This is a genomic window from Rhodococcus wratislaviensis, assembly GCF_900455735.1.
GTDB classification, from domain to species: domain Bacteria; phylum Actinomycetota; class Actinomycetes; order Mycobacteriales; family Mycobacteriaceae; genus Rhodococcus_F; species Rhodococcus_F wratislaviensis.
Genome location: NZ_UAUI01000002.1, coordinates 114413 through 210027, shown reverse-complemented (window position 1 = coordinate 210027; position 95615 = coordinate 114413). Strand labels below are relative to the sequence as shown.

The 95615-nt window shown below is 67.1% G+C and carries 83 protein-coding genes and 1 pseudogene; 38 read left to right on the top strand and 46 right to left on the bottom strand.

The window, feature by feature from the left end; all coding sequences use genetic code 11:
• The 4 genes from DTA22_RS07300 to DTA22_RS07285 form a co-directional block, all read right to left on the bottom strand.
• Positions 1 to 796: glycosyltransferase family A protein (locus DTA22_RS07300; protein ID WP_146777760.1), on the bottom strand; the 796-nt coding region annotated here is incomplete at its 3' end.
• On the bottom strand, positions 796 to 1764 hold the full coding sequence (locus DTA22_RS07295; RefSeq protein WP_112299020.1) for a glycosyltransferase family 2 protein: 969 nt from the start codon (positions 1762 to 1764) through the stop codon (positions 796 to 798). The genes DTA22_RS07300 and DTA22_RS07295, both read right to left, overlap by 1 nt.
• A 25-nt stretch (positions 1765 to 1789) precedes the next feature.
• Positions 1790 to 2644, bottom strand: a complete 855-nt coding sequence (locus tag DTA22_RS07290; RefSeq protein ID WP_112299033.1) for a glycosyltransferase family 2 protein — start codon at positions 2642 to 2644, stop codon at positions 1790 to 1792.
• A 146-nt stretch (positions 2645 to 2790) separates the two neighbouring features.
• The gene (locus tag DTA22_RS07285; RefSeq protein ID WP_112299019.1) at positions 2791 to 3747 is read right to left on the bottom strand and encodes a glycosyltransferase family 2 protein; all 957 of its coding nucleotides are present in this window, start codon (positions 3745 to 3747) and stop codon (positions 2791 to 2793) included.
• A 363-nt stretch (positions 3748 to 4110) separates the two neighbouring features.
• Between DTA22_RS07285 and DTA22_RS07280 the strand changes: the two genes are divergently transcribed.
• Positions 4111 to 4599 carry an FBP domain-containing protein gene (locus DTA22_RS07280; protein WP_037233112.1) on the top strand — a complete coding sequence of 163 codons (489 nt, stop codon included), beginning with the start codon at positions 4111 to 4113 and terminating at the stop codon, positions 4597 to 4599.
• Between the two features lie 204 nt (positions 4600 to 4803).
• Here DTA22_RS07280 and DTA22_RS07275 read toward each other — a convergent pair whose 3' ends face one another.
• Positions 4804 to 5922 carry an AbrB family transcriptional regulator gene (locus tag DTA22_RS07275; protein ID WP_112299018.1) on the bottom strand — a complete coding sequence of 373 codons (1119 nt, stop codon included), beginning with the start codon at positions 5920 to 5922 and terminating at the stop codon, positions 4804 to 4806.
• A 93-nt stretch (positions 5923 to 6015) separates the two neighbouring features.
• Between DTA22_RS07275 and DTA22_RS07270 the strand changes: the two genes are divergently transcribed.
• Positions 6016 to 6714 (top strand): GntR family transcriptional regulator, encoded by a 699-nt coding sequence (locus DTA22_RS07270; RefSeq protein WP_112299017.1) that lies wholly within the window; start codon positions 6016 to 6018, stop codon positions 6712 to 6714.
• A gap of 9 nt (positions 6715 to 6723) precedes the next feature.
• Here DTA22_RS07270 and DTA22_RS07265 read toward each other — a convergent pair whose 3' ends face one another.
• The 6 genes from DTA22_RS07265 to DTA22_RS07240 all read right to left on the bottom strand — a co-directional run bounded on the left by DTA22_RS07265 (position 6724) and on the right by DTA22_RS07240 (position 14523).
• On the bottom strand, positions 6724 to 8103 hold the full coding sequence (locus DTA22_RS07265; protein ID WP_037233120.1) for a tripartite tricarboxylate transporter permease: 1380 nt from the start codon (positions 8101 to 8103) through the stop codon (positions 6724 to 6726).
• On the bottom strand, positions 8100 to 8576 hold the full coding sequence (locus DTA22_RS07260) for a hypothetical protein (protein ID WP_112299016.1): 477 nt from the start codon (positions 8574 to 8576) through the stop codon (positions 8100 to 8102). Before DTA22_RS07260 ends, DTA22_RS07265 begins: the two co-directional genes overlap by 4 nt.
• Positions 8577 to 8608: 32 nt before the next feature.
• A complete protein-coding gene (locus DTA22_RS07255) occupies positions 8609 to 9577 on the bottom strand; it encodes a hydroxymethylglutaryl-CoA lyase (protein ID WP_174233765.1) in 969 nt (322 codons plus the stop codon).
• 1 nt (position 9578) lies between these two features.
• Positions 9579 to 10853 (bottom strand): hydroxymethylglutaryl-CoA reductase, degradative, encoded by a 1275-nt coding sequence (locus tag DTA22_RS07250; protein WP_112299015.1) that lies wholly within the window; start codon positions 10851 to 10853, stop codon positions 9579 to 9581.
• Positions 10854 to 11002: 149 nt separating this feature from the next.
• Entirely contained in the window at positions 11003 to 12907 is a 1905-nt protein-coding gene (locus tag DTA22_RS07245; RefSeq protein WP_112299014.1) for a helix-turn-helix domain-containing protein, read from the bottom strand.
• A 119-nt stretch (positions 12908 to 13026) separates the two neighbouring features.
• Positions 13027 to 14523 (bottom strand): aldehyde dehydrogenase family protein, encoded by a 1497-nt coding sequence (locus DTA22_RS07240; protein ID WP_112299031.1) that lies wholly within the window; start codon positions 14521 to 14523, stop codon positions 13027 to 13029.
• Positions 14524 to 14825: 302 nt separating this feature from the next.
• On the opposite strand from DTA22_RS07240, the gene DTA22_RS07235 reads away from it, so the two are divergent.
• Entirely contained in the window at positions 14826 to 15869 is a 1044-nt protein-coding gene (locus DTA22_RS07235; RefSeq protein ID WP_112299013.1) for an AraC-like ligand-binding domain-containing protein, read from the top strand.
• Here DTA22_RS07235 and DTA22_RS07230 read toward each other — a convergent pair.
• Both DTA22_RS07230 and DTA22_RS07225 read right to left on the bottom strand, forming a co-directional pair.
• Complete coding sequence (locus DTA22_RS07230) at positions 15827 to 17080, bottom strand: acyl-CoA dehydrogenase family protein (RefSeq protein WP_112299012.1); 1254 nt, start codon at positions 17078 to 17080, stop codon at positions 15827 to 15829. The two genes, DTA22_RS07235 and DTA22_RS07230, sit on opposite strands and share 43 nt — an antisense overlap.
• Before the next feature lie 149 nt (positions 17081 to 17229).
• Positions 17230 to 18156: a LysR family transcriptional regulator gene (locus tag DTA22_RS07225; protein ID WP_112299011.1), complete on the bottom strand. Its 927-nt coding sequence runs from the start codon at positions 18154 to 18156 to the stop codon at positions 17230 to 17232.
• Positions 18157 to 18267: 111 nt separating this feature from the next.
• Between DTA22_RS07225 and DTA22_RS07220 the strand changes: the two genes are divergently transcribed.
• The 3 genes from DTA22_RS07220 to DTA22_RS07210 all read left to right on the top strand — a co-directional run bounded on the left by DTA22_RS07220 (position 18268) and on the right by DTA22_RS07210 (position 21946).
• Positions 18268 to 19377 carry a PrpF domain-containing protein gene (locus DTA22_RS07220; RefSeq protein WP_112299010.1) on the top strand — a complete coding sequence of 370 codons (1110 nt, stop codon included), beginning with the start codon at positions 18268 to 18270 and terminating at the stop codon, positions 19375 to 19377.
• 39 nt (positions 19378 to 19416) lie between these two features.
• The gene (locus DTA22_RS07215) at positions 19417 to 20802 is read left to right on the top strand and encodes an SLC13 family permease (protein WP_112299009.1); all 1386 of its coding nucleotides are present in this window, start codon (positions 19417 to 19419) and stop codon (positions 20800 to 20802) included.
• Positions 20803 to 20878: 76 nt separating this feature from the next.
• Positions 20879 to 21946: a LacI family DNA-binding transcriptional regulator gene (locus DTA22_RS07210; protein ID WP_081792397.1), complete on the top strand. Its 1068-nt coding sequence runs from the start codon at positions 20879 to 20881 to the stop codon at positions 21944 to 21946.
• Positions 21947 to 21959: 13 nt separating this feature from the next.
• Here the strand turns inward: DTA22_RS07210 and DTA22_RS07205 are convergent, their stop codons facing one another.
• Complete coding sequence (locus DTA22_RS07205; protein WP_112299008.1) at positions 21960 to 23144, bottom strand: FAD-dependent monooxygenase; 1185 nt, start codon at positions 23142 to 23144, stop codon at positions 21960 to 21962.
• Between the two features lie 272 nt (positions 23145 to 23416).
• On the opposite strand from DTA22_RS07205, the gene DTA22_RS07200 reads away from it, so the two are divergent.
• Together DTA22_RS07200 and DTA22_RS07195 are read left to right on the top strand one after the other, a co-directional pair.
• A complete protein-coding gene (locus DTA22_RS07200) occupies positions 23417 to 24595 on the top strand; it encodes a Gfo/Idh/MocA family protein (RefSeq protein ID WP_011597451.1) in 1179 nt (392 codons plus the stop codon).
• Positions 24596 to 24660: 65 nt separating this feature from the next.
• Positions 24661 to 25662 (top strand): sugar phosphate isomerase/epimerase family protein, encoded by a 1002-nt coding sequence (locus DTA22_RS07195; RefSeq protein ID WP_112299007.1) that lies wholly within the window; start codon positions 24661 to 24663, stop codon positions 25660 to 25662.
• Here DTA22_RS07195 and DTA22_RS07190 read toward each other — a convergent pair.
• Positions 25659 to 26537 (bottom strand): LysR family transcriptional regulator, encoded by an 879-nt coding sequence (locus tag DTA22_RS07190; protein ID WP_037233150.1) that lies wholly within the window; start codon positions 26535 to 26537, stop codon positions 25659 to 25661. The genes DTA22_RS07195 and DTA22_RS07190 overlap by 4 nt on opposite strands.
• Positions 26538 to 26620: 83 nt before the next feature.
• On the opposite strand from DTA22_RS07190, the gene DTA22_RS07185 reads away from it, so the two are divergent.
• Genes DTA22_RS07185 through DTA22_RS07155 form a run of 7 tightly spaced genes read left to right on the top strand, consistent with a single transcriptional unit; the run spans position 26621 to position 33042 of the window.
• The gene (locus tag DTA22_RS07185) at positions 26621 to 27556 is read left to right on the top strand and encodes an EamA family transporter (protein WP_112299006.1); all 936 of its coding nucleotides are present in this window, start codon (positions 26621 to 26623) and stop codon (positions 27554 to 27556) included.
• Positions 27553 to 28137, top strand: a complete 585-nt coding sequence (locus DTA22_RS07180; RefSeq protein WP_112299005.1) for a biotin transporter BioY — start codon at positions 27553 to 27555, stop codon at positions 28135 to 28137. Before DTA22_RS07185 ends, DTA22_RS07180 begins: the two co-directional genes overlap by 4 nt.
• Positions 28134 to 29255, top strand: a complete 1122-nt coding sequence (locus tag DTA22_RS07175; protein WP_112299004.1) for a class I adenylate-forming enzyme family protein — start codon at positions 28134 to 28136, stop codon at positions 29253 to 29255. Before DTA22_RS07180 ends, DTA22_RS07175 begins: the two co-directional genes overlap by 4 nt.
• Complete coding sequence (locus DTA22_RS07170; protein WP_112299003.1) at positions 29252 to 30379, top strand: thiolase family protein; 1128 nt, start codon at positions 29252 to 29254, stop codon at positions 30377 to 30379. The genes DTA22_RS07175 and DTA22_RS07170 overlap by 4 nt, the downstream gene beginning before the upstream one ends.
• Positions 30376 to 31056 (top strand): energy-coupling factor ABC transporter ATP-binding protein, encoded by a 681-nt coding sequence (locus DTA22_RS07165; protein WP_037233164.1) that lies wholly within the window; start codon positions 30376 to 30378, stop codon positions 31054 to 31056. Before DTA22_RS07170 ends, DTA22_RS07165 begins: the two co-directional genes overlap by 4 nt.
• On the top strand, positions 31053 to 31655 hold the full coding sequence (locus DTA22_RS07160; RefSeq protein ID WP_037233166.1) for an energy-coupling factor transporter transmembrane component T family protein: 603 nt from the start codon (positions 31053 to 31055) through the stop codon (positions 31653 to 31655). The genes DTA22_RS07165 and DTA22_RS07160 overlap by 4 nt, the downstream gene beginning before the upstream one ends.
• Complete coding sequence (locus DTA22_RS07155) at positions 31648 to 33042, top strand: AMP-binding protein (RefSeq protein WP_112299002.1); 1395 nt, start codon at positions 31648 to 31650, stop codon at positions 33040 to 33042. Before DTA22_RS07160 ends, DTA22_RS07155 begins: the two co-directional genes overlap by 8 nt.
• Positions 33043 to 33046: 4 nt before the next feature.
• Here DTA22_RS07155 and DTA22_RS07150 read toward each other — a convergent pair whose 3' ends face one another.
• The 3 genes from DTA22_RS07150 to DTA22_RS07140 all read right to left on the bottom strand — a co-directional run bounded on the left by DTA22_RS07150 (position 33047) and on the right by DTA22_RS07140 (position 36113).
• Entirely contained in the window at positions 33047 to 33367 is a 321-nt protein-coding gene (locus DTA22_RS07150) for an AtuA-related protein (protein WP_112299001.1), read from the bottom strand.
• Positions 33364 to 34737 carry an acyclic terpene utilization AtuA family protein gene (locus DTA22_RS07145; RefSeq protein WP_112299000.1) on the bottom strand — a complete coding sequence of 458 codons (1374 nt, stop codon included), beginning with the start codon at positions 34735 to 34737 and terminating at the stop codon, positions 33364 to 33366. The genes DTA22_RS07150 and DTA22_RS07145 overlap by 4 nt, the downstream gene beginning before the upstream one ends.
• 65 nt (positions 34738 to 34802) lie before the next feature.
• Entirely contained in the window at positions 34803 to 36113 is a 1311-nt protein-coding gene (locus DTA22_RS07140) for a CitMHS family transporter (RefSeq protein WP_037233173.1), read from the bottom strand.
• Between the two features lie 123 nt (positions 36114 to 36236).
• Between DTA22_RS07140 and DTA22_RS07135 the strand changes: the two genes are divergently transcribed.
• The 3 genes from DTA22_RS07135 (at position 36237) to DTA22_RS07125 (ending at position 37994) form a co-directional block, all read left to right on the top strand.
• Positions 36237 to 37157, top strand: a complete 921-nt coding sequence (locus DTA22_RS07135) for a LysR family transcriptional regulator (protein ID WP_112298999.1) — start codon at positions 36237 to 36239, stop codon at positions 37155 to 37157.
• Between the two features lie 9 nt (positions 37158 to 37166).
• On the top strand, positions 37167 to 37532 hold the full coding sequence (locus DTA22_RS07130) for a VOC family protein (RefSeq protein WP_037233176.1): 366 nt from the start codon (positions 37167 to 37169) through the stop codon (positions 37530 to 37532).
• 81 nt (positions 37533 to 37613) lie between these two features.
• Positions 37614 to 37994 (top strand): VOC family protein, encoded by a 381-nt coding sequence (locus DTA22_RS07125; RefSeq protein ID WP_112298998.1) that lies wholly within the window; start codon positions 37614 to 37616, stop codon positions 37992 to 37994.
• A 45-nt stretch (positions 37995 to 38039) separates the two neighbouring features.
• On the opposite strand, the gene DTA22_RS07120 is transcribed toward DTA22_RS07125, so the two are convergent.
• Complete coding sequence (locus tag DTA22_RS07120; RefSeq protein WP_112299030.1) at positions 38040 to 39065, bottom strand: LacI family DNA-binding transcriptional regulator; 1026 nt, start codon at positions 39063 to 39065, stop codon at positions 38040 to 38042.
• A gap of 143 nt (positions 39066 to 39208) precedes the next feature.
• Between DTA22_RS07120 and DTA22_RS07115 the strand changes: the two genes are divergently transcribed.
• Complete coding sequence (locus tag DTA22_RS07115; protein WP_112298997.1) at positions 39209 to 40264, top strand: Gfo/Idh/MocA family oxidoreductase; 1056 nt, start codon at positions 39209 to 39211, stop codon at positions 40262 to 40264.
• A 5-nt stretch (positions 40265 to 40269) separates the two neighbouring features.
• On the top strand, positions 40270 to 41052 hold the full coding sequence (locus DTA22_RS07110) for a TIM barrel protein (RefSeq protein WP_112298996.1): 783 nt from the start codon (positions 40270 to 40272) through the stop codon (positions 41050 to 41052).
• Positions 41053 to 41063: 11 nt separating this feature from the next.
• Here the strand turns inward: DTA22_RS07110 and DTA22_RS07105 are convergent, their stop codons facing one another.
• Complete coding sequence (locus DTA22_RS07105; protein WP_037233188.1) at positions 41064 to 41492, bottom strand: hypothetical protein; 429 nt, start codon at positions 41490 to 41492, stop codon at positions 41064 to 41066.
• A gap of 16 nt (positions 41493 to 41508) precedes the next feature.
• On the opposite strand from DTA22_RS07105, the gene DTA22_RS07100 reads away from it, so the two are divergent.
• From DTA22_RS07100 to katG, 6 genes are all read left to right on the top strand, one after another.
• Positions 41509 to 42849: a sensor histidine kinase gene (locus tag DTA22_RS07100; protein WP_112298995.1), complete on the top strand. Its 1341-nt coding sequence runs from the start codon at positions 41509 to 41511 to the stop codon at positions 42847 to 42849.
• 17 nt (positions 42850 to 42866) lie between these two features.
• Positions 42867 to 43535: a response regulator transcription factor gene (locus DTA22_RS07095; RefSeq protein WP_037233289.1), complete on the top strand. Its 669-nt coding sequence runs from the start codon at positions 42867 to 42869 to the stop codon at positions 43533 to 43535.
• A 56-nt stretch (positions 43536 to 43591) separates the two neighbouring features.
• Positions 43592 to 43747 carry a hypothetical protein gene (locus DTA22_RS36220; RefSeq protein ID WP_167344037.1) on the top strand — a complete coding sequence of 52 codons (156 nt, stop codon included), beginning with the start codon at positions 43592 to 43594 and terminating at the stop codon, positions 43745 to 43747.
• Between the two features lie 94 nt (positions 43748 to 43841).
• A complete protein-coding gene (locus tag DTA22_RS07090) occupies positions 43842 to 44453 on the top strand; it encodes a hypothetical protein (RefSeq protein ID WP_112298994.1) in 612 nt (203 codons plus the stop codon).
• 115 nt (positions 44454 to 44568) lie between these two features.
• A complete protein-coding gene (locus DTA22_RS07085; RefSeq protein ID WP_005243590.1) occupies positions 44569 to 45012 on the top strand; it encodes a Fur family transcriptional regulator in 444 nt (147 codons plus the stop codon).
• Between the two features lie 36 nt (positions 45013 to 45048).
• Entirely contained in the window at positions 45049 to 47277 is a 2229-nt protein-coding gene (gene katG / locus DTA22_RS07080; RefSeq protein WP_112298993.1) for a catalase/peroxidase HPI, read from the top strand.
• 78 nt (positions 47278 to 47355) lie between these two features.
• Here the strand turns inward: katG and DTA22_RS07075 are convergent, their stop codons facing one another.
• Positions 47356 to 47589, bottom strand: a complete 234-nt coding sequence (locus DTA22_RS07075; RefSeq protein WP_037233198.1) for a hypothetical protein — start codon at positions 47587 to 47589, stop codon at positions 47356 to 47358.
• Between the two features lie 94 nt (positions 47590 to 47683).
• On the bottom strand, positions 47684 to 48463 hold the full coding sequence (locus tag DTA22_RS07070) for an acetoin reductase (RefSeq protein WP_037233201.1): 780 nt from the start codon (positions 48461 to 48463) through the stop codon (positions 47684 to 47686).
• Between the two features lie 183 nt (positions 48464 to 48646).
• Between DTA22_RS07070 and DTA22_RS07065 the strand changes: the two genes are divergently transcribed.
• Positions 48647 to 49876 carry a GAF domain-containing protein gene (locus DTA22_RS07065; protein WP_409372689.1) on the top strand — a complete coding sequence of 410 codons (1230 nt, stop codon included), beginning with the start codon at positions 48647 to 48649 and terminating at the stop codon, positions 49874 to 49876.
• Between the two features lie 27 nt (positions 49877 to 49903).
• Here the strand turns inward: DTA22_RS07065 and lipA are convergent, their stop codons facing one another.
• The 6 genes from lipA to DTA22_RS07035 form a co-directional block, all read right to left on the bottom strand.
• Positions 49904 to 50920, bottom strand: a complete 1017-nt coding sequence (lipA, locus tag DTA22_RS07060) for a lipoyl synthase (protein WP_174233764.1) — start codon at positions 50918 to 50920, stop codon at positions 49904 to 49906.
• Positions 50921 to 50988: 68 nt separating this feature from the next.
• Positions 50989 to 52398 (bottom strand): dihydrolipoyl dehydrogenase, encoded by a 1410-nt coding sequence (lpdA, locus tag DTA22_RS07055; RefSeq protein ID WP_112298991.1) that lies wholly within the window; start codon positions 52396 to 52398, stop codon positions 50989 to 50991.
• A gap of 8 nt (positions 52399 to 52406) precedes the next feature.
• Positions 52407 to 53942, bottom strand: coding sequence for a 2-oxo acid dehydrogenase subunit E2 (locus tag DTA22_RS07050; RefSeq protein ID WP_112298990.1), 1536 nt, complete (start codon positions 53940 to 53942; stop codon positions 52407 to 52409).
• Between the two features lie 2 nt (positions 53943 to 53944).
• Positions 53945 to 54976, bottom strand: coding sequence for an alpha-ketoacid dehydrogenase subunit beta (locus DTA22_RS07045; RefSeq protein WP_037233212.1), 1032 nt, complete (start codon positions 54974 to 54976; stop codon positions 53945 to 53947).
• Positions 54977 to 54990: 14 nt separating this feature from the next.
• On the bottom strand, positions 54991 to 55956 hold the full coding sequence (locus DTA22_RS07040) for a thiamine pyrophosphate-dependent dehydrogenase E1 component subunit alpha (RefSeq protein WP_112298989.1): 966 nt from the start codon (positions 55954 to 55956) through the stop codon (positions 54991 to 54993).
• A gap of 288 nt (positions 55957 to 56244) precedes the next feature.
• Positions 56245 to 57873: an AMP-binding protein gene (locus tag DTA22_RS07035; protein ID WP_112298988.1), complete on the bottom strand. Its 1629-nt coding sequence runs from the start codon at positions 57871 to 57873 to the stop codon at positions 56245 to 56247.
• Between the two features lie 291 nt (positions 57874 to 58164).
• On the opposite strand from DTA22_RS07035, the gene DTA22_RS07030 reads away from it, so the two are divergent.
• Positions 58165 to 58845, top strand: a complete 681-nt coding sequence (locus DTA22_RS07030; RefSeq protein WP_112298987.1) for a PaaI family thioesterase — start codon at positions 58165 to 58167, stop codon at positions 58843 to 58845.
• Positions 58846 to 59087: 242 nt separating this feature from the next.
• Complete coding sequence (locus DTA22_RS07025) at positions 59088 to 60413, top strand: MFS transporter (RefSeq protein WP_409372688.1); 1326 nt, start codon at positions 59088 to 59090, stop codon at positions 60411 to 60413.
• A gap of 331 nt (positions 60414 to 60744) precedes the next feature.
• Here the strand turns inward: DTA22_RS07025 and gvpJ are convergent, their stop codons facing one another.
• The 6 genes from gvpJ to DTA22_RS06995 all read right to left on the bottom strand — a co-directional run bounded on the left by gvpJ (position 60745) and on the right by DTA22_RS06995 (position 66972).
• Positions 60745 to 61110, bottom strand: a complete 366-nt coding sequence (gene gvpJ / locus DTA22_RS07020) for a gas vesicle protein GvpJ (protein WP_112298985.1) — start codon at positions 61108 to 61110, stop codon at positions 60745 to 60747.
• A complete protein-coding gene (locus DTA22_RS07015; protein ID WP_245973347.1) occupies positions 61107 to 61874 on the bottom strand; it encodes a hypothetical protein in 768 nt (255 codons plus the stop codon). The genes gvpJ and DTA22_RS07015 overlap by 4 nt, the downstream gene beginning before the upstream one ends.
• Positions 61875 to 62282: 408 nt before the next feature.
• Positions 62283 to 62543, bottom strand: a complete 261-nt coding sequence (locus tag DTA22_RS07010) for a hypothetical protein (RefSeq protein WP_037233228.1) — start codon at positions 62541 to 62543, stop codon at positions 62283 to 62285.
• Positions 62544 to 63731: 1188 nt separating this feature from the next.
• Positions 63732 to 64625 carry a dihydrodipicolinate synthase family protein gene (locus tag DTA22_RS07005; RefSeq protein ID WP_112298984.1) on the bottom strand — a complete coding sequence of 298 codons (894 nt, stop codon included), beginning with the start codon at positions 64623 to 64625 and terminating at the stop codon, positions 63732 to 63734.
• An 89-nt stretch (positions 64626 to 64714) separates the two neighbouring features.
• Positions 64715 to 65728, bottom strand: a complete 1014-nt coding sequence (locus DTA22_RS07000) for an MBL fold metallo-hydrolase (protein ID WP_245973345.1) — start codon at positions 65726 to 65728, stop codon at positions 64715 to 64717.
• Between the two features lie 518 nt (positions 65729 to 66246).
• Positions 66247 to 66972 carry a type 1 glutamine amidotransferase domain-containing protein gene (locus DTA22_RS06995; RefSeq protein WP_112298982.1) on the bottom strand — a complete coding sequence of 242 codons (726 nt, stop codon included), beginning with the start codon at positions 66970 to 66972 and terminating at the stop codon, positions 66247 to 66249.
• A gap of 300 nt (positions 66973 to 67272) precedes the next feature.
• On the opposite strand from DTA22_RS06995, the gene DTA22_RS06990 reads away from it, so the two are divergent.
• The 4 genes from DTA22_RS06990 to DTA22_RS06975 all read left to right on the top strand — a co-directional run bounded on the left by DTA22_RS06990 (position 67273) and on the right by DTA22_RS06975 (position 72121).
• Positions 67273 to 68187 (top strand): acetoacetate decarboxylase family protein, encoded by a 915-nt coding sequence (locus DTA22_RS06990; RefSeq protein ID WP_174233763.1) that lies wholly within the window; start codon positions 67273 to 67275, stop codon positions 68185 to 68187.
• Positions 68188 to 68237: 50 nt separating this feature from the next.
• A complete protein-coding gene (locus DTA22_RS06985) occupies positions 68238 to 69836 on the top strand; it encodes a succinic semialdehyde dehydrogenase (RefSeq protein ID WP_112298980.1) in 1599 nt (532 codons plus the stop codon).
• 148 nt (positions 69837 to 69984) lie between these two features.
• Positions 69985 to 70956: an NAD(P)H-quinone oxidoreductase gene (locus DTA22_RS06980; protein ID WP_181910959.1), complete on the top strand. Its 972-nt coding sequence runs from the start codon at positions 69985 to 69987 to the stop codon at positions 70954 to 70956.
• A 211-nt stretch (positions 70957 to 71167) separates the two neighbouring features.
• Positions 71168 to 72121: an alpha/beta hydrolase gene (locus DTA22_RS06975; RefSeq protein WP_112298978.1), complete on the top strand. Its 954-nt coding sequence runs from the start codon at positions 71168 to 71170 to the stop codon at positions 72119 to 72121.
• A gap of 195 nt (positions 72122 to 72316) precedes the next feature.
• Here the strand turns inward: DTA22_RS06975 and DTA22_RS06970 are convergent, their stop codons facing one another.
• The 4 genes from DTA22_RS06970 to DTA22_RS06955 all read right to left on the bottom strand — a co-directional run bounded on the left by DTA22_RS06970 (position 72317) and on the right by DTA22_RS06955 (position 76585).
• Entirely contained in the window at positions 72317 to 72673 is a 357-nt protein-coding gene (locus tag DTA22_RS06970) for a saccharopine dehydrogenase family protein (protein WP_112298977.1), read from the bottom strand.
• A 70-nt stretch (positions 72674 to 72743) separates the two neighbouring features.
• Complete coding sequence (locus DTA22_RS06965) at positions 72744 to 73607, bottom strand: alpha/beta fold hydrolase (RefSeq protein WP_112298976.1); 864 nt, start codon at positions 73605 to 73607, stop codon at positions 72744 to 72746.
• Positions 73604 to 75139, bottom strand: coding sequence for a flavin-containing monooxygenase (locus DTA22_RS06960; RefSeq protein ID WP_112298975.1), 1536 nt, complete (start codon positions 75137 to 75139; stop codon positions 73604 to 73606). Before DTA22_RS06960 ends, DTA22_RS06965 begins: the two co-directional genes overlap by 4 nt.
• Positions 75140 to 75292: 153 nt before the next feature.
• Entirely contained in the window at positions 75293 to 76585 is a 1293-nt protein-coding gene (locus DTA22_RS06955; RefSeq protein WP_112298974.1) for an NADH:flavin oxidoreductase/NADH oxidase family protein, read from the bottom strand.
• Positions 76586 to 76691: 106 nt separating this feature from the next.
• Here DTA22_RS06955 and DTA22_RS06950 point away from each other — a divergent pair, with 106 nt between their 5' ends.
• Positions 76692 to 77300, top strand: coding sequence for a TetR/AcrR family transcriptional regulator (locus DTA22_RS06950; RefSeq protein ID WP_112298973.1), 609 nt, complete (start codon positions 76692 to 76694; stop codon positions 77298 to 77300).
• Between the two features lie 661 nt (positions 77301 to 77961).
• Here DTA22_RS06950 and DTA22_RS06945 read toward each other — a convergent pair.
• The 5 genes from DTA22_RS06945 to DTA22_RS06930 form a co-directional block, all read right to left on the bottom strand.
• Complete coding sequence (locus DTA22_RS06945) at positions 77962 to 79167, bottom strand: PrsW family intramembrane metalloprotease (protein ID WP_160118500.1); 1206 nt, start codon at positions 79165 to 79167, stop codon at positions 77962 to 77964.
• The gene (locus DTA22_RS36025) at positions 79164 to 79796 is read right to left on the bottom strand and encodes a hypothetical protein (protein WP_160118499.1); all 633 of its coding nucleotides are present in this window, start codon (positions 79794 to 79796) and stop codon (positions 79164 to 79166) included. The genes DTA22_RS06945 and DTA22_RS36025 overlap by 4 nt, the downstream gene beginning before the upstream one ends.
• Before the next feature lie 612 nt (positions 79797 to 80408).
• Positions 80409 to 81770, bottom strand: a complete 1362-nt coding sequence (locus DTA22_RS06940) for an SLC13 family permease (protein WP_112298971.1) — start codon at positions 81768 to 81770, stop codon at positions 80409 to 80411.
• A 318-nt stretch (positions 81771 to 82088) separates the two neighbouring features.
• The gene (locus tag DTA22_RS06935; protein WP_160118498.1) at positions 82089 to 82886 is read right to left on the bottom strand and encodes a class I SAM-dependent methyltransferase; all 798 of its coding nucleotides are present in this window, start codon (positions 82884 to 82886) and stop codon (positions 82089 to 82091) included.
• Positions 82887 to 82967: 81 nt separating this feature from the next.
• On the bottom strand, positions 82968 to 83663 hold the full coding sequence (locus DTA22_RS06930) for a FadR/GntR family transcriptional regulator (RefSeq protein ID WP_037233263.1): 696 nt from the start codon (positions 83661 to 83663) through the stop codon (positions 82968 to 82970).
• 197 nt (positions 83664 to 83860) lie between these two features.
• Between DTA22_RS06930 and DTA22_RS06925 the strand changes: the two genes are divergently transcribed.
• The 3 genes and pseudogenes from DTA22_RS06925 to DTA22_RS06915 all read left to right on the top strand — a co-directional run bounded on the left by DTA22_RS06925 (position 83861) and on the right by DTA22_RS06915 (position 88183).
• Complete coding sequence (locus DTA22_RS06925; RefSeq protein ID WP_112298969.1) at positions 83861 to 85072, top strand: CaiB/BaiF CoA transferase family protein; 1212 nt, start codon at positions 83861 to 83863, stop codon at positions 85070 to 85072.
• Positions 85069 to 86574 (top strand): carboxyl transferase domain-containing protein, encoded by a 1506-nt coding sequence (locus DTA22_RS06920; protein WP_112299027.1) that lies wholly within the window; start codon positions 85069 to 85071, stop codon positions 86572 to 86574. Before DTA22_RS06925 ends, DTA22_RS06920 begins: the two co-directional genes overlap by 4 nt.
• Before the next feature lie 447 nt (positions 86575 to 87021).
• Positions 87022 to 88183, top strand: a pseudogene (locus DTA22_RS06915) (citrate synthase 2).
• Positions 88184 to 88960: 777 nt separating this feature from the next.
• Here the strand turns inward: DTA22_RS06915 and DTA22_RS06905 are convergent.
• From DTA22_RS06905 to DTA22_RS06895, 3 genes are all read right to left on the bottom strand, one after another.
• The gene (locus DTA22_RS06905) at positions 88961 to 90808 is read right to left on the bottom strand and encodes a long-chain-fatty-acid--CoA ligase (protein WP_112298968.1); all 1848 of its coding nucleotides are present in this window, start codon (positions 90806 to 90808) and stop codon (positions 88961 to 88963) included.
• A 94-nt stretch (positions 90809 to 90902) separates the two neighbouring features.
• The gene (locus DTA22_RS06900) at positions 90903 to 92417 is read right to left on the bottom strand and encodes an aldehyde dehydrogenase family protein (RefSeq protein ID WP_112298967.1); all 1515 of its coding nucleotides are present in this window, start codon (positions 92415 to 92417) and stop codon (positions 90903 to 90905) included.
• Positions 92414 to 94045, bottom strand: a complete 1632-nt coding sequence (locus DTA22_RS06895; RefSeq protein WP_112298966.1) for a GMC family oxidoreductase — start codon at positions 94043 to 94045, stop codon at positions 92414 to 92416. The genes DTA22_RS06900 and DTA22_RS06895 overlap by 4 nt, the downstream gene beginning before the upstream one ends.
• Positions 94046 to 94171: 126 nt before the next feature.
• Here DTA22_RS06895 and DTA22_RS06890 point away from each other — a divergent pair, with 126 nt between their 5' ends.
• Positions 94172 to 95449: a PucR family transcriptional regulator gene (locus tag DTA22_RS06890; protein WP_160118497.1), complete on the top strand. Its 1278-nt coding sequence runs from the start codon at positions 94172 to 94174 to the stop codon at positions 95447 to 95449.
• Positions 95450 to 95615: the final 166 nt, after the last annotated feature.

Below are 95615 nucleotides of genomic sequence, written 5' to 3'. Positions count from 1 at the left end.
AGTCGAAGACGCGGGCATCGGTGGAGTCCGACCAGCCGACCCGCCGATCGAAGTAGGCCTGCGCCGGTGTCCGGATCTCACCGGCAGGCACCATCCCGGATACGCACGACACCGACGGGCCCCGGCCGAAACCGTCGACCAGCGCCGAGAGCCAGTGCCGATCGACGACCACGTCGTCGTCGGTGTACGCGACGATGTCGCCGGTGGCCGCCGACAGTCCGGTGTTGCGTGCCCGGGACAGCCCCGGGAGAGGCTCACGGATCAGGCGCACCCTCGGATCCGCGAGACCGAGGACGTACTGCCGGGTGGCGTCGGTTCTGGGGGCGTTGTCGACGACGAGTACGTCGAACGACGGATAGTCCACCGCGAGGACGGATCGGAGGGCCGCTCGCAGCATCGACACCCGGTCGCGGGTGCATACGACGACCGTCACCGGCACGGCATTGCCCTCGGCCACGCGAGCCGGACCGGCCCGCACAGGGCGGTCCGGCTCGGTGACCCGCAGTCCCGCGACTCGGCGCCTGAGCTCGCCGAAATTCACGGAACTCTCCGACACCTCGATCTCGACGAACCCGAGCGGGCGTCCGTCGGCGCGGACGAGCAGTCGCGCCCGGCCGTAGCCCTCCGCGCCCGCCAACCGGCAGCGGACCGGAATTCCCGCCGCACGCCCGGCCCGGTCGGCGTCCTCGATCGCGCCGACCCACACTTCGCCTATCCAAACCGCACCGTCCCAGTCCGGCCGCTCGGGACTGTCCAGGGCGGGGCGGAGAGTGAGAGCGGGTGCGGCGGGATCCATCAGGACCTCCCGGTGTGCAGCCGGATGGCGGCCCTGCCCTGAAGGTATCCGGCGGTCGTGACCGCCAGGCCCAACAGCACGACCGCTGCCCGCGCGAGTCCGTCTCGCCGCATCGAGAGGCCTTCACGCAGCACCGCTCGCGGTAGGACATGCAGGGTGTAGGTGCGTTCGCTGCTCAGCGCATCAGATGCGGTGGTCAGTTCCGCGACGACAGCCTTCGACAGTCCTTCGTGATGGCATCTCCGCACGAAATACCGCAGGGTGGCCCGGTCCGCCGACACATGGTGCTGTACCCGCATGTCCGGATCGAACAGGATCTGGTTGGAAGTCCGGTTCGCCCGGATGCGGATACAGAGTTCGGTCTCCTCACCGCCGACGGGAACGGAGCCGACGCGGCCCACTTCGGATCTGAATCCGCCGACGGCGTACAGAACCGAGCGGCGCATCGACATGTTGCAGCCGATGGGGTTGCGGACGGGCGCGACCCGCGTCGGCTGGCCGACGTAGCTGCAGCCGACCACCCAGTCGAACTCCTCCGGCAGCCACGGGGGACGAACCCCGGACCAGCTCGGGACCGCATACCCGCCCACGCCGGCAATTCCGCGATTCCGGTAATGATGCATGAGGGCCTGCGTCCACCCCGGCTCGGCGCGGGCATCGTCGTCGACGAACGCGACCACGTCGCCGTGGGCGGCTCGGACACCGGTGTTGCGTGCCCCGGACAGTCCCCGGGTATCCGCGTTCGCCAGGACCGTCACCCGCTCGTCCTCACGGAATCGGTTGCACGCACGCACATACAGCTCGTCGCAATGATCGATCACCAGGATGAGTTCGGGATCGGGCCCGTCCTGCGACAGCACCGACTCCACCGACCGGCACAGGTCGAACCAACGCCGAGTGGTGTAGGCGCAGATGACGACCGAGAGGGATTCGGCTGGGCCCGTATCGAATTCGTCGGTCGCGTCCAAGACTGAATGCCCGGTGGCCGGGACCTCATCGGGCAACGTAATCACCGCGATCGCGGGACCGCCACGAGTAGACGGATCGGCGGGTGAGCGAAGTGGGCCGCTCGACCGACTTCGCAGTCATCTTCGTGCCGTTGCGGTGTTCCATCCGGACGGTCCGCAGCACCCGGAAACCGTCGCGCACCACGTTGAGATTGCTCTTGCCACTGATCCGCCGCCGCTCGAAGCTCGGTATCTCGACGATGCCGAGGCCGGATGTCGCCATCCGGACGTTGATCAGCGTCTCGATCTCGAAGCCGTCACCCCAGTGGGCGTCGGGGCGGTCCGTCGCGGGCAGTGACATCACACTGACGTGCCGCCGCCAGAACGCGTTGTAGCCGTAGCAGAGGTCGGTGAACGCGACAGCGAATTCCATGTTGACGAAGGAATTCAGCATCCGATTGCCCAGACGGCGGGTGAACGTGATGTCGGCGCTTCCACCGCCGGCGATGAACCGGCTTCCCTTCGCGAAGTCTGCGCCGCGGACCAGCGCGTCGACGAACGCCGGGATCTCGGCGGGGTCGGTGGATCCGTCGGCGTCGATCATCACCACGATGTCGGACGTGGCGTGTAGGAAACCGCAGGCCAGCGCATTGCCCTTACCCTTACGGGTCTGCGTCAGGATCTTCGCGCCGGGCCACAACCGTCGCGCGACGGCGACGGTGTCGTCGACGGAATTGCCGTCGACGAACACGAGCTCGTCGATGCCGGTCGGCATCCGGGCCGCGACGAACGGTAGATTTTTCGCTTCGTTCAGTGCCGGCATCACCACCGACACGGTCGGTCTCGGCGTGGTTTTCCTCGGATTGTCGTTGGGGTGTATCTCGGTCACGTGTGCATCCATCGCCTTCACGTCCGTTGCGTCATAGGGGCTGTCGAGTGCCCGCGTCCTGCTGATGTCTGGGTTCACTCCGGACGAGTGCGGGGGTCCGGAGGCTGTTCGTTGCGGTGATCTGTTCGTTGCGGCGATCTGTTCGTGTCCAGACGGATTCACCCCGGCCGTTCCCGGCCCTTCTCCGATCCGAGTGCACGCCGGCGTCTCGATGCACGGAGCGCGCTGAGTGCGAACAGCAGACTTCGCCGCATCTGCATGTCGTACGAATTGATCCGGCCGAGTACTCGGTCGGACAGGGGGATCTGCCATTCGGGATCGTGGATCAATCGACTCGTGAACTCGAGCTGCTGGGCGAGTTGCGAACGTGCCGAGGTCAATGCGGTATTCGAATCGCTGCCGATCCGGAACGATGCCAGCGTGCGCGGCACACCGACGAAGTCGCCTTTTCGAACGAGTCGCGACCACAGGTCGAGCTCCATCGGAAAGAGAAGCTCGCCCCGGAACCCGCCGCACCGATCGAAATCGACCCGGCGGAACATCCCGGCCACCGGGGGCCCGATGGGGTTGCTTCCACTCCGGACGATTCGCCGGACCACAGTTTGTCCCGAATTGCGCCCGACGATTCCCCCGAGCCCCCGTGCCGGCCGGAGCAGCGTGCCCTCGTCGTCGATGAAATCGGTCCGCACGGATACGAGCGCCACGCCGTCGTCCGCCGCGAGCACAGCGGCTTGTGTTGCGACGCAATCGGGCTCGATGGTGTCGTCGGCGCAGATCAGTTTGACGAATCGTCCTCGGCTCTCGCGTATCGCGAGATTGAAATTGTCCACCATCGGCACCGTCGCCTCGTTCCGGATGATCCGGACACGGTCGTCGTGGAGGTTCTCCAGGATGTCGGGGGTGCCGTCCGAACTGTGGTTGTCGACGATCACGATTTCCAGGTCGGTGAAGGTCTGCGCCAGAACGCTGTCGAGCGTTGTCTGCAGATGACGCTCCGCCTGATAGGCAGGAATGCACAGAGAGACGGTCGGTGGTCGCTCCCGGTCCCGGCCCGGTACAGACCCTGTTTCGGCCTCGCGCCTCGACGTGTGCGCGGCGTCCGAATTCGTCACCATGCTGTTCTCCCACCCCGGCCCCGCACCCGCCGATTCGCACGGACCACGGCGTCACTCAGGTTGCGCTCTCGTCCCGGCCGCACGTCCATGCGCTGCCGTGAAGAGTGCCGTGGTTACAGCGTTCTCGGCTTGGGTTCCGATCAGACCAGTGTTCCACATTCAATGTCAGAAACATACCTTTCCCCCGTTATTGGAAGAATTACTCGACTATGTGTGGGTTTTTCTGAATATGGTTCTCGTTGCCTGCGCGGGCGGGCCAGTCCTTCGAAACGTGGACCGTCGAAAATCCGTTGCTCGACCTCGCTGCTGTCCGTATTGTCACGTGGCTTTGTCAACCCGTCGACAGAAGGAGTTCATCTCGTCATGGAACCCGTCACCGAACGTGACATCAGGTCGTCGTTCATCAACTGCTCCAAAGGCGACGCCAAGCGCCTACCCGTCCCTCGTGACCTGGACGATCGGCCCTGGGACGACCTCGACTTCCTCGGCTGGAGCGACCCGTCGTTTCCCGGCCGCTGTTATGTCGTCGTACCGCGGGACGGCGGTCTCGTCGGCGTCGCGTTGCGCTACGAAACGGGCGGTTACCGCCGGGCGCAAATGTGCACGGTCTGCATGACGACGCACGCCAATGGCGGCGTCTCGCTGATGACCGCGCGCAAATCGGGTGAATCCGGACGCCGGGGCAACTCGATCGGCACGTACATGTGCGCCGATCTCGCCTGCTCGCTCTACGCGCGCCGGAAGAAATCGCCCGCACTCGGCAGGCAGTACCGCGAGGATCTCGAGCCCGAGGAGAGAATCGAGCGGGTCCGCGACAATCTCAACGCCTTTGTCGCGAGAGTCTACGGCTGACCCACCCCACACAGACCCACCCTGCAGCCCGGTAGCTGCTCACAAGAATCGGAGGTAGATGCCATGCGCCGACATTCGAGGACCCCAATTCCCGACGCACCCCGAGTTCGGAAACACTGCAACGAAACTCGGGGTGGACGGGACTCCTCTCCGGTCGAGACGGCCCGGACGCGACCGGACCGTGCCGTCCGGAGAGGATTTCGGCTACGCTCGGCGGCGCCGAGAACTGAAGTGGGCAAACGCCTTCGCCATGAGCGGGGTGGTGACGAGCATGATGACCAGGCGCAGTACCTGAGCGGCCGCGACGAACGTGACGTTCGAGGCGGTGGATGCCGATACGGCCAGCACCGCAGCCAGACCCCCGGGCGTGGTGGCGAGATAGGCCTCGAGCAGGCTTGCACCGGTGAGGTGGGAGAGTAGGACGCCCAGGCCGGCGCAGGCCGCCCCGACCAGCAGGGTGAGCAGCGCGGCGTACGGCAGGATTCGTCCGATCGCCCGCAGGCTCGCCCGATCGAACGCAAGCCCGGCCTGCCAGCCGATGAGGATCAACGCGGCGGTCATCAGCATCGGCGGGACCGTGACCGCGTCGCTCCAGCCCCCGAGTTCGAACCCGGCACTCACGGCCAGCGGACCCAGCGTCGCGGGTGCGGGCAGTCGAACGAGTGACGCGACGGCGGTTCCGCCCACGATGAACAGTGCCAGGACCGGCAGGCTTACATACCATTCGGACCCGCCGCCATCGGTGGTCGTCACGGTCTCCGCACCGGTATCGGCGCGGAAGCCGAACGTGACGATCATCGGCATCGACACGACGACGAGCGCCACCCTCAGGTACTGCACCACGGCGACGACGCGGTCGTCGCCGCCGAGTTCGCGGGCCATCGCGACGAGTCCGGTGGCGCCGCCCGCGGTCATGGCGAGGGATCCCGTCACCGCGTCCACGTCACGATGCAGCGCGAGGAGTGCTCCGGCCGCCACGCTGAGCATTAGGGCCGCGGCCGCGATCGAGACCACCGGCACCCACATCGAGCCCAGGGCGGCGATCGTGTCCCGGTGCACCATCAGTCCGACTGCGCTCGCCAGCACACCCTGCGCAAGCTTTCCCAGCGGCCGGGGCACTCGGGACGGGCCTCGTCCGGTGACGGCCAGGGTCGCCGCGACGATCAGGGCCGAGAAGAGACCCGCCGCCGTCAGTCCGACGCTCTCACCGAGGGCCCAGCCGCCGACCGAAAGTGCGATCAGTGCAGCCCAACGGAGTCCGCGACTGCGCAGGTCGGACGCGCGCGTCGGCACGGATCGTTCGGTGGTGTGCACGTCGTTCACGTGTTGACGCCTACTCCGGGATGCTGTCCCTGTTCTATGGTGCGCATTAGTGTATACCGTAGCTCATACCACTGTGAACGTTAGGATGTATGCATGGCGGGCGAGAGCAAGAGCGAACAGGTATATGAGCAGCTCAAGCAGGACATTTTGACCGGGACCCTGTCCCCGGGTCAGTCGCTGAGCGCCATCGACGTGGGCACGCGGTTCTCGGCGTCGCGCACCCCGGTTCGCCAGGCCTTCCTTCGCCTCGAGGGGGAGGGGCTGGTCTCCCTCATCGACCGGCAGGGCGCGCGGGTCGCTCCCATCTCGATCAAGAGCGTTCGGGACCTGTTCGAGCTACGCATCCTGCTCGAGGCGGCCGCGGCGCGGATGGTCGCCGAGGCCGTCACCCGGGACACCGCGGCCCGGCAGCAATTCGACGAGGTAGCGGCGGCACTCGAGGCGATCTCCGAGGAGACCCCGTCCGAATCCCGGCGGGATCGCTTCTACGCACTCACGGAGACCTTCGACCAGGCCGTGATCGCGCACACCCGGAATTCGCAACTCGCCCGATCGATCGCCGAACTCCGGCCGCACACCGAGAGGCTCCGCAACATAGCCCACTCCCACCCGGACCGCCTGGACGTGTCGCTGGCGGAGCACCTGTCGATGTGCCGTGCGATCCTCGCCGGCGACGGACCGGCGGCTGCCGCGGCCTGTACCGAGCATCTGAACCAGACGCAGAAGACCATCCTCGACGCGGTCGTCAATCCGCAGGGATCGGCCGTCGCCATCGACCTGGTCACCGCGTAGTCGGCGCGGTCAGAGTGCGAGGATGGCGGGGACGCTGAGGACTGCCACGTAATACCCCATGAACAGGACGCCGGCGTGGATCTTGAACGCCCGCGACAGCAGACCGCCGACGAGTCCGACGGTGAGGGTGACGGCGAGGCCGAGGATGCCGCCCTCCCAGACGCTGATGACGACGACCAGGCCGGTGAACGTGGCGATGATCGCCTCGTGGCTGACGTACCGGACGACGAGCGTGGCCGCGCGGTGGGCGAAGTTCATCGCGAACGGGTACGCGATGATCGCGGCGATCACCACTGCGCCGAGACCGTAGAGCAGGAACTCCCAGTTCGTCAGTGCCGTGGACAGGTTGCGGATCTGCCCGGTGCCGTCGTCGGTGGTGAAGACCGGTGGCGCGTTGAACAGGGGTGCGGCCGGGCCTGCGGCGACCGGGCTCAGCGGCAGACCGAACGCGATGAGTGGAATGAGCGCCTCGGCGATGTAGGTGGATTCGGTGGTTCCGTTGCGGGCGGCGATCACCGACGTCAGCCGGTGGTAGCCCTGCTTGACCCGTGAGCCGACGACCTCACCCATGAGCACGGTCATCGCGACCGGGCTGAAGACGAACGTGGCGCTCGAGACGGTCGCGGTCGCCGCGACCTGTGCGGTCTGTTTGCTGTCGAGCATCCGGAACGGGTTCGGGAAGTACCCCTTCCACCCCTTGATCTCCGGGGCGAGCCACACCGTCGCCGGTTCGGTGCGGGCCATGTCCTTGCGTCCCGACGCACCCAGCACGAGGAACAGGTCCGCGATGAGGGGGCCGACCGCGATGCCGAGGAAGTAGCTGATGTTCAGGGAGATGTCGTAGCTCTGCGTCAGTGACTTGAGGGCGAGGATGAGCACGACGAACGGCACGAGCGCGGCCACGCCGGACCACTTGCCCGGCGACGTGTAGGCGATCGCGACGGCGGCGACGAGGAACAACCACGGTGCCACCGACTGGACCGTGTCCGCGACCGGTGCGAGCAGGGTGGCGAACAGCACCGCCACCGGGACGGCGATGAACGCGGAGATGATCGCACCCGAGATCGCCTTGCGCAGGGCGATGTGCGGCACACCGAGGCTGCGCAGCAACCGCGCCTCACGCATCAGCGGAACGGCCATCGTGTCGCCGGGGATGCCGAGCAACGTGGTGGGCACCGCGTGGGTCATGTGCTTGGCGACGGCGCCGGCGAGGAAGAAGGTGAACACCGCCGCGGGCGGGGCGCCGAGCAGGATGACCAGCAGGGTCAGCGGGGCGATGGTGGCCGTCTCGTCGGTCCCGGACACCAGCCCGATCAGGGAGAATACGACGGCGCCGATGACGCCGAGCGCGATCGCGATCAGGACGTCGTTGGTGAACAGCACGCTCATGATCGTCCGCCCGTCTCGGGCGTCTGCGTCTCCGCCTCGACGAACCGGTCGTAGAGGTCGAGTTCCTTCAACTCCCGGACCGTCTGTGCGGGCAGGTCGCTGACCGACCCCAGCCCCTGGCGCTCTTCCTGCAGAACCCGGATGACGTCGCCGACCGTGTCGCCCTCGGACGAGTCGACGGCGATGTTCCGCTTGGGGCGGAACAACTTCCCGCTGACGACGCCCGCGACGAGGCAGGCGGCGATCCCGACCAGAAGTGCATATGCCTCTGCCAGAGACGAATCCGTGACGAAGGAGTTGAAGAGTGCGGTCGCGCCGAGGAGCGCGCAGACGCTCACGACGATACCGATGACGACGGAGGCGGCGAGATCTCGCCCGGCCACCGTGTCGCCCCACACCTCGAGATAACGAGGCCGAGTCTGATCGTCGGTGGGCGGGGGAGCCTGCGGTGCGGGCTGGCTTTCGATGGACATCGTCTGTACTTCCGTGTGAGGGGTGTCGTGCGCTAGGAGCGGGCGGCGGTCAGTGCGGTCGCCACCCGCGACGGGCTGGGATGGCCGATGTGCCCGGCCATCCAGCGGGAGGTGTCGGTCAGTGCGTCGAGATCGATGCCCGTGTGGATGCCGAGGCCGTGCAACATCCACACCAGGTCCTCGGTGGCGAGGTTCCCGGTGGCACCCTTCGCGTAGGGGCATCTGCCGAGGCCTCCTGCCGCGGTGTCGAATTCGGTGACTCCGTCGATCAGTGCGGCGTGCACGTTGGACAGCGCCTGGCCGTACGTGTCGTGGAAGTGTCCTGCGATGGAGTCGATCGGAACACCGGCGGCCTGCACGGCGTCGAGCACGGCGCGGACGTGTCCGGGGGTGGCGACGCCGATGGTGTCACCGAGCGAGATCGACGAGCATCCCATGCCCGTCAGTTCCGCGGCGATGTCGGCGACACGACCGGGGTCGACCCGCCCCTCCCACGGATCACCGAAGCACATCGAGATGTAGCCACGCGTGCCGATGCCTTCGGCCCGCGCACCCTCGACCACCTGCCGGGCGTTGTCGAGCGCCCCGGCGACGGTGGTGTTCAGGTTCTTCCGGGCGAACGCCTCGGTGGCGCTGACGAAGACGGCGATCTCCCGGGCACCCGCGGTGAGCGCCCGCTCCAGTCCCCGCTCGTTGGGGGCCAGCACGACCTGGCGGACGGTGTCGGGGAGGTCGAGTTCGGCCACGAGCGCTGCGGCGTCGGCGAGCTGCGGAATCCATTTCGGGGAAACGAAACTCGTCACCTCGAGTGCTCGGACCCCGGCGGACACGAGCCGACGGCAGAACTCCGCCTTGACCGCGGTGGGAACCAGGGTCGACTCGGCCTGGAGCCCGTCGCGCGGTCCCACCTCGTAGACGCGAACCGTCGGGGGTAGGGAGGGATCGGCGAATTCGTGGGGCGCCGGACGCCACACCGGTGCGAGATCCGAGGGGGTGGTCATGTCAGTGTCCGGAACGAAGGTCGGCGAGCACCTTTTCCGCGTGCTCGACCCGGATGCGCTGGTCGTCGATGAGCCGCTTGACCACGACGTCGAGTTCGTCGCTGGTGGCGCCGGCCGAGGCGGCGATGGTGCGGGCGTGCAGACTCATGTGGCCGCGCTGGATGCCCTCCGCTGCCAGGGCGCGGCAGGCGCCCAGGTTCTGCGCGAGTCCCACCGCGACGATCACGTCCGCCAGTTCCGAGGCGGTGGACACGCCGAGCATCTTCACCGCGGCCTGCGCGACGGGGTGGACCTTGGTGGCGCCGCCGACCAGTCCGACGGCCATCGGCACCTCGAGGGTGCCGGAAAGGTGACCGTCCGCGGTCTTCTCGAAGTGCGAGAGCGCCGTGTACCGGCCGTCCGCGGCGATCGCGTGCGAGTGGCAGCCCGCCTCGACGGCGCGGGTGTCGTTGCCGGTGGCCAGGACGGCGGCGGTGATGCCGTTCATGATGCCCTTGTTGTGGGTGGCGGCGCGGTAGGGGTCGGATTCGGCGAGCGCGGAGGCATGCACGATGTTGTCGACCACCTCGTCGCCGCCGAGCAGGTCCTTGTCGAACACGGCCCGGGCCCGGGTGATGCGCAGGTCCGCCTTGTTCGTGAGGATCCGCAGCAGGGTGCGCCCGCCGGAGATCTCGGCGAGTCGCGGTGCGATGGCCTCGGCCATGGTGTTGACGGCATTGGCGCCCATGGCATCTCGCACGTCGACGTGAATGTGCACCACGACGTGCACGCCGGTGCGCGTCGGGACGAGTCGGACGGTGAGGTCGCGGGCGCCGCCGCCGAATCGCACGAGCATCGGATCCTGGGCGTTGGCCAGTTCGAGGATCTCCGTGCGCGCCTCGAGCACCCGCAGCCGGGACGCCTCGGGGTCGGGGCAGTCGAGGATCTGGATCTGGGCCTGCATCACCGGGTCGGTGCTCGAGGTGTGGAAGCCCCCGTGCACCCGGGCCATCCGGGCGGCGTTGCTGGCCGCGGCCACCACGGACGGCTCCTCGGTGGCCATCGGAACGAGGTAGTCACGCCCGTTGACAGTGAAGTTGGTCGCGATACCCACCGGGATCCCCATCACCCCGACGACGTTCTCGATCATGTGATCGGCCTGCTCGACGCCGAGACCCCGCTCGGGATCGAACACGGCGACGTCGAGGTCGGACAGGCCGGTCCTCTCGGCGACCACTGTGCGGCGCTGCTGCGCGCTGGAATCCTTCAGACCGGGGATGCGGCTGTTGACGGGCACTGTGTTCCTCCACGTACTCACGGGCGGCCGGACGTGTGGTGCGCCCCGACGACAACCCTGTCATGTGCTTCGGTTCACACGGTATGGGCACTCCGCCGACTTCGACATGTATCAATCGCACATGTATTTGATTCAGGAATGTGTGACTGTCACTGATCGCGTAGTTCGTCGAGTCGGACCGCAGCCGAGATTCGGAACAGGTGTTCGTCGCTCCGCCACTCGGGCCCCAGCAGCATCTCCAGTCGGTGGAGGCGCTGCAAAATCGTGTTGGTGTGGTAGTTGAGAGCCCGCGCCGTCTTCGTCGGGCTGCCCTCGTTGCGGACGAATGCGCGCAAGGTGGCGAGCAGGTCTGTGCCCTTACTGTCGTCGTACGCGCGCACCGGACCGATGGTCTCGTCGATGAACGCGTTCAGCGTCCGCGCGTCGGTGTCGAACAGCAGCGCATACGGCAGATACGCATCGGTGCTGACCGCCGCGTCGGTGGTGTCGAGCGCCGCCAGCAGGCGAGCGGTGCGGAGCCCGGACTCGAATCGGGCGGGGAGCGTGTCCGGAGACTCCGCCCGCGGCGTCGTGATCGCGAGGACCGGGCCGTGCAACGTTTCGCGCAGGTAGTTGCGCAGTTCCGCGACGAGTTCGGGTGGGGCGGTAGTGGTGAGAACGGCCACGACGACGCCCGCGTGTTCCCCGACCAGGCCGTGGCCGCCGACGAAGGCGCTGGCCGCGCGGGCGGCGGTGGCACGGTTCTCAGCCGGGACCGAGATCAGCACGACAGTGTCGAGGGCGGCGAGGGTGACTCGCTGGGCGCGTACCCGTCGTTCCAGATCGCGGCGCCGTTCGGGTGCCGGGTCGAGCAGGTCCGCGACCAACTCGACGCGGGCCCGCAGGTCTGCGTCGGCCACCGCGTTCTGCTGCAGTACCAGCAGTGCGCCGACCTGCGCGGCACGTTCGATGGTGCGCTCGTCGACCGGTCCGAGTTCGATGTCCCCGGACCCGACCAGCACTGCGCCGAAATACAGTTCGCCCGCGATGACAGCGGCCACGATTGGCGTCACGGGGTCGTCGACGCGAACGCAACGGCCGGTGGTCCGGCCCGTCGTGATGGCATCGAACACCACCGGCGGCAACTGGACCGATACCTGCCCGGCAGGCGTGGGGTGGGAGGCGACGGGGTGCAGATCCCGGTCGACGATCGTGACCGTCCGCCCGAGTACCGTCGAGAGAGTGCCTGCCACCTGCTCGAATCCGCCCCCGACCAGGACGGCCTCGATGAGTTCCTGGTGCACCACAGTGGACCGGTCGCGGACCTGCAGGTAGTCGGTAAGCCGGTCGAGTGCCGTGCGTGCCTCGTCCTCGGACCTGCGAACCTGCTCGAGGGTGCTGGCGGTCTGCAGCACCACCGACGCGTGATCGGCGAGCGCGGACAGCACGGCGATCTCGTCCGGCGTGAAGGCGTACTCCTGCCGGGTGGCGGCGAACAGCACACCGAGCACGTGACCGTCCGACAGCATCGGTACCCCGAGAATCGACACGATCCCCTCCGCCGCAACCGCATCGTCGATGAGCTCCTCGTGCGGTCCTTCCACGTAGTCCTGATAGCGCAGAACCCATTGCGCGGCACGAGAATCGGCGATCTGACTCGCCAGCCCCATTCCCGGGGGAACGCGGAGGTGCTGGAACTGCGGTGTCACCGATCCGGCGGTCTTGCGGACGTTCAGTTCCCGCGTCGACGGATCGAACTCGGACAGGTACGTGACGTCGGTGCCCATCATCTCGTGGGCGCGGCTCACCAACCGTCCGAGGAGGGCGTCGATGTCACGGAGTTCGGCGAGTTCGCGGGCACTCGAGAACAACACCCCGAGTTCGCGCTCCCGTCGCCGCAAACGGCTCAGCTCGACCTGGTGCCGGCGCACCTTCTCCGCGAACGCCGCCCGGTCGGCCGGACCGGCAGCGACACGGTCGAGCGCATCGCGCACTGCGGCCGAGTCGACCGTCAGTTCGCCGACCATCGCGTCGGCGAGTATCCCCAGCGCGTCTCCGCTCTCGAGTGAATCCATGCGTACAGCCTGCCCTGACCACCGGAGAAGTCCCTACTGATCGAGATCAGCGCCCCGCACGAATCCCCGGCAAACGGGCAGATGCCGCCGTCGGAGCGGCGGCATCTGCCCGTGCGGGATCATCCCTTCTTGAGGATCACGGTCTTCGTCTCGGTGTATGCGTCGAGGACCGCCGCACCGTGCTCACGTCCCCAACCGGACTGCTTGTAACCGCCGAACGGCAGGGCGGGGTCGAGCACGTGGTAGCTGTTGATCCACACCGTCCCGGCTTTGATACCCGCCGCGACGTTGTGGGCCTTCGACACATCCGACGTCCAAATGCCCGCGGCGAGACCGTACTCGGTGTCGTTGGCGGTCCGGACGATGTCGTCGATGTCGTCGAACGGTATCGCGGTGACGACGGGTCCGAAGATCTCTTCCTTCACCACCCGCATGTTCGGTGTGGTGTCGACGAGGACCGTCGGCTCGACGAAGTAGCCGACGTCGCCCTTCCGGCCCCCACCGGTCACGGCGGTGGCACCTTCGGCCCTGCCGCTGTCCAGGTATCCGAGAACGGTGTCGAGTTGTTTCTCGGACACGACGGGACCCATCTGCGTGTCCGGGTCGAGGCTGTCGCCGACCTTCAACGTGGACGCGATCTCGGCGACCCCTTCGACGACCCGGTCGTACACCGTGGACTGCACGAACAGCCGTGACCCGGCCTCGCAGGCCTCACCCTGATTGAAGAAGATGGCCATTGCCGCACCCTCGATGGCGGCGTCGATGTCGGCGTCGCCGAAGACGATGTTGGGGGATTTGCCGCCGAGTTCGAGGGTCACCTTCTTCAGATTGCCGCGCGCGGCACCGACGATGTGCCGTCCCACCTCGGTCGACCCCGTGAACGAGACCTTGTCGACGCCGGGATGAGCGCTGAGTGCGGCGCCGACGTTCTCGCCGTCGCCTTGCACGATGTTCACCACGCCGTCGGGGATACCGGCCTCGCGGAGCACCTCGCCGAGCAGCGCTGCGCTGAGCGGGGTCTGCTCCGCCGGCTTGAGGATGACGGTGTTGCCCGCGGCGAGTGCGGGGCTCAGCTTCCAGGCTGCCAGGAGCAGCGGGAAGTTCCAGGCGACGATCGCGGCGACGACGCCCACCGGCTCGCGCACGGTGTACGCGAGGTAGTCGCCCGGCGCTGCGGTGGAGGTGACCGGAATTGTGCTGCCCTCCAGTTTCGTGGGCCACCCCGCCATGTAGCGGAACCAGTCGGCGGACAGGGGGACATCGACGAGACGTGCGTAGGTCAGTGGCTTTCCGTTGTCGAGCGCTTCGACGAGCGCGAATTCCTCGACCCGTTCCTCCAGCAGATCGCCGACCCGCCAGAGAATCTTGCTTCGCTGTGCCGGAGTCATGCGTCCCCACGGTCCGTCGAGTGCTCGGCGAGCAGCCGACACCGCCCGGTTGACGTCCTCGTCGCCGCCGAACGCGACTTGCGCCAGAGTTTCACCATTGCACGGATTGACAGTGGGGAAGACTTCGCCGGATGCGGAGGGAACATTCCGGCCGTCGATCAGGTGGAGAACGGGGCTCGCCAGGAAGTCGGAGACCTCGGGTGACGGGGCGGGTGCTGTCGTTGTCATGGTGTGCTCCTCGATGGTGTATTCGGCCTGTCGGCCGAGGGTGGGCAGAGATGTGGACGGTGGTCCGCGCAACGGGGCGCGGCTCTCGCTCTGCGCGGAAGATCGTCAATTGCCCGGAACCGCAGTGCAGTTCGTCATCCGACGGCTCGTGGACGACGCTAGCCTCCCGCGCCGAACGTCATCTGTGTGGAAACCGGACAGTTTCTTGACAACCCCGTCGGAATGCGCAGAATTTGGAGTGCGACAGGCACCGGTTCCGAGTACCCGGCACCGGTGACCCTGCCCAGAAACCGGGAGGTGTCATGCCCTATTGGTCCACCTCGGGTCTGAGCACTCGCGATCAGGCGAGTTACTGGGGTGACGTCGTGTGTGAGGCCTTCACTCCACTGGCGCCGCAGCGTGGGCGTGCCCAGACTGCCCGTAGCGCGACCCCGGACGGGATTCCCGGATGGGTGCGCTCGGAGGTGCTGGTCGAGACGAACTGCGCCGAGATCTCCTCGTGCACACAGCTACTGACTCACGGACCCAGGGAAGTTCGCCGTGCGCCCCTGGATGCTGTGTTCGTGAATCTGCAGTTGGAGGGAACGTGTTACGGAGAGCAGGATGGACGTCGCTGCATCGTCCGTCCGGGCAGCTATGCCGTGTTCGATACGACGCGCCCGTACTCCCTCGAGTTCCGGGAGCCGGACGACGCGGCCAGTTGGAGGGTGCTGTCATTTCGCATTCCTCGGGATCGGTGGAGCGCGAACGTGCGGGGCGACGGGGCGACGGCGCGCGCCATCGACACCACGAGCGGACCGGGAAACGTCGTCGGGGCAATGATGTCTTCCCTCTGGCGGGAGCGCCCCGCCTTCGATCAGACCACTGTGAGAGCCCTCGAGCGTTCCTTCACGGATGTTCTCGCCGCGGTGACCGAGCCCCCGGCCGGAGGAACCCGCACCGAAGATCGTGATGCGGCGCTCCGCCAGGTCGTCCGCCACTACATTCGCGCAGCAGTCCCTCTCGGTCGGGTGACCGCGGAGGCTGCCGCGCGCGAAGCCGCCGTCTCGGTGCGAACGCTGCACCGCCTGTTCCAGGCGGTCGGCGCCACGTTCGCGGAGTGCGTTCGCGACGAGCGCCTACAGGGGGCGATGCAGGACCTGGCGGTGGCGCCCGACTTGGTGACCGTCAGTGAGATTGCTGGGCGGTGGGGCTTCTACGACAGCTCGCATCTCACCCGCACGTTTCAGAGTTGTCTCGGTTGCACGCCCACGGAGTTCCGCGTCACGAGCAGAGCGTCGGGTGGCCGACCGGTCGTACGGGGTCACCCTCCCACGATTCCCGCGGCGGACAGCATCGGATCGTAGTCCGGCCGCTTCATCAGGGCGTGGAGCTGCCGGCGCCGAACGCCCATGTTGCCCCCGTCGTAGAGCGGGAAGCACAGGACGTCTTCCATGATTCCGGCGATCGGAGTCTGGTCTCCGTAGGAGTTCACTCCCACCACACGCATCGTGTCGTACACCACCTGAACCGCAAGTTCGGACGCGTAGATCTTGACCATGTGGCCGAGCTCTTCGTCGGCGCCGCCCGTCTTGTCGTAGAGATCGCACGCTTTCCAGGTGAAGTATCGAGCGGCTTCGATCCGGGTCTTGATGTCGACCAGCATGTACCCGACGTTCTGGTAGTCGATGATCGGGACCGGACCCGAACGCCTGTCGCTCTTCGCGAACGCGAACGCGTAGTCGAACGCCGCCCGCATCCGGCCGACACATGCGGCCCCGATGATCGACGAGGTCCAGTTGAACGTCTTCCGGACGATCTCGATGCCGTCACCGGGCTTTCCGATGATGTTTGCGGCAGGCACGCGCACGTCGGTGAAGGTGATGCGAGGTGATGCCGTGGCACGGTGCCCCATGGTGTCGATATAGGACTCGACAGCGACGCCGGGCGTGTCCCCGGGCACGACGATCACGGCCATCGACTCGTTCAGGGGAAGTGTCGGATCCGTACGGCAGAGAACGCTGATCAGTGCGGCACCGTTGCCGTCCCAGCCCGAACCGTTGGTGGTGAAGTGTTTGTCCCCGTTGATCACCCATTCGTCGCCGTCCAGGCGCGCGAATGTTTGCACACCTGCCGAGGCATCCGCATTGTCGAAGTTCGCGCCGCCTGCGGTCTCGGTGAACGCCCACGCCGCGAGCAGCGGATCACTGCCGGCGAAGGGCGGCAGGAATCGGGCCTTCTGATCCGCGGTTCCGAAGTGGATGATGGGCTGCAGCCCCAATCCGGTGCCGAGCAGCGCACTCGGGACGTTGATGTCGGCACGGGTGAGTTCTTCTGCTGCCAAGGCGAAATCGAGCGAAGGCATAGCCGTTCCGCCGTACTCGACCGGCAGCAGTGCTTTGAGGAATCCGGCATGCACCATGTCCTGATAGAACGGTTCGATCGCCGCGAAGCGTGCCTCGGGCGTCGGAAGCGGGGCGATGACGCCTTCGACGAGACTGAGCCGCTCGTCGGCGAATGCTCGCGCCGCCTTCTGCAGGGCTGCCTGGTCTGGGCTCAGGTCGAAGTCGATTGTCATTGGGATCAGATCCTCCGTCGATTGTGTGACCCCGGACACGTCCGGGTGTGACACATCAATGGTGGTCCCGCGACGGCCCTCGGAATTGGACGGTTGCGACAGGACTCTGGGACGGTTGTGCCAGGACCTGATCGCTTGCGGCTGTCAGATCAGTCGGCAGCGCCGGCGATCCGCTGCGCCGCCTCGTGCAGCGCTCGGGAGATCGCGTACATGCTGGGCGTGTACTCCCGGCGCGCCAGCGACGCGATGTAGATCGACCGGGTGGGAACTCGGTCCTCGGCCCGGAACCGGACTGCTCGGACGTCGGGCCTATGATGCGCGACCGCGAGACGCGGGACCATCGCGATGCCCATGCCCGCGGCGACCATCGCTTCGATCTCCTGATAGTCATGGGCCTCATAGACGACGTCCGGGGTGAAGCCCGCGCCTTCGCAACTGCGGTAGAGCACCTCGGCCGCCGGGTGGTCGGCGTTGCGGATGATCCACCGAGCACCGCGCAGCGAGGCGACGGCGACGTCGTCCTGGGCGAGTTCGCCGTCCGCCGGCACGAGGAGCTGTGTCTGGTCCTCCATCAACGGGACCAGCGACAGCGACTTCTCGGTTTCCTCGGTCCATGCGTAGCTCCACAGCAGCGCGAGTTCCACCTCGCTCGAGCGCAGCATGTCCAGCAGGCGGGGGCGAACGGCGGAGTGGACACGGACGTCGATGCCTGGCCATCGGGCGTGGCAGTCCTTGAGGGCATCCGACAGCAGTGACGCGCTGACGGTGGGGAAGGACCCGAGCCGGACCGTGCCGCTCTCGAGTCCCCGGAGGGCTTCGAGATCTCCACGCGCGGCCCGCATCTCGCGACGGAACAGGCGTGCCCGGGCGGCGAGGATTTCGCCCGCTTCGGTCAGCCGGACGCCTCGGGGCAGGCGGGTGAGCACCGGCTGCCGGATGTTCTGTTCGAGCTTCGCGATGCGCTGGGACGCGGCCGACGGCGTCATGTTCGCCTGCTCGGCGCCGCCGGTGAGTGAACCCGCGTCGGCGATGTCGAGCAGCAGGAAGAGCGTGACGACGTCGAACGTGTTCTGCATGCCATCTCCCAGCGTTCAGTTGCGCTAAACGAGATGGTAGCAAAACGACATTGTTCTGAACGCAGGTCGTCCATAACGTGATGTGGGCCACGACCAACAGAAGGATGTACCGTGCAAACACCAGCAACTCTCATGCGAGGCGGAACCAGCAAGTGTTGGTTGTTCGATCACCGAGACGTTCCCGATGACCGGGTTCGTCTCGAGGACCTGCTCATCGAACTGTTCGGCGCCGAAGATCCTCGCCAGCTCGACGGGGTGGGCGGCGGCACCTCCGTCACGTCCAAGGCTGCCGTCGTGATGCCGAGCGCGGACCCCGACGTCGACGTCGATTTCCTGTTCGCGCAGGTGGCGATCGGCGCCCACCGGGTGGAATGGGGCAGCAACTGCGGGAACTGCGCCACCGCGGTCGCGCTCTGGGCCGTCGACAAGCTCGGACTCTCCCGTGGGGAGTCGCACACCGAGGTGCGGATGCGCAATCTCAACACGAACGCCGTCATCCACGCGCGGGTTGCCACACCGTCGGCGTCGTCCCCGGCCCGCTTCGACAGCGTCAGCGTTCCGGGAGTCCGGGGGACCGGGACGGCCGTCGATCTGGCCTTCGTCGACCCTGCGGGCAGCACCACGGGCAGCCTGTGGCCGACGGGGAAGCGCCGGGACAGCATCGTGGTGGACGGTATCCGTGTCGACATCTCGATGGCCGACGCCGGCGCCCCCGTCGCCCTGGTACGCGCCGATTCGCTGGGAGTCTCCGCCGCGGCGACGGAAGAACAACTGCAGCAGTACGTTCCGATGCTGCGCCACATCAGGGCGCGCGCCGCCGTCGCGATGGGTTTGGCAACGTCGATCGAGACCGCACCGGACGCCATCCCGAAGGTGGGTCTCGTCGGACCGGCCGTGCCCTATCGCACGACACTCGGCGAAGACGTCGACGCTGCCGACTACGACATCTCCGTCCGCATGTTGTCGATGAACGCCCCGCATCCCACGATCGGTCTCACCAGCGCGGTGGCCGTCGCCCTCGCGGCGCGTTCGGGTGACTCGACCGTCGGCTTCGCAGGCGCAGCGGCCCCGGCGAACTTCGCCGTCACGATCGGCACCCTCGGTGGGCGAGTGCGATGCACCGTCGAGAGGGACGGCGGGCACGAACGGGTGCTCCTGCAGCGAGCCGCACGACGCATCGCCGAATCCACTCTGTACTCCCGCGACCGGCTTTCCGCCTGACTTCGACCAGCACGCACACAGCGAACCGAAAGAACGACTATGACGTCCATCGAGATTCTGCCACTCATCGCGCTGGTCGCGATGTTCGTGACAGCAACCATCTTTCCGATCAACATCGGCATTCTGGGCTTCATCGGGGCCTTCGTCGTGGGGGCGTTCGCGCTCGGTTACGACGACAAGGAGATTCTGGCCGAGTTCCCCAGCTCGATCGTCCTCACCATCATCGGTGTCACGTACTTCTTCGGAATGGCGAAGCGGAACGGAACCATCGATCTTCTGGTCAACGCCTGTATCCGGGCCGTCCGCGGCCGTGTGACCGTCGTTCCGTGGGTCTTCTTCTTCTCGGCGTCGGTGCTGACCGCACTCGGCACGTTCAGTCCGGCCGCCGTCGCCCTGATCGCGCCGGCCGCGATGGCCTTCGCTGCCCGCACGCGAATGAGTCCCCTCGTGATGGGCATCATGACCATCAACGGGGCGCACGCCGGTGCGTTCTCGCCGATCTCGGTTTCCGGTGTCCTCGTCCGTGACATCGTCGAATCCAACGGCCTCACGATCGCGCCCTGGACGTTGTTCTTCGCCAGCTACGGGATCAACACGCTGCTCTCCGTGTTCACCATCGCCGGTTATGCGGTCCTCGCCCGGGTACGCGACCTCGACTACTCGGCCATGGGCGCGACGACCGGCGACGGAGGCGATGGCGGCGCGAGCGGTACGCGCGGCGACGGGCCGTGGACGCCGTCCACGGGCGGTTCCGCGGCGGGCACCCAGGTACTGACCCGCGTGCACCGCCCGTCGACGGACATCGCGCCCGCGATCGAACCCGTCACCAGGGTGCAGAAGCTGACACTCGTCCTCATCGCCGCGGTACTCGTGCTGGTGCTCGTGCTGCACCTGCCCATCAGCTTCGTCGCCATCGCCGCCGGTGCGATCCTGGCGTTCACCGACCTCTCGAAGCAGAACGAGGCGATCGCGGGCATCAGCTGGTCGACGGTGCTTCTCGTCGCGGGCATGGTCACCTACATCTCCCTCCTGCAGGAGCTGGGCACGATCGACCACCTCGCGCAGATGGCGATCAAGGTCGGTGCACCGCTGCTGGTGGCGCTCGTGCTCTGCTACATCATCGGCGTGACGTCGGCCTTCGCCTCGTCGACGGCGTTGCTGACGGCGGTCATTCCGCTCGCACTTCCCCTCCTGGAAACCGGTGCACTCCCGGTCGTCGGGGTCGTGGCTGCACTGGCCATCTCCGCCACCGTCGTCGACGTGTCACCGTTCTCGACGAACGGAGCGCTCGTGCTGGCCAGTGCCCAGAACATCGAACGACGGGCGTTCTACCGCCAGCTCCTCCTCAACGCCGCCGTGGTCGTCGCGGTTGCGCCCGCGCTCTGCTGGCTGATTCTCGTCGTGGCGCCCGGACTGTTCGGGTAGGTAGCCCGGTCTAGTACTTCGGTCTATGTCGGATACTCTGAGTGTGCCTCGGCTCGGCGAGCGAAAGGGTCTGCACATGCGAAGCGACGACGACGCCCGGAGCGGCGGCTCCGTTCCGATGCCCCGGCAGGCCGTCACCATGCAGGACATCGCCGACCGCGTGGGCGTGTCGAAGGCATTGGTCTCCATGGTGTTTCGGCGCGTTCCCGGACCGAGTGCCGAGACGCGGAAACGGGTTCTCGACGTCGCGGACGAGCTCGGGTACCGACCGAACCGTACGGCCGCACTGATGTCGCTCCGGCGGACCCACCTCGTGGGTGTGATGGCGGATATCCGCAACAGCTTCCACGCCGAGATGGTCGAGTACATCGTGGCCGCGGCCGACGATCACGGGTACGAGGTGGTGCTCGGTGCGCTGACTCCCACGCACGCCGAACCGAAAGTCGTCGAAACACTGCTCGATTTCCGCTGCGAGGCCCTGATCCTGCTCGGCACCGAACTGAGCACCGACGTTCTCGACACGCTCGGGGAGCGGGTACCGGTCGTCGTGGTCGGTCGGCGCGTCGGAGACGGTGCGGTCGACGTCGTGCGGACCGCGGACGGCAAGGGTATCGGCACCGTCGTCGACCATCTCGTGGACCTGGGGCATCGCCGGATCACGCACCTCAGCGGTGGTCCGGGCACGATTGCGGCCGACCGGAGGTCGGGATACACCCGGGCAATGCGTCGTCACGGACTCGAGATCGACGTCGTCGAGGGCGACTTCACCGACAGCGCCGGAACCGTGGCCGCGGAGACTCTGCTCGGGCGGTCGCAGCTTCCCACCGCGGTGATCGCGGCCAACGACCGGAGTGCCATCGGGCTGATCGGCGAACTGCGGAGCCGGGGTGTGCGGATTCCCGAAGACGTCTCGGTCTCCGGATACGACGACAGCGTGCTCGCCCAGCTCGCGCACATCGATCTGACATCGGTCAATCAGCAACCGCGGGAGCAGGCCGCCACCGCGGTCGACGCGGTCATCCAACGGCTGGACCGGGGGAGGACCGAATCGGTGGCGACCGTCCTCCGGCCGCGGCTCGTCGCGCGTCGTACCACCGGACCCGCGCCGGCACCGGTGGAAGGATCCCAGTCGGGCGTGTCCTGACCTGCGGCGGCCGTCAGCGTTCGGCGGGCCGGGGTTGCTCGGCCGGCGCGGGCAGCGTGCCCAGATCGTGGGTGTAGAGCCAGGTGGTGGCCTTTTCGTAGAAGTGCCCGAAGGCGATCGGCATGACGAGGTCGCGGAGCCGGCGAGCGAGCGGGCCGCGGGTCTTGGCGTCGCGGTTGATGCGGGCCGCCTCGGCCATCTTCCCGATCCGGGCGCGGCGGAGCCGGTCGTACTCGGCGAGACCTTCTCCGGTCGAGTCGGCCTTTGCGAGTGCCCGAGCCAGGACCACGGCATCTTCGATGGCCATGGAGGCGCCTTGCCCCGCGCCGACCGGGTGGGCGGCGTCGCCGACGAGGACGATGCGTTCGTCATGCCGGACCGGGACTTCGGCCAGTGTGTGCATGAGCGTCGGACGGTGCAATTGCGTGGTCGCCCTGATGATCTCGAGCGGCCGCGGCTCGAACCGGTACAGCTCGGCGAGTCGATCGAGCCACCGGTCCTCGCCGACATCTGTCAGTTTCGGAGGCCGGGGATCGGCAACCTGCGCGGACCACCACACGGTTCCGTCCGGCGCCGGGATGTGGAGAAAGGCGCCGCTGCGCGCGAAGACCATGTTGAACGTGCCGGTCTCGGCCGGGACGCCGGCGGCGATGCCCGAGACGCTGTAGAGCCCGCCGTATGCGGGTCGGGGCGCGCCGGGATCGAGGACCGAGCGGGTAGCTGACCAGAGACCGTCGGCGCCGATCAACAGATCGGCGCGTGCGCTGGAACCGTCGGCGAACTGCGCGCGGATACCGTCGCCCGCGGGCTCGGCGCCTGCCAGCCGGCGGCCGGTGACGATCCGTACACCGGCCTGCTCGGCGCATTCACGCAGCACCTCGACCAGGGAACCGCGCATCAGGGTCGTACTGTGCAGCGGATCCCCCGACAGCCGTCCACGCGGAACTTCTGCCAGCAGCCTGCCCGTACCGGACCACATCCGCTGAGTGGGCACCGCGAAACCGGCCTCCTGGACTTGGTCCAGGCAGCCGAGGGTCTTCAGCCCCCGCAGACCGTTGGATGCCAGACTCAGAAATGAGCCCACCTGTCCTGCCGGGTCGGGGTGTGTTTCGTAGACGGCGACGTCGGAACCGATGCGGCGCAATGCGATTGCAGTCGCGGCCCCGGACACACCTCTTCCTGCAACGATGACCTCCATGCGTCCTCCTGAACTGTCATTCACTGAATCCATCCTCAGTGAAAGTGTATTCAGTGTGCGCAGGGAGAGGGCGTTCGTCAAGGGGTGCGGCCCGTTTGCAGGCCCGCCGGGCCGGGGCTTGACAGGGCGTCGTGACTCAGCTCATAGTAGTCGTACTAGACCGGTTAAATAGACCGAACTAGCCGGAGGGCGTCTTCACTCTCGTGCGGGTGTCTGCGGGTAGCCGACGTGCACTCCCGCCGGGTCAACATCACACCGAAAGGCTTCCACTCATGACTTCCAACTCGATCGGTGTCGCCGTCATCGGCGGCGGCATGGCCGGACGAGCACACGCCGCCGGATATCGCATGGCGTCGACGCTGTTCGGAACCGACCGCCCCGACGTGCGTCTGGTCGCGATCGCCGACACCAACCAGGCCGTCGCCGACGACACCGCGAAGCGGTACGGGTACGAGCGGGCCGAGTACAGCTGGCAGGCCATTGCCGAATCGCCGGACATCGACGCCGTGAGCGTCGTCGTCGCCAACCAGTTGCACCGGGAGATCGTCGAAGGCCTCCTCGCTGCCGGGAAGCACGTGCTGTGCGAGAAGCCCCTGGCCGGGTCCATCGCGGACGCCGAGGCCATGGTCGCCGCCGCCGCGGACGCCGACACGATCGCGACTGTCGGGTACACCTACCGCCGGTCGCCGGCCATCCAGGCGATCCGGGACGAACTCGCGACGGGCCGTCTCGGCGACATCATTCACTTCAACGGGCACTACTGGTGCGACTACGGCCTGGACCCGGCCTCGCCGATCACCTGGCGGTACCGCGGGGGTCCCGGAACCGGTGCGCTGGCGGACGTCGGCAGTCACCTGCTCGACATGGCCGAATTCGTGTGCGGTCCGATCGTCGAGATCAGCGGCGCGACCTTCGCCACGGTGATCACGGAGCGTCCGGTGCCCGCCGGGGTCACCTACGGCCATACCAAGGCCGAGACCACCGGTGAGATGGCACCCGTCGAGAACGAGGACCTCGCGACGTTCACGGCGCGCTTCGAGAACGGCGCGGTCGGCACGTTCTCCGCTTCCCGTGTCGCGCACCAGCTTCCGGACGGGCTCGGTTTCGAGCTGTTCGGGACGTCCGGCTCCGCGGCGTTCGACCTGGCTCGCGCCGCCGAATTCTCGGTGTCCAGCGAGGGCCTCGACCGCACCGTGAACGGTCAGCGTCGGGTGATCATCGGACCGCAGCACCCGTACATCCAGGGTGGCCTGCCGATGGATGCCGGCGGTGTCGGCCACGGCAAGGCGGAGTTCTTCGCGTACCAGGCCCGTGCCTTCCTCGACCAGATCGCCGGCATCGACGTCCTCGGCCCGTTGCCGTCCTTCGCCCACGCGCTGCGCGGCATGCAGATCGTCACCGCCGTCGCGGAGTCCGCCCGCGCCGACGGAGCGGCCGTCAAGATCGGCTGAACCGCACCACCCCGAACCGCAAAAACTCTGAACCGCAACTTCTTCCCACGACGCAAGGATCCCTCATGAAACTCGGTGTGTACACCGCCGTCCTGCACGACCGCAGCCTGCGCGAGGCGCTGGAGACCATCGCGTCCCTCGGACTCGAGGGTGCGGAGATCAACGCGGGCGGATTCCTGCCCACCCCGCACCTGCCCGTCAAGGAACTCCTCTCGGGTGAGGTGTCACCGCAGGAGTACCTGAAGGTCTTCGACGAGACCGGTGTCTCCATCGCCGGCCTGAACTGCAACGGCAACCCGCTGCACGCGGATCCCGAGGTGGGCCCCGAGGACGCCGAGGACCTGCGCAACGCGATCAAGGTGGCCGGCCTGCTCGGTGTGGACCGGGTGGTCACGATGTCCGGGCTGCCCGCCGCGCACGCCGGCGGCCAGTGGCCGGCATGGCACGTGAACACCTGGGACAGTGGCTATCTCGACTCCCTCGACTACCAGTGGGATCAGGTCGCGGTGCCGTTCTGGAAGGAGATCGACGCGCTCGCCCGGGAGAACGGCGTCAAGGTCGCGATCGAGATGCACCCGCAGAACCTGGTGTTCAACCCGCCGACCCTCGCGCGTCTGGTCGAGAAGACCGGTGCGACGAACGTGGGCGCCGAGATGGACCCGTCGCACCTGTTCTGGCAGGGCATCGACCCGGTCGCCGCGGTCGACTGGCTCGGCGACCTCGTGTTCCACGCCGCGGCGAAGGACACCCGGATCAACGAGAACTGCAAGATCTACGGTGTTCTCGACGACCGGTTCACCCGCATCCCGGCCGACCAGAACCCCACCGGACTCGGTGGCAAGCATGTGGTCAACAAGTGGCCCGAGGACTCGGCGTGGGACTTCGTCGCCGTCGGCCGCGGACACGACGTCGATTTCTGGTCCCGTTTCCTCGCTGCGCTGCAGCGGGTCGACCCCGACATGGCGGTCAACATCGAACACGAGGACGTCGAACTGGGACAGCTCGAGGGACTGCAGGTCGCGGCCCGCACCCTGAAGGACGCGGCTTCCGCCGTAGCCTCGCGCTAGAAGCCGGTGACGGCGGCCAGCCGGTCGAGGACCAGGCGCAGCGGCGGCCACGTCGACCTCCCGCGGCGGGTCACCGCGTATGCCGTCAGCACGACCTTCGGGTCGGCGAGCGGGAGGACGGTGACTTCGGTGCGGGTGGGACGGTCGGCGGGCAGCAGGCCGACGCCGTAGCCGGCGGCGATGAGGTCCTCGACGAGGTCGAGGCTGTCGATCTGGTGGGCGATGTGTGGTGTGAAACCCGCGAGCGAGGCGAGCGTGCGGACGGCGTCCTCGTCGGCGGTGTTGCGGGAGTTCACGATCCAGGGCGAATCGGCGTAGGCGGCGACGTCGGCGGGCTTGTCGTCGGCGGGCGCGGGCACGCCGAGTCCCCAGGGGGTCGACCACAACGGGACGGCCTCGAGCGCGGCGCCGGGGGACGCCGGTGCCAGGTTGTAGTCGTAGGTCAGGGCGAGATCGAGTTCGTCGTCGGCGAGCAGCGCGAACGCCTCGACCGGTTCGTATTCGCTGATCACCACGTCCACCTGCGAGTGGGTGCGTGCCAGTTCGGCGACGACCGGGAGCAGCGACACCCGGATGCCCGTCGCGAAACCCCCGACGCGCAGGGTGCCGACCGGCTCGGCGTGGGGGTCGAGGTCGAGCCGGGCGGCGTCGACGGCCGCCAGGATCGTGACGGCGTGGTCGGCCAGCCGGCGACCGGCCGGAGTGAGCCGCACCCGGCGGCCGGTCGGTTCGACGAGTTGCGCACCCGTCTCCTTCGCGAGTGCGGCGATCTGCTGGGAGACGGTCGAGGTGGTCAGCCGGTGTGTCTCGGCGACCTCACGCATGGAGCCGAGACGGGAGAGCTCGAGCAGAAGATGCAGGCGTCGGGTATCCACGCACACATTGTTCGCGATATCCGAACGGTTTGTCCATGAAAGTCACGTGGACGTGAACGGTCCACGTGTCATTCAATGCAGACATGACCAGGAACTCGACCCACGTCGGCGCGACGATGGCGCTGACCTCGATGCTGTGCGTGCAGAGCGGACTCGCGATCTCCGTCGGCGTGTCCGAGCGCGTCGGCGCCGAGGGCGCCGCCTGGTTGCGCCTGGCCTGGGCAGGGGTGTTGCTGGCCGTGATCGTGCGGCCTCGTCCGAAGGCGTTCACCCGTTCGTCCCTCGGTGCGTGTGTTCTGCTCGGGGTGGTCACGGCGGCGGTCACCCTGCTGTTCATGGCCGCGGTGGACCGGATCCCGCTGGGAACCGCCAGTGCACTGGAGTTCCTCGGACCCCTCGGCGTCGCCGTCCTGCACGGACGAGGTCGCCTGAAGTGGCCGGCGCTGGCGGCCGTGGGGGTGCTGCTGCTGACGCAGCCCTGGGCCGGCGGCGTCGACCCGGTCGGAATCCTGTTCGCGCTGGGCGCGGCCGCATGCTGGGCGCTCTACATCGTGCTCACCCAGCGCGTGGGCGACGAGGTGGCCGGTCTCAACGGGCTCGCGGTCTCCATGCCGGTCGCCGGGTTGGTCGCGACCGCCGTGGGCGGGCCCTCGATGCTCGGAAAGATGACGCCGGACCTGTTGATCATCGGGCTGGGTTTGGCGATACTTCTGCCGGTCGTGCCGTTCACACTGGAGATGCTCGCCCTGCGGCGGCTGAACACCGCGGCGTTCGGGACCCTGATGAGTCTGGAACCGGCGTTCGCGTTGATCATCGGGCTCGTGGTGTTGCATCAGGTTCCGGACCGCGCGGCCGTTGCCGGGATCTGTTTCGTGGTCGCGGCCGGGATCGGAGCAGCGCGGGCCGGGGCGCGGGCGGTCCCCGACGAGGGTGAGGTCGTGGAGTCTGCCACACCGTTGTCCGCGTCGACCTGCTACCTTGAACGTCGTTCAAGTTTGCAGCAAGAGGAGTCGTCATGACAGAGGTCGGGAGTGCTCGGGTGTCGAGGCTCGGTATTTCAGCGCGGGACATGGCGCAGATCGCGGTATTCGCCGCGCTGATCGCGGCGCTGGGACTGCCCGGCGCCATCACGGTCGGCTTCAGCGGAGTGCCGATCACGTTGCAGACGCTCGGCGTCATCCTCGCCGGCGCGGTGCTCGGGGCTCGCAAGGGCACAGCCGCCGTCGCGGTGTTCATCGCCCTGACCCTGATCGGCCTGCCCCTGCTGTCCGGTGGTCGCACCGGACTGACCGCGCTCGCAGGCCCCAGCGCCGGATACCTCATCGGCTGGATTCCCGCGACGCTGATCATCGGCCTCCTCACCGCCCGGATCCTGCCGAAGTACCCGGTCGTGCTCGGCCTGCTGATCAACGCGCTCGGCGGGATCGTCGTCATCTACATCTTCGGCACCGTCGGACTCCTGCTCCGCACCGACCTGGGCGTCGGCGCCGCCATCACCACCAACTTCGCCTTCATCCCCGGCGACCTGCTCAAGGTCGTCGTCGCGACCGTGGTCGCCAAGAGCGTGCATCGCGCGTACCCCGGCCTGATCCGTACGTGAATTCCGAACTCGGCGGCTCCGGCGATCAGCCTGCCCTCGACTTCGACGGCCGCACCTACACGTACGCCGAACTCGACCGCGCCATCGACCGATGGATCCTCGAGCACGGCTCGGGTGCCCCTGCCTACGACGCGTCGACGCTGCCGGTCCCGGACGCCCTGATCTGCGTCTGCGCCGCGGCGCGGCAGGGGACGGCGGTGATCGTCGAGAACCCCGAGGCGCGTCCGGACCGCGCGGTGGTCCCGCCGTCCGCGTTTCTGCTGGTGGCGACGTCCGGCTCCACCGGAAGGCCCCGTCCGCTCGCGCGCACAGCGGCCTCCTGGTTCGACAGCTTTCCCGCGTTCACCGCGATCACCGGCATCGACGCCACGGACCACGTGCTGATCACCGGCCCGTTGCACGCGACGATGCACCTGTTCGGCGCAGTGCACGCACTGTGGCGAGGCGCGTGCGTCACCGACGACCCGTCCCGGGCGACAGTCGTGCACGCCGTCCCCGCCGTTCTCCGTGAGGTGGTGGGGAAGGCCCCGAAGCTGCGCACGGCGGTCGTCGCGGGCACCGCCCTGGACGACGGCGCCCGCGCGGTGGCCGACGGCATCGAGATCGTCGAGTACTACGGCGCCGCGGAACTCTCCCTCGTCGCGGCGCGCCGGGTGCCCGAGCCGCTCCGGCTGCTGGACGGTGTCGACGCGGACATCCGCGACGGCCTGCTGTACGTCCGGTCGCCGTACAGCGTCATCGGAGTCCCGGAGTGGTTCGGCGTCGGTGACCTTGCGGAACTCGGTGACGACGGCGAGCTGACGGTGCGCGGCCGGGGCGACTCCGCGATCAACGTCGGCGGCACCACGGTGATCGCCGAGGACGTCGAGCGCATCCTCGAGACGCTCGACGGTGTCGCCGCGGCCGCCGTCGTCGGATCGCCGCATTCGGTGCTCGGCGAGACCGTCACCGCCGTGGTGGAGCTCGACGGCACCGCGGAGATCGCTGAGGTCCGTTCGCACGCGCGCCGGACGCTGACGAAGGAAGCGCTGCCCCGCCGCTGGGTGCCGATCGAGTCGATGCCGCGGACCGCCAGTGGCAAGGTCGCCCGAGGCCGAGTGAGAGACTGGCTGGCATGAGCTCTGTCCCTGTTCTGGTGGCGCCGCGTCGGACGCCGATCGGCAATGCCGGGCACGGGTTCGCCGATCTGACCACCACCGATCTGGCCGCCCCGGTGCTACGCGAGGTCCTGACGTCGCTGCGGGGCTCGGGCCTCGACGCCGAGGTCGACGACGTCGTCCTCGGCAACTGCCTCGGACCGGGCGGCGATCCGGCACGGGTCGCTGCCCTGCAGGCGGGGATGGGTGTGGAGGTTCCCGGTGTCACCGTCGACCGGCAGTGCGGTTCCGGCCTCGACGCAGTGATGCAAGCCGCGCTCCGTGTACGCAGCGGCGCCGACGAGCTGATCCTGGCGGGTGGTGTCGAATCGGCGAGCACCGCGCCGTGGCGGTTCTGGCCGCCGGTGCCGGGCGCCGATCCGGTGCGCTACACCCGCGCTCCCTTTGCGCCGCAAGGCTTCCCCGACCCCGACATGGGGGCGGCCGCGGACGATCTCGCGCGGGCTCGCGGCATCAGCCGAGAGCGGCAGGACGCGTACGCGGCGCGGTCGCACACGCTCGCGGCCGCCGCCGACTTCTCGTCGGAGATCGTGCCGATCGGTGCGATCGAGCGGGACCAGCGCATTCGCACAGGCATGACCGAGGCCAGGCTGGCGCGGTTACGCCCCAGTTTCGGTGCCGGCGGGACGGCCACGGCGGGGAACTCCTGCGGCATCTCGGACGGCGCCGCGGTGCTGGCGGTGACGACCGAGTCGCTTGCCGCCGGACTGCCCGCGTTGCGGGTCCTCGGCTCCGCCGTCGCGGGATCGGACCCGGCGCTGCCCGGACTCGGACCGGTTCCCGCGATCCGCAAAGTCCTGAAGCGAACCGGACACGACGTCGCGGATCTGGGCGTCGTCGAGATCACCGAGGCCTTCGCGTCGGTGGTGCTGGCGGTGTCGGACGAACTCGGCCTGGACGAATCCGTGATCTGCCCACAGGGCGGCGCCATCGCCATGGGACATCCGTGGGGGGCATCGGGGGCGATCCTGCTGGTGCGCTTGGCAAGTCAGATGCTGCGCGAGGACGGACCCGCGCTCGGGCTCGCGGCCTGCGCCATCGGCGGCGGGCAGGGCATCGCGATGCTCGTGGAGCGTGTGTCGTGAGTGAGATCGTCTTCGATTCGGTGACGCATGCCTTCGGGGACCGCCCGGTCCTGCGCGGCGTCGACCTGCGTTTCTCCGAGCGACGTGTCGGCATCATCGGTTCCAACGGTTCCGGAAAGTCGACTCTGGCGCGCATGATCAACGGCTTGCTGAAGCCGACCTCCGGCACCGTCACGGTCGACGGTGTCGACGCCGCGAGGAAGGGCGCGCAGGTGCGCCGCAAGGTCGGGTTCGTGTTCACCGACCCCGACACCCAGATCGTCATGCCCACGGTGTCCGAGGACCTGGCGTTCTCGCTGCGCCGGTCCGGTCTGAGCAAGCAGGAGATCGCCGCCCGCGTCGAGGAGATCCTGGTGCGGTTCCGGCTCGACCAGCACGCCGATCACCCCGCGCACCTGCTGTCCGGGGGCCAGAAGCAGTTGCTCGCCATCGGCGCCGTCCTCATCCGCAGGCCCGAGGTGGTCATCGCCGACGAGCCGACCACGCTGCTGGATCTGCGGAACGCCCGCGTCGTCTCCGAAGCACTCGATTCGATGGACCAGCAGGTGATCGTCGTGACCCACCAACTGGCACTGCTTGAGAGTTTCGAGCGGGTCATCGTCATCGACGACGGTCTCGTCGCGTTCGACGGCAGCCCGGACGATGCCGTCCCCGCGTACCGGCAGTTGGTCGAATGATCGGCCTGTACCGTCCGGGTGACTCCCTCCTGCACAGGATGCCCGCCGGGCTGAAACTGCTGCTGTTGATCGCGTCGATCGTCACGGCCACCGTGTTCGTGCGCACGCCGCTCGAGGTCGGTGTCGTCGTCGTCGTGGTGGGGCTGCTGTTCGCGGTGGCCTCCATTCCGTGGCGGGTCGCCGTGGCGCAGTTGCGTCCGGTGGTGTGGATGTTGTTGATCATCGCCGTGTTCCAGGTGCTGATCACGTCGCCAGCGCGGGCGGTCGTCGTGTGCGGGGTGCTGCTGATCTCGGTGGCGCTCGCCGCGTTGGTCACGCTGACCACCCGGGTCACCGACATGCTCGACACGGTGTCGCGCGCACTCGGGCCGTTGCGGAGGTTCGGGGTCGACCCGGATCGGATCGGACTCCTGCTCGCGTTGGCGATCCGGTGTATCCCGCTGCTGACCGGGATCGTGCAGGAGGTGGCGCAGGCGCGGAAGGCGCGCGGGTTGCAATGGTCGATGACCGCGCTGGCCACCCCCGTGCTGGTCCGCGCCCTCCGGACTGCGGATGCGATGGGCGACGCCCTCGTCGCACGGGGAGTGGACGATGACTGAGCTGCTCGCCGAGCGTGTCGCCAGACGGGCCGCCGAGAACCCGGAGACGACCGCGGTCGTCTCCGCACGCGAGACCGTCGACTACGGCCGGTTCTGGTCGCGGGTCGCTCGCACCGCAGCCGGGCTCGACGGCATGAACCGGGTCGCAGTGCTGCCGACGTCGGATGTCGGGTCGCTGGTCGTCGTGACGGCGGCGATGCACGCGGGAGTCAGTGTCGTGCTGCTGCACCGGCACCTCCTGCCGGCGCAGTTGACGCGGGTGCTCGAGCTCGCGAAACCCGGCGCCGTGGTGGCCGCGTCGCACCAGCACACCAGGCTACGGAGACTGGGGTTCGACGGGACCGTCGAGACGGCGGACAGTCTCGAATCCGACGGCGCCGCGGACCGGGCGCGTCCCGACACCGAACTGCTGGTCGGCATCACGTCCGGCACGACCGGTGAGCCGAAGCTGTTCGTGCGCAACCAGCGATCGTGGGCGACGACCCTCGACCGCTCGGACGCGACGTTCGACATCGGTAGCGGGGACCGCGTGGCGGTGCCCGGAGTTCTCGACCACACGCATTTCCTGTACGGCGCGCTGCACGGGCTCACTCGCGGTGCGACGGTGGATCTGCGACCGGTCACGCACTCGCTGCGCGACGCGGCCACACATCTGTATTCGGTCCCCACCATCGCCTGGGACGTGGTGCGGTCGGGGATCGGGCCGGCCGGCAGCGTCCGCGAGGTGCTGTCCTCGGCGGCCCGGTGGCCGCGGACGGGGCGTGAGGCGTTACGGGAGGTGTTACCGAATGCGTCGCTGGTGCACTTCTACGGCGCCTCCGAACTGAGCTTCGTGTCCTTCGACCGGGGTCTCGGCACCGTCGACGAGCATGCGGCGGGCGAACTGTTCGACGGCGTCGACGCGGAGATTCGCGAGGGCCTCGTTCACGTGCGCAGCGACATGCTGTTCGACGGCTACCTCACCGAGGACGGCGTGGTGAACGGCCCCGCCGACGGGTGGATGACGGTGGGCGACCGGGGCCGCGTGGTCGGCAACAGCCTGCAGTTGTTCGGCCGCGACAGCGACACGGTGATCCGGGCGGGACTCAATGTGGAACCGGCCGCCATCGAGGCGGCGTTGACCGCACTGTCGGGGATCTCGGAGGCGGCGTGCATCGGCGTGCCGGACAGCCGGATGGGCGAGGCACCGGCCGCCGCGATCGTGGTGGACGGCGACGGGCCGAGTTCCAGCGAGATCTGGCGGCATCTGCGCGCCACGTTACCCAGCCCGAGCATGCCGGTTCAGGTACTCGCGGTCGACAGTTTGCCGCGCACACCGCGCGGCAAACTCGACCGTCAGGCGCTCGCCGTCACCCTGGCAGCGTCTCGGAACCGGAATCCCGCGTAGCGCGTCAGATTTCGAGGCTCAGCAGGTGATAGCTCAGCGTCTTTCCGTGTCCGTCGAGTGCGGGTGATCCCGTGACGCCGCCGCCGAGGACGCCGGGCAACTCGAACACCATCGCCATCAGGTTCGGCTGGCACGTGCGCCGGGCCGGGCCGGTGATCAGTGCACCGTAATGGGCGGCGACGACGTCCTCGGTCAGTCTCAGCGCGAGATGGCGGTAGGCGGCGTCGTCGCGGGCCAGCACGGCGACGATGAGGGTGTCTCCCTTGTCGCCGGCGCGAACGTCGGCGAGTGCGTCGATCTTCTGAGCAGTTGTGGGCGTGGTCATTTCGTCACCTCCGTGAGATGCACCCGGGTGGACACGAGGTCGCGGGGGAGGGTGCACGAGCGGATCGCAAGTACCTCGGTCGCCGAGCGCCGGGCGCCGCCGCCGCCGGCCGGTCCGTTGGTGTACAGGCTTTCCACTTCCCAGCCGACGAGGTCGGCCTCCTCGCGGGTGCGTGCGCGGGCAGTGACCCGCAGTCGCACCTCGTGCGCATCGGTGTCCGTGTCGAGGCCGCGGAAAGCCGCACCGGCGCCGATGTATTCGACGGAGACGGCGTCCTCGGTGAAACCGTGCACGTCGACGAGTCGTTCGGTGACGATGTCCGCGGCGAGCCGGGCGCGGGGGTAGGCGCGTGGGCCCGCGTAGCTGATCTGCCCCTCACCGAGCCAGCCGCCGCGGAAGCCGAGGGTGACCTTCAGCTGCTGCGGGCGGGGGCGCCCCGTCGCGCCGGTGATGGCGACCCGGTCGGGTCCGACGCTGGTGAACGACACGTTGCCGAAGTCCGCGGTGACGTCCGGGGTCAGATACGAGGTGGGATCTCCCACCTCGTACAGCAGTTGCTCGGCGCAGGTTCGTTCGGTGAGAATGCCGCCGGATCCGTCGAGCTTGCCGAATGTCGCCGATCCGTCGGCGAGGACGTCGGCGAACGGGAAGCCGAGATCGGCCATGCCCTTCACCGGTTTGATGACGGGATCCGCGTAGTACCCACCCGTGAGTTGTCCGGCGCATTCGAGCAGGTGCCCGATCGCGGTTGCGGCGCCGATGGTGTCGTGATCGGCCAGGTCCCACCCGAAATGGTGGGCTAGCGGGGCGACGTAGAGGGAGGGGTCGGCCAGACGTCCGGTGACGACGACGTCGGCGTCCAGTTCGAGCGCGGGGGTCACGGCCTCCGCCCCGATGTACGCGTTCGCGGAGACGAGTTCCTCGTCGTGCTCCGCCAGGCGTTTTCCGGTCTCCCACACGACGGGGTCGTGGCGTAGCACCTGCTCGAGCACCGCGTCGCCCGTGATGGCGGCGACGCGCACCTGCCGGTCGGCGGACCGGGACGCGATGCCGGCGACCAGGTCGGCAGCGGCGAGAGGGTTCGCCGCACCGGCATTGGTGATCACCGTGGTCCCGGACGCGAGCGTGTGCGGGAGAACTGCGCGCATGCGTGCGGCGAGGAGCGGATCGTAGCCTTGGTCCGGGTTCTCGAGACGGCGCGCGTTGCCGGCGGCGACGGTGCGTTCACCGAGGCATTCGAAGATCAGGTAGTCGAGGTCGGCATGCCGGGCGAGTTTCTCGGCGGGGTCGATGCGATCCCCGGAGAACCCGGATCCGGCGCCGAGTCGCATGCTCCGCGAGGCTGTGTCTCGGGTGCTCGATGGTGTCACGGGCTCGAAGTCCTTTGCTTGTTCGACGTGTGGTGGGTGGGCCGGCCTGCGGTGGTCGCGGCCGATCACAGTGAGATGGCTCCGGTGAGCAGCGCCACGACGGTCATCACGATCGTGGTCCCGAAGGCCCAGCCGAAGATGAACCGCTGGTGCTTGCCGAGGTCCACCTTGCTCAGCCCGATCAGGATGAACGTCGCCGCGGTCAGCGGGCTGAGCGGGAATCCGGTGGTCATCTGGCCGAGGATGGCGGCGCGGCCGATCTCCGCGGGGTCGCCTCCGAACGATGCCGTGGTTTCCGCGAGCACCGGGACGACGCCGAAGTAGTAGGCGTCCGGGGTGAAGACCAGACTGAGCGGCATCGACGTGACGGCGGTGATGACGGGGATCAGGGAGCCGGCGGACTGCGGAATCCAGGAGACGAAGGTCTGCGCCATCGCGGTGATCATTCCGGTGCCGTTGAGGATTCCGGTGAGCACGCCTGCCGCGAGGATCATCGCCACCACCATGGTGACGTTGCCGCCGTGCTTCGCGAACAGGGCCTGCTGGTCGTCCCACTTCGGGCGGTTGACGGCGAGCGCGAGTGCGAATGCGATGGCGAAGGCCACCTCCAGCGGCACGAGCTGGAACAGCAGGATCACGATCAGAACGAGGGTGAGCACGGTATTGAACGCCATCACCGCCCGTTGGCGTCCGGTGCGCACCGGCGCGTCGGAGACGTGCGGCGTGCCGGGACCACCGCCGCCGGGAGATGCCAGTTCGGTGACGCCGAGCCGTTTACGTTCCGTGCGGCCGATCATGTAGGCGGCGAACAGGACCCACAGGATTCCGGCGCCCATCGCGGGCAGGACCGGCGTGAAGATGTCGGCGCTGGTCAGGTCGAGCGCGGCCATGGCGCGGACGGTCGGTCCGCCCCACGGAATCATGTTCATCAGTCCCGCAGCCAGGCACACGATGCCGGTCAGCACGACCGGGCGCATCCCGAGTTTCTGGTAGATGGGCAGCAACGCCGAAATGGTGATCAGGAAGGTCGAGGTTCCGTCGCCGTCGAGCGCGACGAGCAGGGTCAGCACCGCGGTTCCGACGGCGATCTTGGTGGGATTGCCACCTGCCCACCGGACGATCCGGCGGATCGCCGGGTCGAACAGTCCCACGTCGACCATCAGGCTGAAATACAGGACGGCGAAGGCGATCATGATGGCGACGGGCGCGACCTTCAGCAGGCCGTCGCCGACCATCTCCCCGAGGTCGGGTGCCCATCCGCCCACGATTGCGAACGCGACGGGAACGAGGATCAGTGCGACGAGCACCGAGACCCGTCGGCTGAACGCGAGCGCCAGGAAACAAGCGATGGTGGCGAACCCGAGCGCGGCAACCATGTGACCTCCTTCGAAATGGAGTCTCAGTGTCGCGCGCCTCACAAATGTGCGTCAAATATCAATGAACGATTGATTCATGAGTTCAAGTCATGAATCGATCGCGCATGGATACCGGCCATACTGATGCGCATGAGCATCAATCTCGGGATTTCACACCTGAGGAGCATCGTCGCCATCGCCGACTACGCGAGCTTCACCGCGGCGGCGCACGCACTCGACGTGTCTCAGTCCTCGCTGAGCCGCTCGGTCGCCGAGGCCGAGCGCAGACTCGACGTCACGCTGTTCGAACGCACCACTCGCCGCGTCGAGCTGACCACGCACGGGCACGAGATCATCGAGCACGCCCGGCGGATGCTCCACGACTTCGACGACGGGCTCACGCAGATCGAACGATTCGTCACCGGTGACCGCGGAATCGTGACGGTGGCCTGCCTGCCCTCGCTCGCGGCCACGTTCCTTCCTCCCTACGTGGTGAGCTTCCGTGAGCAGCACCCCGACGTGCGGCTCCAGATACGGGACGGACTGCGGCAGGAGGTTCTCGACGCCGTGTACTCGGGCACGGTCGACCTCGCCCTGGTCACCACCTCGGGGCTTCTGCCCGGCCTGCAACAGGACGTCCTGACGAGCGACTCCTTCTATTGCGCCGTCGCGCCGACGCATCCGTTCGCCGATCGGCCGGTACTGCGGTGGTCGGATCTCGCCGGACAGCCGTTCATCGCGTTCGGACCCGAGAGCAGTATCGCGGCGCCCGTCCGACGCGCCGTCGAGGATGCACGCATCGAACTCGGGCCCGTCATGCAGGCGCAGAACATCGGCGCGGTAGCGGGATTGGCGGCGGCCGGGCTCGGTGTCACCGCGGTTCCCGAACTCGTGCTTCCCATGATCTCGTTCGCCGGTCTCGTCCACATACCGCTGCAGCCGACGGTCGAACGCACCATTTCACTCGTCCAGGTCGCCGGCCGACCCCAGACGGCGAGCACCCGCGGTTTCGTGAACATGCTTCTCGCCGACCGAACTCCTGATCGAGGAGCCGATTCCGGCTAGAGTTCCGGCATGTCACCTTCTGCCCCAGATCATCATCGACTGAACTACGTGGAGTTGTCGGTCACGGACCTCGCGGACGCGGAAGCGTTCTACCGCTCGGCATTCGGCTGGGAGTTCAACTCCTACGGCCCGCAGTACGCGGGCATCGTCGGTGCGGACGGTGAGGAGGTCGGCGGCCTGCTGCAGGTGCCGGAACGGAAACCGGCAGGCGGACCGCTGGTGTTGCTGTACTCGGTGGATCTCGACGCTTCGGTGGATGCGGTGCGGGCGGCGGGCGGCACCGTCGTCAACGGCCCGTACGACTTTCCCGGCGGGCGCCGCTTCCACTTCACCGATCCGAGTGGCAACGAACTCGGTGTCTGGTCGTCGGCCTAGTATCCGGCAGATCTATGTCGTGTCTCGAAAACGGTTTCCCTACTGCATGGCCAAGGGCCGTGCTGAGAGCAGGTGTCGCTCATGGCATGTCGTATCAGTGAGCTCGTGCTCGGCTGCCGCGACCCTGAGGTGCTGGCGCGGTTCTGGTGCGAGGTCCTCGACTTCGTCGTGCTCGATCGCGAGGACGACGGATCGCTGGAGATCGGACCGCGTGAAGGGTTCGGCGGTCCGCAGCCGACGATCATCCTCAGTCGCAGGGATGACCCGGAGAAGGGGAAATCCCGGCTGCACATCGACGTCAACGCGACCGACCGCGATCAGGACGCCGAGCTCGACCGCCTTCTGAAGCTCGGTGCGCGCCCGGCCGACATCGGCCAGACGGGGCAGGAGCAGTGGCATGTCCTGGCCGACCCCGAAGGCAATGAGTTCTGCCTGCTCAGGGCCCGCTTGGGCCCACTCTGATGCTCATCGGTCGCATCTCGACACCAGTTACGCAGGCTCCTGACCTCAGTCGTGGTGTGCGACAGGGCCGGTGGTCGCGCGGCGGACGAGGTGCGGCGCGAGCACGAGGTCGATCGCCTTGTCGCCGGCGATCTGAGCCAGCGCTCCGTCGACGGCGGCCTCGGCCATGTGCGTGGCGTCCTGCGAGATCGTCGTCATCTGCACGTGCGGAATCCTCGCCAGGCGGGAGTCGTCGTAGCCCACGACGGAGATGTCCGCGGGCACGTCCCGGCCACGGCGGACCAGTAGGTCGAGTACGCCGGTGGCGCACCGGTCGTTGAAGGCGACGACGGCGGTCGGGGGAGTGGTCATCTCCAGAAGCGTGTGCATGCCTTCTGCGCCTTCGGTTTCCGTCGTACCGCCCGCCACAACCGTAGCCGAAGCCGACAGTCCGTGCCGGTCCATCGCGGCCAGGAAGCCGGCCCGCCGGTCGGCGCCGCCGGGAGCGTCGGCGCCGTCGATGTGGGCGATGTTCCGGTGCCCGAGTTCGGTGAGATGGTCGACGGCCAGGGTGATGCCTGCGACGTCGTCGCCCCGTACGGCACCGACTCCGGGCAGGCCGCTTGCGCGCGCCACGACGAGGGCGGGCACGCGGTCGGCCAGCGCGCCGAGTTCATCGGTGTCGAACCGGGTGCCGAGGAGGATCGCGGCCTCGCAGCGCTCGCGCATGAGCGCCTGGACGGCGACCTTCTCGGCGCGACTCGGGGCAACCGCGCTGAGCATCACGTCGTAACCCCGGCGGGTGGCCGCGGCGTAGATCTGTTCGACGAGATCGCCGTGGAACGGCTGCTGCAGTTCGAATACGACTCCGAGCAATCGGGAACTGGCCTGGCGCAGTTTCTGTGCGCGACGATCGGGGACGTAGCCCATCTCGTCGGCGATGTCGAGCACCCGCCTGCGAGTGGCCTCGCTGGCGCCGGGGACGCCGCGCATCACGATCGAGACGAGCGCTGTGGAGACTCCTGCCGCGCGCGCGACGTCGCCCATCGTCGGGCGGGCGCCACCGGTCGATCCCGCCACCGGTTCGACCACGTGCACGGCTCCTGTCTTCCCGGGCCCCGCGCTGTTCCGCTCGAAGCTGCTCTTGACCAATGATCGCACGAGATCTAAGGTCTGAAACTAGAACGTACTAGTTCGCCTAGACCTCCACCCTTCCTCTGCACTGGAGCGCACCCATGTCACTCACCGAAGCCGCAACCGTCCACCCGACGGCGCCTGCTTCCCACCCGGTCCGCATCGCGACGATCGGTGCCGGACGCATCGGCTCGAATCACGCGGAGATCGTGGCCCGCCTGGTCCCGGGGGCGTCGCTCGTCGCGGTCAGCGACCCGGTCGGTGAGTCCGCGCAGCGCCTCGCCACCACGTTGGGGGCGCCGCTCGCCACCACGATCGTCGACGACGTCCTCACCAGCGACGAGGTCGATGCGGTGCTGATCACCGCCCCCGCGCGGAGTCATACGGACCTGGTCGTCGCGGCCGCGGCCGCCGGCAAGCACGTGTTTGTCGAGAAGCCGATGGCAGTCACTCTCGACGACGCCGACCGCGCCATCGCGGCGGCCGCCGACGCAGGCACAGTCCTGCAGGTCGGCTTCAATCGCCGATTCGCCCCCGGGTTCGCCGCCGCCCGCGCCGCGATCGACGCGCAGAAGGTCGGGACCCCGCACCTGCTGCGTTCCCTGACCCGCGATCCCGGACCGTATACCGCCGACCCGGCACGGGTTCCGCAGTGGACGATCTTCCTGGAAACGCTCATTCACGACTTCGACACTCTCTGCTTCCTCAACCCCGGCGCACGCCCGGTGCGGGTGCAGGCGGTCGCCGACGCCCTGGTGCGACCGGACGCCAAGAGCGCGGGTCACCTCGACACCGCGGTGGTGACCGTCCAATTCGACAACGGTGCCATCGCCACCGCGGAGGCAAGCTTCAGCGCGCTGTACGGATACGACGTGCGCGCCGAGGTATTCGGCTCCGGCGGCATGGTCACCGCAGGCAGCGGGCTCAGCACCGACATGACCTATTACGGACCCGACGGGCTGCACGCCGACACCGCGCGCCGCGACACCGACCTCCTGCATTCCGCGTACGTGGGGGAACTGACCGCTTTCGTCGACGCGATCCGCACTCACACACCGGCCGTCGTCACAGGTCAGGACGCCCGCACCGCGCTGTCGATCGCACTCGCCGCCATCCGCAGCGTAGAGACCGGCTCCGCCGTAGACCTGGACCGGTGACGCCGATGGCCACGTATGCGCTCGCTGCCAGCGCCGAGATGCTCTACCTCGACCTGCCGTTCCTGGACCGCGTGCACCGCATCGCCGAACGCGGACTGCAGGTCGAGATCTGGGACTGGTCCACCAAGGACATCGACGCGCTCGCCGCCAGCGGTGCCGAATTCTCCTCGATGACCGGCTATCTGGAGGGCGACCTCACCGAACCCGACGGCATCGAGGCGCTGCTCACCACGGCGCAGCAGTCCCTCGACGTCGCGAAACGGCTCGACTGCCCGCGGTTGAACCTGCACGGAACCGGACTCGACAACCGGGGACTGCCGGTCCGGCCGGTCGAAACGGTCACGCCCGCAATGTGGCTCACCGCCGCCGGCACCCTGAGGAAGATCGCCGAACTCGGCGAACAGGCGGGGCGGGTGTTCACGCTCGAGAACCTCAACCTCGCCGTCGATCATCCCGGCACCCCGTTCGCGACCGCGGCCGACACTCTCGCTCTCGTCCAGGCGGTCGACAGCCCCCACCTGCGCATGAATCTCGACCTCTATCACGCCCAGATCGGCGAGGGAAACCTCATCGAACTCGTCCGAAAGGCGCTGCCCTACATCGGGGAGATCCAGGTCGCCGACGTCCCGGGACGCTGCGAACCCGGAACCGGCGAAATCCACTACCCGGCTGTCGCCGCCGCCCTCCGCGACATCGGCTATACCGGCGTCGTCGGACTCGAAGGGTGGGCGAAGAACGATTCGGACGACGCGCTCGACGCGTTCGAGGCGGCATTCGGTCGGCCGTAGCAGTCCGCCAGTCACACGTGGGTCATCGTCGGCGTTCGCGCGCCGATCGGCCGCTGCTCGATCGCGTGGCCGGACAGACGTCCGGTGTGGTGGGCCTCGATCATCCGCTGCTCCGCGCGCTGGGACCCGCGCAACAGCAGGGAGGAGGCGGCCGCGGTGTCGAGGAGCGCGCGCAACGCCGGTTGCTCGGCGGCCAACGCCCGCCACGCCGCATTCAAGGGGGTGCCATCCTCGACCGCCTGGTCGAGGCGGGCCGCGAGGTGGTTGCTCCAGCGGTGCTGAAGTGCGAGCAGGATGTTGTCCGCCGAGCCGAAAAGCTCGATCGCGCCGGGTACTTCGCCGAACCGCAACGCCGGCACGGGGTCGACGTGCGCCCGCGCCAGGATCTCTTCCAGTACCGCCCGGCGTGCACGGAAATCGTTCCACGACATCTCGGCCACCTCCGTAGTTCCGTTGATGACGGCAACGCTACGGATCCGCGGCAGCGGTTTCGCCGTGCCACGGTCGCGTTCTCGTCTCCTACCGTGGGCGGAGGGGGTCTCCGCTCCGGAGACGACGCGGTGCGGGTGGGTCTTCGCCTACGCTGGTCGTGTGCAGGTGACGACATTTTTTCGTCGACGCGTGGCGGAGAGTGAGTACGACTATCCGCTCGCTGTGCCGGTGTTCGCGCACATCGCCGTCGTCGTCATCGCCGGTGCCGCTGTCGCGCAACGCGACGGCTTCGTTCCGCCGGGGTGGGTCCTGCTGTGTGGCCTGGTCGCCGCGGTGACCCCCGTTGCGGGTGACATGATCAGACCGGGGGTGGTGCTTCCGCGTCCGTTCCTGGCCGTCGTCGTCATCGCGGCGGCCGCACTGTTGCTCCTGCAGCAGCCTGACACCGCGTTCGACTTCGCTCCGCTCATCCTGGTGATTCTGACCGCCGAGGTCGCGGCAACGGCGTCACTGGCCGTCAGCCTCGCCACCTTGGCCGCCGCGATGGCAGTCCTGTCTGCGTTCGCACTGACGGGCCGACTCGACGGTGCGCCGTACGCTCTCGCCGGCGTCGTGCTGGGCTGGGCCTTCGGTTACCTGATGCTCACGCAGTTGCGCCTCCTTCACCAGGAGCGGGCCTCGAAGGCGATCCAATCCGAGCAGGCCGCCACACGTGAGCGCCAGCGCATCGCTCGCGAGGTTCACGACGTCATCGCCCACTCGCTGAGCATCACGCTGCTGCATCTGACCGCGGCCCGTCGCGCGCTCGAGCAGGACCGCGACGTCGACGACGCGGTGGATGCGCTCTCCGACGCCGAGCGACTCGGGCGGCAGGCGATGGCCGACATCCGTCGTACCGTCGGGTTGCTCGACGCAGGCCCGGCCGGCACCCGTCCAGAGCCGAGTGCCGCCGATCTTCCCGATCTGATCGACGACTTCCGCCGTGCTGGTTTGCCGGTGGCCTTCGACATGCGCGGAGACCTCTCCGCGGTGACCGGCACGGTCGGACTCGGCATTTACCGCATCACGCAGGAGTCGCTGGCGAACGTCGCCAAACATGCACCCGGTGCGAGCGCCGACGTCCGGGTCACGATCGAGCCGGAACGTGTGATCCTGGAGATCCGCAACCCGACCCGAGGTCGGGTAGCCCCACCGAACGGCTCACCCGGTTCCGGTCTGCGGGGCATGCGCGAGCGCGCCGCGCTGCTCGGCGGCAAGCTCCGCGCCGGTCCGGACGGCAGGGGATGGTCGGTGCACGCCGCGGTTCCGTTGCCCCGGGACTCCTGCCGGCCGGCGATCCTCCGTCACATCCCGGGGCTGTCGTGACGGGCCCGGAGATCAGGGTGCTGCTGGTCGACGACCAGGAACTGGTGCGGTCGGGGCTGCGCCGGATCCTGCGGCGAAAGGACGGTTTCGTGATCGTCGGTGAATGCGCCGACGGCTCGGAGGTGCCGGGCGCGGTGGCGGAGCACACCCCGGACGTCGTGCTCATGGACCTCCGGATGAAGAAAGTCGACGGCATTCGCGCGACCCGCGATCTCCGGTCGGGCGCTGCGCCGCCGCCGGTGCTGGTGCTCACCACGTTCGACGACGACGAACTGCTGTCCGGATCGCTCCGCGCAGGTGCGGCGGGGTTCATCCTCAAGGATTCGCCGGCCGAGGACCTGATTCGTGCCGTACGTACCGTCGCCGAGGGCGGCGCCTGCCTCGACCCCGCAGTGACGGGACGCGTTCTCGCCACGTACCGCACCGTCGCCCCGTCGTCCGACGGGGGCCGGAGCCGCCTCTCCGAGCTGACAGCGCGGGAACTCGATGTGTTCGCGCTCATCGGGCGTGGGCACAGCAACAGTGAGATCGGTCGGGAGCTGGGGATCTCGGGAGTGACGGTGAAGAGCCACGTCGGGCACATCTTCCTCAAACTCGATCTCCGCGACCGCGCGGCCGCCATCGTGTACGCCTTCGATCACGGCATCGTTTCCCCGGGCGACACCGGCCCGGATCGAGTTTCCTGACGCCGGGCCGCATTCTGCGTTTACTATTCGTCCACCCCCCCACGAAGGAATCGATCATGATCGCAATCGGTGTGGTTCTCATCGTCATCGGCTTGGTCGTCAAGATCTCGTCACTGTGGATCGCGGGCCTCGTCGTCGGCGTCGTCGGTCTCGTTCTCTTGCTCGTCGGATTGCGGGGCCGCAAGGTGGGCGGACGACAGTACTGGTACTGACGGCCCGCACGAGGCCGCACATCCGGCCAACGAATCGAGTCTCCCGGCCGACGGCCCAGTCACGTTGCGGCCGTGTCGTATCGAAGGATCGTGCGTGAGATTCCGTGCGCGGTTGGAGTCGAAGCGCGGTATCCGCGGTGTGCCGTTGACGATTCCCGACGGCGTCTGGACGGTGCACATCGAGGCGGTCGGCGGTCGCGGCGGTGACAGCTGTTGCGGCACGGTCGCTCCCGGTGGCAGGGGAGCGGTCGCCGGTGGTGACGCGTGGCTCGTTCCGGGATCGACGGTGTACGTCCGGGTCGGCGAGAACGGTCACGGCGGCGGGTCGGACGCTCTGACGCAGGTCGAGGGCGGCGGGGGCAGCGGCGGCACCACCGACTGGCGCCGCCACACCACTCCGCCGAACGTCAACAGCGGTGACGGGGGCGGTCTTTCGTCCGTCGTCCTCGATACCGGAAGGTCGAGCGTGCTGGTTCCGCATCGTATCGACCTGCCGCTGGTCATCGCGGCCGGGGGAGGCGGCGGAGCCGGCTGGTACGGCGGTGGTGGAGGTGCCGCCGGGGGACGGATCGGCGGCACCGGCGAGGCGGACGAGCCGCCGGGAGGCGGAGGCGGCGGGCTTTCCCTCGTGCCGTCGGGCGGCACCATCGGACTGTCTGCGCCGGATTCGGTGCCCTCGGTCGTCGTCACCTTCGAGCTTCCCTGAAGGGTTTGCCGGAGCCGCGGGCAGCCGACCCGAGGTTATGCGTGAGTCGGAGTCACGGCAAATTGTTTTCCGCAAAGTCTTGGCTGAGTCCAGAAAAGTAAGTCATAGTGGGTGGGTGCCGTCGATGCCGGATTACGCAGCGCTGCTGCGCGGGGCTGAGCTTCGCGTGACCCGCCCGCGGGTCGCGGTGTTGGAGGCCGTGCACGCGCGTCCACACGCTGACACGGAGACGATTTTCGGAGCGGTGCGCACCGTTCTGGAAGGGGTGTCCCGGCAGGCCGTGTACGACGTGCTGCACGCAGTGACCGCTGTGGGACTGGTGCGGCGGATTCAGCCGCCCGGCTCCGTTGCTCGTTACGAGTCGCGGGTCGGAGACAATCACCACCACGTCATCTGCCGGTCGTGTGGGGTCATTGCGGACGTCGACTGTGCCGTCGGCGAGGCACCCTGTCTGACCGCGTCCGACGACAACGGTTTCCTCGTCGAGGAGGCCGAGGTCATCTACTGGGGTCTGTGCCCCGACTGCTCGACATCACAGACTTCTCGATCGAACCCATGACCACAGCCCAATTTGGTCTCTCCCGGAAGGAATGTTGTGTCCGATAGCTGCCCGGTCGCTCATGAGGGAAACACTCAGAGCACCAGTGAAAGTGAAAACCCCGTAATCCCGTCTCCCACTCCGGCGGCGAACCGCCCGAGATCGAACCGCGACTGGTGGCCGAACCAGCCGGAGCTGTCGGTGTTGCACGCCCATACGTCCAAGTCGAACCCGATGGGCGAGGACTTCGTCTACGCCGAGGAGTTCGCCAAGCTCGACGTCGAGGCACTCAAGCGCGACGTCATCGATCTGATGACGACCTCGCAGGACTGGTGGCCCGCCGACTACGGCCACTACGGCGGCCTCTTCATCCGGCTGAGCTGGCACGCCGCCGGCACCTACCGCATCGCGGACGGTCGCGGCGGTGGCGGTCAGGGCGCCCAGCGTTTCGCCCCCCTCAACAGCTGGCCCGACAACGCGAGCCTCGACAAGGCCCGCCGGCTGCTCTGGCCGGTGAAGCAGAAGTACGGCAAGCAGATTTCCTGGGCGGACCTCCTCGTCTTCGTCGGCAACTGTGCCCTGGAGTCGATGGGATTCAAGACCTTCGGGTTCGGATTCGGCCGCGAGGACATCTGGGAGCCCGAGGAGATGTACTGGGGTCCCGAGGACACCTGGCTGGGCGACGAGCGCTACAGCGGCGATCGCGAACTCTCGGGTCCGCTCGGGGCGGTGCAGATGGGTCTCATCTACGTGAACCCGGAGGGGCCCAATGGCCAGCCGGATCCGCTGGCAGCCGCCCGCGACATCCGGGAGACGTTCGGCCGCATGGCGATGAACGACGTGGAAACCGCCGCGCTGATCGCAGGCGGCCACACCTTCGGCAAGACTCACGGCGCAGGCGACGCCGACCTGGTCGGTCCGGAACCGGAAGGCGCCCCGATCGAGCAGCAGGGCCTGGGCTGGAAGAGTGCCTACGGTACCGGCGTGGGCAAGGACGCGATCACCAGTGGTCTCGAGGTCGTGTGGACCCCCACGCCGACGAAGTGGGACAACAGCTTCCTCGAAGTCCTGTACGGCTACGAGTGGGAGCTGACCAAGAGTCCCGCGGGTGCCTGGCAGTGGACCGCGAAGGACGGCGCAGGCGCGGGCACGATCCCCGACCCGTTCGATTCGTCGGCGGGGCGTGCTCCCACGATGCTGACCACGGACCTCTCCCTGCGCATCGACCCGGCCTACGAGAAGATCACCCGGCGTTGGCTCGATCACCCGGAGGAGTTCGCCGAGGAGTTCGCCAAGGCGTGGTACAAGCTCCTGCATCGCGACATGGGGCCCGTCACGCGCTACCTCGGCCCGTGGGTTCCGGAGGCGCAGCTGTGGCAGGACCCGGTCCCCGCAGTCGATCACCAGCTGATCGGTGACAGCGAGATCGCCGCGCTCAAGGGCAAGATCCTCGACTCGGGCCTGTCCATCTCCCAGCTGGTGTCGACCGCCTGGGCGTCGGCAGCGACCCACCGCAGCACCGACATGCGTGGCGGCGCCAACGGGGCGCGAATCCGGCTTGCGCCGCAGAAGGATTGGGAGATCAACAACCCCACTGAGCTGGCGACGGTCCTGCAGACCCTCGAACAGATCCAGCAGGACTTCAACTCGTCGCAGTCCGGCGGGGTAAAGGTCTCGCTCGCGGACCTGATCGTGCTCGCCGGCGCCGCGGCGGTCGAGAAGGCGGCGAAGAACGCCGGCCAAGACGTCACGGTCCCGTTCACGCCGGGTCGTACCGACGCCACACAGGAGCAGACCGATGTGGAGTCGTTCGCCGTACTCGAGCCGAGGGCCGACGGGTTCCGCAACTACCTCCGAGAGGGAGAGAAGTTGCCTGCCGAGGCACTTCTGGTCGACCGGGCCTACATGTTGAACCTGACCGCTCCGGAAATGACCGTTCTCGTCGGTGGCCTGCGTGCACTGAACGCCAACTTCGGCCAGACGAAGCACGGCGTCTTCACCGACCGGCCGGAGGCGTTGACCAACGACTTCTTCGTCAACCTCCTCGACATGGGTACGCAGTGGAAGGGAGCGGCCTCGGCCGAGAACGTCTACGAAGGCACCGACCGTGTGACGGGTGACGCCAAGTGGACCGCCACCGCCGTCGATCTCGTGTTCGGTTCGAACTCGCAGCTGCGCGCTCTCGCCGAGGTGTATGCCACCGACGATGCGCAGCAGAAGTTCGTGCAGGACTTCGTTTCTGCCTGGAATAAGGTGATGAACCTCGACCGGTTCGACCTCGACTGATGACGGTTGATCGGTCCAGGGCCGATCAATCCTGAACTGGCCCGGCACCCGCGAGTTGATACTCGCCGGGTGCCGGGTTCAGTTGGTCGACAGTTTCTCGGCGTTACGGACCGCGGTCTCGAGGTGCCTGTCCGCGGTGCTCAGGTCGAGTCGGGCGTCGCTGAGGCTGTCGATCACCTGTTCCCGCGAAGCGCCGGCGGTTGTGCTGTCGAGTAGGTCGAACGCGTCGGTCAACTCCTTGATCCGGTCTTCGAGCGCTTGCAGATCGGTACGCAACCGCGCGGTGCGTTTGACGAGGTCCTCGACGTTCATGGCTGCCCTATTCATCCCCGGACGCGCTGTCGCATCACCACTACGTCTGTCTACCCGCGGATCCGCGTATGAAACCCGGGGGTCGAGCGGCGACCTATCGGTACACCAGGCCGCCGTCGATCAGTCCCGCCTGCCCGGTCATGTAGTCGGAATCGGGTCCGGCCAGATACGACACGTACGCCGCGACGTCCTCGGGCGTCTGCGCGCGGCCGAGGGCGATGCCGCCGACGAACTTGTCGAACGTGGCACCCTTCGGCGCGCCGGTGAGGGCCGCGAAACGCTCGTCGATGGTGACCCACATGTCGGTGCCGACGACGCCGGGGCAGTAGGCGTTGACGGTGATGCCGTCGGATGCGTACTCCTTGGCCGCGGCCTGGGTGAGTCCGCGGACCGCGAACTTGGTCGCCGAGTACACGCCGAGCATCGGGAAACCCTCGTGGCCGGCGATCGACGACGCGTTGATGATCTTTCCACCATGTCCGAGTTCCCGGAACTTGGCTGCCCCGACCTGGATTCCCCACAGCACGCCTTCGACGTTCACGGCGAGGATCCGTGAGACCTCCTCGGGTGTCACGTCGGCGATCGGGTTGACCTGGGCGATTCCCGCGTTGTTGACGATGATGTCGAAGCCGCCCAGCTCGCGCTCGGTCCGGTCGACAGCGGTCTGCACCTGATCGCGGTCCGTCACGTCGGCGACCAGTGAGATCGCCTTCGCGCCCACGGCCCGGACCTCGTCGGCCACCGCATCGACCCGGTCGCCGTTGACGTCGACGAGCGAGATGTCGGCGCCGTCCGACGCCAGTCGCAACGCGATCGCGCGTCCGATGCCTTGGCCCGCGCCGGTGATCAACGCGACTTTGCCCTTGATGCTCATCCGTGACTCCTGTCCATTGTGACCGTCCTCACAGAAGAGCCAAGCATCATCGACGGCGGGTCTGCAAGGGTTGCACTCGGTTGCAATGCGAATTCGCGCGTTGCCGATTGCGTTTGCTCCCAATGGAAATGACCGGAATCCGGACCTTGGTTCGGTGCCCGTATCAGCGGTAGGCTCGGCCGGGTGAGTACCACCGGTTCGGTTCGACACCGCCTTCCCGCTGTCGGCTCCGGCGTCGATCTGCCCCGGCACGCGAGGTTGTTGAGTCAAGTGCACGAGGCCGTGCTGTCGGGTCGGCAACCGCCCGCGCAACCGCGCGACGTCGTCGGCCGGTCGTGGTCGCGGCTGCAGGCGGACGGGATCAGCCCCGACCGCTGCGAGGACGTGGTGCTCGCCGACTACGCCGAGGTCGAGGCCCGGCGCACGCGTACTGCCCTGCGATCGGTCCTCCCGGAGCTTCGCAACACGTTGACCCTGGTGGCGGAAGACGCGAACTTCATCGTGGTGATCGCAGACGCCGACGGGGTGGTGCTGTGGCGGGAGGGGGCACGCGGCGTGCGGAAGGCCGCGGACGCGCTGGGGTTCATGGAGGGCGCCCGGTGGTCCGAGGGGGCGGTGGGCACGAACTCCATCGGAACAGCGTTGGTGGAAAATGCTCCCGTGCAGCTGTTCTCGGCAGAACACTACGCACGGTCGCACTGCGGGTGGTCGTGCACGGGGTCTCCGGTGCACGATCCACGGAGCGGCGAGGTGCTCGGCGTGGTCGACATCAGTGGCTCGGCGATGTCGGTTCATCCGACGACGGTGGCACTGGTGCAGACGGCGGTCCGGTTGGCCGAAGCCACGCTGTGGCAGGAACACATGATCACTCTGGAGAAGCTGCGAGGTCATGCCGCACCGGTGCTCGGGGCGACCGCCGGTCCGGCCCTCGTGGTCGACCGGCACGGTTGGGTCGCCGACGCCCGCGGCCTCGCCGTCCCCGAGCGGGTGGCACCCCCGTGCCCCGGCACGCCGCTGCTCGTGCCCGGGTTGGGGTTGTGCATGCCGGAACCGCTCGGTGACGGCTGGCTGATGCGACGCGGGGGCAGGCGGACGGCCATCGCAGTGGAACTCGATCTCGGTGACACCCCGCGCGCAACGGTGCGAGGCGACACGAGCTGGACCCGAGCGCTCTCGCCCCGCCACGCGCAGATCCTGCGACTGCTGACCGAAACCGGTTCCGCTGGAATCGATGCCGCGTCACTGAGTGTGGCGATGTTCGGTGACCGCGACCACGTGGTGGCCGTCCGTGCCGAGATCTCCCGGCTCCGGAAGAGTCTCGGCCCCGTTCTGTCCACCCATCCGTATCGGTTCGCGGACGGCGTCGACGTGCATGTCATCGATGGAGCGGAAGCTCCGGATCGAGGTGGCTGACGCAGCGCCGATGACCCGAATCGTTGATCACGGGCCGACGCTCCTGTCGGGTCCGACGGCTGAGAGGTGAGTGAGCGGGTCCGCGAGTTCGCGGCCGTGGTGGGCCACTGCCTGCGCGTAGAGGCGGCCGGCGCGGTAGGAGGAGCGGACGAGGGGTCCGGCCATGACGCCGGCGAACCCGATCTCCTCGGCCGTCTTGGAGTGTGCGACGAACTCCTCGGGCTTGACCCACCGTTCGACGGGGTGGTGGCGGGGGGAGGGGCGCAGGTACTGGGTGATGGTGATGATGTCGCAGCCGGCGTCGTGCAGGTCGTGCAACGCCTGGGTGACCTCGTCGGGGGTTTCGCCCATGCCGAGGATGAGGTTGGACTTGGTGACGAGGTTGTCCTCGCGGGCGGCGGTGATCACGTCGAGGCTGCGCTGGTAGCGGAACGCGGGCCGGATCCGCTTGAAGATGCGGGGGACGGTTTCGACGTTATGGGCGAGCACCTCGGGACGGGTGGAGAACACCTCGGCGAGCTGGTCGGGTTTGGCGCCAAAGTCGGGGATGAGCAGTTCAACGCCGGTGCCGGGGTTGAGCTGGTGGATCAGCCGGACGGTTTCGGCGTAGAGCCAGGCGCCGCCGTCGGGGAGGTCGTCGCGGGCGACGCCGGTGATGGTGGAGTAGCGCAGTCCCATCGCCTGGACGGATTCGGCGACGCGGCGGGGTTCGTCGCGGTCGAGGTCGTCGGGTTTGCCGGTGTCGATCTGGCAGAAGTCGCAGCGGCGGGTGCATTGCTGCCCGCCGATGAGGAAGGTTGCCTCGCGGTCTTCCCAGCATTCGTAGATGTTGGGGCAGCCGGCTTCTTCGCAGACGGTGTGCAAACCCTCGCGTTTGACGAGGCTTTTGAGCTCGGAGTATGCCGGGCCCATCTTCGCTCTCGTCTTGATCCAGTTCGGTTTGCGTTCGATCGGAGTCTCCGCATTCCGGATCTCCAGTCGAAGCAGCTTGCGGCCGGGCGGGGCCTGCGCGGCGTCGGACGATGTTCCTGGTGTGGCAGTCACGTGTCGATTCCTGGGTGGTGGTCCGCCGAACCGTGGTGCCGGAGGGCGACCACGGCTCGGCGGGATTGCTACATGTTGATCGGGCGACCCAGCGCGGCCAGGACCGATTCGTGCATGGCCTCGGACAGCGTCGGGTGCGCGAAGATCACTTCCGCGAGATCGTCACCGGTGGCCTCCAGGGATCGGGCGATGCCGAAGCCCTGGATCTGCTCGGTGACATCGGGACCGACCATGTGGGCGCCGAGTAGCTCCCCGCTGTCGGCGTCGAAGATGGTCTTGACGAACCCGTCCGCTTCACCGATGGCGAGCGCCTTGCCGGAGGCCTGCAGATCGAACTGCCCGATCTGCAGGGAACGACCGGTCGCCCGCGCCTGGTCCTCGGTGAGACCGAGGCTGGCGACCTGGGGTCTCGAGTACGTGCACCCGGGGACATAATCCTTGTCCAGCGGTCTCACGTGCGGGGTGCCCGCCAGCTTGTCGACACACAGCACACCTTCGTGGCCGGCCTTGTGAGCGAGGCACGGGCCTCCTGCGACGTCGCCGATGGCGTAGACCCCGAATGCGGTGGTGCGGCACCACTGGTCGGTGGTGACGAAACCGCGGTCGACCTCGACGCCGAGGTCCTCGAGCCCCAAATCCTCGACGTTGCCCTGGATGCCGGCTGCGACGAGAACCCGCTCCACGACACGCTGTTCGAGGGTTCCGTCCGCCGATCTCACCGTCACGGATACGGAGTCCGCGCCGACGGTGAGTTCGGACACCGAGGCGCCGGTGTGGATCTCGATGCCGCGCTTCTCGAACTGCCGTCGCACGTGGCCGGCCACCGCGGCATCCTCGACGGGCATGATCTGCGGTGCCAGCTCGACGAGCGTGACCTCACTGCCCAGATCGTGGTAGAGGCTGGCGAACTCGACACCGATCGCGCCGGAACCGATGACCAGCAACGACTTCGGAAGGTCCTGAGGAACCAGTGCGTCGAAGTAGGTCCAGACCCGATCGCCGTCCGGTGTCACCCCGGGCACCGACCGCGGGCGCGCACCCGTGGCCAGGATGATGTGGTCGGCCCGGTACTCGGTGAGAGGCGATGCCGAGTCGGAGCTGTCCCGAACCCCCACCACACCCTTTCCGGTCAGGCGTGCGGTGCCGGTGATCACGTCGATACCGTTCTTCTTCATCAGATATCCGATGCCGTCGGACAACCGGCCCGACACCCCACGGCTGAACTCGACCAGTTGTGCCATGTCGAATTCCACACCGCTGGTGGAGAATCCGAGGGGACGCAGATTTGCCAGCGTGTGGGCAACGTCGGCGCCGTGCAGCAGCGCCTTGGTGGGAATGCAACCCCAGTTGAGGCAGATTCCGCCGAGCCGGTCCCGTTCGATCACCGCGGTGCGGAGTCCGTGCTGAGCGGCGCGGATGGCGGCGACGTAGCCGCCGGGGCCGCTTCCGATCACCAGGACATCATATTTGTCAGTCATCTATACCCCTAGACCAGCATCAACGCGGGTGACTCGACGAAGCGCCGCAGTTCCTGCAGGAACGTCGCGCCGAGGGCGCCGTCGATCACCCGGTGGTCGCAGGAGAGCGTCACGGTCAGCACCGTGCGGGCCTCCACCCGGCCATCGACGACGACCGGCCGTTGCTGCCCCGCACCGACGGCGAGGATTGCGCCTTGCGGTGGGTTGATGATCGCGTCGAATTCACGCACGCCGAACATGCCGAGGTTCGAGATGGTGAACGTGCCGCCCTGGAACTCCTCGGGGGTCAGCTTGCCGGTCTTGGCCTTCGTCACCAATGCGTGGACCTCACCGGAGATCTCGGCGAGGCTCTTACTCTCCGCCCCGCGAACGATGGGCGTGATCAGACCCGACGGCAAGGCGACGGCCACCGAGATGTCGGCGGCGGAGAATCTCAGCACCGACTGGGCCGCTTCGTCGAACTGGACGTTCACGTCGGGGACCCTGCGCAGCGCCGCCGCGCAGGCCTTGACGACGAAGTCGTTGACCGACAGCTTGACCGAGGGCACGGTCGCGTTGATCTCCTCGCGGAGCGCGAGGAGATTGTCGATCTCGAGGTCCACGGTGAGCCGGAAGTGCGGGGCGTTGCGTTTCGATTCCTGCAGTCGCTGACCGATCGCCTTCCGCATCGAGTTGAACGGGATCGTCTCGAACTCGGGCGACGTGTGCTGTGGGGTGTCCGCTCCGCCCGTCGACGCCGCCACCGGATCGGGAAGCAGCCGAAACGTCCGTTCGGCTTCCCGGACGTCCGCCTCGCAGACGCGTCCCCGCGAACCGGTGGCCCGGCAATCGTGCAGATTGATGCCGAGGGATTTCGCCAGTCGACGCGCCACCGGCGTCGCATCGACTCCGCTGTCGTCGTCGGACGAGCGTCCTGGCACACCCGATCGGGTCGGAGACGGTGCTTCCGCGACGGTTCCACCTGCCGAGCGAATCGCGTCGTGGACATCCGCGACGGAGATCCGGCCGTCGCGACCGGTCCCGGTCACCCGGCCCAGGTCGATCGACAATTCGTCTGCCAATCGGCGGGAGTGCGGTGTCGCGAACACGTCACCCTTCGTCTGTCCCCGTAGCGAATCCGGGACAGTCGTCGCGCCGGGCGTCCTCGCCGGCTCCTGTGCCGCCGGCGCCGGCGGGGTGGGTGTCACCCGCGGTTCCGCGGGGGTGGGTTGTCCACCCGGCGACCGCTCGGGCTCGGATGCGGGGACGGAATCCGCTCCGATGCCGGTCAGGAATTCCTCGATCTCGGCGTCGGAAACGGCCGCGTCGGCCGATACGGCCAGGACCGCACCCACCGGCAACGTGGCACCCGGCTCGGCGACGATGCGACGAAGCGCTCCGTCGAACGGCGCCTCCAACTCGTTGGTGATCTTGCTGGTCTCGATCTCGCAGATCAGATCGCCCTTCGAAAAAGGGGTTCCTTCGTCGATCAACCACTCGGTGACGGTGCCCTCGTCCATGGACAGGCCCCATTTGGGAACTTCGATCAATTTGATGTCACTCATGATCAGGCGGTCACCACCTTGCGTACCGCGGCCTCGATGCGCGCCGCGTTGGGAAGCCATGCCTGTTCGAGCACGGGGGAGAACGGCACCGGGGTGTGCGGTGGGGTGACCAACTCGATCGGTGCCTTCAGCGAACCGAACGCCTTGGTGGCGATCAGCGCGGCGACATCGTGACCGAATCCGCATCGGGCCGCGGACTCGTCGACGATCACCACCCGCCCGGTGGACGCGACGGATTCGAGGATGCCCTCCTCGTCGAGGGGTGAGACGGTCCGCGGGTCGACCACTTCGACGGAGATGCCCTCGGTGGCAAGTTTGTCGGCGGCCGTATTGGCGGCATTCACCATCGCCGACAGCGCGATGATCGTGACGTCCGTGCCCTCCCTGGTGTAGTTGGCGACACCGAACGGGATGGTGTACGGCTCGTCGGGCACCTCGCCCTTGAGGTCGTACAGAGTCTTGTGCTCGCAGAACACCACGGGGTCGTCGTCACGAATGGCTTGGATGAGAAGACCTTTGGCGTCGTACGCGTTGGACGGGGCCACCACCTTGAGACCGGGAACCGCGGCGAACACGTTGTACGGGGACTGCGAATGCTGCGCCGCCGCCGAGAATCCGGCACCGATCATGCCGCGCACGACGAGTGGGGTGCGGGCCTTCCCGCCGAACATGTAGCGGAACTTCGCGGCCTGGTTGTACAGCGCGTCGTAGCAGACTCCGAAGAAGTCCATGAACATCAGTTCGGCGACCGGGCGCAGTCCGGTCAATGCGGCGCCGGCCGCCATACCGATGATCGCGGACTCGGTGATCGGGGTGTCTATGACCCGGTCGGAACCGAATTCTGTCCACAAGCCCTTGGTCACACCCAGCACACCACCGAACGCCTCGAGTTTTCCGGACTCGAGTTCCGGATTGGTCCCCGCCTGACCACCACGCAGATCTTCACCGATCTGCACTACCGTCGCGTCGCGTTCCATCTCCTGGGCGAGCGCGGCCTTGATTGCTTCGCGGTACGTCGTCTTCGACGTTGTCATTTCTGTTCTCACTCTCAGTACGACACGTAGACGTCGGTCAGAAGGTTTGCAAGCGGCGGGTATTCGGCCTTCCTGGCCTTCGCGACGGCATCGTCCACGCGGGCTCGTGCGTCGGAATCGATCGCGTCGAGTTCCTTCGCGGACACCTTCTTGCTGTCCGGGTGGTTGCGGAAGTTCAGCAGCGGGTCCTTCGTCTTGCGCAGTTCCGCGACCTGATCCGCGGTGCGGTACAGCTGCGCGTCACCCTCGAAGTGTCCGTGCCAGCGGTACGCGATCGCCTCGATCGAGGTGGGGCCGCCTCCCATCCGGGCACGCTCGACGGCCTCACGGGTTGCCTCGTACACGGCGAAGAAGTCGGTGCCGTCGACGGTGACGGCAGGCATGCCGAAGGACGCCGCGCGAGAGGCGATGCTGGGTGCACCGACGGCGTAGTCCCGTCCGGTGGCCTCGCCGAATCCGTTGTTCTCGGTGACGAAGACGATGGGAAGGTCGAGCACGACAGCCATGTTCATGGCTTCGAAGACCGTCCCCTGGTTGGAACCGCCGTCGCCGGTGAACGAGGCCGCGACGCCGCCGTTTCGTAGTGTCTTCGCGCTGAGCGCCGCACCGATGGCCAGGGAGGGTGCCCCGCCGACGATGGCGTTCGCTCCCAGCATGCCGACCGACAGGTCGGCGATGTGCATCGAGCCGCCCTTGCCGTGGCAGAGGCCGTCGTCCTTGCCGAAGATCTCCGCCATCATCCCGTGCAGGTCGCAACCCTTGGCGATGCAATGCCCGTGGCCGCGGTGGGTGGACCCGATGTAATCGGTATCCTGCAGGTTCTCGCACACGCCGACGGCAATGGCTTCCTGACCGGAGTACAGGTGGATGAATCCGGGGATGTCGCCGGTGGCGTTCTCCTCGTGGAGGCGGTCTTCGAACGCTCGGATCTCGGACATCTTCCGATACGCGCTCAGTAACGAGTTCTTGTTCAGCGCCATTGCACTCCCTTGGTTGCTACGTTTTCGCCGGCTACGTCGGGGCCCGCGTCGGAACGGTTCGTGCCTCGTGTAACCCGGGTCATGAATGTAGGGAGATATGACGTGCGCAATAAACGTTGCAGCCGATTGCAATGTGTCAATCGGTGGATGCGAAACAGGAGCGGATCTGGCTCGAACACGTCGAACTCGGCGAGGCGGCCGACTCGTAGTCGGGAGGAGGGTGACGTAGAGGCAGTCGAGCAGCGAGGGACACCAGGCTCATCGGCGGCCGGGATTGCCTTGGTCACCTCACGACGTGCGATCACCGACCCCGGACTGGACGACCTCACGAAGCACGTTCTTCCGGACCTTGCCGGACACGTTGCGAGGTAGGGAATCGAGATTGATCGTCTCGGACGGCTTCTTGAATGAAGCCAGGCGTGCGGTGATCCAGGCGACCACCTCGTGGTGTGTCACGGGTTCGTCGTCTGTCGGCACGATGCACGCGATCGGAGTTTCTCCCCACTTCGGATGCGGTTTGCCAACAACGGCTACTTCACGAATCCGGGGGTGCTCGGCGAGGACCGATTCGAGTTCGGCGGGATAGATATTCTCTCCACCGGAGATGATCATGTCCTTGAGACGATCCACGACGTAGAAATAGCCGTCCTCGTCCCTGTGGACGACGTCGCCAGAGTGGAACCACCCACCGTGGAACGCGGCTTCGGTCTCCGCCGGACGATTCCAGTAGCCCTGCATCACCCCGGCACCGCGGTAGACGATCTCCCCTGGTGCACCGACCGGGACGTCGTTCATGTCGGCGTCGACGACTCGGGCTGCCACCGTCGGGACCGGTCGGCCCACCGACCCGGGTCGTTTCAACCACTCGTCACCGGAAATCCAGGTGGTCACTGCCGACGTCTCGGTTTGGCCGAGGGTCGATACGATCCGGACACCGGGAAGAACTTCCGCCATTTTGCGCAAGAGTTGCTGCGAGGCAGGGGCGGCCCCCCAGGACACGGTACGGAGGCTGAGATTCCTCGAGGGCAGGCTCTCGGCGGCGCACACCATCTCCCATTGAGTGGGCACGAGGAACACATTGTTCACCATTTCGGTCTCGATCAGATCGAGGAACGTCTCCGCGTCGAAGTTGCCGCTGGGGTTGATCACACACGTCTGCCCCATCGTGAGACTGCTGAGCAGCGTGGTCATGGCTGCTATGTGAAAGAAGGGGGTGGTGACAAGACGAACCGCGTTCTCGGAGAACAGCTGGTTCATATGAATGGACGTGACGGCGCCCGCAAGCAGGTTCTCGAAGCTGAGCATTGCCCCCTTCGGAAGACCTGTGGTTCCCGAGGTGTACATGATGACCGCGACGTCGCCCGTCGAGGCCGGCCCAGGCAGTGGTGAAGGGGGTCTGTCGCCGGGTGTGAGGTCGGCCAGCCGTGTCGATCGGTCATCGGATCTGCTCCGGCCACCGTTCACGACGTAGGGGAGATCGGGATGGCGCCGCAGCGTGGGTTCTACCAGGGCAAGCAGATCGTCATCGACGATGACGGCCGACACGGCCGCATCGGACGCAAGGAACTCCACCTCCGGTGGGGCGAGACGGAAGTTCACCGGAACGGCGATGGCCCCCAGGTGGTGGACCGACAGCAGAGCAATCGGAAACTCGGGTCCGTTCGACATCGCGAACAGCACGCGGTCACCGCGGCCGATTCCTCGGTGTTTCAACCACTGTGCCAACTGTCGTGACCGGCCGTCCAACTGGGACCACGTCAGGGATCGACCTGAATACCGCATGGCAGCACTGCCTGGCTTCACCGCAGCGTGTCGAGCGACTTGATCAGTCCATGTGAGGTGCCGGCTGGGGCTGGTCACTTCCGGATCATACAGTGCACTGTCGCGGGAAGTTGCTCGGTTCGCTGATGTATTCATATGTCTCACTGTGTCCTTGGCGCTTGCTGGTTGATCGGGTGTGGTCCCGCGACTGTGCATGAGGGGTGATCGACGGCAGGAGAGCCTGTTTCAACTCGTGTGTGACTGCGCGGTGCAGGAAGAGTCGCGATCCGTCGCATTCCTGGTCGGTGAGACGAACCCGTATGCGGACAGCGCTCGACTGCAAGCGATTCCGAACCTATCGGCACTAGCGACGAGAGGTTCGAACGATTGTAAGCTAACCCGCAGCGTGACTTCCGTCAACTGTCTGACACATCCCAGGAGTACTCCATGGCTGAATCGCCATTGCACACCGCCGAGTCATCGTGGTCCGAATCCATTGTTCAAACTGTCGACGCACCTGCGCATCTCCGCCGATTGGCCGACGCCACCCGGGCATTCATGGAGGCGCAGATGCGAGCAGACGTCGACGTGGCAATCGCCGATGACGTCGCTTCTCGGCTCGAACACCTCACCCGGCGTCTCCGCTCGTCGGTGCCCGATCGGACTCCGGGTGACCTGTTCGATATTGGAGGGCCGCTGCGGAATGACTTCGGTAACGCCGTGGTCGGCCGTCGGAACCCGGTGGCGCCACCGATGACCGTTCACCGACTGCCGGACGGTCGTGCACGCGCGGAACTCGACCTGGGATGCCTTTACGAGGGCGCTCCGGGACAGGTCCACGGAGGGGTTTGTGCGATGCTCCTCGACCAATTGCTCGGTGAGGCCGCAGGTGCCGGCGGAAATGCCGGTATGACCGTGTATCTCACGACGACCTTCAAGCGGATCACCAAGCTCGGGCATGTCAGGTTGGAAGCGTGGACCGCTTCGGTCGACGGCAGAAAGGCGATTGTGCGCGGCCATCTCGCTGATGGCTCCGGAGCGACCTGCATCGAAGCCGAAGCCCTGTTCATCATGCCGCGATCGCACGTGGGCACAGTGAACGAGAGCTCGCGGGGTGAAATCAGCTGAGTCGGGGGCCACGTGAACGGACGGCGCCAATCACGCCGCGGCTGTGGCACGGGAACGGAGATACCCGGGGACGTGCCACACGCTGCGGAAAGCCCGCCCCGGCGTGAGTTTCCATAGGAAGGGTCTATCGGGGCGATAAGCAATCGCAGTTTGCTTGTGTGTCATGGGTCACCTTCAATGGGTCTACTGCATCTTCGTACTGCACAGATGGCGACCGTGCGATCCCATAACAAAGGACTCCCGTGACCACAGGTGAAGTCGCTCGAGACAAACAGACCCCCCATTCCTCCTCTGGCGCAGGAATTCTGAAAAGCAGTGGCCGCGCGTGGGGGATGACCGGACTTGTCGTCTTCCTCTATATCGTCAACTGGGGTGACAAGGTCGTCTTGGGTGTCATTGCCCAGCCGCTCGCCAGGGAACTCGGCTTGACCGCCTCTCAAATCGGTTTGGCCGGTTCTCTGTTCTTCCTCGCCTTCACTATTGGGGGCTTCTTCGCAGGCCCAATCAACAAGTATGTGACACTGCGGTGGTCACTGTTGGCGCTCGCCGTTGCATGGTCCGTGGTGATGCTCCCGCTGGTTGTCGCCGCGAGTGTGACGATGCTCATCGTCAGTCGCATGCTCCTCGGGCTCGCCGAGGGGCCGAGCGCTGGGCTCATGCATACCGCTACGTACTCGTGGCATCCTCCTGCCAAGCGTGGCCTTCCGAGTGCGTTGTTGACTGGTGCCTCGTCGATGGCCAAGATCGCCCTGGCGCCGATACTGACGTTCGTAACCATTGAATATGGATGGCGTACAGCAGTTCTCGGGCTCTGCGGACTCGGCGCAGTCTGGGCGGTGTGCTGGCTGGCAAGTTGGTCCGAAGGCCCCTACGCGGGCAAGGCCTCCGCCGAGTTGGATTCGGACATTGGAGGAACCGAACCCAGCGCCCCGTGGCGCACGATATTCCTCTCACGCACGTTCGTCAGTTGCGCCGTCCTCGTCATAGTCGTGTACGCACTGGTAACCATGGTGTTGACGTGGCTGCCGTCGTACTTCGAAGTCGGACTGGGATTCAGCGCCATGCAGGCCGGATCGTTGTTCGCGTTGCCATCCATCGTCAGCCTCGTTCTGATGATCATGTCGGGCGCGATCACAGACCGCCTGCGGCAACGCGGCGCCTCGGCTCGTCTGGTCCGGATCATCGTGCCCTGCATCGGTGTCATCGTGTGCGGAAGCGTTCTGATGGCAATGCCTGTGTTCGACACCCCGATCGTGGCCGTCGTGGCTATCTCGATCGGCTACGGATTCTCGGCAATGGTTTTCCCTCTGGTGAATTCGGCCATCTCGGAACTGTGTCCGCCGCAGCAGACCGCAGGAACGATGGGTACCTTCATTGCGCTGATGGCTGTCGGTGGCCTGATCGCACCGTATGCCACCGGTTTGATCGTCGACAACGCAGCGACTCCGGCCGCGGGTTATCTCTTGGCATTCCAATTGCTCGGAGGGCTCGGACTCGTCGCGGCAGTCCTGGCATTGGTCTTCGCGCACCCCGACCGTGATCGGAAGCTCATCCGTGAACGGTTGTAGCAACCCGTACCCGAATCATCGTCCGTCGAGGTTGGGGATCGGAGAGAGCAGCGTCGTCACCGGGGTCGCCCGTCCGCTGGTCCGGAGACTTCAGGTTGGATGGATGGATAACAGTTGGCGAACGTGGTGGTGATCGCAGCAGATCGTTCTGGTGGGCGCAGGACGTCGCGAGTCGTCTCTTGCGGGTTCTCAGTCCGGACTGGCGTCAATCCGGCTGTGCTGGAGGGGGAGTCGGACTGCCTCACCGTGGCCGTCTCCACTGGAGGATCTGCACACCTCCGGCGTGATGGTCTGGCATTCGGCGAGTTTGCTGTCGACGTCGTCGGGGATGTCATTTCCGTCCCCGCCGGGGTGCGGGTTCGCGTTCGCTGCCGGATCCACTGAGCAGTTCACTGAGCGTTTCGCCGACGCCCTCGAGGACGCCCTTGGTCTTGGATTTCGTGCTGCCGCTGCCCTTGACGTCGGAGACGAGATCGGTCAGGCCCTTGGGTTCGTTGCCGATCTCGAGTCGGTTCACCGCCTCGGCGAAGCGGAGGTAGGTGTCGACACTGGCGACGACGATGCGGGCGTCGATAGTGAGCAGTTCGATGCCGACCAGCGAGACCCGCACGTAGGCGTCGATGACCAGGCCCTTGTCCAAGATGGTGTCGATGACGTCGGCCAGGCTGCTCGAGCTCGGACCACCCGTTGTGGTCATCGCTGCACTCCCCGCTTCCGGGTGCCGGAGGTTTTCGCCGGGGCGCTTCGCTTGCGGGGCGGCTCGTCACTACGCCTGCGGGTCGGTTGCCGCGCCGGTCGTTCCTCGGCCTTCTCTGCCATCCCCTCCTCGTCCTCGTCCTCGTCATCGTCCTCCTCCGGTGGCGGTGCTTTCTTCGGCCGCTTCTTGCGCCCCACCAGGCCCACGGCGTCGTGGGTGAGCTTCCGCACCCTGCCCGTGGTGTCCTCGTCGGCTTCGTCGGTCTCGTCGGTCTCGTCCGGTGGCGGTGCTTTCTTCGGCCGCTTCCTGCGCCCCAACGCACCCACTGCGCCGAGTGTGCCCCCGGCGAGTTTCGCGACCGTGCCCGCGGTGTCGTCGGTGACGTCCCCGACCGTCTCCGCGGTGTCGTCGGTGACGTCTGCGGCCATGTCCGCGGTGTTCTCGACCAGGTCTTCGGCGGTCTCGAGAATTTCGTCGGAGCCGGAGAGCAATCGGTTGTTGAGGGCGTCGATCCGGGCGGTCGCGGCGGTCATGGCTGCCACTTTCACGGCGTCGAGGAGTTGACCCCGTACCGATTCGCTGAGTTCGGCGAATTGGGGTGAGGATTGGAGGAGTTTGGTCGCCCGGTCCACCATCTCCTGAGGTCCCCCGGCGAGGCGGCCGGCGCTCGCCGCGGCGAGCAGCAGTCCCAGTTTCGTCCGGTGTGCTCGCCCCATCCAGTAGCCCACGACCACCGCTGCCGCGATCTGCAATCGGGTCATCATTGTCGACTCCCTTCACCCGGATCGGCGATCGTTGGACGACCCCGGTCGGGCTGGAGCAGCCGCCGGCACCCGAGATCAGCGAGTGCCGTGCGGACCACTCCGAATCGGCTACCCCCAACGACTCATTTTCAATCGGTCAGGAGTCGGAATTGATCGGTGCATGTGACGTGTGACGACACCGGCCGGCCGGTCGGCTCCTCGAACGCCGTCCACCCTGGTACAGGCCGGTTCGCGGACGGACTCGGCGCAGCCGTCCGTGCCGCGCGGTGACCCGCGCGACTTCGCGAAGCGGTCGAAGCGACCGTCTTCTGCTTCGGGCGCACGGCGCCGTTCTTCCTCACCGGCAGCGAGAAGGTGGTGTGACCCCGCCTGTGCCTGGCCGTTGGACCGGTCGGGGGCCTGCCGGCCTTACTTGCCCATTTCCGTCGTGCCGGGGTCGGCTGTCAGGTCGTCGGTGTCTGCGAACACCAGTCGCCCGTCATCGAGGGCGACCGCCCACCGGTGCACCGGCGCCCAGGCGTGCCCGCGCTCCTCGGTGTCGGTCAGCTCGGCGTAGTCCTCGATGATCCGACCCGTCTGCGCCGCTTCGGACGGTCGGCGCACCAGCACACGTGCGCCCGCGCCGAGCGGACCAGGTTCGGGTTTCGGTGTGTTCTTGTTCTCGGGCATCGATCTACACCTTCCGGTCGGCCATGCTCGGCCACGCGCCCGGATCATAGGCACAATGGCGTCGCGCCCGCTGCGCGATCGGCCATCCTCATGGCCTCCGGGTTGTCACGCCGCGGACCGGCGCCGCGCTGCACCCCCGGGGGGTGTGCGACCTTCAGGGCGATCCGCGTATCGCACTCGCTTGCGGGTACCTGCTGAGGACGGTGCGCGCCGCGATGGCAGACCGGGCAGCCTCGTGGGTCACGCGAATGCACACGAGAAACAAATGTCCCGATAATTCACTGTCACCCATTCTCTATTTGATTTGCCGGAACAATATGGGCGGTTTGTTGATTTCATTATGTGAGAAAGTTTCTTGTTCGCGAAACACTCATCGACCCCGATTGCGATAGGCAGAGTAAGCGGGGCTTGATGATCCCGTGGATTCATCACCGGGAAAGGAGTGAATTCTGATGGGTTCTGCAGGAATCGACTTCAATGTCGCGTTCGAGGCGTTCCTGAAGTGGCTGAGCGTCACCTTCGGCGGCGGCATCGGATTGGGATGACCGACGGAGCAATCCGGGACAGCGGTGCCCCGGCTCGCCTGGGGGCGGCCGGGCCACCGCCCTGATCAGCGCGATCACTCGCGAGGCCACCGCCTGCGCCTACCGCCGTCCTCGGCCGGGAAGTGCACTCGGTGTACGAGGGGGCCGGTCGGCAGGAGCGTCGATATCGACACCCCGAAATCGGGCCGGCGCGACCCGGAATGACCTTGTGCGAACCGCGGCTCGAGAATCTGGGCCGCTCGAATTGGGCGTCGATCGTAAATGTGGGGCGCCTCCGAATATGTACACGTGATTTTTGCCGATACTGGATGCCCGATAGTCCCGCATTATTGTCTCCCGTTGCACGAGAGTGGCGGATGCCGGAACTTCCCGGCGCGAGCATACAAAGGGCGCCCGCCGTCACCGTCACTTCTTCGGCCCGCATTCGGCGGCGCGCGGGGACCGCGGCGTTGGAATGCACGCCGACCCCGCTGGGGCTGTGGGAGTTGGGTTCGGGCCGCATCCGGTATCTCAACCCCGCCACCGCCAACCTGGAGGGGTTCCTGGACGGCGCCGAGGCGTCCGCGCGCACGGCCGCCGAGTTCTTCACCGGCAGCGCGGTGAACAGGCCGGGCCCTCGTCTGGGCCTAAGCCTCGGCGGAGATCACAGCAGATCGTGGACCTGCTCGAGCGCGTTGGCGACCCTTGAACGTGCGGCCTCGGCGAGCCCCCGTACCGGCAGCGGGAGATTGGGCGATTCGACGAGGCCGAGGTGTTCGGCGATGGCGGATACGACGCGCAGGCTCCCATGGGTCCGGAACAATTCCCAGATGGGTTCGAGTCGATTCGACAGCGCGGTGGCGGTGTTCTGGTCGTCGTTCCGGGATGCGCGGGTAAGGGCCAGGCATGGCTTGGGAAGCACGCCGGCAAGCACGCTGTACCAAACGTCGCAGCCGGCGTCGAGGCCTGCCGCGGCGAAGGGGTCGCCGCTGGCCCCGATCGTGACCGTCGACGGGATGTGAGATCGGAGGGACTTCAGTCGACCGGCTGCCTCGGCTGGGTCGACAGGGACACCGGGAATCTTGATCGATCCGATCTTCGGAAGTTCGGCGATGCGGCCGTGCAGTTCATCGGTGAAGGTGAAGTGGGTGGTACCGGGATTGTCGTAGACGCACAGCGGCACGGACAGTTCACGTGTCACCGCTTCGTACAGGCCGAACACTTCCTCTGCGGTCAGTTGTTGATAGGACATCGGTGCCAGCAGCACCGCGGCGGCGCCCGCATCTTGTGCATCCTCGGCGAGGGAGCGGACGTGCGCCGTGCGCAGCGACCCGATACCGATCATGACCGGTGTGGTGCCCGCTGCGGCCACAGCGAGCTGTGCGACCCGCTTGCGCTCTTCTCTGGTCAGGTAGGCGTAGCTACCGGTGGACCCGAGGGCGCCGATGGATTCGACACCCGCGTCAGCCAGTCGCGAGACAATTCCGGAGAACGCGGACTCGTCGATTTCTGTCTCGTTCATCGGCGTAAGGGGGAAGGCGGACAGTCCGGTGAACATCGGTCGAACCTCAATTCGCTCGGGTGTAGGACAAAATTCGTCGAGGCGAGTGGGACGGAAGGCGCACAGCAACTACGTCGGTCGAGGGGTCATTCGACCGATGACGACGGTGCGCCCATCGAGTCGTCGAGCACGGGTCGGCTCCATGTCTGTTGCGGACCTTTGCCTTTCGCGACGAGGCCCAGCTCGCGCAGTTTGGCGATCGTCATCATGGTGTTGAACATGGGGTTTGGGTTCGCGCCCGATACGCCAAGCGCCTGGGACCGCGCAACGAAGGCGTCGACGAACGCCGGAAGGTCGTCGATGCCACCGCTGAGCAGTGCCTGTGCGGCGCCGTCCAGCGCCGCAGCCTGATCGAGCAGCGTCGACAGACGCTCGGCTGCGGTCGGGCGATCGAACACCTCGAACGCATGGCCTTCGGTGACGATGTCGACAGCATCGGTCTCGACCAGCGTCAGCGCCTGGGCGAGCGCGGCGAAGATATTCATCTGGTTGGCATCGTGCATCGCGCCGCACGGGCCGTTCGGTTCGTCGGACAGGTGCAGCAACCGCGCCTCGGGAAGGTGGACGACGACCTGGCCGGCGCAGTGGCCGTGGGTGCGGATGACCTGAACGGCACCGTCTCCGAACGACCAACCCGACATGTGTTGAGAGCCGATGGCGAGGTGCTCGAGCGGGAGTTCCTCGTAGGTCCGGGTGATGTCGGTGATGGGAACGTAGGGCTGGTACATGGCGAGGAGCTGTCGAGTTGCCGCAGACGGATCCTCGAAGCCCGGTACCAAGCCGGTCACGCGCTCAAGGCTCGTGGTCCAGTAGGGGAGCCCGTGATCGTGGTACTGGCTCGCGTCGTGTGCGCTGACGAAATGGTGCACGTTCGATTTGTCGAGTCCCTTGCCGAGGTCTGTGATGATGTCGTTGTTCCCGACATGGTCGGGGTGACCGTGGGTGGTGAGCAGCAGGATCTTCGACCACGGAGCGAGGTCGTCGGCAGCGGACCGGATCGCGTCGCGGATAACGGATGTGACCCCGCTGTCGACGAGCACCAGGAGATCTCCGGCTCGGTGAACGATCACGTTGCCCACGTCTGGTTGGCGTGCGGCCATATCGAGCTCTTGACCCGCAATCATGCGTGTCCGAACGTCGATCTCGATCCTTTCGCCGAGTGCCACCCGTTCGTTCTAACACGTCACTCGACTTGGGCGCGGCGGTTCACGACATCTCCGCCTGACTGGTGCAGGTCGGGGTTGGGTTTACGGGACCGGCACTCGACTGCTGACTCCTGCCTGCAGAACAGCTTTGAACCGTGACGTGGGCCGATGCGGTTGAGGTCAGGTACGAGCGCGAAAACGGAGGTGCTGTTGCGACGACGGTCGCTGCTGTTGACCCGAAGGCTTGTTCGTCGGGTCGAAGTCCTACCACCGGCGGCACCATGCGGGCTTGGTCTGGTCGGCCACGAACTGCGGCCATGTCCTTATGAGAGTCGACTGGATTGGGCCGTCGGTGGTGGGCGTACTTGCTCGGGGAGTGTGGCGGATCGCCGCGCAACCGTCGTGGCTGAGCGGACCTGATGGAGCGACTGCGTCGACATCGAACCGGTGGAGCTCGCGAATATGCCAGCCCTCTAACCCTTCTCGGAGCCTGTCGCGGAGCCGAGAAGGACATCGACGAGCTGGGTCGCCAGTTTTTCGGAGGACTGCGGGTTCTGCCCGGTGTAGAGGTTGCGGTCTACGACCACGTGTGGGCGCAGTGGGATCAGTCCTTTGGAGTACTCGATGCCGGCTTCCTTCAGCCTGTCCTCCAACAGCCACGGCGCCTTCTTGGCGAATCGGTTCAACAGTTCTTCGCGGTTGGACAGCCCGGTCATCCGGTAACCGGCGAAGGCCGAGGTGCCGTCAGGGTTGGTTGCAGCCAAGACCGCAGCTGGCGCGTGGCACAGCAGGGCCAGCGGTTTGCCTGATGCCAGACGGTGGGTCAGCAGTTCGCCTGAGGTCTTGTCGTAGGCGAGATCTTCCATCGGGCCGTGACCGCCCGGGTAGAACACCAGGTCGAATTCGTCCGGGTCCACCGAATCCAGAGAAGCCGGGTGGGCGAGTACGTCGGCGATGTTGTCGAGGAAGTTCTTCACGTCGCGGCGCTTCCACGGCATCCCTCCGGAGATACCGAGGCTGAGCTGATCGAGCGTCGGCGCTTTGCCGCCGGGGGTGGCCACGGTGATGTTCCATCCCGCTTCGCTGAAGATGCGGTACGGCACCGCGAGTTCCTCAGCCCAGTACCCCGAGGGATGCACGGTGCCGTCGTTGAGTGTCCAACGGTCGGCTGCGGTTACTACGAACAGGGCCTTCGTCATGATGTGTTCCTCCGGAAAGGGGACGCCTGTGGGCCACCTGTGATGGGTTCTCGGCACACCGCCGGATGTGCACACCGCTTACATTATGTGGATGCTGCGCACGCGTCAACCGCGATGCTCCAGGTGACGACGGGGCGTTGCGTCGAGGGTCCGATCGGCTCGCAGGGAACAGGTGCCTGTCGCATTCGACCGTATCGAGGCCGATCGCCCACGGGAATCCAAGAAGTGTTGACAATGCTTACATAGCCGGTCTAGCCTCATGTAAGCAGTGCACACATACCGATGGCGAAGGACCGACACATGACTTCAACCGAGCAGAACACCATCGAGGTCGACCTGGGTGGACATTCCGTCACAGTCCCGGCCGGCGGTTTGTTCGAGCGCTTCCGGATGGACACCGACCTGGACGAGGTGGCGCGCGACCCGCGGGTCAATGGAGTGGACTTCTTCCGGACCCTTCCCAAGACCCGGGTCGAGTCTCGCATCGGGCCCACCTTGACTCCGAACTTCTACTACGCGATGTCGTCGGCACGTCTGACGATGATCGCGCCCAGCAAGGCGATCCGGAACCGGATCCCGCGCGAGCTCACCCCACTGGAGATCACCCCTGGTCTCGGCCTGGTGTCGGTGATGTTCTTCCGCTACGACGTCTGCGACATCGACTTCTATACCGAGGCTGCGGTGGGGGTTGCGGTGCGCCCCGCCCGGCACGGCAAACTCCCCGTTGCAGACGTCGCGGCCGCGCTGGCGAACGACCACATCCACTCGTACGTGCTCTCCCTGCCGGTGAACACCGATATCGCCCAGGTGCGCGGCCACCACGGCTACGGCTTCCCGAAATGGGTCACCGCACTCGACGTGAACATCGACGAGCGCCGGACCACCGCCCGCATCGCCAACACCGATGGCGGCGTCGACATCGCCTTCTCCGCCCCGACACCGGCCCAGAAGCGCACCCGGAGCGGCGAAAAGGTATCCACCCTGACCTCGTACACGAAGGTCGACGGCGCCTGGCACTCCACCCTGAATCAGACCCACGTGCTGGCCGGCGGAACCTCGATGTTCCCGCGCGGTGTCGACCTGACCCTCGGCGCGGGACGCATGGCCGACGACCTGCGCGCACTGAAGCCGATCCGCACCATCGCGTTCGACGTCAGCACCGAGGCGCAGGCTGCGCTGCACATGCCGGTTCCGTTCTCGGTCCGCAGCCGGTAATCGGCCATCGCATCCGCTCCGACATTCGACACCCTCAACGGAGTCCCACCATGTCCACCAAATACGCCACCCCCGAAAGAGTTACGACGACCGCCGGCCTCCCGTCCTCGCTGACTGCCCAGCTGCGGGATCGTCTGACCCGTCAGGTCGCCGCGGGTGCTGACGCCACCCGCGTCGCCACCACCGCCCCCTACACCGGCGGGCCACTCGCCGACTTCCCGGTCTCCACGCCGGGCGACGTCGAAATAGCCTTCGTCCGGGCTCGTCGCGCCCAGGCCATATGGGCAGCCACCCCGATCGGTGAGCGCCGCAAGGTGCTGCTGCGGTTCCACGACCTGGTCCTCGGACGCCAGAACGAAGGCCTGGACCTGATGCAGGCGGAGAACGGAAAGACCCGTCGCGACGCGTTCCTGGAGATCACCGACACCGCCATCACCTCCCGGTACTACGCGCGCAGCGCCGAAAAGCTGCTGGCCGCCCAGCGCCGGCGCGGAGCGATCCCGATCTTGACCCATACCACCGAGCTGCACCATCCCAAGGGCGTGGTCGCGATCATCTCACCGTGGAACTACCCCCTGTCGATGGCCGCCGGTGATGCGATTCCTGCCCTGATGGCCGGTAACGCGGTGGTACAGAAGCCCGACACCCAGACCGCGCTCACCGCGCTGTGGGCCATGGATCTGATGTACGAGGCGGGGCTGCCCGCCGACGTGTGGCAGATGGTGGTCGGCCGCGGCAGCTCGATAGGGGAGCCGCTGATGGATAACGCCGACTACGTGATGTTCACCGGGTCCACCGCCACCGGCCGCCAGATCGCCCGCGACGCCGGCGAGCGTTTGATCGGAGCCTCGTTGGAGCTGGGCGGCAAGAACGCGATGCTGGTGCTCGACGACGCCGATCTCGATCGTGCCGCCGACGGTGCCGTCGCCGCCGCGTTCCCGTCGGCCGGGCAACTGTGCGTGTCGATCGAGCGGATCTACGTCGCCGAATCGGTGCGGCAAGAGTTCGTGGCAAAGTTCGTGGAGCGGACCAAGCAACTGAAGCTCGGCGCGGCCTACGACTACAGCACCGACGTCGGTAGCCTCACCAGTCAGTCCCAGCTGGACACCGTCACCACGCACGTTGCCGACGCCGTCGGCAAGGGCGCCACCGTGCTGGCAGGCGGTACCGCCCGCCCCGATCTCGGTCCGCTGTTCTACGAGCCGACCATCCTCACCGACGTCACCCCGGAGATGACCCTCCACGGGCACGAAACTTTCGGTCCGGTGGTCTCGATCTACGGCTTCGACGATGTCGAGGAGGGCATCGCGCAGGCGAACGCCACCTCGTACGGGCTGAACGCCAGCGTGTGGAGCCGCAACGGCGCTCACGGACGTGCGGTGGCCGCCCGGGTGCACGCCGGCACCGTCAACGTCAACGAGGCGTTCGCGGCGGCGTGGGGCAGCATCGACTCTCCGATGGGCGGAATGGGTGACTCGGGCGTGGGACGCCGGCACGGCAAGGACGGCATACTCAAGTACACCGAACCGCAGACCGTCGCCCATCAGCGCGCCCTCGGCTTCACCCCGCCCGCGCGCATCCCGTGGACCACGTGGGCGCCGGCGCTGAGCGCGGTACTGCGCGTCTGGAAGCTGATCGGCGCCCGCTGACGCATATCCCGTTGCCGCACACCGAGATCCACCGGTCACCGAACGACCCAACGATACATCGCAGTCGCAACGCCCGGTTCCCAGGCTTTGCCGCCGCGATTGCACGAAAGGCACTGAAATGACCACCCCCGAGACAGTTCCCGCCACCATGCGGGCCATCGTCGTCGACGATGACAAGACCATGAACATCGCGCAGGTCTCCACGCCCACCCCCGCCGCCGGCGAGGTCCTGCTCCGGGTCGCCGCGGCCGGCATCAACCGCGCCGACCTGATGCAGCGTCAGGGCCTCTACCCGCCACCGCCCGGAATCACCGACATCATGGGCATGGAGGCCTCCGGCACCGTCGTCGCGGTCGGCGCGGGAGTCGACGGCTTCCGCCCGGGCGATGAGGTCTGCGCTCTCATCGCGGGCGGAGCATACGCCGAGTACGTCGTCGTCCCGGCGGCCCAGCTGTTGCCGATCCCGGACGGGCTCTCGCTCGTCGACGCGGCCGCGCTGCCCGAGGTGGCGAGCACCGTGTGGTCGACCATCGTCATGGACGCCGGCCTGAAGGCCGGGGAAACATTGCTGGTGCACGGCGGCGGCAGCGGCATCGGCACCCATGCCATCCAAGTCGGCAAGGCACTCGGCGCCACGGTGGCGGTGACCGTCGGTTCGGAGGCCAAAGCGCAGCGCTGCCGCGAGCTCGGAGCCGATATCGTGATCAACTACCGCGAGCAGAACTTCGCCACCGAGCTCGCCGGACAGGTCGACGTCATCCTCGACATCATGGGCGGCGAGTACGTGCCCGGCAACGTCGACGCGCTCGCGATCGGCGGACGGCTGGTGATCATCGGAATGCAGGGCGGCTTCACCGGAGAACTGAACGTCGGAGCACTCATCGGCAAGCGCGCCCGGGTGATCGGCCTCAACGTCCGGAACCGGCCCCTGACCGGTCCCGGGTCCAAGGCCGAGATCGTCGCGGCGGTGGCCGAGAATGAGTGGCCACTGGTCACACAGGGGGTCGTGCGGCCGGTCATCTCGGCCAAGCTGCCACTGGCCGACGCCGAACGAGGACAAGCGATGCTGGATTCGAAGGACTCGGTCGGCAAGGTGCTACTGCTTCCCACCGAATCCTGATTCCCGACGAACCGGTGCCGCCCACGGCAGATTCACCGGCCACCGACGACACCGTGATTCGCTCGACGAAAGGAGCAGGAACCATCCCGGCTTGCCCAGAATTCTGGTCGACGCCGAAAACAGGTAACACCGACGATGGGGCCGTACCCCACGGTGATTCGCATACCGGCATGCCGCACCGCAGGGCCGGAACCCGCGACAGGAGAGTGACATGACCGACATCAAGCCCGTCCTCGAGCCCGAGGCCGCCGAATTCGCGAAGGCGACCGATGCGCCCCCGTTCCTGTTCCAGCTTCCACCGGACGAGGGGCGCACAACGGTCGACGAGGTCCAGTCCGGGGAGATCGACAAACCGGCGATCGACGAAGAGTGGATCACCGTCGAGGGCGGTCCGACCGGATCGGTGAAGGTGCGCATCGTGAAACCGGCAGGTGCCACCGGCACCCTTCCGGTCCTGTTCTTCATCCACGGGGCCGGTTGGGTGTTCGGCAACGCGCACACCCACGACCGACTGGTCCGCGAGCTCGCCGTCGGCGCCGACGCCGCGGTGGTCTTCCCCGACTACGACCTGTCCCCGGAAGCGAAGTACCCGACGGCGATCGAGCAGAACTACGCCGCCGCCCAGTGGGTATTCGCACACGGCGCCGAGAAGGGACTCGATGCCACCCGGTTCGCGGTCGCCGGCGACTCGGTCGGCGGCAATATGAGCGCCGTCCTGACTCTGATGGCCAAGGAACGCGGCGACGTGCACATCACGCAGCAGGTGCTGCTGTACCCGGTGACCAACGGTGCATTCGACACCCCCTCGTACCACCAGTTCGCCGAGCACTACTTCCTCGCTCGCGAAGGCATGCAGTGGTTCTGGGACCAGTACACCAGCAACGAGTCCCAGCGTGCCGAAATCTACGCCTCTCCGCTGCGCGCGACCGTCGACCAACTGCGCGGACTGCCCCCAGCCCTGGTGATCACCGCCGAGGCCGACGTGCTTCGCGACGAAGGCGAGGCCTACGCCGCCAAGCTCCGCGAGGCCGAGGTCCCCGTCACCCACGTTCGTGTCGGTGGCGTCATCCACGACTTCATGATGCTCAACGCGCTTCGCTCGACCCAGGGTGCGTCCGTCGCCATCAAGCTGGCGCAGGACACCCTCCGAACCGCCCTGCACTGACGGGTTACCGGTGGTCGGCGTCACGGTGCGGAGCACGTGCCCGGACGCGTGCTCGCCGGCCATCGGACCGCGGCTCGGCTTGTTTGCGTTCGGCGCCGGCCTGCCGCATCTGACGGAGGCGCGCCATCTGCCCCAGCCCGGAGTTCAGGGTCCCGCCCGAGATCACCGCGTTACTGCGCACGACACCGCGGATAGTCAGCGGAACCCCGTGGGGCAGTTGCTTGACGGTGAAGAAGGCGCCGAGGTCGTGCGGGTGAAGTCGAACCCGCATGCGTGGACCAGGCGGGCGCCGGACTCGACCGCGGTGGCGTGGTGGGCCAGGTACATTCGATCGATGAATTCCGGCTCCCCGGTGAAGTCGACGTAGTCGGTGCCCGCGGCAGCGAACGCCGCGACCAGCGGCTCGTCGTGCTCCAGGTGCGGGCCGACCGTCGTGGCCACGACCTGCGCGGACCCGGCCACGGCGCGAAGCGAGTCCGGCTCGGAGGTGTCGGCAACGAGGAGCTCCGGGCTGATGGCTGCAGGATTGAGATGGGCGAGTCGCTCATTCACCGCTTCGAGCTTGGCGAGGCTCCGGCCGGCGAGGGCCTAACGGGCGTCGGCTGGGCGGTGGGATGTTCGGTCAGAGGTCCTCATGGTCCATTCCATTTGTGGTCGGGTACGGGCGGGTCAGGGGCTGCGGGCCTGGCAGCCGGGTGTTGTCGCGACCGAAGGACGCGGCGTTGCAAGAGGAGGTGGCACTGGTGGTGGATCGCAGGGTTCGGCCGATCGCTTCCGCGACCATGTCCGGGGCTTCCCACGGCGGGGTGTGCCCCACCCGGGGGAGCACCCGCACGGTGGCATGACGCACTGAGGCGAATTCCCTTGCGGGCGAGGCCACCCGCGCATCGAGTCCGCCGACGACAAGCTCGGTGGGGACCGGCAGGCTGGTCAACCGGTCGGCGAGGGTGCGGGCACCGAGGTAGGTGTCGATGGCCTGCGTACTGCGGACGAAGTTGCGCCGACCTCGGGCCCGTAGATCGTCGACGAATTGATCGGGCACGCTGACACTTGGGCCGAACGCGCTCTGCTGAGCGGCACGTTGCCGCTCCGGGGAGGCCATTGCCCAGATCAGCTCACCCACGCCGGGCAGTGCGAGGACCCGTTCGATGGGTGTGCGCGCGCTCAGCCTGCTGGCCAGCGACCAGGGCGGACACAACAGCAGCAGCGCCGAGACGAGTTCGGGGTGGCGTTCGGCGAGCGCGGTGGCGACCAATCCGCCGCGGGAGTGCCCGACGATCACCGCTGGGGATCGGAGCAGCGCCGCCGCGTCGTCGGCGTCACGTTCGATCGAGTGCTCCGATTCCAGCTGCGCTGCAACGATGTCGGCTCCCTGCTCGATCTTCGGCACGACCCGGTCCCAGACCCGGTAGGAGCTTGCCAGACCGTGGATCAGCATGACAGTCGGGGCGCCGGCGGTTCCGGCGATCAGTGCGCCGGCGTTCATGAGGCGGCTGCCTCGCGGGCAGGGGTCCGACGGTGCAGCAGGTGCTGGGTCGGGTCGAACTTCTGGGTGCGGCGGCGGAAGTCGAGGGTCGACCCGGGCCAGATGTTGGTGTTACGGCCATCTGCGTTCAGATACCAGCTGGTGCACCCGCCGGTAGTCCATACGGTGCCCTCGCCGAGGCGCTCGACGTCATCGGTGAAGGCCTGCTGCGCCACCGGGGTCGGTTCGACGGCGGCCAGGTCGTGGTCGCGGGCGTAGCCGAGGGCACCTGCGATGTAGTTGGCCTGGGATTCGAACATATGGATCACCGAGGTGTGCCCCAGGCCGATGTTCGGCCCGTGCATGAGGTAGAGGTTGGGGAATCCTGTGACGGAGGTCCCCAGGTACGCGGTCGGGCTGGTGCCCCACACCTCGGCCAGGCTGCGTCCGTCGCGCCCGTAGGTGCGGTCGGTCAGCGGTAGCCGTGAGGTCCGGAACCCGGTGCCGAAGATGATGGCATCGGCCCGGTGGTGGGTACCGGTGTTGTCGATCAGGCCGGTGGCCGTGATCTCCCGGATTCCGTCGGTGGTCAGGGTGACGTTGTGCTGGTCCAGCGACCGCAGATACTCATCGGAGATCAGGACTCGCTTGCAGCCGAAGCGGAAATCGGGCACCAGCTTCGCCCGCAACCGCGGATCGCCGACCTGCGCCTCGAGGTGTCGGCGGGCACCGCGCTGAGGCAGCGTCATCAGTGCCGGATTGCGGAAGGCGACCACCTGCCACTCCCGCCGCAGATACAAACTCAGCCGCTCGAGCCGCTGAAACATCGGGAACCTGCGATACAGGGCCCGGCTCACGGAGTCGACCGGCCGGTCGTGGCGGGGCACCACCCACGCCGGGGTGCGCTGGAAGACGGTCAGGTGCGCCACATCGGGCTGGATGGCCGGGACGAACTGGACCGCCGAGGGGCCGGTGCCGATCACCGCGACCCGCTTTCCGGCGAGATCGTAATGGTGGTGCCAGCGTGCCGAGTGGAAGCTGACCCCGTCGAACTGATCGAGTCCTGGGATCGCCGGGATCAGCGGATCGGCGAGAGCGCCGGTCGCCAGCACGACGTGGGTGGCGGTGCGCGGTCCGCGTACGGTTTCGAGCCGCCACAGTTGCGCGGCCGGGTCCCATTCCAATCGCTCGACCGCGCAGTCGAGTACCAGTCGTGTGCGTAGATCCTGGGTGTCGGCGACGTCTTTGAGGTAGGCGAACAGCTCTGGCTGTTTGGCGTAGGTGTTGTGCCAGTGTGGGTTCGGGGCGAAGGAGAACGAATAGAGGTTGCTCTGGACGTCGACTGCGGCGCCGGGATAGTCGTTGTCGCGCCAGACGCCCCCGACCTCGCCGGCGCGTTCGAGCATCACGAAGTCGGAAAACCCCGCCTGGCGCAACCGCACCGCGGTCGCGATGCCACCGAAGCCGGTGCCGATGATCGCGACATGGTTGTGGACGGTGGTGGCGCTGCCCGGTTCCGTGAGTTCGTGGGGCTGCGTGGTGGTCGTGGACATCAATTCTCCGAGGTGTTGTCGGCGAGGCACCCTCGTCCGAGATCGACAGGGTCGGTGGGGAATGCGATGGGATGGTGGCGAGGCGTCGTGTCGAGATCGACGTGGTGGGCGTGGCCACCGATCGGGGAGGTTGAGTTGAACCCGATCACGGGTTCAGCGCGCTGCCGCGCTCGGAACCGGCGTCGCGGTCCGTTCACGCATTGTGGAGGTGAGCCATCGTGAGTAACGACGCAGTGCCCGCCGCTGTACGCGCTGGTCGGCGACCATTGCCAGGGCCGGGTGCACACCGAGTGCCGGGTTCTTACCGGCCGACATCCGGCGCATCTGGTAGCGCACCATGGCCATTTCGATGGCAGAGGCGAGCGCCTTGTCCGACCAGGTCACCGGTTTCATCCCCTTGTCCGCCTCCAGTCCCTCGCGCCAACGGTCGGGGAGATCCGGAGTGACCGCCAACGCGGTTGCCATGCCGATCAGCTCGACGTTGTTGGCCAACACGCGTTCGGCGGTCTCCCGGCGCGAGATCCCGCCGGTGAGCATCAGCGGCAGTGTGCTGGTCTCGGCCAGCTGCGCGGCCAGATCGAGGAAGTACGCCTCGCGGGCCGCGGTGCGGCCATCGGCCGGGCGCCCGGACATGGCTGGGCTTTCGTAACTGCCTCCGGATACCTCGACCAGGTCGACACCCGCCGACGCGAGCATGCCGATCACCGCATGCGCGTCGTCGGCGTCGAAGCCACCCCGCTGGAAATCCGCCGAGTTCAGTTTCACCGAGACGGCGAACTTCGGCGCCACCACCGCACGGATTCCCCGCACGACCTCGAGCAGTAGCCGGGCACGGTTCTCGAGTGAACCGCCCCACTCGTCGGTGCGGTTGTTGACCAGCGGGGAAAGGAATTGGGAGAGCAGGTAGCCGTGCGCGGCGTGGACCTCGACCCCGTCGAATCCGGCCGACTCGGCGCGTCGGGCGGTGGTGACGAACCGGGCGATGGTCGCCTCGATCTGGTTGGAGGTCATCGCGACCGGCCGACCGAACCGCTTGGAGTGACGGCCGAGCTCGACCGCGATATCCGAGGGCCCCCACACCACGCCGGGCATGTTCGACTGAATCTGTCGACCGGGGTGGCTGATCTGCATCCACATCGCCGCGCCGGCGGCTTTACCGGCCTGCGCCCACGCCGCGAACGGTGCCAGCGGTGCGGCAGCATCGAGGACGATGCCCCCGGGACCGGTCAGCGCTTCGGCGTGCACCATCACGTTTCCCGTGATCAGCAGGCCGGCACCGCCGGCGCCCCACCGTCGGTACAGCTCGATCAGCTTTTTGTCGGGCAGCTGCGCCTTGCCGGCCATGCCCTCTTCCATGGCCGCTTTCGCAATCCTGTTGCGCAATGTCTGACCGGATCGTAGTTGAAGCGGTGAGAACAACCCGTCCGAGACCGAACCACTCGACATCTACAGACCTTCTTTCGAGAGCAATGTTTACGATGATCACATCATGTGTGCGGCGCTAACATTAAGAGGATATGTAAGCATTGTCAACACTTGCTAGATTAGGACCATGGCAACGACGACCCAGCCGTATCACCACGGCGATCTGCACAACGCGCTGGTGCGCGCGGCCGTGGAACTCCTCGAAGAAGACGGAGCCGCCGAGCTTTCGCTCCGTGCCGCCGCTCGACGCGCCGGTGTGTCCACTGCCGCGCCGTACCGGCATTTCTCCGACCGCGATGCGCTGCTGTCCGCTGTCGCCGCGGTGGGCTACCAAGACCTGGCCGGCCGACTGGCCGCAGCCCATCCGGCTCCGACCACCGCCGACGATCTCGCCGCGATCGCCATCGCCTACGTCCAGTTCGCACTCGCCCGCCCCGGACTGTTCCGTGTCATGTTTGCCGAACCGTGCGACCCGACCAACCCCGAACGGGTAGCTGCGACAACGGCGATTCACGAGTACGTCAAATCTATTGTGCAGCAAACATTTCCTACTGCCGACCCGGACGCGATGGCAGATGCGGTGTGGGCGCTGGTGCATGGCCTGGCGTTCTTGCACCTCGACGGCAAGTTCGATGCCATCTCCACCGGGGCTGTCGCCGATCGTGTCCGCGCCGCGGTCTACGCCATCCTCGGGGCATCGGGCTCGTTCGCGGCCCCGCCCGACATACAGCCCTGAGTATTAACACGAAGTTGCCGGCGGCCCCCGTCCCGGCAGAGAGCTACCCTGCCCGGCAACGGAGTCCGCGGATCCCTGCGGCGGACCTCGACCGTCCGCACAAGGACCAACCAGCGCGCACCGGCTCACCAGATACACCGCTCTCACAACGCCGAACGTGTCGCACGCTGACCGGAGAATGCGCGCGAAGCAGCGCCCAAGGCGGATCGCGGGCCCAATAGGTGACCACAGCAGGCCCAAAAAGGTGACCACCCCATGGATAGTGGTGGAAGGGATTCACGTATGGCGAGCAATGATGCGGGCCTTGGTAGCTCCACGAACTGACGAACCGGAAATCACGCGTAAGCGGGGCCTCTAAGCACACCTGATTCCGCCTGCTGCGGGCCCGTTCGCGCACAACTGGCGGAACGGGTCATCGCTGCAGATCGTGCCCTCGGCCGCAGTGCCTGCGGGGGAGTGGAGTGAGTGCCTCACCGGTCAATGTCCGCACCGGGATTGCTGCCCACCGTCCGCGGCGGCGTCCATTCAAGGCGGGAGGCGTCTACAGAAGTCGCTTGAACGGATTTCGTTGTGGTACTACGTCGATGCGTCGCCGAGAGGCGGCACGCCTGCCGTGAGGCGACGCGCCGTCTCAACTCTCGGCGAGGCATTCCCGCTGGCTTCAGACTCCGCGACCGAGGTCGGCCTTGGCGCGCAGTCGCTCGACCTCCGCGCGGGAGTGCCGCACCGCCTCGGAGTCGGATCCCTTGTCGTGGGCGACATCGTGTGCGAGGTCGAGGATCGCGCGGCGTAGGTGCTTGCGTGCCCGGCGGGACCGCCTGTCAGGGGCCGATTTCAGGAAAGCCTTACGCGCTTTCTTGCCCAGAACGCCGTCGACCTCGGCTGCAGTGAGGGCCCCTGCCTCGACCTCGGGGGCGAGGATGTCGCGGACGAATTGATGCTCCCGTGGCGCGGCCCGCCGGAAGGCGATCGTCAGCATCGTGAATCCGATGACGATCGAACCGAACATGACGCCGATGAGGACGAGCGGGTTTCCACCTCCGAGTCCAGCTGCATCGTCCCACGTGAAGTGCAGGAACATCCCAGCCGCCACGAAAGCCGACCCGAGCCCGATTCTCCGGGGCTGCGCCTTGGTCCCGATGAGGTAGAGGGCGCCGGCGCAGACCAACGCGCTGAAGAGCGGGTGAGAGATGAAGCTGACGCCGATCCGGGTCACGGACATCTGCACGGCGTTACCGACCGGGTCTGTTCCGAACGTCCGGGCAGTGGAGTTGGCGGCGTAGAGGAAGTCCTCGAAGATCGCGAATCCGAGTCCGATGAATGCGCCGACGATGAGGCCGTCGTTGGCGGTGCGGATCAGTCGCGGGGCGAGGCCCATCAGCAGGATGAAGCCGCACAGCTTTGCGGCCTCCTCGGTGATCGGTGCCGTAGCGCCAGCGGCCCAGTTCGCGCTCCACTCCTGGCCGAAGAGCTTCGGGTAGATGCTGAGCATCGCTGAGTTGACGGTCATGGCGAAGGCGAACGTTGCGGGGATGGCACCCCACAGAAGTGCGGCCGCGACGAGTCGGCCGGGTTGGCGCTCCCACCGGTCGATGTGACGGAACCAGGCGAACCAGGCGAGTCCGCACAATCCGCAGAGCACGGCCGATATCGCGAATCCGTCGGCGTAGAACCCGGCCTCTGGTGCGAAGTACGCCCAGGCCTGGAACAACCCAACCGCAGTGAGCGCCAGGTAGACCCAGAAGGAGAGGTTGTGGGGTTGGACGAACTCGAAGCGCTCGCCCCACCCGGAGACCTCCAACGCCTCGCGTTGGCGTCGTTGGGCCGCGGTGCTCGACGAGTCGGTCGCCGTGTCGGTGTCGCTCATGCGTTGTTCCCGTCGACGGTGTGGATGCTGGCGATCATGGCCCGGATGTTCTCGGCGGCCGCGGTCATCTGGGTGGGCGGACCGTATGCCGTGATCTTCAGGCCGGTGCCGTCGAAGACGAAGGCTGCGACCAGACCGTCGACGTCGAGGCTGCTGTAGGGCTGGACGACGCCGGTCTGTCCGGTCGTCGTGGTGAGGGTGCTCCGGTTGCCCTCGACGCGGAACGTCGGGTCGGTGGTGCGGGAGGTGACTTTCTCGACCTGGTCCAGCAGTTGGTCCGGGGTGCCGTCGAAGGAGTCGGGCGAGACCTGGAAGGTGATCCCGTCTCCCGCGATGGTTGCATCGCCGGCCTTTCGGCCCGATTCCCCTTGACCGACGCGGAAACCGGTCTCGATGTCCCATCCTGTGGCCGGGGTGAAGGCGATGGTGTCTGTAAGCGCGAGCTGTTCGCCGGCGCGTATCGGGTCGTCCCAGTCGATGGACGCGTCGATCCGCGGCACGACGACGGTCAAGAGTAAGAAGACCGCGATGACGAAGAGTGCGGGCGGCAGTGTTCGTCGATCGATACCGAGCACCCGGTGCTCGGCCGGTACCCGCTTCCGGCGGGCTCCGGCATGGGTTTGTGTCACGGGCTCCCCTGGGTGGTCGGATGTCTCTAGGCGTTCAGGACATTCGGATGGTACCGCTCGGTCCATGGCTCGGCAGGTCACCCTGCTTTTACCAGGTGTCGTATAGGCAGTTTCATCGAGCGCTGTGCAGTGGGACCGTGCAGGCCGACTCGGCGAACGACAACTTCCAACCTGTTGTCTGCACGATCTCTGCCGGCTAACCGTCTGAGGTCTTGGAACGATGGGCGGAGCGCATGCTCAACGGAATTTCACAGGGTGAATCTCTCTGCGAACGAGCACCTTTGAGATACCAGTAACGCAGTCACCGGCTGGCGGGGTAGCGACTCCAGGGTGTGGCTGCGAGTTCGGCGTGCCGGTGGAGGCGCGATCTGCACGACTGATCGGGCCACCGCTCGCCATGAACCTCGTCCGCTTGGGGTGCTCTCGAAGGAACACGCCACGTCCAACCACGTTGCAGTGCAATTGTGTTGGCACGGTGTCGGCGGAAATCGCGGCTGTCTCTCGTCGGGTTGCGCCGTATCGATCGGCGATCGACCGTCACGGCGCGATGACAGGGTTACGGCCCCGACGTGTGGGCGGCCCCCGTGGTCGAGGGCCGCCCCAGGGGATGGGTCAGAGCCATCCGGGTAGCACGAAGATTCCCCAGGCCACGAGCGGTCCGACGAGTGTGACGAGTGCGCTGTATTTGAGGATCTGTTTGTAGAAGCGGTCGCGGTCGACGTCTTGTGCGTTGGCGAGTACAAGGGCGCCATTGGTCGAGAAGGGGCTGACGTCGACGATGGTCGAGGAGACGCTCAGTGCGACGATCACCCCGACGGCGCCGATGTTGCCGGACAGCAGGAACGGGACGGCGAGGGGGATGGTGGCACCGAGGATCGCTGTGGACGAGGCGAACGCCGAGACGATGGCGCCGATGTAGCAGAGCAGTAGTGCGACGAGCAGCGGCAGTCCGAGGCTCGCGACTGCGTCGCCGACGTATTCGACGGTTCCGGCCTCCTGCAGCACGCCGACGAACGTGAGCACACCGCCGATCAGCAGTACCGTCGACCAGCTGATTTGCGCGATCGCACCCTTCTGGGCCTTCGGGGAGGCGAGGGCGAGCACGACTGCGACGGTCATCGAGATGAATCCGACGTCGAGGTCGAGGACGAGCGCGAAGAGCGCGAGGGCGCCGAGGCCGATGAGTGTGAGGATCTGATCGAAGGTGATGGCGCGGACGGCGGTGGCCAATGGGGGGCTGTTCTCCGCGGTGACGGTCTGGGTCGGTGCGGTGGTTGTGGTTGCCCCGTGCCCTCGCAGGCGTGTGGGTGCGGCGCTCGCTCCGCCGACGGTGCCGTCGTCGTGGTGGTGTTCGTCGTGCACGCTTCGTCCGAGGAGGTCACGGCCGCCGAGGAAGACGAACAGCAATACTCCGATCGCCGCATTGAAGAACAGGCTGCCGAGGAACAGGGCCAGGGGGCTGCTGACGAGGCCGGCCTTCGACGCGATGTTGTTGACGGTGACGCCGTAGATGCTGATCGGCGAGAAGCCGCCGGCCTGCGCCCCGTGAATGACCATCATGCCCATCAGGAGTGCGTTGATCTTGTACCGGGCGGCGAAGCCCAGCGCGATCGGCGCAATGATCGCGACGGCGGCGGGCCCGAGGGCCCCGATCGCGGTGAGGACCCCGGTGATCCCGAACATCACCCACGGAATCAGGGCGACGCGCCCACCGACCAACCGGACGGCACCACGTACCAGTAGATCTACCGTGCCGTTGTTCTGGGCGATCGCGAACAGGTACGTGATGCCGACGAGCGTCAGGAACAACTCGGCGGGAAATCCCCCGATGATGTCGTCACTGCTCATGCCGACGGCGAGCGTTCCGACGAAAAATGCTGCCACGAAGCCCAGCGCGCCCATGTTCACCGGCAGCAATGTTGCTGCCACGAACATGACGGCGAGCGCCAGGATCGGGATTAGTTCGGTCGACATCGGGATCTCCGGTTTCTGATGTGGTCGGACAGCGTCGCCGTGTGGGCCGCTTCCCAGTGACTCGGTGGCGTAGTGGCCTAGCCAGTAAGTGAATCCAAGCAGTGAGTGGCATCACTGTCAAGGGTTGCTGTGTGTGAGGGCACACCGTAGTTCTGCGGGTCGGACTGATCGCGAAACCCGAGGGTGTGACTGGTGTGGCGCAATGATGGCCGTGTGGTGGCGGGTGTTGGTCAGCGGCTGTACCTGGACGCCGTACATCGCCCTGCCGCGCGTGGGCTCAACGTAGGCGCTCCACGCTGCGCTCGGTGTGGTCGTGTTTCAGCTGACGTCAGGGTGCGTGCGTGCCACCGAGATTTCCCACAACTGGTGGAACCACAGCGACACGCCATCGGTGCCGCGGTGCGGGCGCATCCCGGTTTCCGCGCCGCCGCCAAGCTCTGCCTCGAAGGCCTCGTGAACCTGCGCCGCGGCCGATTCCTCCGTCATTGCCTGCTCGAGCCACTGCCGTACCGGGCGGTCGACCTCCCTGTCGGCGACACGGTCGACGACGAGGCCGCACTCCTGCAACCACTGTGGAATCATCCCCCGCGGCGGCATGCGCACGTGCGAGGGATCGCGCAGTCTCTCCATCCGGTCCTGCCGTTCGGCGATCTCAGGGTCGGCCGACGCCACCAGGTCCATCACCACGACCCGCCCGCCCGGGCGGCACACACGTGCCATCTCGACCACCGCCCGCCGCGGATCGGTCAAATGGTGCAGCGCGAACCGGGTGAAAACCAGAGTGAAGGCGGCCGACGCGAGCGGCAGGGCCTCCGCCGTCCCGCGCACGAAGTCGACGTTCGCCAGCTCCTCGACGTCCGCGCGACGGCGGCCTTCGGCGATCATCGCCGGCGTGCTGTCTACCGCGATCACCCGAGCGACCCCCGGCGCCAGGGCCCGGCTGACGATGCCGGTCCCACCGGCCACGTCCAGACCGACATCGGCTGCTTCGGGTGTCACGTGGTCCAGTAGCCAGGGCACGCTCGATGTGAAGGCAATGTTGAGCCGCGCATCTTCGAACGTCGGCGCCTGCCGCGTGAAGGCGGCGCGGATCCGTTCCTCGTGCGGGTTCGGCATGGCACCATCCTCTCGGTGTATCCGCTCCCGGTCACGCCGGGCATCGATCATCCGGGCGTGGCGAACGAGTGCCGAACCGGCTCAGCTGATCTCACGCAGCAGTGCGACGTCGGAAACCATCCGGATGTGCGCGGCCATGGCTCGCGCGGCGGCGACGGAATCCTGCCGGCGGACCGCGTCGGCGATCTTCTTGTGGCCCTCGAGTGACGCCCGCGGCCGCTCGGTCTGCGACAGCGACTCGATCCGGGTCTCGCGGACGAGCTCGGAGATCTCGTGCATGAGTTTCGCGAGCAGAGACGAGTGCGCCGCGGTCGTGATGGCCTCGTGGAACATCTCGTCCCCGACCACCCCTCGGTCGCCTGCGCTGATCTCCGACTCCATCATTGAGATCGCGGAATCGATCGCCGCCATCTCCGCGTCGGTTCGACGCTCGGCGGCCAGGCCGGCAAGTTTCACCTCGAGCGCCTCGCGGGCCTCGATGATGTCGGGGAGGCGGTCCGCGTGTTCCCGCAGGGCCTTGATGACGCGTTCCTCGGCCGGTCTACGGACGAGCACGGCCCCGTCGCCGTGCCGGACCGACAGCACGCCCTGGACTTCCAGTGCGACGAGGGCCTGACTCAGCGATGCCCGGCTGACGCCGAGTTTCGCGGCCAGCTCGCGCTCGGCGGGGAGGCGATCGCCGGGCACCATCTCATTGTCGGCGATGTGCGAGCAAAGCTGTTCGACGATGACCTCGTACAGACGGGGCCGCGTCACGGGACGCAATTGCTCGGCCACTGGGCCACCCACTCTCTATTCCAGTGATGTGCTTCGTTCAGGGTATCTCGCCTCGCTCGGTTATCGACGTCGGTCGGTAACGGCCACCACAGCTCCCCTTGACAGTGATCGCAGCCACTGCTGTACTAGTGGCCAGTCCACTCAGCCACTGGTCCAGAATGGGACGGCGGCACACCGGCAGGAAGCCAGGGATCCCCATGTTTTCCACTGCACAGCCCACGACCGCCCAGGCCGGGCCCCTCGACGGGATCGTGGTCGTCGATCTGACCCGCGCACTCGCGGGTCCGCACGCGGCGATGATGCTCGGCGACCTCGGCGCGGACGTCATCAAGATCGAAACCCCGCACGGCGGCGACGACACCCGCGGGTGGGGGCCGCCCTTCGTGAACCCGGCTGACGCGGAGCGGGAATCGACGTACTTCCTGTCCGCCAATCGGAACAAGAAGTCGATCACCCTCGACCTCAAGGCCGACGACGGACGGGCCACCCTCGAAGCCCTGGTCCGGCGCGCCGACGTCCTCATGGAGAACTTCCGCACCGGCGTCCTCGACCGCCTGGGATTCACCACCGAACGTCTCGCGGAGCTGAACCCGCGCCTGGTGGTCCTGTCCATCAGCGGTTTCGGTCACGACGGACCCGAGGGCGGACGCGCGGGGTACGACCAGATCGCGCAGGGCGAGGCCGGACTGATGTCGCTGACCGGCCCCAGTCCCGACGACGTGCAGCGCGTCGGCGTGCCCATCGCGGATCTGCTCGCCGGCATGTACGGGGCGTTCGGCGTCGTCGCCGCCCTGCAGGAACGGGAGCGCACCGGTCGGGGTCGCGTCGTGCGCACGTCGTTGCTGGCCGGCGTCGTCGGGGTGCACGCCTTCCAAGGGACGAAGTGGACCGTCGCCGGCGAGGTCGGGGAGGCGCAGGGCAACCACCATCCGTCGATCTCGCCGTACGGGCTGTTTCGCACCGCCGACGGCGCCGTCCAGATCTCGGTCGGCAGTGAAGGACTGTGGAAGAGGTTCTGCGCGGGCTTCCACCTCGATCCGAACACCCCCGGAATGGCCACGAATCCCGAGCGCGTCGAGAACCACAAGCAGGTCCTGGAACTGGTGGAGGACGCGTTCGGTGCGTACACCAGCGACGAACTTCTCGTCGAACTCGACCGCATCGGGGTGCCCGCGGGACGCGTCCGGACGATCTCCGAAGTCTACGAATGGGAGCAGACCAAGTCCCAGGGGCTGCTGATCGACGTCGACCACCGCACCCTCGGCAACATCACGCTGCCCGGCCCGCCGCTGCGGTTCTTCGAACCGGACGGCACCGAGGTCACCCGCACCCAGCACACCGCGCCGCCGGTGCTCGGCGCGGACAACGACACCGTGTCCGAATGGCTGCTGCGGGAGTCGGTCCGATGACCCGCCTGACCGCACACGAACTGATCGACCTGGTTTTCGATCGTGACTCCTGGAAATCGTGGGACACCACCATCACCGAGCCTGCCAGGAACGGAACGTACGCCGACGAACTCGCGGCGGCCCGCGAGAAGACCGGACTGGACGAGTCCGTCGTGACCGGAGCGGCACTGCTGCGCGGTCGTCGCGTCGCGGTCCTGGTCTGCGATTTCGGGTTCCTCGCGGGATCGATCGGCGTGGCGGCCGGCCAACGGCTCGTGACCGCGATCGAGTGGGCCACCGCAGCAAAGCTTCCACTGATCGCCTTACCGGTCTCGGGCGGAACGCGCATGCAGGAAGGAACCACCGCATTCCTGCAGATGGTCAAGATCACCGCCGCCGTGACCGCCCACAAAGCGGCCCATCTCCCATATCTCGTGTACCTCCGAAACCCCACCACGGGAGGGGTCTTCGCCTCCTGGGGGTCCCTCGGGCACGTCACGGTCGCCGAGCCGGGTGCGCTCGTAGGGTTCCTCGGGCCCCGGGTATACGAGGCGTTGTACGGTGCCCCGTTTCCCCCCGGCGTGCAGACGGCGGAAAACCTTCAAGCACACGGACTGGTCGATGCGGTGCGCCCGCCGGAACAACTCGCCGAGATCCTCGACCGGGCCCTGCGCATCATGACCTCCCGCCCGGCCGACGACGAGCGCACCTCCGTCGCCGTCCCACCCACCCTTCCCGAGACTCCCGCATGGGAATCGGTGCTCGCCTCCCGCCGCACCGGCCGCCCCGGGGTCCGCGAACTACTGTTCATCGCCGCCGCTGACGTGCTGCCCCTCAACGGCACCGGACAGGGCGAGAAGGATCCCGGACTGACCCTCGCACTGGTCCGCTTCGGCGATGTCCCCTGCGTTCTGCTCGGCCAGGACCGACACGGCCAGACCGTACAACGTCCCCTCGGTCCGGCGGCACTGCGGGAGGCCCGCCGCGGTATCCGTCTGGCGCAGGAACTCGACCTCCCCCTGGTCACGGTCATCGACACCGCAGGTGCCGCCCTGTCGAAGGAGGCGGACGAAGGCGGCCTCGCCGGCGAGATCGCCCGCTGCCTGGCCGAACTCGTGGCGTTGCGAACACCCACGGTGTCGTTGCTTCTCGGCCAGGGCACCGGGGGAGGGGCGCTGGCTCTGCTCCCGGCGGACCGCGTTCTCGCCGCCCAGCACGGCTGGCTCTCACCGCTGCCGCCGGAAGGAGCGAGCGCGATCATCCACCGCGATGTCACCCACGCCCCCGAAATGGCTGCGGCGCAAAATATCCGGTCGGTCGATCTCCTCGCCGGTGGTGTCGTGCACACGGTGATACCGGAATTCCCCGATGCCACGGACGAGCCGGTGCAATTCTGCGAACGCGTCGGTACGGCCCTCCACACCGCCCTGCTCGCTCTCGTGCGGCAGGACCCCCAGCAGCGTCTGGCCGACCGATTCGAGCACTTCAGCCGCATCGGCGAACCCCTGACGGTGGCGGTGTAGACACCGGCACACGGATGTCTCGCCGCGCCGCGTTCCACCGGGCCCGGCGCTGTGAGATCGGCGCGTGACGGGGAGCGCCCTTCCCGCCCCTCGAATCTGGCCCTTCCTGTCTCGGGCTTGCTGCATCCAGTGCCGCAGCCACCCAGCCCCCCAGTTTCCAGATGTGCGGACGAACCCGCGCAGTTCTGCGAATGCGTCGGCACCACGCTCGCACGGCGCCGCTCCCTACGAAGGAGACCGCCGGCGAGCGTGGACCGACCGGTTCGAGTGCTACACCCATCGGTAACCCGACGCCGAACGGTGAATCGCACGAACCAGGCCTCGAAGCGCCGCGACCCACCGGCCGCAGCGCTTCGAGGCCCCTCACAGGACAGACACAGACCGCGCCCGGCCAGCCACCACCACTGACCGTGCGGCCGGCCGCCGCACCGAAACGCAAGGAGAACCATGCCCGTTCAGACAGCTGCAGCCGACCTTGTCCACGCTCCACGTCACGAAGTACCGGCTGATTTCGTCAGCGGACTGGAAGGTGTGGTCGCGTTCACCAGCGACATCGCCGAACCCGACAAGGACGGCGGCGCCCTGCGCTACCGCGGCGTCGACATCGAAGAACTCGTCTCCAAGCACGTCACGTTCGGCAACGTGTGGGCCCTGCTCGTCGACGGCCGCTTCGGCCCCGGACTTCCCCCGGCCGAACCGTTCCCCCTGCCCGTACACACCGGCGACGTCCGCGTCGACGTCCAGGCCGGCCTGGCCATGCTCGCCCCCATCTGGGGATACCAACCCCTCCTCGACATCGACGACGACACAGCCCGCGAACAACTCGCCCGCGCCTCCGTCATGGCCCTGTCCTACGTCGCCCAGTCCGCCCGCGGCATCTACCAGCCCGCCGTCCCCCAGAGACGAATCGACGAAGCGAAAACCGTCACCGAACGGTTCATGGTCCGCTGGAAGGGCGACCCCGACCCCCGCCCACGTCGCCGCCATCGACGCCTACTGGGTCTCCGCCGCCGAACACGGCATGAACGCCTCCACCTTCACCGCCCGCGTCATCGCCTCCACCGGCGCCGACGTCGCCGCGTCCCTGTCCGGGGCCATCGGTGCCATGTCCGGCCCGCTGCACGGCGGCGCCCCCGCCCGCGTCCTGCCGATGATCGAGGACACCGAAAAGTCCGGCGACGCCCGCACCCTGGTCAAGGGCATCCTCGACCGCAAGGAAAAGCTGATGGGCTTCGGGCACCGCGTCTACCGCGCCGAAGACCCCCGCGCCCGGGTGCTGCGCGCCACCGCCCAACGCCTGAACGCCCCCCGCTACGAGGCGGCCGCCGCCCTCGAACAGGCCGCCCTCGCCGAACTGCGCGAACGCCGCCCGGACCGGGCCATCGAAACCAACGTCGAATTCTGGGCCGCGGTCATCCTCGACTTCGCCGAGGTCCCCGCACACATGATGCCCGCGATGTTCACCTGCGGCCGCACCGCCGGCTGGTGCGCCCACATCCTCGAACAGAAACGCCTCGGCAAACTCGTCCGCCCCGCCGCCATCTACACCGGACCCGCACCCCGCACCCCCGAGTCCGTCGAGGGCTGGGACCAGATCCCCAGTGCGTAGATCCCGCCCTGCCACGAGAAGGGGAGTTGAGTTGTGTCGCAGCATGATGCCGAGACATTTCCGCCTCGCGACAGTGGAGGCACGCCCTTGGCGGCCAGTTCGGGACGCAGAAGGTCCTCACCGACCTCGGCCGCGAGATCGGTGGTAGCGCCACCAAACTATCCGGAGAAAACGTGGTGATCACATGTACGAACAACCAGAAGGGGAACAATCCCGGGAGGAACCGGACGCTTCGCGACATTCCGGCACACCCATCGCGAGACACCGATTGCGCGATCGGCCACGAGAGGTCGAGCGTCCGCGATCCAGCCCGCCAGTGCCGAGCAAGGAAGCGGAACGCATCCTCCAATTCGCGCGTGTCTGGGCACCATTCGGCGGCGCACCGGACGAGGAAGTATTCGTCAGATTCGGGATATCGCGGACTCTGTTCCCGGAACGGCTCTGGCAAGTCATCGTCGAGTCCGGCTGCGATGCAGTTGCCGCTGATCAGTTCAGGAAGGCTTACCCTTGTCGGCAATCACCGTGGATGATCACGGACCCCAGGGTTCAGCGGCACCACCGAATCAGGCCACACGATAGTGACTGACATTGGCAGGATCCGTTCGTCGCCCCACGAGATCGTGCGGGCACGTTGGGTCCGCGCCAGTGCGTCGACCGTGAACAAGATCGTCCTTGTCCTACGGCGACTCTGCACAATCGGCGCACCGCCAACGTCGAGATTGGATCCGCTTACGGGATAGAGCCGGAGCGACGCGGCTTTCGGTGAAACTTACCCGCTCAGCTGGGGCGGGCAGGATCTCGCTGCTCGCCCGGCCCGCGCGTGAGGTCGTAGAACGCGAGGGCACCGCCCCGCTGTCCCCGGTTGGCCGCGGCGGATGCGGCCAGCCAGGTCCTGCTGGCAGCCGCCGCGACGGTTCGGTCAGGATGCCGGGCATCCTCAACCCGTTGTCGGCCGACCGGCGCGACGGCGTTGGTGTAGATGCCGGCGTGTGCGGCGCGCATCACCTTCTTGTCCAGTTTGCCGACGCTGGTGCGGGGTAGGGCATCGAGGTGGAGGACGGTGTCGGGTAGTTGCCACTTGGCGAACGAGCCCGCTAGCAGGGTGTGGATTTCTTCGATCGTCAGCTGTTCGCCGTCGGTGGTGACGATGAGCGCGACCGGACGCTCCTGCCATTTGGGGTGTTCGACACCGATCACGGCCACCTCGGCGACTCTCGGGTGCGCGAGAAGGGCGTTCTCCATGTCGATCGAGGAGATCCATTCCCCGCCGCTCTTGATCACGTCCTTCAGTCGGTCCGTGAGCTTGAGGTATCCGTTGGGTGCGATGGTGCCGACGTCGCCGCTGCGCCAGTATCCGTCGACGAAGTGGTCGGCGTCGTCAAAGTTGTGATAGCGCGCGGTGATCCACGGCCCGCGCAGCAGCACCTCACCCTGACTCTTGCCGTCGTGTGGAAGGTCGTTGCCGTCGGCGTCGACGATGCGGATGTCCACCCCGTTGACCGGTAGACCTTGGCAGCGTTTGAGGTCCCACTTCTGCTCATCGGAGATATGTCCTCGCAGCGACGGCTTGATACCGGCGTTGACAGCGACTGTCGGGGTGGTTTCGGTTGCGCCGTATGCATGGATGATGTCCGCGCTCGTCAGCTCGTAGAATCCGCGCATCAACGACAGTGCGGGCTCGGTGGCACCCGACAGCAGCCGCACCCGCCGGAAGTCTGGTTTCACTGCGAGCGTCTCGATGTAGTCGAGCATCGGCTGGAAGATGGCCGGGGCGCCGTTGGCGACGGTGACGTCTTCGGCGATCATGGCGTCGACCAGTACCGGGGTGTCCTCGGCCTGATAGCGGCCGGGCAAGACGATTCTTGCGGCGCTGTAGACCGCGGACTGGGGTAGTCCCCAGCATTGGCCGTGGAACATCGGGGTGATCAACATGACGGTGTCGTCGCTGCGGATACCGAGGTTCGCGGCCTGGGCCATCGTGTGCAGGTAGATGCCGCGATGGGAGTAGTAGACGCCCTTGGGGGTGCCGGTCGTGCCGGTGGTGTAGCAGGCACTGTAGGCGGAGGTCTCGGCAATGACGGGCCAGTCGAAGTGGTCGGGGGCCGCGGCTACCAGGTCCTCGAAGTGGTGGACGGCGACGAGAGTGGTGGCGATCTGCGACATCGGCTTGTCCGACATCACCACCCACGCACGAACATTCGGCGTGAACGGGGCCAGCGCCTCCGCGATCGGTAGAAGACTCTCGTCGACCAGGACGATACTGGCCTCGCTGTGCGAGGTGACGTAGCCGAGGTCCTCCGAGGCCAGCCGCAGGTTCATTTGCAGCATCACCGCACCGGTGCCGGGGATGGCCCAGTAAAGTTCGAAGTGCCGTTTGCTGTTCCAGTCGAGGATGCCCACCACGTCGCCCGCGCCGACGCCGAGCCCGGTCAGCACATTCGCGGCACGCTGCATACGGGCGTAGGCCTCGCCGTAGGTGTAGCAGTCCCAGCCGCCGTCCGGGGCACGGTAGACGATCTGCTGTTCCGGGTAGGTCCGGGCGGAGTGCCGGATCAGGGTGGTCGTGTTGAGTTGGTAGTCGTCGCCGTGGGTCGACGGCCGCCCCCGGACTACGTCGTGCATCATGCCGTGCTCCTACAGGTTGATGTGAGGTCGGGTCGTGAAGGTTGCGGTGGCCGCACGCGGATCACCCGCGGTGCCGGTCCGGCTGTCGGTCGGGTCATCGGCCCCAGAGCATCATCATGAGGCGGTCGAACCGTCGTGATCGACGCGCGTTGTTGGGGAACATGGTCGGTTCGCGGGTGAGCGCGAACCGAGTGGTCAGGATCGTCTGGGTGTCACAGTATTTACGGATTCCGTCTTTCCCGTGTCGTCCGCTGCCGAACCCGGACTGACCGGCGCCTGCGAAGGGTGCCTCTTGGGCCAGAAAGCTCATGATTGCATCGTTGATCCAGGTGTTACCCGCGACCATCCGTCGTGCGAGGCGGTGTGCCTGTGCGATATTGCGACTGAAGATGGTCGACCCCAGCCCATAGGGCGTGTCATTGGCGAGGCGAACGGCCTCTTCGTCGTCGCGCACCTTCATGATCGGCAGGATCGGGCCGAACGTTTCTTCTTGCATGACCTTCATCGTGTGGTTGACGTCGACGAGCACGGTCGGCTGGAAGAAGCGCCCGGCGCCCGGCTCCCGCTTGCCGCCGACGAGAACGCGCGCGCCCTTGGCAGTTGCGTCGCCGATGTGACTCTCGATGATGTCGAGTTGCGGCGCGAAGGTGATCGCCCCGACGTCCGTCGAGCCGTAATCCCCGGGTGCGCCGATCCGCAGTCGCGAGACCTTCTCGGTTATCTTGGACACGAACTCGTCGTAGACCGGCGCCTCGACGTAGACGCGTTCGATGCCCATGCAGATCTGGCCGGCGTTGCGGATCGACCACTCCACGGCCACGTTCGCGGCACGCTCGACGTTCGCATCGGCGAGGACGATCATCGGGTCCTTGCCGCCGAGTTCCAGGGACGACGGAATGAGCCGCTCGCCGCAGCGGGCCGCGATCCGGCGGCCGGTGCGGGTAGAACCGGTGAACTGGATCATGTCGGCGCAGTCGACGAGCGCGGCGCCCGTGTCGCCGGCACCCGTGGCGACCTGGAGGACACCTATCGGGAACCCGACCTCGATCGCGCCGCGAACCACTTGCTCGACGGCGAGCGGCGCAACTTCACTCGGCTTGAGCACCACCGTGTTTCCGGCCATCAGGGCGGGGAGTGCGTCACCGACCGACGCGGTGAGCGGATAGTTCCACGGCGCGATGACACCGACCACCCCGTGCGGGCGGTACCGGACGACAACCTTCTTTCCGAGCACGAACGGAGAGTGGGTGCGGATCTTGTCCTCCGCGAGGTATTTTCCTGCGTTCTTGGCCCAGAAGCCCATCGAGTCGGCGAGGTAGAACAGTTCGGCCAGCAGCGCATCCTCACGGGTCTTGCCGTTCTCGGCGACGATCGTGTCGATGAGCGAGGCGCGGTTGGCGACGAACCAGGATCGCAGCTTGCGCACCAACTCGGCGCGACGATCGAAGCCGATTTCCGCCCAGGCGGGCTGGGCGGCACGCGCACGGACCACCAGTTCGGCGACGTGGTCGGCGGTCATGTCCTCGATGTGGGCGATCACCCGACCGGTGGCCGGGTTCTCGATCGCAATGGTCGCGGTCGTGCCGTGGCTCTGCAGCGGTGTCGTCATCGCGCGGCTCCGGACCTGGTGACAGCGGACTTGGATACAGATGTCGCGACGGTCCTGCCGAGGAAATCCGCGCACCGCTCGCCGATCATGATTGCCGGTGCGTTGGTGTTGCCGCGGATGATGGTGGGCATGACCGACGTATCGGCCACCCGCAGGCCGTCGACGCCGTGGACACGCAGGTGCGGGTCGACGACGCCGTCGTCGGGGGTACCGATACGCGCGGTGCAGGCGGGGTGGTAGGTGTGCTGAACCGAGGTACGGATCCAGGCCTCGACCTCGTCGCGCGTCTGCACATCACGACCCGGGGTGATTTCGGTGCCCAGGACGGCGCGCGCGGGCCCGGTCGCGGCGATGTCACGGGCGAGGTCGACGGCGTCGATCATCTCGTCCATCTCCGCGCGGGTCGAGAGCATGTTGTACGCGACCCGGGGTTTGCGTGTCGGGTCGTTCGAGCGGATCCGCACCGTGCCCCGGCTGCGAGGCGCGATATAGGACATCGCGATCGTCGCCGCGGGCACGTCCCACGCCATCTGGCCGTGATCGTAGAAGTATCCGGGGGCGAAGAGGCACTGGAAGTTGGGTGCCGGCATGGAGGTATCGGTGCGAATGTGCGCGGCGGCTTCGGCGACGTTGCTCGTTAGCTTGCCGCGCCGGCGTATCAGCCACTCCAACAGGTACTTCGGCTTCGCCGCGTCTGCGATGCCGATGTGGCCCTCGGTCAGTTCGTAGGTGGTGTAGACGAGCGGGTGCTCCATCAGGTTCTCGCCCACGGCCGGCAAGTCGACGATCGGCTTCACCCCCAGCGAGCGGAGGAAATCAGCCGGACCGATACCCGAATGCTGGAGCAGTGCAGGAGTGTTGAAGGCGCCACCGGACACGATGATCTCGGCGCGGGCGTTGATTCGCTCCGTATTGCCGTTCTCGTCGGAGGTCTCGACGCCGACCGCTCGGCCCCGCTCGATGATGATCCGGGTGACGAGCGTATCGGTGCGAACTTTCAGATTGCGCCGCCGCGCGATCGGTGCGAGGTATGCCTCGGCGCTACCGAAGCGCATGCCCCGATGTTGGGTGACCTGCACCCGTCCCGTCCCGTCCTGTGTTTCACCGTTGAAGTCGTTGTTGCGCTCGATCCCCAGGGCGGCCGCGGCCTCGACGAGTGCCAGACTGACCGGGTCCGGGTCGGGAATGCGGGTGACCTTCAGTGCGCCCGCGGTTCCGTGATAGGTGCCACCGAATTCGTCGTTCGATTCGAAGCGCTTGAAGATCGGGAGCACGTCCGCGTACGACCATCCGGTGGCGCCGTTCTCGGCCCAGGAGTCGTAGTCGAGCCTATTGCCGCGGAGGTAGATCATCGCGTTCATCTCGCTCGATCCGCCGATCATCTTCCCGCGAGGAGAGAACAGACGGCGCCCGTTGAGGTGCGGTTCGGGCTCGGTCCAGTAGTCCCAGTCGAGCTTTCCGTGAAACTGCTGGGAGAATGCGGCGGGCGCCTTCACCTCGAGCCGGCGATTGCCCCCGCCGGCTTCGATGAGCAGTACCTGCGCGGTTTTCCTCTCACTCAGCCGAGCGGCTACCGCGCACCCCGCCGAACCAGCGCCGATTACGATGTAGTCCGTCTCATGTGACATGAATCTCTCCTTCGTCGGTGAAATCGAAGGTACTGACGCCGCATCCGGCGACCAATGGTCCGCACGCCAACAGATCCCGACCGCGTTGTACTCCAGCACAAAGAAGGACGGGCTAGACTCGGCGGCATGGTCGGCGCGGCACAATCCGGGTCCCGGGATCGGTACGGCGAGCTCTCCGCAGAGGGTCGCCGTCTGGTCGCCGAGGTCGCCGCCGAGCTCGGTGACCACTTGGAATCGGCGCGAGCGGCGGTCAATGCGCGCGTCCTGGTCGAATTGCCTGAGCTGGATCAGGCACCGCTGGAGCTGCACGACGGTTTCGATCGCTCGACCAGGGCGCACATGGCCTTGCTTCGGGGGATGCTCGGCGCGTGGACCGATCCGAGCGCGGCGCCCGCGCCGAAGGAGGCCGTCGACTGGGGTGTGGATCTCGCCCGTCACGGGATACCGATCGAAACGCTGTTGCGCGCCTATCGGATCGGGCACGGCGAATTCTGGCAGTTCTGGCTGAAATTGCTGTCGGCCCGGGTCGACGACCCCAATCTGCTGGCCGAGACGTCCGCCGCGACTTCGGACTACACGTTCAGATACGTGGATGCAGCCCTGGTACCGATCATCGATGAATACCTCCGGGAGCGAGAGCGTTTGGCTCGGCGAGCGCAGAGCCTGGGCGAAGCCGAACTACGGCGCGTGCTCCGCGGAGACGCCGTCGACATCGGATTGGCGAGCGAGCGGATGCGGTATCGCCTCGACGGCTGGCATATCGGGTTCATTGTGTGGTCCGACGCGGAGGACGAGGTCGACGTCACGCCGCAACTGGACCGAGCCGGGGCCCGAGTCGCCGAAGTATTGCGAGGTACCGAATCACTGGTGGTGCCTGCGGGCCGCTCGGTGCTCTACGGGTGGGTCGGGTCGTCGCGACGCCGCGGCGGAACCACGGCGCATTCGGAGATCGACGGCATGCACGTCTGCGTAGGCTCACCGGGAAAGGGCGTCGCCGGCTTCCGGCGCACCCACGATCAGGCCGGGCTGGCGCGGCGGGTGGCCCGACTGTCGACACCGGTTCCCGCGTACCTCGACTACCGCGACTGTGCGGTCGCGGCACTGCTGTGCGCCGACGTCGACCGCGCCCGCGAGTTCGTCGCCGAGGTCCTCGGCGAGACCCTTGAACGCGACGACGCGGATCGGCTACTCGAAACCGTGTCGGTCTACCAACACGAGGGATTGAGCCTCAGCCGGGCAGCCGAGCGGCTGCACGTGCACCGCAACACCGTTGCCTATCGGGTGCGCCGCGTGGTCGAGGCGAGTACCGAGAACGACGGAGGCTCACTGCATCTCCGGGCCGCTGTCGAACTGGCTCGACTCGTCGGGCCCGTCGCCGACGGGGGACACCGACGGAACCCATGATGACGACGTTGTTGATGGAGACAAAGGCGTCCTCCGGTCCGGTCCAAGCGCCGTAGCGCCGCAACGGGACCAGGTTGGGCATGAGCAAGAGCCGCAAACCTACGCTCTGTCCAGTCCGATCTCACATCATGCTCCCTTCGCGGCGGAACCTGGGTCAGCTGCGGCT

Coding starts and splice junctions, on each gene's coding strand:
- DTA22_RS07290 (WP_112299033.1), bottom strand. CDS start 2,644: ATGGATGCACACGTGACCGAGATACACCCCAACGACAATCCGAGGAAA.
- DTA22_RS07285 (WP_112299019.1), bottom strand. CDS start 3,747: ATGGTGACGAATTCGGACGCCGCGCACACGTCGAGGCGCGAGGCCGAA.
- DTA22_RS07280 (WP_037233112.1), top strand. CDS start 4,111: ATGGAACCCGTCACCGAACGTGACATCAGGTCGTCGTTCATCAACTGC.
- DTA22_RS07270 (WP_112299017.1), top strand. CDS start 6,016: ATGGCGGGCGAGAGCAAGAGCGAACAGGTATATGAGCAGCTCAAGCAG.
- DTA22_RS07265 (WP_037233120.1), bottom strand. CDS start 8,103: ATGAGCGTGCTGTTCACCAACGACGTCCTGATCGCGATCGCGCTCGGC.
- DTA22_RS07260 (WP_112299016.1), bottom strand. CDS start 8,576: ATGTCCATCGAAAGCCAGCCCGCACCGCAGGCTCCCCCGCCCACCGAC.
- DTA22_RS07255 (WP_174233765.1), bottom strand. CDS start 9,577: ATGACCACCCCCTCGGATCTCGCACCGGTGTGGCGTCCGGCGCCCCAC.
- DTA22_RS07245 (WP_112299014.1), bottom strand. CDS start 12,907: ATGGATTCACTCGAGAGCGGAGACGCGCTGGGGATACTCGCCGACGCG.
- DTA22_RS07240 (WP_112299031.1), bottom strand. CDS start 14,523: ATGACAACGACAGCACCCGCCCCGTCACCCGAGGTCTCCGACTTCCTG.
- DTA22_RS07235 (WP_112299013.1), top strand. CDS start 14,826: ATGCCCTATTGGTCCACCTCGGGTCTGAGCACTCGCGATCAGGCGAGT.
- DTA22_RS07230 (WP_112299012.1), bottom strand. CDS start 17,080: ATGACAATCGACTTCGACCTGAGCCCAGACCAGGCAGCCCTGCAGAAG.
- DTA22_RS07225 (WP_112299011.1), bottom strand. CDS start 18,156: ATGCAGAACACGTTCGACGTCGTCACGCTCTTCCTGCTGCTCGACATC.
- DTA22_RS07215 (WP_112299009.1), top strand. CDS start 19,417: ATGACGTCCATCGAGATTCTGCCACTCATCGCGCTGGTCGCGATGTTC.
- DTA22_RS07210 (WP_081792397.1), top strand. CDS start 20,879: ATGCGAAGCGACGACGACGCCCGGAGCGGCGGCTCCGTTCCGATGCCC.
- DTA22_RS07205 (WP_112299008.1), bottom strand. CDS start 23,144: ATGGAGGTCATCGTTGCAGGAAGAGGTGTGTCCGGGGCCGCGACTGCA.
- DTA22_RS07200 (WP_011597451.1), top strand. CDS start 23,417: ATGACTTCCAACTCGATCGGTGTCGCCGTCATCGGCGGCGGCATGGCC.
- DTA22_RS07195 (WP_112299007.1), top strand. CDS start 24,661: ATGAAACTCGGTGTGTACACCGCCGTCCTGCACGACCGCAGCCTGCGC.
- DTA22_RS07185 (WP_112299006.1), top strand. CDS start 26,621: ATGACCAGGAACTCGACCCACGTCGGCGCGACGATGGCGCTGACCTCG.
- DTA22_RS07180 (WP_112299005.1), top strand. CDS start 27,553: ATGACAGAGGTCGGGAGTGCTCGGGTGTCGAGGCTCGGTATTTCAGCG.
- DTA22_RS07170 (WP_112299003.1), top strand. CDS start 29,252: ATGAGCTCTGTCCCTGTTCTGGTGGCGCCGCGTCGGACGCCGATCGGC.
- DTA22_RS07160 (WP_037233166.1), top strand. CDS start 31,053: ATGATCGGCCTGTACCGTCCGGGTGACTCCCTCCTGCACAGGATGCCC.
- DTA22_RS07155 (WP_112299002.1), top strand. CDS start 31,648: ATGACTGAGCTGCTCGCCGAGCGTGTCGCCAGACGGGCCGCCGAGAAC.
- DTA22_RS07150 (WP_112299001.1), bottom strand. CDS start 33,367: ATGACCACGCCCACAACTGCTCAGAAGATCGACGCACTCGCCGACGTT.
- DTA22_RS07140 (WP_037233173.1), bottom strand. CDS start 36,113: ATGGTTGCCGCGCTCGGGTTCGCCACCATCGCTTGTTTCCTGGCGCTC.
- DTA22_RS07135 (WP_112298999.1), top strand. CDS start 36,237: ATGCGCATGAGCATCAATCTCGGGATTTCACACCTGAGGAGCATCGTC.
- DTA22_RS07130 (WP_037233176.1), top strand. CDS start 37,167: ATGTCACCTTCTGCCCCAGATCATCATCGACTGAACTACGTGGAGTTG.
- DTA22_RS07125 (WP_112298998.1), top strand. CDS start 37,614: ATGGCATGTCGTATCAGTGAGCTCGTGCTCGGCTGCCGCGACCCTGAG.
- DTA22_RS07115 (WP_112298997.1), top strand. CDS start 39,209: ATGTCACTCACCGAAGCCGCAACCGTCCACCCGACGGCGCCTGCTTCC.
- DTA22_RS07110 (WP_112298996.1), top strand. CDS start 40,270: ATGGCCACGTATGCGCTCGCTGCCAGCGCCGAGATGCTCTACCTCGAC.
- DTA22_RS07100 (WP_112298995.1), top strand. CDS start 41,509: ATGACGGCAACGCTACGGATCCGCGGCAGCGGTTTCGCCGTGCCACGG.
- DTA22_RS36220 (WP_167344037.1), top strand. CDS start 43,592: ATGATCGCAATCGGTGTGGTTCTCATCGTCATCGGCTTGGTCGTCAAG.
- DTA22_RS07075 (WP_037233198.1), bottom strand. CDS start 47,589: ATGAACGTCGAGGACCTCGTCAAACGCACCGCGCGGTTGCGTACCGAT.
- DTA22_RS07070 (WP_037233201.1), bottom strand. CDS start 48,463: ATGAGCATCAAGGGCAAAGTCGCGTTGATCACCGGCGCGGGCCAAGGC.
- lpdA (WP_112298991.1), bottom strand. CDS start 52,398: ATGACTGACAAATATGATGTCCTGGTGATCGGAAGCGGCCCCGGCGGC.
- DTA22_RS07050 (WP_112298990.1), bottom strand. CDS start 53,942: ATGAGTGACATCAAATTGATCGAAGTTCCCAAATGGGGCCTGTCCATG.
- DTA22_RS07045 (WP_037233212.1), bottom strand. CDS start 54,976: ATGACAACGTCGAAGACGACGTACCGCGAAGCAATCAAGGCCGCGCTC.
- DTA22_RS07040 (WP_112298989.1), bottom strand. CDS start 55,956: ATGGCGCTGAACAAGAACTCGTTACTGAGCGCGTATCGGAAGATGTCC.
- DTA22_RS07035 (WP_112298988.1), bottom strand. CDS start 57,873: ATGAATACATCAGCGAACCGAGCAACTTCCCGCGACAGTGCACTGTAT.
- DTA22_RS07030 (WP_112298987.1), top strand. CDS start 58,165: ATGGCTGAATCGCCATTGCACACCGCCGAGTCATCGTGGTCCGAATCC.
- gvpJ (WP_112298985.1), bottom strand. CDS start 61,110: ATGACCACAACGGGTGGTCCGAGCTCGAGCAGCCTGGCCGACGTCATC.
- DTA22_RS07015 (WP_245973347.1), bottom strand. CDS start 61,874: ATGATGACCCGATTGCAGATCGCGGCAGCGGTGGTCGTGGGCTACTGG.
- DTA22_RS07010 (WP_037233228.1), bottom strand. CDS start 62,543: ATGCCCGAGAACAAGAACACACCGAAACCCGAACCTGGTCCGCTCGGC.
- DTA22_RS07005 (WP_112298984.1), bottom strand. CDS start 64,625: ATGTTCACCGGACTGTCCGCCTTCCCCCTTACGCCGATGAACGAGACA.
- DTA22_RS07000 (WP_245973345.1), bottom strand. CDS start 65,728: ATGGCCGCACGCCAACCAGACGTGGGCAACGTGATCGTTCACCGAGCC.
- DTA22_RS06995 (WP_112298982.1), bottom strand. CDS start 66,972: ATGACGAAGGCCCTGTTCGTAGTAACCGCAGCCGACCGTTGGACACTC.
- DTA22_RS06990 (WP_174233763.1), top strand. CDS start 67,273: ATGACTTCAACCGAGCAGAACACCATCGAGGTCGACCTGGGTGGACAT.
- DTA22_RS06985 (WP_112298980.1), top strand. CDS start 68,238: ATGTCCACCAAATACGCCACCCCCGAAAGAGTTACGACGACCGCCGGC.
- DTA22_RS06980 (WP_181910959.1), top strand. CDS start 69,985: ATGCGGGCCATCGTCGTCGACGATGACAAGACCATGAACATCGCGCAG.
- DTA22_RS06975 (WP_112298978.1), top strand. CDS start 71,168: ATGACCGACATCAAGCCCGTCCTCGAGCCCGAGGCCGCCGAATTCGCG.
- DTA22_RS06965 (WP_112298976.1), bottom strand. CDS start 73,607: ATGAACGCCGGCGCACTGATCGCCGGAACCGCCGGCGCCCCGACTGTC.
- DTA22_RS06960 (WP_112298975.1), bottom strand. CDS start 75,139: ATGTCCACGACCACCACGCAGCCCCACGAACTCACGGAACCGGGCAGC.
- DTA22_RS06955 (WP_112298974.1), bottom strand. CDS start 76,585: ATGTCGAGTGGTTCGGTCTCGGACGGGTTGTTCTCACCGCTTCAACTA.
- DTA22_RS06950 (WP_112298973.1), top strand. CDS start 76,692: ATGGCAACGACGACCCAGCCGTATCACCACGGCGATCTGCACAACGCG.
- DTA22_RS06945 (WP_160118500.1), bottom strand. CDS start 79,167: ATGAGCGACACCGACACGGCGACCGACTCGTCGAGCACCGCGGCCCAA.
- DTA22_RS06940 (WP_112298971.1), bottom strand. CDS start 81,770: ATGTCGACCGAACTAATCCCGATCCTGGCGCTCGCCGTCATGTTCGTG.
- DTA22_RS06935 (WP_160118498.1), bottom strand. CDS start 82,886: ATGCCGAACCCGCACGAGGAACGGATCCGCGCCGCCTTCACGCGGCAG.
- DTA22_RS06925 (WP_112298969.1), top strand. CDS start 83,861: ATGTTTTCCACTGCACAGCCCACGACCGCCCAGGCCGGGCCCCTCGAC.
- DTA22_RS06920 (WP_112299027.1), top strand. CDS start 85,069: ATGACCCGCCTGACCGCACACGAACTGATCGACCTGGTTTTCGATCGT.
- DTA22_RS06905 (WP_112298968.1), bottom strand. CDS start 90,808: ATGATGCACGACGTAGTCCGGGGGCGGCCGTCGACCCACGGCGACGAC.
- DTA22_RS06900 (WP_112298967.1), bottom strand. CDS start 92,417: ATGACGACACCGCTGCAGAGCCACGGCACGACCGCGACCATTGCGATC.
- DTA22_RS06895 (WP_112298966.1), bottom strand. CDS start 94,045: ATGTCACATGAGACGGACTACATCGTAATCGGCGCTGGTTCGGCGGGG.
- DTA22_RS06890 (WP_160118497.1), top strand. CDS start 94,172: ATGGTCGGCGCGGCACAATCCGGGTCCCGGGATCGGTACGGCGAGCTC.